Below are 113742 nucleotides of genomic sequence, written 5' to 3' on the forward strand. Positions count from 1 at the left end.
GGCGGCGGATCCGCCGCCGGTGCCGCCGGCGGGGGTGGCGGTGGCTCGGGCTCCGGATCGCCGGCCTGCACCGGCGGCGTCGGATCGACCGGCGGATTGTTGATGTCGCCTTCGGACGGCACCGGCACCGGCGGCAGTTGGGAAGGCGGCGGCGGCGGCTCGGTTGCCGGAGGTTCGGGCTCGGGCGCCGCCGCCGGTTCGAGCGCCGGCGGCGCCGCGGCCGGCGATGTCGGCGTTATCAACGACGAGCGCAGATACCAGTTCTCCGCGCTGCCTGCGGTGACGCCACCCTTGAACAGATAGTATTCGAAGGCGCCTGCCGCGACCGGCCCGTCGAGCGCGAAGGCGCCAGCGCTGGAGGTGGCGCCGTTGACCGCCTGGACGACCATGATGCCGTCCTGCGTCGTCTCGGCACCCGCGCCGCCGACATTGACCACCCCGATGCCGGTCGAGCCGGAAGCGGTGCCGCCCGACAGCACCAGCCTGTCCGAGGCCGAGGAATCATCGCCGAGCTCTGTCTGGATGAGCAGCAAGCCGCCAAGCCCGGTGTAATTGCCCGAAATCGTCAGCCGGTCCGTCGCGCCCGTACTGCCGTTGGTCAGGTCGATGCGGCCGGCATTGACGACATTCGCAAGCTGGCCCGACGTAAAGGCCTGGATCGAGGCGTTGAAGCCGCCGCCATAGAGCGTGCTGGCGGCATCGACGCTGAGCGAGCCGGTGCCGGTGCCGCTGTCTCCCAGCACCAGATTGCCGTCCAGCGTGAGTTCGGTGTCATTGGTGGCGTCGATGCTCTCCCAGTTCTGCACCCGGCTGATGCCATCGAGCTTGACGTTGTCGAAAGTCAGTGTGTCGGTGCCGAGGCCGCCATTCAACGCGTCGGCGCCGCCCAGATTGGAATTGGTCAGGTTGCTCAGCTTCGCCGTGTCGTTGTCGGCGCCGAGGTCGACGGCGCCATAGATGATGCCGCCGCCGTCCCAGACGAAACTGTCGGCTCCGAAGCTCATCAGCACATCGCCGCCGACCGTGCCGCCGGTAACCGTCACGCTGTCATTGCCGCCGCTGACGCTGATATTGCCGCCGATCGTGCCGCCCGAAAGGATGATCGTATCCTTATCGAAGCCGGTGACCAGATTGCGGTCGATTGTGCCGCCGGACATGTTGAAATAGTTCTGGTCGAGCTTCATGTTGACGCGGCCGATGCGGCCGCCGGTCATCACCGCATGGTCGCCATCGTCGAAGAAATCGACAATGCGTCCGTCCGTCATGGTGAAGGTGTCGAGGCCATCACCCTGGTTGAGTGAACCGATCTGGCCGCCGCTCATGTTGAAGTCGTCGATGCCCGAGCCTTGCTGCACATCGCCGACGACGGTGCCGGCGCCGATGGTGAAGAAATCGGCGCCACCGCCCTGGTCGACCGTGCCGGTGATGGTACCGGACTGCATGTTGATGCGATCCGAACCGACACCGAAGGTGACATTGCCGCTCACCTGGCCGGTGCCGCCGGCGGGAAAGGTCAGCGTGTTGTCGCCGTTCAGATCGTTGAGGCTCCCGCCCGAATCGCCGCTGTCGCAGATGAAGGTGTCGTTTCCGGCGGTCGGAACGAGCAGGCATGCGGCGAAGGCCGCGGAATTGGGAAGCAACGCCAGCGACGTCGCGGCAAGAACGCCAAGCATCCGAGGATGAAACATCAACGGTACATGCCGTTCCAGAACAACTAATTTAGCGATGTCTTCCGAACCGCCATTCGGAAGCCTGTTTTCAAAGCGCCGCACCGCGTCCCTCCAAGATTCGCGATTGCAAGCCCCCACCATGTGCCGCAATGAAGACACAATTCGTTCCGTTTTACAAAGCCTAATCTGCGCCTCATGGTTGATGAACTGGAAAACGGGCCGGACAGAACTGCGCTTTGATTGAGCCAGAATCGGCGCTTGGCGCGCGCCTCGCTAACCCTCCAAAGCGTGTTGGCGACAGCACATGCGCTGGCGCGGCCCGACAGTCCGCTGTCGGCATTGTTTACGACGCGCGGCCGATTTGTCGGAGAATTGACCCGCGACGGATCTTGGCTTAAAAACTGGCTCGGCCAGATTTTTTCGAGATCCGAAAAAAATAATGGCAGGGGAGGAAACCATGTATCTCGGCCTCGACCTGGGCACGTCGGGCGTCAAGGCGCTGCTGATCGATGCCGGACAGACCATCATCGGTTCCGGCCATGGCGCGCTCGATGTTTCGCGGCCGCATCCCGGCTGGTCCGAACAGGATCCGGCCCACTGGATACGCGCCTGCGAAGACGCGATTGCCGAACTGAAGGCCTCCCATCCCCGGCAGTTCGCAGCGGTAAAAGGCATTGGCCTATCCGGCCAGATGCATGGCGCGACCTTGCTCGATTCCTCTGACAAGGTGCTGCGCCCCTGCATCCTGTGGAACGATACGCGCAGCCATGTCGAGGCGGCCGCGCTCGACGCCGACCCGCGGTTTCGCGAGCTGACCGGCAACATCGTCTTTCCCGGTTTCACCGCGCCGAAGCTCGCCTGGGCGAAGAACAACGAACCCGCCGTCTTCGCCAAGGTGGCCAAGGTGCTGCTGCCCAAGGATTTCCTGCGGCTATGGCTGACCGGGGAGCATATTTCGGAAATGTCGGATTCGGCCGGCACTTCCTGGCTCGACGTCGGCAAGCGACGCTGGTCCGCCGACCTGCTCGCGGCGACTTCGCTCGACGAAAGGCACATGCCGTCCCTGGTCGAGGGTACGCAGAAGGCCGGTGGGCTGCGCGCCGAGCTGGCGTCGACATGGGGCGTGGAAGCCGGCATCCCGATTGCCGGCGGCGCCGGCGACAATGCGGCTTCCGCCTGCGGCATGGGCACGGTCCGTGCCGGCCATGCCTTCGTGTCGCTCGGCACGTCGGGCGTGCTGTTTGCCGCCAACGCATCCTATTTGCCCAACCCGGCAAGCGCGGTCCACACTTTCTGCCACGCGCTGCCCAATACCTGGCACCAGATGGGCGTCATCCTGTCGGCGACCGATTCGCTCAACTGGCTCTCGGAAATCTCGGGCAAGAGCGCCGGCGACCTGACCGGAGAACTTGGCGACACGCTGAAGGCGCCGACCGGCGTATCCTTCCTGCCCTATCTCTCGGGCGAGCGTACGCCGCACAATGATTCGGTCATTCGCGGCTCCTTCACCGGACTGGCGCATGAATCGAGCCGCGCCGTGCTGACCCAGGCCGTGCTTGAAGGCGTGGCGTTCGCCTTCCGCGACAGCCTCGAAGCGTTGAGGACAGCCGGCACGAGCTTGACACGCGTGACGGCGATCGGCGGCGGCTCGCGTTCGCGCTACTGGCTGAAGGCGATCGCCACCGCGCTTCAGGTGCCGGTCGATATCCCGGCTGACGGCGATTTCGGCGCCGCCTTCGGCGCGGCCAGGCTGGGGCTGATCGCGGCGACGGGCGCCGATCCGCTCAGCGTGTGTACCGCGCCGAGGACGGATGCGACCATTGAGCCGGATGGCGCGCTAGGCGGTGCCTATGCCGATGCCTACCAGCGCTACCGGGCACTCTATCCGGCGATCAGGGCGGTAACCGCGTGAGTATGCGCGAGGCGCCCCCCTCTGCCCTGCCGGGCATCTCCCCCACAAGGGGGGAGATTAGCAGCTTGGGCGCCTCGCTCATTCCTGCAAGGCTGGAGATTAGCGAAGGCCGGCGCGACACCCCATCTCCCCCCTTGTGGGGGAGATGGCCGGCAGGCCAGAGGGGGGCGCTTGGCGCCCACCCTAACAGCAAAGTCTCATTGCGCAGGAACCTTGTCCAGAAACCCAGTGATGCTCTTCAGGCGGCCGTTCTCGATGATGCCGATATCGGTGCCTTCGATGATGGAAGGCGTGCCTTCCGGGCCGAGATTCCAGGAAAAGCGGATCTTGTCGGCAAACCCGTCCGGTGTGCCTTTCAGCGAAAAGCGGAAGCCGGCAAAGCGCTGCTGCACGCCGTCGATCAGCGCCGCGATGCCTTCATGGCCGTCGCCTTGCATGATGGGATCGCGGTAGCTGACGTCTTCGGTGAAAGTCGCCTTGAGCAGGGCCTGACGGCGCGCGGCGTCGCTCTCATTCCAGGCGGTGATGTAGCTTTCGGCGATCTTGTTGAAATCGGTCATGATCTGTCTCCTTCGTTGGCTTTGACATGACCTTTTTCGCCCAATGGAAGAACGGAACCAATTACGCCTGAGGTAATCGGGCGGAACCTTTTTGGAGAGGAAGGAAACCATGAGCAGCGGCTTTTTCGGCGACACCCAGAAGATCAAATATGAGGGGCCGGATTCGACCAATCCGCTGGCTTACCGGTTCTACAACCCGGACGAGCTGGTGGCCGGCAAACGGCTGGAAGACCATCTGCGCTTCGCCGTGGCCTACTGGCATTCCTTCGCCTGGCCGGGTGGTGATCCGTTTGGCGGCCAGACCTTCGATCGGCCGTGGTTCGCCAAGGCCGGCGGCGTCGATACGATGGAACTGGCAAAACTGAAAGCAGATGTAGCCTTCGAGATGTTCTCGCTGCTCGGCGCGCCCTATTTTTGTTTCCACGATGCCGACGTGCGACCCGAGGGCAAGGATTTCTCCGAAAGTGCCGCCCGCCTCGACGAAATCGCGGACTATTTCGCCACCAAGATGAAGCAGACCGGCGTCAAGCTCCTGTGGGGCACGGCGAACCTGTTCTCGCACCGCCGCTTCATGTCGGGCGCCGCGACAAACCCCGATCCGGATGTGTTTGCCTATGCGGCGGCGACGGTGAAGAGCTGCATCGACGTCACCAAGCGGCTGAAGGGCGAGAACTATGTTCTGTGGGGCGGACGCGAGGGCTACGAGACGCTGCTCAACACCGACCTTGCCCGCGAGCAGGAGCAGGCCGGCCGTTTCCTCAACCTCGTCGTCGACTACAAGCATAAGATCGGCTTCAAGGGCACCATCCTGATCGAGCCGAAGCCGCAGGAGCCGACAAAACACCAGTATGACTACGATGTCGCGACCGTTTATGGTTTCCTCAAGCGCTTCGGCCTGGAGAAGGAGGTCAAGCTCAATATCGAGCAGGGCCACGCCATCCTCGCCGGCCATTCCTTCGAGCACGAACTGGCGTTGGCCAACGCGCTCGGCATCTTCGGCTCGATCGACATGAACCGCAACGACTACCAGTCGGGCTGGGACACCGACCAGTTCCCCAACAACGTGCCGGAGATGGCGCTGGCCTATTACCAGGTCCTGCAGGCGGGCGGCTTCAAGACCGGCGGCACCAATTTCGACGCCAAGCTGCGCCGCCAGTCGCTCGATCCGCAGGATCTGCTGATCGGCCATATCGGCGGCATGGATGCCTGCGCGCGCGGCCTGAAAGCGGCCGCCAAGATGGTCGAAGACAAGGCGCTGTCGGCTCCGCTTGCCGAGCGCTACGCGGGCTGGAACAGCGCCGAGGCCAAAGCGATGCTTGCCGGCAAGCGTACGCTGGAGGACATCGCTGATCGCGTCGTGAAGAAGAAGATCGAGCCGCAGCCGCGCTCCGGCCGCCAGGAACTGCTGGAGAACATCGTCAACCGCTATGTGTGAGAAACGATTCGCCGGAAATCCTCACTGACAGCCGGATTTGATGCCTGGAATCGTTTGCGCTCGGGGCCAAGACCAACAGCAAGGTTTTGCCCCGCATCGCCCCTCAATAGCCTCGCTCTTGCCTTCAAACGGCCGTCACGAATCTCCTATAAGAAGGGCTCGTGGCGGGAGAGGAAGAAGGAGGCGAAACGATATGCAGCACGAACGTGAAATCGACGCCCTGCTCTCACATAGCGAGGCGGGATCGATCATCGACCGGCTGATGGCAATGCCGCATCCGAAACAGGGCACGCGCAGCACCAACGAATGGGATCGCGCCGTCGCCAGCCGTTTCGAGACTCATCTTGCAAGACAGATGCGCTCGCAGATCGATGGCGGCAGCGACCGCCAGAGCGCAGCCTGATTCGTATTGTTTGCGCATCCCTGACTGTTGCGCGATACACAGCTAACCCCGGCGCAGCCTGACCGGCGCCTCGCCGAAAGCTCTTGAAAACGCTCTCGAAAATGCCGCGGCGGACGAAAATCCCGTCCGCCCGGCAATGTCGGCCATCGCCACCCTGGTGTCGACCACCAGCCGGCGCGCCGCGCCCAGGCGCAATCTGAGATAATAGGCGCCCGGCGTCTCGCCGATCGACTTGCGGAAGATGCTCTCCAGTGTCCGCGCCGTAACCCCGGCGCGCTTTGCCACCGCTTCTACGGTCAGCGGCTGGTCGACATGCGCTTCCATCAGCCGGATGGCTTGCGCCAGCCGGGGATCGTAGCCGTCGAGCCGGCCAAGCGAGACCAGCGGCTGTGCGTCGGTGGCCGCACGGGCCTGGTCGTAAATGAAGACGCTCGCCACATCGAGCGCCACGGCCATGCCAAGGCGGGTGCGAACGAGGTGCAGCATCAGGTCGAAGGTCGGCGAGGCGCCGCCCGAGGTGAAGACCGGCCCGTCGATGACGTAACGGTCCGGGCGGACGTCGACGCCCGGAAAGGCCGACGAGAAATCTTCCATGTCTTCCCAATGGGTGGTGGCGCTGCGGCCTTCGAGCAAGCCGGCTCGCGCGACCAGCCATGTACCGGCCTCGACGCCGCCGCACGCGCGGGCCATCCGCGCCGCACGGCGCAGGCCCGAGAGCAGAGCCGACGTCGCATAATTCTGCGTGCCGAAACCGGCGACGACGACAAGAACGTCGGTCGGCTCGGCCGCATCGAAGCGGCCGCTGACCGCCACCGGCAGGCCGCAAGTGGTGACCGGCGCCTCGCCGGTTACGGAAACCAGCTTGAAATCGAACAATGTCTCGCCGGATATGCGGTTGGCGGCGCGCAGCGGGTCGACCGCCGAGGCCACGCACATGATGGACGAGCCGGAAAACACCAGCAGCGTCACCTTGAGCGGCGAGCGCTCGGCGCGAAAGATCGTCAATTTTTCGCCTTTAGTCATGGAAGCTTCGTAAAACGCAAAGCAGTTTTCGGCAAGCCGGGCGATGCTTGGCGCCTGTTTCGACTGGGAGGAGAGTTCCATGCCGCTTGCGATCAACCGTGAGGTTTTCATTACCTGTGCCGTGACCGGGTCCGGCGGCACGCAGGACCGCAGCCCGCATGTGCCGCGCTCGCCCAAAGAGATCGCCGATTCTGCCATCGACGCGGCCAAGGCGGGTGCGGCAATCGTCCACTGCCATGTGCGCGACCCCGAAACCGGCAAGCCCCGGCGCGACGTTCATCTCTACCGCGAAGTGACCGAGCGCATCCGCGAGGCAAATGTCGACGTGGTGCTGAACCTCACCGCCGGCATGGGTGGCGACATGGTGTTCGGCTCGCCCGAGGCGCCGCTGCCGCTGAATGAAAAGGGCACCGACATGGGCGGCGCCACCAACCGCATGGAGCATGTGCGCCAGTGCCTGCCGGAGATCTGCACGCTCGACTGCGGCACCATGAACTTCGCCGAGGCCGACTATGTCATGACCAACACGCCCGGCATGCTGCGCGCCATGGGCGGCATGATGACCGCGCTCGGCGTCAAGCCGGAGATCGAGGCCTTCGACACCGGCCATCTGTGGTTCGCCAAGCAGTTGGTCGAGGAAAAGGTGCTGAAGCCGGATGCGCTGGTGCAGCTTTGCATGGGCGTGCCGTGGGGGGCGCCTGACGACCTCAACACCTTCATGGCCATGGTCAACAACGTGCCCTCAAGCTGGAACTGGTCGGCCTTCTCGATCGGCCGCAACCAGATGGCCTATGCCGCCGCCGCGGTGCTGGCCGGCGGCAATGTCCGCGTCGGTCTCGAAGACAATCTCTGGCTCGACAAGGGCGTGCTGGCGACCAATGCGCAGTTGGTCGAGCGCGCCGCCAGCATCGTCACCAATCTCGGCGCCAGGATTCTCGGCCCGGAAGAGGTGCGCAAGAAGCTGAACCTGACGAAGCGGGCGCCGCTGGCGGCATAAATTATTCGCAGGGAGGGTCGATATGGCTACCGTAAAATTCACGGCGATGAAGGATGGCGACAGGGAAGACTACGAATTCCTGACCGCGCACGAGATCGACTATGCCGCCAGGACCGGCGAGCGGCTGCTCGACGCGCTGGTGCAGCTCGACGAGGGCTTGTCGGGCTACAAGATCACCCGGCTCGGCCATTCGCTCCAGGCGGCGACGCGGGCCTGGCGTGATGGCGCCGACACCGACTGGATCGCCTGCGCCTTGCTGCATGACATCGGCGATATCTACGCGCCCTACAATCACGACGAATACGCCGCCTCGATCCTAAAACCCTTCGTGCGCGAGCAATGCACCTGGGTGGTGGAAAAGCACGGCGACTTCCAGCGCCTCTATTACGCCCATCATCTCGGCGGCAACCGCCACGCGCGCGACCGCTTCGCCGGCCATGCCTATTTCGAGGATTGCGACCAGTTTTGCGAACGCTGGGACCAGTCGAGCTTCGACCCCGACTACGAGACGCTGCCGATCGAGTTCTTCCGACCTTTCGTGCTCGAAGTCTTTGCCCGCAAAGCCTACGACCCATCGGTGATCCGTGCGGGCGAGCGCGTACCTCTGTCGGATCCACAGACAGCCAGCAAAAGAACCGGAGCCTGACAATGAGCATCATCAACAAGGCGGCCGCCATCGGCGGCGGTGTCATCGGCGCCGGATGGGTGGCGCGGCTGCTCCTCAATGGCATCGACGTTTCGATCTTCGATCCCGATCCCGAAGCCTCGCGCAAGGTCTCGGAAGTGATGAAGGGCGCGCGCCGCGCCTACAAGCAGATGGTTCCAGGCGGCCTGCCGAAGGAGGGCAGACTGACCTTCGCCAAGACCATCGCCGAGGCGGTCGCCGACGCCGATTTCATCCAGGAAAGCGTGCCGGAGCGGCTCGATCTCAAGCACAAGGTGCTGGCCGAGATCGACACCCATGCGCCGGCCAACGCCATCGTCGGCTCGTCCACATCAGGCATCAAGCCGACCGACATGCAGGTGGCGATGAAGAAACATCCGGAGCGGCTGGTCGTCGGCCACCCGTTCAACCCGGTCTATCTCCTGCCGCTGGTCGAGATCGTCGGCGGCGACCAGACCTTTCCCGAGGCGATCGAGGTCGCCAGGGAGATCTATGCCTCGATCGGCATGAAGCCTGTCGTCATTCGCAAGGAAATCGAGGCCTTCGTCGGCGATCGTCTGCTGGAAGCCGCCTGGCGCGAGGCGCTGTGGCTGATCAAGGACGGCATCTGCACCGTCGAGGAACTGGACGACATCATGCGCTATGGCTTCGGCCTGCGCTGGGCGCAGATGGGCATGTTCCAGGTCTATCGCGTCGCCGGGGGCGAAGCCGGGATGCGCCATTTCATGGCGCAGTTCGGCCCCTGCCTGAAATGGCCGTGGACCAAGCTGATGGACGTGCCGGAGTTCAACGACGAGTTGGTCGACCTGATCGCCACGCAGTCGGACGACCAGGCGCATGGCCTGTCGATTCGGGAACTGGAAAAGATCCGCGACGACAATCTGGTCGCCATCATGGATGCGCTCTCGAAGCAGAACAAGGGCAAGGGCTGGGGCGCCGGCGCACTGCATAAGGACTATACTAGGCAGTTGGCCAAGCTGGCGGCGAAAAAGCCGGCTGCGTCCAAGGCGGCCGAGAAGGCGAAGGCCTCCAAGCCGGTGAAGAAGGCGGAAAAGCCAAAGAAAAAGAAGAAAGGCTGAGACCATGGATTTCGGTCTGTCGGAGGAACAGAAGCTCATTGTCGAGACGACGCGCGCCTTCGTCGAGAATGAGCTTTACCCGCATGAGCGCGAGGTCGAGCGTACCGGCGTGCTGCGTCGCGAACTGATCGAGGAACTCAAGGCCAAGGCGATCGAAGCCGGGCTCTATGCCGCCAACATGCCGGCCGACGTCGGCGGCGCGGGGCTCGATACGGTGACTTGGCTGCTCTACGAGAAGGAACTCGGCCGCGCCAATTACGCGCTGCACTGGACCTGCGTGGCGCGCCCCTCCAACATCCTTTTGGCCGGCACGCCGGAGCAGCGCGAAAAATATCTGTTCCCCTGCATCCGCGGCGAGAAATGGGACTGCCTGGCGATGACCGAACCGGGCGCCGGGTCAGACCTGCGCGGCATGAAAGCGACCGCCGTTCAGGATGGCGGCGATTGGGTGCTGAACGGCACCAAGCATTTCATCAGCCACGCCGATCTCGCCGACTTCGCCATCGTCTTCATGGCTTCGGGCGAAGAGGATTCGCCGCGCGGCAAACGCAAGAAGATCACCGCCTTCTTCGTCGACAAGGGCACCAAGGGGTTCACGGTGCGCGACGGCTACCGCAACGTCTCGCATCGCGGCTACACCAACGCCATCCTCGAATTCGACGATTGCCGCCTTCCGGCAAGCCAGGTGTTGGGCGAAGTCCACAAGGGTTTCGACGTTGCCAATTCCTGGCTCGGCGCCACCCGCCTGCAGGTCGGCGCCACCTGTCTCGGCCGCGCGGAGCGGGCGCTCGGCCACGCGGTCGAATACGCCGCGCAGCGGCAGCAATTCGGCCAGCAGATCGGCAAGTTCCAGGGCGTGTCGTTCAAGCTCGCCGACATGGCGACGGAGCTCAAGGCCGCCGACCTGATGGTGTTCGAGGCCGGCTGGAAGTACGATCAGGGCACCGTCACCGACCAGGACATGGCCATGGCCAAGCTGAAGGCCACCGAAATGCTTGCCTTCGTCGCCGACGAAGCCATCCAGATCCATGGCGGCATGGGGCTGATGGACGACCTGCCGCTGGAGCGCATCTGGCGCGATGCGCGCGTCGAGCGCATCTGGGAAGGCACGTCGGAGATCCAGCGCCACATCATTTCGCGGGCGCTGCTGCGCCCGTTCGGGGCCTAATCCATGCACAAGCTTGAACGTCTTCTGCGCCCTAGATCGATCGCCGTGTTCGGCGGCGCGCAGGCCGCCGCGGTCGTGGCACAGTCGATCAAGATGGGCTTTGCCGGCGAGATCTGGCCGGTGCACCCGAGCAAGGACGAGGTCGCCGGCCGCAGGGCGTATCGTTCGATCGCCGACCTGCCCGGCGCACCGGACGCCGCCTTTGTCGGCGTCAACCGACACCTGACCATCGAAGTGATCAAGGCGCTGGCCGAACGCGGCGCCGGCGGCGCGGTCTGCTTTGCCGCCGGTTTCCTCGAAACCGAAGCCTATGACGCCGATGGCGAGCGGCTGCAGGCCGAACTGGTCGCCGCCGCCGGCCAGATGCCGATCATCGGGCCGAACTGCTACGGTCTGATCAACTATGCCGACGGCGCGCTTTTGTGGCCCGACCAGCATGGCGGCATCAGGCTGGCCGACGGGGGCAAGGGGGTGGCCATCATCACCCAGTCGTCCAACATCGCCATCAACATGACGATGCAGAAGCGCGGCCTGCCGATCGCCTTCCTGATGACCGCCGGCAACCAGGCGCAGACCGGGCTCTCCGAAATGGCGCGCGGGCTGATCGAGGACGAGCGCGTCACCTCGCTCGGCCTGCACATCGAGGCTTTCGATTCGGTAGCCGGCTTCGAGCGGCTGGCGGCACGCGCGAGGGAATTGAAAAAGCCGATCATCGCCATGAAGGTAGGCCGCTCGGAACAGGCCAGGCAAGCGACCGTCTCGCACACCGCGTCACTCGCCGGCTCCGACGCAGCGTCCGGGGCCTTCCTGAAACGCCTGGGCATCGCGCGCGTCGATTCCATCCCCGCCTTCATCGAGGCGCTGAAGCTGCTGCATGTCACCGGCCCGCTGCCCGGCTACAGCCTGTCATCGATGAGCTGTTCGGGCGGCGAGGCGTCGGTCATGGCCGACAGCGCCGAAGGCCGCTGGGTCAACTTCCCGGTGCTGACGGAAGAACACCGCGCCCATGTCAAGTCGACGCTCGGGCCACTGGTCGCGGTCGCCAATCCATTGGACTACCACACCTTCATCTGGAACAACGAGCCGGCGATGACCGCCACCTTCACCGCCATGGTGTCGGGCGGCTTCGACCTCAACATGCTGGTGCTCGACTTCCCGCGCCCGGACCGCTGCTCGGTGACCGACTGGTGGGCGACGCTGCGCGCCTTCGAATCGGCGCTCAAGACCAACAAGGCGCATGGCGCGATCGTCTCGTCACTGCCTGAGAACCTGCCCGAGGAATACACCGCCGAGCTGATGGCGCGGGGCATGGTGCCGCTGTTCGGCATCTCCGAGGCGATGGATGCCGCCCAGGCGGCCGCCTTCATCGGCTGGGCCTGGCGCGAGCCGCAGGCGCAGCCGGTCGACACCTCCGCTTCCGGTGCTGCCGGCGGCGAGCATGTCACGCCCGACGAGGCGCAAGCCAAGGCGCGGCTGATCAAGGCCGGGCTGCCCGTGCCCAAGGGCGAGCGCGCCGGCAGTGCCGTCGAGGCGGTGATCTCGTCCATGGCGCTCGGCTTCCCCGTCGCACTGAAGGCGCTGGGTGTCACCCACAAATCCGAGGTCGGCGCTGTCAGGCTCAACCTCAGGGACGCCGAATCCGTCAGCACGGCGGCGCACGACCTTTTGCCGCTCGGCACGGGCCTCTATGTCGAGCGCATGGTGCGCGACGGCGTCGCCGAGCTGATCGTCGGCTTCACCCGCGATCCAATGTTCGGCGCTGTCATGACGCTGGGCACCGGCGGCGTCCTGGTCGAGCTCTTGCGCGACAGCGTGACGCTGATGCTGCCGGCGACGCGCGACGACATCGAGGCCGCACTTCGCGGCCTCAAACTGTTCCCGCTGCTCGAAGGCTACCGTGGCCGGCCCAAGGCCGATATCGCGGCCGCCATCGACGCCATCTCGGGCATTGCTGCCTTCGTGCAGACGAATGCCGGCGAGATCGAGGAACTCGACATCAATCCGCTGATCGTCTGCGCGGAAGGCAAGGGCGCCTGGATCGCCGACGCGCTTCTGGTGCTGGGAGAAAACAAGAATGCCTGACGTCATTTCGACCCGCCGTGAAGGTTCGATCCTCGAGGTCACGCTCGACCGGCCCAAGGCCAACGCCATCGACCTCAAGACCTCTCGGCTGATGGGGGAGACCTTCAAGGCGTTCCGCGACGATCCGGAACTGCGGGTCGCCATCGTCAAGACCGCAGGCGACAAGTTCTTCTGCGCCGGATGGGATCTGAAGGCGGCCGCCGGCGGCGATGCGGTCGACGGCGATTATGGCGTTGGCGGCTTTGCCGGGCTGCAGGAACTGCGCGACTTGAACAAGCCGGTCATCGCCTGCGTCAACGGCATGGCGGTGGGCGGCGGCTTCGAACTGGCGCTGTCTTGCGACCTCATCTACGCCTCCGACCATTCCTCCTTCGCGCTGCCGGAGATCCGCGCCGGCACGCTTGCCGACGCCGCGACCATCAAACTGCCGAAGCGCATCCCCTACCATGTCGCCATGGACCTTTTGCTCACCGGCCGCTGGATGGACGTTGCCGAGGCGCATCGCTGGGGCTTGGTCAACGAGGTGCTGCCGAAGGAGAAGCTGGAAGACCGTGTCTGGGAGATCGCCCGCCTGCTCGCCAGCGGCCCACCGCTTGTCTTCGCCGCGATCAAGGAAACCGCGCGCGTGGCGGAAGCGCTCACCTTCCAGGACGCGATGAACAAAGTGACGCGCCGGCAGTTGGCGACGGTGGACGCGCTTTATGGTTCTGAGGACAACATGGAAGGTTTTCGGGCCTTCGCCGAAAAGCGCGACCCGGTTTGGAAGGGGAAGTGACTCTGCGGAGATGACAGCGCCAAGCACCCCCCTCTGCCCTGCCGGGCATCTCCCCCTCAAGGGGGAGATTGGCAGCTTCAGGCTCGGCGCTTTTCCGGCGACGTAGAAGATTGGCGAAAGCCTTCGCGACATCCGATCTCCCCCCTTGAGGGGGAGATGGCCGGCAGGCCCGAGGGGGGCGCCCAGACTCGACGTTGGCAATTGGCCCAGTCACGATGACCGATTACAAAATCCTCATCGACACCGAGACCCGGGCCTTCATCGAGCGGACCAGTTCCTATTATCCGCCGGATACGGTCGACTACACGATTGCCGAACAGCGCGAGATCTATGACCGCATGTGCCGGGAGTTCTTTGCCGGCTATCCCGAGGGGGTGACAGCGGAAACCACCGCTATTGCGGGGCCGGCGTGCAATATCCCGATCCGCATCTACCGCAGCGCATCGCAGGCCACGGCAACGGTGCTCTATTGCCACGGCGGCGGTTTCATCCTTGGCGGGCTCGACAGCCATGACGACGTCTGCGCCGAGCTTTGCGGCCGCACCGGCTATGAGGTGGTCTCGGTCGACTACAGGCTGGCGCCGGAGCACCTGCATCCGGCCGCCTTCGACGACGCGATGAACGCCTTCGAGTGGACGGCAGCTTCCTATGCGCAACCGGTCCTGCTGTGCGGCGACAGCGCCGGCGGCAATCTCTGCGCGGCGGTCAGCCATGCCACGCGCGGCCACGCGAAGAGGCCGATCGGGCAGGTGCTGATCTATCCAGGGCTCGGCGGCGACCGTTCGCGCGGTTCCTATGTGAGGCACGCCGAAGCGCCGATGCTGACCACGCGCGACTTGGAATTCTACAAGCACATCCGTACCGGCGGCGTGGACCAGACCGGTGACATCACCTTGTATCCGCTCGCCGACGCCGATTTCGCCAACCTGCCGCCAACGGTGCTGATCACCGCCGAGTGCGACCCGCTGTCGTCGGACGGCGAGGCCTATCGGGACCGGATCGTTGCGGCCGGCGGGCGGGCCACTTGGTTGGAGGAGAAAGGGCTGGTGCACGGCTATCTCAGGGCGAGGCACACGGTCGGCCGCGCCCGCGCCAGCTTCACCCGCATCGTCGAGGCGGTGTCGGCGCTCGGCAAGGGCGAGTGGATCTGGTGAGAGCTCCTGGCATGGGAATTGACAGAAGATGACCAAGTCGGCGAGTGCCGGAAATCCGTTTGGCCGGTGGGTCTGATCGCGCGGCTTATCCGCAACGCAATCCTGTCCGAAATGCGGCTGTCCGGCGCTCAGGCCACCGAACGCGCCGCCGCCCGGCCGGCGCTGCGGCCGGAGAAGATGCAGCCTCCCAGGAACGTGCCTTCCAGCGCCGCGTAGCCATGCACGCCACCGCCGCCGAAACCGGCGGCTTCGCCGACCGCATAGAGGCCCTGAACCGGCTCGCCATCCGCTCCCAGCACGCGGCTTTCGAGGTCGGTCTGCAGGCCGCCCAGCGTCTTGCGGGTCAGGATGTTGAGGCGGACCGCGATCAGCGGGCCGTTGGTGGGGTCGAGCATCTTGTGCGGCTTGGCCGTGCGGATCAGCCGGTCGCCGAGATAGGCCCGCGCACCGCGCAGCGCGGTGATCTGCATATCCTTGGAGAAGGGATTGTCGAGCTGCCGGTCGCGGGCGCGGATCTCGCGCTCGACTTGCGCCACGTCGAGCAGCGGTTCGCCGCCGGCCAGCTTGTTCATGCGCGCCACCAGATCGGGCAGTTCGGCCTCGATGATGAAATCCTCACCCTTGTCCATGAACGCCTTGACCGGGCCCGGAATGCCTGATGTGGCGCGGCCGAGCACCTGGCGCCAGCTCTTGCCGGTCAGGTCCGGGTTCTGCTCGGAGCCCGACAACGCGAACTCCTTCTGGATGATTTTTTTGGTCAGGATGAACCAGGAATAATCGAAGCCGGTGCTCATGATGTGGCTGAGCGTGCCGAGCGTATCGAAACCGGGGTAAAGCGGCACCGGCAGGCGCTTGCCGCGCGCGTCGAGCCACAGTGAGGACGGACCGGGCAGGATGCGGATCGCATGGTCGGTCCAGATCGGCGCCCAGTTCCTGATGCCCTCGACATAGTGCCACATGCGATCGCGGTTGATGACGCTGCCGCCGGCGTTTTCCGTGATCGCCAGCATGCGGCCGTCGACATGGTCGGGCACGCCTGTGATCATGCGCTTCGGTGCCGCACCCAGCCGTTTGGGCCAGTTTTCCCGGACCAGCTGATGGTTGCCGCCGATGCCGCCGGAAGCGACGATCACGGCCTGCGCACGAAGCTCGAAATCACCTGATATCTCACGCGAGCTTTTGTGGCCGCGTTCCACGGTGCTCGGCTCGAGGATGTCACCTCGCACACCGGTCACGGCGTTGCCGGTTCGCGTCAGTTCGTTGACCCGATGGCGGAATTTGAGGCAGATCAATCCGCGCTTCTCGGCCTCGCGTACGCGCAGCACGAAGGGCTCGAGCACGCCGGGACCGGTGCCCCAGGTAATGTGGAAGCGCGGCACGGAATTGCCATGGCCGATGGCATTGCCGCCACCGCGCTCGGCCCAGCCGACCACCGGGAAGAATTTCATGCCGCGCTCGAGCAGCCAGGAGCGCTTCTCGCCGGCAGCGAAGCCGACATAGGCTTCCGCCCATTGGCGCGGCCAGTGATCCTCCGGCCGGTCGAAAGCGGCGGTGCCCAGCCAGTCCTCGAGCGCCAGCTCGTGCGAATCGCGGATGCGCATGCGCCGCTGCTCGGGCGAATCGACGAGGAACAGGCCGCCGAACGACCAGAAGGCCTGGCCCCCTAGCGACTGTTCCGGCTCCTGGTCGACGATGACGACCTTCTTGCCGGCCTCGGCCAGCTCCGCGGCGGCAACCAGCCCGGCAAGCCCGGCGCCGACAATGATCACATCCGCGTCGTCAGCCAATTCCCCCTCCCCTTAGCTGGCTAATGTGTGGGTCCCGAACCGGATTTATATCAATGCCGGTCAGACCGCCTCCCAACCGTCCTTGCCGCCGGCGCGGAAGATGGCGTCGATGACCTTCTGGTTGAGCACGGATTCCTCCAGCGTGAAGACCCGCTCCTTGCCGTCCTGGGCCGCGCGCGCGAAGGTCTCGACCTCCAGCCGGTACTGCTGCGTGCCGGGAAAGCGGAACACCTGCGCCTCGGTGTGGTTCTGATTGTGCAGCTCGATGCGGTGGTGATCGTAGAGCCCGGCATTGAAGGGCGAGAACACCTCGATGAACCCGTTCTCGCCATGGAACACCATCACCTGGCGCGCGGCCATCTGGGTCGAGAGATAGAAGGACAGTTCGAAGTCGCCGAAATCGGCGCGGATCGAGGAATAGATGTCGGTGCCGAATTTTTTGTCGCGCTCGATCGTCGCTTGCACGCGCAGCGGTTCCTTGCCGGTGGAAAAGCGCGTCGAGACGGTCGGGTAGACGCCGATGTCGGGCAGCGCGCCGCCGCCGAGATCGAGCTGGTTTCGCATGTTGTTGGGGTCGACATTGTAATAGGAAAACGCGCCCTGGACGTGGCGCAGCCGGCCGATGGCGCCGCTGGCGATGAGGTCGCGCACCTTGATCCATTGCGGGTGGTAGACGACCATGAAAGCTTCGCAGACCAGCACCTTCTTCTGGTCGCGCAGCTTGATCAGCGGCGGGATGTCCTTGGCGTCGAGCGCCAACGGCTTTTCGACCAGCACATGTTTTCCCGCCTGGATGGCCTTGGCCGTCCATTCAACATGCTGCGATGTCGGCAGCGGGATATACACGCCGTCGATCTCGTTCGAGGCGAGCAACTCCTCATAGGAACCGAAAGCATGCGGCGCGCCGAAGCGGTCGGCCAGCGCACGAGCCTTCGAGTGATCGCGGCTGGCGATGGCGGACAGCACGCCATTCTCCGCCTCCACGATCGCCGGCAAAAGCTGCTCGCGGCCGATCTTGGCCGTCGACAATACACCCCATCGGAACATCAGGCTTCTCCATGTCGATTATGTCGATGGAGGTGTGCCCTAATTCAGGGAAAAAGCCAATCTGCGCCGCCGTCGTCTGCGCTGCATCGCTTCGTTTCTTGCTTCGCCTCGGCATGACCAACTCGCCAAGGCTAACTCCTCTTTCCCGTCAGCGTCATGTCGAAGTCGACGACATTGGAATAGAGCGGCGTGCCAACATCCATGCCGTAGCGCGACCGCAGCACCTTGCCGGTGACGTGGAATTTGATCGTGCCGGACTTGAGGCTGTCGAGCTCGGCGGTGAACTTTTCCGCAAACGTCTTGCCGCGCGCCGTCAGCCGGCCGGTGACCAGGGCCGTCTTATCGCCGGTGCGGGTCACGCTGGTCGAGCGGAACTGGATTTCGGGGCTGTTGGCCGCATCGAACACCGCGTCGGAGCGCAGGAAGGCATCGATGCGGCCCTGGCCGGTGCCGACGCTTTCGGGAAAGATGGTGAGGTCGACCTTCGAGCGCCCGACATCGCTGTTGTCGATGCGGATCGTTCCCTTGAAGTGGGCAAACGCACCATCGAACCCGCCGCCGCCGGCCTTGCCGATGGTGAAGCGGATCGAGGAGGCAGCCTGGCTGATCGTATAGCTGCCGGCGGCATCGCCAAGGACAACTGCTGCCCAGACGGGCACGGCAAGGCAAGTGGTAAGGACCGCCGATCCGAGGATGCGCGCATACATGAGATTATTTCCTTTTTTGGAGGCAACGCTCTTCGCGCCTCGCTTACAAACGAGGCCAAAACCCGTTCTATTCCCGGCCTGAGGAAGGCGTGACCATGCGCGCGAGCACATCGTCCTTCAGCCGGAAATGATGGCGCAATGCCGCTGCGACATGCAGCGCCACGAGGGCGGCGGCGGCATAGGCGAGATACCAGTGCGCAGCCGCCCAGAAATTTTCGGCGGCGTCGGATTCGGCAAGCGGCAGATTGGGCATCACGAACAGGTTGAACGGCATGCTGGGGATCTCCAGCGTCGAGACCGAGACCAGCGCCCAGCCGGACAGAGGCAGAGCAAGCTGGAAAGCGTAAAGCGCCAGGTGAACGAGCGGCGCCGCCCGGCGCTCCAAGGTTCCGACCGAGGAAGGCAAGGCCGGCGCCGCATTGCCGAGCCGCCAGGCGATGCGCAGGATGACAAGGCCGAGCAGCAGGAACCCCAGCGACTTGTGCAGCTGGATGAGCTCGAAAGCCGCGCGCTGGCTGCTGATGCGGACCATCACGAAACCGAGTGCGAACTGGCCGATGAAGACCAGCCCGATCAGCCAGTGAAGCAGGATTGCCGCCCAGCCGTAGCGGGTCGGGGTATTTATGATCGAAGCTCGCATGGAAGGCGAACGAATGCCGCGTCGGCTTTCTTCCACCCTCCCTACAAGGGAGAGGAGAGCCTATTCGCTCACCTTGAAGAAATCGACAAAAGCCCTGAGCGCCGGACGCATCTGGCGGCGGCTCGGATAGTAGACGAAGAAACCGTCGAAGGATGGACACCAATCCTCCAGCACGCGAACGAGCCGGCCATCGCGGAGCGGCTCGCGGACATAATCCTCGAAGACGAAGGCAAGCCCGGTCCCGTCGACCGCCGCCTGGGCGATCAGTTGGTCTTCGTCGAGAATCAACGGTCCCTCGACCGCCAACTCGATCTCCTCGCCATCCTTGGCGAATTCCCAGCGATAGAGAATACCGCTCGAGAAGCGGAAGCGGATGCAGCGATGGTCGGACAAGTCACGCGGATGGCGCGGCCTGGGCATGGTGTCGAAATAGGAGGGAGCACCGACCACGGCGCCGCGGATATCGGGCCCGATGCGCACCGCGATCATGTCGCGTTGCAGGCTTTCGCCAAGCCGCACGCCGGCATCGAAACCGCCTTCCACCACGTCGGTAAAGCGGTCCTCGATGACGATCTCCAGCACGATATCGGGATAGGCTGATGCAAAGGCGCCGAGCCGTGGCGTCAGCACCAGGTGCGCTGCCGTGCGCGGCACGCTGAGCCGCAGATTGCCGGCCGGCCGGTCACGCGCCTCGACCGCCGTCTCCAGGGCCAGGTCGATCTCCGACAGCGCCGGCCGCAATCGTTCCAGCAACCGCGCGCCCTCTTCGGTCGGGGAAACGCTGCGGGTGCTGCGTGCCAACAGCCGCACGCCAAGCCGCGCCTCAAGGCTGGATACGGCATGGCTGACCGCCGACGGCGCGATCGCCAGTTCCCTGGCCGCGCCGCGAAAGCTGCCGCATTGGGCAACAGTTGCCAGCACCGCAAGCTGTGAAAGATGTGCTCGGTTCATTGATCTATTTTCTAGAATGCCCCGTGCACAGATGAGCCGATTATCGAACATAAGGCAAGGCGCTATCTCCTGAGCATCGCAACAAGGAGACGCGTGATGAAAACCCGCAAACTCGGTACTGAACTGGAAGTTTTCCCGGTCGGCCTCGGCTGCATGGGCATGAGCTTTGGCTATGGCGGCCAGCCGGAAGCCGAGGCGATCGCCACCTTGCATCGCGCCGTCGAGATCGGCGTCAATTTCTTCGACACGGCGGAGGTCTACGGGCCCTACGAGAACGAGATCCTGCTCGGCAAGGCACTGAAGCCGGTGCGCGAGAAGGTGACGATCGCCACCAAATTCGGCTTCAAGATCCTGGAGGAAGGCACCGGCACCGATCGGATGGCGGGTGTCGACAGCCGCCCCGAACACGTCAAGGCCGTCGCCGAGGCGTCGCTGAAGCGGCTGGGCACCGATGTCATCGATCTCTACTACCAGCACCGCGTCGATCCGAACGTGCCGATCGAGGATACGGTCGGCGCCATGGCCGAGCTGGTGCGCGAAGGCAAGGTGCGCGCGCTCGGCCTTTCGGAAGCGAGTGCCGCCACCATCCGCCGGGCGCATGCGGTGCATCCGATCGCGGCCGTGCAGAGCGAATACTCGCTGTGGAGCCGTGACCCCGAGGACGATGTGTTCGCCGTCTGCCGCGAACTCGGCATCGGCTTCGTTCCCTACAGCCCGCTCGGCCGTGGCCTGCTCACCGGCACGATCGCCAAGCCGGAAACGCTTGATGACAACGATTGGCGCCGTACCTTGCCGCGCTTCCAGGCCGACGCCATGGAAGCCAATGCCAAGGTTGTCGCTACGCTGGAGAAGCTGGCGACCGAAAAGGGGGTGACCTCGGCGCAACTGGCGCTGGCCTGGGTGCTGCACCAGGGCGATTTCATCGTGCCGATCCCCGGCGCGCGGAAAATCCGCCATCTCGAGCAGAACACGGCGGCGGCGGCGATCGAGCTGAGCACGGCGGAGGTTGCGGCGATCGGCGATGCCCTGTCGCCCGACAAGGTCATGGGCAAGCGCTACACCGAGGAATTGCTGGCGTTGGTGAATGGGTGAGGAGTCTCGGCGCCTTTGGCTGAGGCGTTGGTGCGAGACGCCCCCCTCTGCCCTGCCGGGCAGAGGGGGATGCCTCGCTCAGACATTCTTGATCTGTGCGCCCCTACCACGGCACTACCGTGATCTCCGGCCAGTTCGCCTTGGCTCGTGCCCCCTTCACCTCATGCGTTCGCCGATTGTCCATTACCCGGTTCGGCGTGATGCGGAACGAGAAGACGTCGTCGAGACCGAACGGCGCCACAAGTTCCAGTTGACCATCCGCGTCGTATCGCAGCCCGACCGCATGCGTCTTCGACGCAAAGAACCGGACCGACTCGCTCGAACTTGTGTAACGCGGACAGGGCCGCCCGAACTTCTGCGGGTACCACAAATGCACCCGCGCCTGGTTGCGCACCTCGACCGGCAGGGGCAGCCCCTGGAAGTGCTTCGCCGCCCGGCGGATGACGGCGTCTTCGGCCTCGTAGGACAGGTCGCTGTCGTCGAAATAGAACAGGTCGACATCCTTGATGCCATAACCCGACGGCTTTCCCGTCAGATGGTTCCAGACCGAGTTGTAGAGCACGCCGGAGACCACCAGCCAGTCGGGCAGAGCAAGGCGACGTGCCCGAGCCAGAGCGTCATGGAGCAAGACGTCCTTCGACACGACATCGAGAAACGCAGCACGCTGTGTTTCGAACGGGAGCCCGGAATAGCGCAGATGGTCCATCGCCCTTTGGAGGGCGATTCGCCACGTTCCCGCAATCCCGGAAAGAGGCTATGCTCTGAGCACGCCTCCGGTCTGCTTGCCGACATTCTCGACGATGCGCTTGGCCAGAGCCTCGAAATCCTCGTCGGTCAGCGTCTTCTCGACCGGCTGGATCGACACTTCGATGGCGATGGACTTCTTGCCCTCGCCCAGTGACGCACCCTCGAAAACATCAAAGACCGAGACGCCGGTGACCAGCTTCTTGTCCGCGGCGAGCGCCGCGCGTACCAGCGTGCCGGCCTCGACCGCCTTGTCGACGACGAAGGCGAAGTCGCGCTTCACCGCCTGGAAGGCGGAGAGATCCAGCCTGGGCTTGGTTTTCGTCGGCTTTGCCTTGGGCTCGGGCACGGCATCGACATACACTTCGAAGCCGCAGAGCGGGCCGGAGACGTCGAGGCCTTCCAGCGTTTTGGGATGAAATTCACCGAACGTGCCGAGCACCGTCTTCGGTCCGAGCTTGATCGTTCCGGAGCGACCAGGATGGTACCAGGACGGGCCGCCGGCCTCGATCTGCAGCCGCTCGACCGGCGCGCCGCAGGCTTCCAGTGCGGCGATGGCATCAGCCTTGGCGTCGAACACGCCGACCGGACCGGAATTGCCAGCCCAGTTGCGGCCGGAACCGTCGAGCTTGGCGGTGCCGCGCCGCACGCCGGCGGCGACGCGCCGTTGCTGGTCGGCGCCGTCGCCCTCATAGGTGCCGGAGACCTCGAACAACGCCACGTCGCCAATGCCCTTGTCGGCATTGCGCTGGGCGGCTGCGATCAGGCCGGGCAGCAGCGAGGGCCGCATGTCGGACATGTCGGCGGCGATCGGGTTGGCGAGCTTGAGCGACGCCTGCCCGCCGAACAGTTCGGCGTGCCTGGCGGGGATGAACGACCAGGTGACCGCCTCCATCATGCCGCGCACGGCCAGCGCCCGCTTGGCCGCGCGAGTGCGGATCTGCAGCGTCGTCAGGATCTTGCCGTTGACCGCGTCATGCGCACCGAGCGGCTGCGAAGCGATGTTGTCGACGCCGTGGATGCGCATTACCTCCTCGACCAGGTCGGCCTTGCCGTCGACATCGGGGCGCCAGGACGGCACGGCGATATTGACGACATCGCCCGAGCCCTCAGGCCTGAAGCCGAGACGCGTGAGAATATCGAGGCTTTCCGCCGTCGGCACGTCTATGCCGGTCAGCCGCTTCACTTCCGACAGCGGGAAGGAGACGATCTTGGGCTGATGGCCGGCATAGCCGGCCACCTCGATTTCCGTCGGCGTGCCGCCGCAGAAATCGAGCACCAGCCGGGTCGCGAGCTCAACGCCCGGCACCATGAATTCGGGGTCGACCCCGCGCTCGAAACGATAGCGGGCATCGGTGATGATGCCGAGCGCACGCCCGGTGCGGGCCGTGGTGATCGGGTCCCAGAGTGCGGATTCGATCAGCACGTCGGTCGTGTTCTCGTCGCAGCCGGAACGCTCGCCGCCCATGATGCCGGCGATCGATTCCACGCCATTGTCATCGGCGATGACGCACATCTCCGGCGTCAACGTGTATTCGCGGCCGTCGAGCGCCAGTACCTTTTCGCCATCCCTGGCGCGGCGCACGACGAGGTTGCCGGCGACCTTGCCGGCATCGAAGACATGCAGCGGCCGGCCACGATCGAAGGTGACGTAGTTGGTGATGTCGACCAGCGCGCTGATGGGCCTCAACCCAATAGCGATCAGCCGCTGCTGGAGCCATTTCGGCGACGGGCCGTTCTTGACGCCCTTGACCAGGTTGAGCGCGAAGCCGGGGCACAGTTCCGGCGCCTCGATCGTCACCTTGACCGGGCACATTCCATTGCCGACATGCGGCATGATGGCGCCGCCGACGAGGCGGCCGAGACCGCTCGCCGCCAGATCCCTGGCGATGCCGTAGACGCTGGTGGCATCAGGTCGGTTGGGCGTCAGATTGATCTCGATGACCGGATCGTCGAGATGGGCATAAGCGGCGAAGCTGGTGCCGACCGGCGCATCCTCGGGCAGGTCGATGATGCCGTCGTGCTCGTCGGAAAGCTCCAGCTCGCGCTCGGAACACATCATGCCGTGGCTTTCGACGCCCCGGATTTTGCCGACCGTCAGCGTCACGTCGATGCCGGGCACATAAGTGCCGGGCGCAGCGAAGGCGCCGATCATGCCCGCGCGTGCATTGGGTGCGCCGCAGACGACCTGCACGGGCGGCTTGCCGTCGCCGGTGTCGACGGTCAGCACCCGCAGCCGGTCGGCGTCGGGATGCTGCACCGCCGTCAGCACCCTGGCGATGACGAAGGGCTTCAGGCTCGCCTTGTCGTCGACATGCTCGACCTCGAGGCCGATCGAGGTCAGCCGCTCGACGATCTCATCGAGCGAAGCATCGGTCTCGAGGTGATCCTTGAGCCAGGAGAGGGTGAATTTCATGATGCTGTTCCGTAATGTATCGCAGCAGGATTCGTCTTGACCGTCATGCGCTCAGGCCCCCGAACAAGGTCGGCATGTCGAGCGGCCGGAAGCCGTAATGCGACAGCCAGCGCACATCGGCATCGAAGAAGGCGCGCAGGTCCGGCATGCCGTATTTCAGCATGGCGATGCGGTCGATGCCCATGCCCCAGGCAAAGCCCTGGTACTCGTCCGGATCGAGCCCACCGGCCCTCAGCACGTTGGGGTGCACCATGCCGCAGCCGAGGATCTCCATCCAGTCGGAGCCTTCGCCGAAGCGCACCTCGCCGGGCCGCGAGCGGTCGCATTGGATATCGACCTCGAGGCTTGGCTCGGTGAACGGGAAGAAGGACGGCCGGAAGCGCATTTTGACCGACGGCACCTCGAAGAAGGCCTTGCAGAACTCTTCCAGCACCCATTTCATGTTGGCGACGTTGGCCGATTTGTCGATCACCAGCCCTTCGACCTGATGGAACATCGGCGAGTGGGTGGCGTCGGAATCCTGCCGATAGGTCTTGCCCGGAATGACGATGCGGATCGGCGGCTTCTGCTTCTCCATGGTGCGGATCTGCACCGGCGAGGTGTGGGTACGCAACAGCTTGCGCTCGCCCTTCTCGTCCGGCTGGAAGAAGAAGGTGTCGTGCATCTCGCGCGCCGGATGGCCTTCCGGGAAATTCAACGCGGTGAAATTGTAATAGTCGGTCTCGATGTCGGGGCCTTCGGCGATCGCGAAGCCGAGATCGCCGAAGATCGCCGCGATTTCGTCGATGACCTGGCTGATCGGATGGATGCGGCCGCGCTCGGCCGGCGACTGCCGCACCGGCAGTGTCACGTCGACCTTTTCGGCGGCGAGCCGCGCGGTGATGGCGATATCCCTGAGTTCCGCCTTGCGCGCGGTGAGCGCCTCGGTGACACGGTTCTTGAGGCCGTTGATGGCGGGGCCTTTGACCTGGCGCTCCTCGGCGCTCATCGAGCCGAGCGTCTTCAGCATTTCCGAGATCGATCCCTTCTTGCCCAGCGCCGCGACGCGCACGGCTTCTATCGCGGCCTCATCAGCAGCCGACGCTATGTCGGCGAGCAGCGAAGCTTCCAGGGTTTCAAGATTTCCAGCGGTGGCGTTCACGGCGAAACTCTCTCGATCGGGCAACCCACCATCACCGGGCGTGTCACCAATTTGGTTACATCAGGCATAAGAAAAGCCCGCGCCAGCCGTGCCAGCGCGGGTTCCCCAAATCAGAATTTCGAATGCTTGGGAAGCGCTGGTCCTAGGCGACAGCGCTTTCAAAAGCGTTCGGGGTGGTGTTCTTGAGATACTCAAGAGCAACCTTGGCCTTGGCGACGAGCGCGGCGAAAGCCTGCGGCTCGTGGATGGCCATATCCGACAGGATCTTACGATCGATCTCGATGCCAGCCTTGTTGAGGCCGTCGATGAAACGGCCATAGGTCAGGCCGTGCTCGTGGGTCGCGGCGTTGATGCGCTGGATCCACAGGGCGCGGAACGAGCGCTTGCGGTTCTTGCGGTCGCGGTAAGCGTATTGCAGCGACTTTTCCACCGCCTGCTTGGCGATGCGGATGGTGTTCTTGCGGCGGCCGTAGAAGCCTTTCGCGGCTTTCAGGACCTTCTTGTGCTTGGCGTGCGAGGTGACGCCTCTTTTTACGCGTGCCATGTCATGATCTCCTTAAAAGCAATTCCAGGAAAAGTGCCTTGCGGTTTTCCGTTCGGAATTGCGTAAAACAAATTCGTGTTCGGCCGAATGCTCAGAGGCCGTTCGGCAGAAAATTCTTGATGACCTTCTTGCCATCCGGTTCAGCCAGAACCATCGTGCCGCGGGCATTTCGAATGAACTTGTTGGAACGCTTGATCATGCCGTGACGCTTGCCGGCCGCAGCCGACAGGACTTTACCCGTACCGGTGATCTTGAACCGCTTCTTGGCGGCCGATTTGGTCTTCATCTTGGGCATTTTGCTACTCCGTTTCTATGAGGTCCCTGTCGTGCCTGCGGCACTTCACGCCTCTTGTTTTGTTCGCTTCGGGCCGACCAAAGCCCGAAAAGCAAATGAAACCGCCACGGCATGCCCTGCCGGGCGGTTTTCTTGGAACGGCGGTCCTATACGTCAAAGCAGGCGGCTGCGCAACACCCCCCGCACCACACCCCCGCGCCGCGCTTTACCGACGCCGGGATGCGTCGCTCGGTCCTCGATCAGGGGAGCGTAAACAACACCGGCAGCATACCCGACTGCTGAGCGCCGTCGATCAGTTCGAAGGCTGGCAGCGCGATGAGGAACACCAGGCCGTCGAGAAGTGTGGTCAACAGCAGACGCGGCTTGAAGCTGCCGGTGTCGCCCTCCTGGTAGAGGGAAAGCTTCGGGAAAAAGCGCGGCACTCTTGCCAGATAGGCCTGAAAGGGCGCGCCGAGCGCTTCCTTGAGGAATTTCTCCTCGCGCAGGATGACGATATGGAAGGCGCCCGCACACAGGACAGCAAACAGAATGATGCCGGAAAACGAGCCGATCTGCGCGCCGACGCCGGCCGCGGCCACGGTCGAGAACACATAGAGCGGGTTGCGGGTGATCGAATAGGGCCCGCCCGTCACAACTTCGGAAGATTTGCGCCCACCTATGTAGAGTGTTGACCAAAGGCGCCCGACGATGCCCAGGAAAATCAGCAGCACGCCGAACATCTCGATCGTTTCATGCATCGCCGTGTCGGGCGGGAAGGTCGATTGCCCGAACAGCAGGGCTGCGAACAGCACCACCACGAGCACGGCAAGCACCAGCCTGCGGGTGCGCTGGTAGCTACCCAGCCCGTATTTGAGTTTTTTGTCCAAGGGAGGAATCCGATCGTCGAAGAGCTTTGCCGGCGATCGCAGCTTTGAGCCAAGAAATAAGGCGTCCCGCCGATCGCCGGGACGCCCTGTAGCACAATTCAGGCGGATTTAGAGCGCGATGTCCGAGCCTGACGTCATCGTGATCTAGCGCGGCGCCAGCACCATCATCATCTGGCGGCCTTCGAGCTTCGGCTCCGCTTCCACCTTGGCGATGGTAGCCACTTCCTCGCGCACCTTGTTCAGAAGCTGCATGCCGAGTTCCATATGCGCCATCTCGCGGCCGCGGAAGCGCAATGTCAGCTTGACCTTGTCGCCTTCCTCGAAGAAGCGGCGCACCGCCTTCATCTTGGTCTCATAGTCATGGCTGTCGATGTTGGGGCGCATCTTGATCTCCTTGATCTCGATGACCTTCTGGTTCTTGCGCGCCTCGGCCGCCTTCTTCTGGTTGGCGTATTTCAACTTGCCGAGATCGAGGATTTTTACGACGGGCGGCTGCGCGTTGGGCGATATCTCGACGAGATCGAGCCCTGCCTCTTCGGCGAGCAGCAATGCGTCGTTGATGGAAACATCGCCACGGTTCTGGCCTTCGGCGTCGATAAGCTGGACCCGGGGAACCCGGATGTCACGATTGGAGCGCGGCCCATCCTTGGTCGGCGCCGCTGCTTTGAAAGGTCTGCGAATGGTCGTGGTCTCCTTGGCCGTTTCGTTCTGGATTTGCAGGTCTTGATATGTGGACGCGCCAATGTGGGGAGCGCGCGGGCGGAGTCAATAGCACAGCATCGACAGAAAATCACCTGATCGCTGCCTGCACCAAACAAAGAAAGATCGCGAGCACTTTTCGCCACGCCACAGGCTGTGTCACAAGACCCTGCGCCGAACGACGGCGCGAGGAAAAAAGCCATGACTGCCCCTGTCTTTCTGGATGTCGACGGATCGAACATCGCGGTGCGCCATATAGCGGGTGCGACGCCTGGCGTCGTCTGGCTCGGCGGCTACAAGTCGGACATGCTGGGCACGAAGGCTGAAACGCTATCGGATTGGGCGGCAAAAGAAGGCCGCGCCTTCCTTCGTCACGACTATTCCGGCCATGGCGAATCCGGCGGCGCCTTTGCCGACGGCACGATCTCGAAATGGCTTTCGCAAAGCCTGGCCGTGTTCCGGCATTTCGCCAGCGGCAGCCAGATCCTGGTCGGCTCGTCGATGGGCGCCTGGATCGCGCTGCGCATGGCGCAGGAACTGCGCAAAGCAGGCGACGCAAGCGTCGTCGGTCTGGTGCTTCTGGCGCCGGCGCCGGATTTTACCGCGGAACTGGTCGAACCGGCGCTGACCAAGGCGCAGAAGCGCGACCTTGCCAAAAAAGGCTTCTTCGAGGAGCCGTCGGACTATTCCACCGAGCCCTACATCTACACGCGCGCCCTGATCGACGATGGGCGCGACAACCTGGTCATGACCGGCCCGCTCGACACGCATTGCCCCGTCCACATCGTGCAGGGCCTGGCCGATCGAGACGTGCCGTCGAGCCATGCGCTGAAGCTGGTCAGCCTGCTGCCGGCCGACGATGTTACGCTGTCGCTGATCCCCGACGGCGACCACCGGCTGTCGCGGCCGCAGGATCTCGACATGCTGGTGCGGGCGGTCGGCGACATGGCCGGGCGAGGCAGGTGACGATGCGCCTTTCCATCCCGATCTCAGCCTTTGTCGCGGCCATCGTCGGCTTCGGCGGTACGCTGGCCATCGTCATTGCCGCCGCCCACGCGGTCGAGGCGACGCAAATTCAGACGGCGAGCTGGGTGACCACCATCTGCCTGGCCATGGCCATCGAAAGCCTGTGGCTGTCCTGGCGAACGAAAATGCCCGTCATCACCGCCTGGTCGACGCCGGGCCTGGCGCTGATGGCGGCGTCGAGCGGCTTTTCGATCGGCGAGGCCGTCGCCGCCTTCATCGTTACCGGCATTCTTTTGGTCGCCACCGGGCTGTTCCGGCCGCTGACGAAACTGATCTCGGGGATACCGCCCTCGGTCGCTTCAGGAATGCTGGCCGGCATTGTCGTCACCTTCGCGCTCAATGCGGTCAAAACTGTTCCCGCCGACCCCTGGCTGATCCTGCCGTTGATCGCCGCCTTCTTCGCCATCCGCCTGTTCAATCCGGCGCTGTCGGTGCTGGCAGTGCTGGTCGGCGGCGGGCTCGCCGCGTTTCTCACCGGCCGCGTCGGCGGCTTGCCCACTCCTGAACTGTCCTCACTCACTGTGATTGCGCCTGTGTTCACCGCCAAGGCGATAATCGGCCTGGCAGTGCCGCTCTACCTGGTCACCATGGCTTCGCAGAACCTGTCGGGCCTCGCCGTGCTGCGCGCCGCCGGCTACCATCCGGAACCCGGTCCGCTGATCGGCATCACCGGCCTGTTTTCGCTGCTTTCGGCGCCGTTCGGCGGCTCGACCACCAATCTGGCGGCAATTTCGGCGGCTATCTGCACCGGGCCCGATGTTCATCCCGATCCCGCCGAGCGCTGGAAGACCGGGCCGTTCTATGCGCTTGCCTACCTGATCTTCGCGATTTTCGGCGCTTCTCTGGTGGCGATCTTCGCCGTCCTGCCGCAGAGCCTGATCGTGCTGGTTGCGGGTCTTGCGCTGATGGCCTCGCTGGCCAACGCGCTGGCGATCGCGCTCAAGGACGAAAGCGAGCGCATGGCCGCCACCGTCACTTTCGTCGTCACCGCTTCGGGGCTGACCTTGTTCGGCGTCGGCGCCGCCTTCTGGGGACTAATTGCTGGGCTGGTCGTGCTTTTCCTCGATATGCTCAAAAAGCGATAATCATTTCAGCAGCTTGTCCGGTTTTAGCCGACATTGTCTTGAATCGCCGTTTTTGCCTTCCCATTTCGATTCCACGCAGCCGGTCCTGGCTGTCTCCAACCGAAGGAATGGGAGAAAATGAACACATCTGCATTGATCCGCCCGGCCTGGACGCCGGCAACCATCGCGTTGATGGTGATCGGCTTCATGGTGTTCTGGCCGCTCGGCTTCGCCATGCTCGCCTACATCATCTGGGGCGACCGGCTCGAGGGCTTCAAGCGTGACGTCAACCGCGCGACCGACGGCATCTTCGCCGGCTGCCGCCGCGGTTCCGACAAAGCCGCGCGCTGGGGCCACGGCTCCGCCCGCACCGGCAACGTCGCGTTCGACGACTGGCGCGAAAAGGAGCTTGAGCGCCTGGCAGAGGAACGCCGCAAGCTCGACGAGATGCTGACCGAGTTCGACGACTACGCCCGCGAATTGCGTCGCGCCAAGGATCAGGACGAGTTCGATCGCTTCATGGCCAACCGCAACAAGTCGACCGCGCCGGCGAAATCCGGCCCAAGCACCGGCACGGCCCCCACCAAGCGCGGCAAGGGCTCGAACCTGCTTGACGACTAAAGCCCGGCGCATGCCTCCGAAAACCGGAACCGATTTTCGGCAAGGGTCACGCGCCACTTTTAAGTGCTACACTGTCGCTTGTGCGTCCCACAGGACGCGTGGCGCGGTAGGGCAGATCTGATTGTAAAAAAAACGGCGCCGCGCGAGCGGCGCCGTTGCTTTTTTGTTCTATTCGTTTTTCTCGAATCGCGTATCGTCCGGCCATGACCCTCGGATTCTTCCGCAATCTGACGAAGCCCAAGCCTGTCGTGGAGCGCGAATATTGCGTCGCCGGCCGCACGCTGCCGCTCAAGATCGTCGAGAGCGACAGGGCGCGCCGTCTGACGCTGCGCATCGATTCCGGCGGCCAGGGCCTGCGTATCACCGTGCCGCCGGGCCTGCGCCGCGGCGAGGTGGAGCGGTTCCTCGACCGTCATCAGGACTGGCTGGAGCAGCGGCTGGCCAAGGTGCCGACGCGGCCGCAGGTACGGCCCGGCATCAAGATCCCCATACGCGGCGTGCCGCACCGTATCGTGCATGAGCCGTCAAGGCGCGGCACCGTCACCGTGTCGCGCGACGAACGCGGCCCGCTGCTGATCGTGCATGGCGAGCGCATCCACCTGCCGCGCCGCATCGCCGATTTTTTAAAGCGCGAGGCCAAGAAGGAGATCGAGAAGCTGGTGGCCAGGCACACCGAGGCGCTTGGCAAGCGCGCCAAGGCGATCCGCTACAAGGACACGTCCAGCCGCTGGGGCTCGTGCACTTCCGAAGGCAATTTGTCCTTTTCCTGGCGCATCATGATGGCGCCGCCGCCCGTCATCAACTACCTCGTCGCGCATGAAGTAGCGCATCTGAAAGAGATGAACCACGGCCCCAAATTCTGGAAATTGTGCGAAAAGCTCTGCCCCGACACCGATCGCTGCAAGGACTGGCTGAAGCGCAATGGCGGCGCCCTGCAGGCGATTGTGTTTGAATAGAATAACGCGTCGCTCAGAGGCGGCCGTCAATCAAATGGCTAGGTAGCGTTCCTTCGCGCCCCCCGCTGCCCTGCCGGGCATCTACCAGGGCGCAAATCGCTCAATCGTCATTCGCCGCATTCAATTCCTCCGGCCGCAGCCCCTCTTCGGCGTGATGTGGCCAGGGCAAAAAATTCCGGTCGAATGCGTCGCCGCCGAAATAATCGAGCGCCCGATGCGCCTCGGCGCCGTTGAAGGCGGCCTTGTCCATCAGATGCGCAATCACTTCGCGCGCCTGCGCGATCTTCTGCCTGAGTTCGGCAACGGTTCTGTCGGCCATGATGTTCTCCCGCCTTGCATGCTTCCCATGGATAGGTAGCGCCGTTGGCCTTGCCGGCAAACAGCATGCTTTTTCTCGACTCTGCCTCGATTTCATGCCAATTCCCGCGCCATGGCACTCGACATCAAGATCTGCGGCTTGAAGACCGACCAGGCAATGGCCGCGGCGCTGGCCGGCGGCGCCAGCAATGTCGGCTTCATTTTCTTTGCTAAGAGCCCGCGTTACGTCGAACCGGCTGAAGCCGGGCGGCTGCGCGAAGCCGCCCGCGGCAAGGCTTTGGCGGTTGCCGTTACCGTCGACGCCAATGACGCCTTCCTGGACGAGATCATCGACCGCATGCGCCCGGACATGCTGCAGCTCCATGGTTCGGAAACGCCAGAGCGCGTGGCCGAGCTGAAAGCTCGCTATGGCCTGCCGGTCATGAAGGCGCTGCCGCTCAGCAAAGCCGCCGATCTCGAGCGCATCAAACCGTTTGTCGGGGTCGCGGACCGGTTCCTGTTCGACGCCAAGCCGCCGAAGGGGTCCGAACTGCCGGGCGGCAATGGCGTTGCGTTCGACTGGCGCATCCTGGCCGGTCTTGACGCCGGGCTCGATTACATGCTTTCCGGTGGGCTCAACGCCGCCAATATCGGCGATGCCCTTCGGCTTGCCAGCCCGCCCGGAATTGATATTTCCTCCGGCGTGGAAAGCGCGCCGGGCGTCAAGGATCCAGCGCTGATCGAGCAGTTTTTCCGGGCCCTCAAGGCAGCGCGAGACGACCGCGCCGCCTGACCGGCTCAAACCCGAGCATGTCCCGGAAAGTGGAAACCGGTTTTCGACAAGACATGCTCAACTAAAATCGAGATGCCAGGAGATCGGCGATGAACAAGCCGGCGACACCCAATTCCTTCCGCACGGGACCCGACGAACAGGGCATGTTCGGCATTTTCGGCGGTCGTTTCGTTGCCGAAACGCTGATGCCGCTGATCCTCGACCTCGAACGGCACTGGAACGAGGTCAAGAACGATCCGGATTTCAGGGCTGAGCTCACCGATCTTTCGACCCATTATGCTGGACGGCCGTCGAAGCTTTATTTCGCCGAGGGCCTGACGAAACATCTTCGTGAGGTTTCCTCGGCAAAGGGCCTCGGGGGCGGCGCAAAGGTTTATTTCAAGCGCGAGGACCTGAACCATACCGGTTCGCACAAGATCAACAATTGCCTCGGCCAGATCCTGCTGGCCAAGCGCATGGGCAAGACGCGCATCATCGCCGAGACCGGAGCCGGCCAGCACGGCGTGGCGTCGGCCACCGTCGCTGCCCGTTTCGGCTTTCCCTGCGTCGTCTATATGGGTGCCACCGACGTTGCCCGCCAAAGCCCCAACGTGTTCCGCATGAAGCTGCTCGGCGCCGAAGTGCGGCCGGTGACCGCCGGCCACGGCACGCTGAAGGACGCCATGAACGAAGCCCTTCGTGATTGGGTGACCAATGTCGAGGACACTTATTACCTGATCGGCACCGCGGCCGGCCCGCACCCCTATCCGGAGCTGGTGCGGGACTTCCAGTCGGTGATCGGTTCGGAGGCGCGCGCGCAGATCCTCGAGCAGGAGGGCCGGCTGCCCGACACCATCATTGCCGCCGTCGGCGGCGGTTCCAATGCTATCGGCCTGTTCCATCCGTTCCTCGACGACAAGGATGTCCGCATCATCGGCATCGAGGCTGGCGGGCGTGGCCTCGACGGCGTCGAACACTGCGCCTCGATGAATGCCGGCGCGCCGGGCGTGCTGCACGGCAACCGCACCTATCTCCTGCAAAATGCCGACGGCCAGATCATGGACGGCCATTCGATCTCGGCCGGCCTGGACTATCCCGGCGTCGGGCCGGAGCATTCCTGGCTGCGCGATTCTGGCCGCGTCGAATACGTGCCGATCCTCGACGACGAGGCGCTGGAGGCCTTCAAGCTGACCACGCGCGTCGAAGGCATCATCCCGGCGCTCGAATCGGCGCACGCCATCGCCCATGCGGTGAAGATCGTGCCCGCCATGGACAAGGACCAGATCGTCATCGTCAACCTGTCCGGCCGCGGCGACAAGGACGTGCATACGGTGGCTTCGATGCTGGGCATGGAGATCTAGGCCCGTTGGACAGTTCGACTTGGGAGTTGATTATGAGCAAAATTCGTCCAAAGGGCCAGACATGACCACCCGCATCGACCGCCGCATGGCGAAGCTCAGGAACGAAGGCCGCCCAGCGCTCGTCACCTATTTCATGGGCGGCGACCCGGACTATCAGACGTCGCTGTCGATCATGAAGGCGCTGCCAACGGCCGGCGCGGACATTATCGAACTCGGCATGCCGTTCTCCGATCCGATGGCCGATGGCCCGGCGATCCAGGCCGCGGGCTTGCGGGCGCTGAAAGGCGGCCAGACGCTGGTCAAGACGCTGAAGATGGCGGCTGACTTCCGCACCGGCGACAATGAGACGCCGATCGTTCTGATGGGCTATTACAACCCGATCTACATCTACGGCGTCGACCGCTTTCTCAAGGACGCATTGGCCAGCGGCATCGACGGGCTGATCGTTGTCGACCTGCCGCCTGAGATGGACGAGGAGCTGTGCATCCCGGCGCTGAAAGCCGGCATCAACTTCATCCGGCTGGCAACGCCGACCACCGACGACAAGCGCCTGCCCAAGGTGCTGCAGAACACGTCCGGCTTCGTCTATTACGTGTCCATGACCGGCATCACCGGTTCCGCGCTGGCCGACACCGGCAAGGTGGCCGCGGCGGTCAAGCGCATCAAGGGCCATACCGATTTGCCGGTCTGCGTCGGCTTCGGCGTCAAGACCGCCGAACAGGCGCGCGTCATCGGCGCCAATGCCGACGGCGTCGTCGTCGGCACCGCGATCGTCAATGCGGTCGCCAATGTGCTGGGGCCGAAGGGCGAAAAGACCGCCGACCCGGCCGAGGCCGTCGCCACGCTGGTCAGCGGCCTTGCACAGGGCGTGCGCTCGGCCCGCCTTGCTGCCGCCGAATAGTTTTCCTACCTCAGGTCTTGTGCACGTCGCCATCCCGGGCGGCATGCCCTGGATCGGTTTGGCGTTTCACGGAAACGCCGAACCGCTCTATCTTGTTGTTTTACCGCAATTCCGGACGGAAAACCGGTTCACACTTTTCCTGGAATTGCTCTAACTCTTCGTCAGGACAGGAGCCGAAGCGATGAACTGGATCACCAACTACGTTCGCCCGAAGATCAATTCGATGCTCGGCCGGCGCACCGACATGCCCGAGAACCTGTGGATCAAGGATCCCGAGACCGGGGAGATGGTGTTCCACAAGGATCTGGAATCCAACCAGTTCGTCATCCCGTCTTCGGGCCATCACATGAAGATCTCGGCCAAGGAGCGGCTGAAATACTTCCTCGACGACGGCAAATATGAGCAGCTCGAAAATCCCAAGGTCATGCTGGACCCGCTGAAGTTCCGTGACGAGAAGCGCTACACCGACCGGTTGAAGGACGCCAAGGCCAAGACCGGCCTGGAAGATGCCATCGTCAACGCGCTGGGCACCGTGGAAGGCCTGCCGGTGGTGGTGACGGTGCAGGATTTCGCCTTCATGGGCGGTTCGCTCGGCATGGCCGCGGGCGACGCCATCGTTCATGCCTTCGAGGTGGCCGTGCAGCGCAAGCGGCCGCTGATCCTGTTTGCCGCTTCCGGCGGCGCGCGCATGCAGGAAGGCATCCTGTCGCTCATGCAATTGCCGCGCACCACGGTCGGCGTCGACCGGCTGAAGGAGGCCGGCCTTCCCTACATCGTCGTGCTGACCAATCCGACCACCGGCGGCGTCACTGCCTCCTACGCCATGCTGGGCGACGTGCACATCGCCGAGCCAGGCGCGCTGATCGGCTTCGCCGGACCGCGGGTCATCGAGCAGACCATCCGGGAAAAACTGCCGGATGGCTTCCAGCGCTCCGAATATCTGATGGAGCACGGCATGGTCGACATGGTGGTGTCGCGACTGGAGATGCGCCAGACCATCGCGCGGCTCTTGAAGATGCTGCTCAAGATGCCGGAAGAGCACAAGCCCCTGGAACCGGAAATCCTGCCGCCGGCGGTGGTCGCCACGGAAGCACGGCCGCAGGCCTGACGCGACACTCTTTGCCGCGAACCGCGATTGCGCGCGATCCATCGCGCGCTTAGGACTCTTACATGACCACGCTTGCCGCCGACCGTGAAATCGAAGCGCTGATGGCGCTTCACCCGAAAGGCTTCGATCTTTCGCTCGACCGCATTTCACGGCTGCTGGAGCGGCTGGGCAATCCTCAGGACTTGCTGCCGCCGGTGATCCATATCGCCGGCACCAACGGCAAGGGCTCCTGCGCCGCCTTCTCGCGGGCGCTTCTGGAAGCGTCCGGCCGGCTCGTGCACGTGCACACCTCGCCGCATCTGGTCAGCTGGCACGAGCGCTACCGGCTGGCGGCTGATGGCGGCGGCAGGCTGGTCGAGGACGATATCTTCGCCGAGGCTATCGCCCGCGTCGCCAAGGCCAATGGCGGCGAGAAGATCACCGTTTTCGAGATCCTCACCGCCGTCACCTTCATCCTGTTTTCGGAGCATCCGGCCGACGCCGCCATCATCGAGGTCGGGCTCGGCGGCCGCTTCGACGCCACCAATGTCATCGCCAGGCCGGCTGTCTCGGTGATCATGCCGGTGTCGATGGACCACGAAGCCTATCTCGGCGACCGCGTCGAACTGATCGCCGCCGAGAAGGCCGGCATCATCAAGCGCGGCTGCCCGGTGGTCATCGGGGCGCAGGAAACCGAGGCGGCGCAGCAGGTGCTGATCGAAACCGCCGAGCGGCTTGGCTGCCCGACCCTGGTCTATGGACAGGATTTCCTCGCCTTCGAGGAGAACGGCCGCATGGTCTATCAGGACGATGACGGCTTGATGGATCTGCCGCCGCCGCGGCTGCCCGGGCGCCACCAGTTCGCCAATGCGGCCGCCGCGATCGCCGCCGTCAAGGCAGCCGGCTTCGAGATCAGCCACCGTGCCGCCGAGAAGGCGATGACCACTGTCGCCTGGCCGGGGCGGATGCAGAAGCTGTCGCAAGGCAGGCTGACGGAACTGGCGCCCAAGGGCGCCGACATCTGGCTCGACGGCGGCCACAATCCGGGCGCCGGCGTGGTCGTCGCCGAGGCGCTCGCCGAACAGGAAGAGAAGAACCCCAGGCCGCTTTTTCTCATCTCCGGCATGATCAACACCAAGGACCAGAGCGGCTATTTCCGCGCCTTCAATGGCCTCGCCCGGCACGTCTATACGGTGCCGGTGAGCCTAAGCGACGCCAGCGTGCCGAACGACGAACTGGCAGCCCGCGCCACGGAGGCCGGGCTGACGGCCGAGCCGGTGAGTTCCGTCGCCAGCGCGCTGATGTTGCTGCGCGACACCTGGGACGGCCCGCCGCCGCGCATCCTGATCGGCGGCTCGCTCTATCTGGCTGGAGCGGTGTTGGCGGAGAACGGCACGCCGCCGACGTGACATACCGATAATCAGAAATCTATCCTACCCGGCGCCGGAAGCGATCTCGGCTTGGGCGTCATGGCACAACATACCAAAAACGCTTCGCGTGAATTCGTTTCAACGCTGGAGCAGTTCACCGTTTCATGGAAACGGCGAACCGCTCTATCTCTTTGTTTTTGCGCAACTCCCAAAGGGAAAGCGCTACGCGCGTTTCCGGGAAAACCGTACACACTTTTCCAGGAATTGCTCTAGAAATCCCACGGTGAGATCAGGTCGAGGTTGGCGGCGCCAAAGTCGTTGAGGTTGCGCGTCGCCAGCCGACCACCATTCACACGCACGATCGCGGCGATCATGCCATCGGGAGCCGACATTCCACGGCCTAGGCGGCTGGCGGTTCCCATGATCTCCCCGTAAGCTAGCGCAGCCTCTTCCGTCAGCCCAAAAATCCGGTCGGCGAAACGACGGCGCCATTGAGAAAGTCCCTCCTCTAGGCGGTCCGCACGCTCATCAGGTCGGATTTTTTGGATGCCGAAGGCAATTTCAGCAATCGTCACCGTGGGAAGGGCCAATTCAGCATCGTTGCGGACAAGCCAGGCCAGAACGGCTTCGTCCGGTGCCTTCTTGAATGTCTCCGAAATCACGTTGGTGTCGACGAAAATCAAAGCTCGGGTCCAGGATGAACCAGGCGTCCGTCGCGGATGACTTCCTCCAGATCAATATCGGCGCCACAACTGGCCGTAATGCGGGCATAGAACGTGGAGGCAGGCTCGCGTCCCGCCTCACGGATCTCGTACGATTCAAGCGCCCGTTCCACCACATCCGCTATCGAACGATTTTCGCGACGAGCAAGTCGATGAGCCAGGTCGCGTGCCTTTGCGCTACGGACTGAGAGCTGGGGTTCGGCCATTTCAAACTCCTTGTTGAAAGACATGTATCCCGGCTTGCATCTGCCATCAAGATGGCAATTGATGGCTCGCCACACTCGCCATGAATTTCCGCTGCCGTATTCGAGGCGAACGCCGCTATTTCAGCTCGATCTCGATGAAGGCATATTCGCCTTCATTGGCGCTGATGACATCGTGCTCGACGCCTTCCCTGCGGAAATAGGGCGCGCCTTTCTTCATTTCGGCGAAGGATTCGCCGTCCTTGGTCAGAAGCTTCACCTTGCCGTCCATCAACGGCACGACCACATAGTCGTGGCCATGGCGATGCCAGCCGGTGTTGTCGCCCGGCTGAAAGCGGTATTCCGTGACAATAACGCGCTCATTGTCGATGAAGACGGTGGCCTTGGCGGATCCGGTCATTTTTTCTCTCCCTGCTTCTGCTGTCAGCAGAAAACATGGAGGCTCCGCATGTCAGGGCCAGAACGGGCGACCGATGACGCCAACAAAAAGCCCGGCGCGATTGGCCGGGCTTGATATCGGGAATTTCGAATGGATCAGGCGAGATTACCGTTGATCCAGTGCGACAGCGCGGTCTTGGGCGCGGCGCCAACCTTCACATCGGCTCTTTCGCCGCCCTTGAAGATCATCAGCGTCGGGATCGAGCGCACGCCGAATTCCGCTGCGAGTTCGGGATTCTCGTCGATGTTGAGCTTGGCGATCTTCACCTTGCTGCCGAGTTCATTGGCGATGTCTTCCAGCGCCGGCGCGATCATCTTGCAGGGACCGCACCATTCCGCCCAGAAATCCACCACGACCGGCTCCTTGGCGTCGAGCACAGCGGTCTGGAAATTGTTCTTGTCGACCTTGACGGTAGCCATGCGGAAATCCTTTCGAAATTTTTCGTCGCACCAAATGTGGTGGTTGCCGCGCCCTTCTTCAAGCAGTTCTTGTGTCACGCTCGCGTGAGTCGGGCAAGTGCGTCATCCATGGCCCGAGCCGGCAGCTCGATCAGCCGTGGCGCCTCCGTGAACAGCAAGGCCGCCGTGACTTCGCGGCCGGGATAGAGCGGCCGCAGCAAGGCACGATAGAGCGCGAGCTGCAGCAGATAGGCGGGCGGAACCTCTCCCAGCGAAGCGGGCGCCGGCCGGTTGGTCTTGTAGTCGACGATGGATACGCGGTCCGGCGTCACCGCCAACCTGTCGATCTTGCCGGAAATCGAGCGTTTCGTGCCCTTGACGTCGAGGCTGCCCATGACCGCCACTTCGGCGCGCGAAGAGGGCCCGAAAAGCGGCGCGAAGCGCTGATCGGCAAGGATCGCCATCACCGAGGCGACGGCCTTTTCGCGCTCTCCACCCGGCCATTGCGCGCCGGCGCGGGCGAGATAAATTTCGGCCGCGCCCTGGCGTTCGTCCTGCGCCACGCCGGGCAGCATCTGCAGCAGCTTGTGCAGGGCCAGCCCGCGCATGACGGCGAAGCCGGGATCGGCGTTGCCATCCAGCACCGGCGAGCCGGTGTCGATGACGCTTTCCTTGCCCTCGTCGATCAGGGCCGAGGCTCCGGATGGCGACAGCGGGCGCGGCAGGTCCTCGTATGGCGGCAGCGACCTGAACAAGATTTCGGGCGGCGGCCCGAAGTCCCGCGTCTGCCTGGTCTCGCTTTCGGCGACCAGCGCAAAGGGCGGCAGCCCGGTCACCTGGAAGCGATGCACTGAAACGCCGCCGGCCGGGTGCGGATACTCGGCGCTCTCCGGCGCCCCGACCAGGGCACGGCTGACGAGCGAATGCCAGGTGCCTGTGTTCGGCGCGCGCTTGCCGTGATAGCCGCAGACGATCAGCCTGTCCTCGGCCCGGGTCATGCCGACATAGAGCAGCCGCCGGTACTCGTCATCGGCGAGATCGCGCGCCCTGGCCGCGGCAGCCTTCGAAATGCCGTTGGCGACGTCGCTGGCCGAGCGCCAGAGAAAGCCCTTGCCGCTCCAGTTCAGCCCCGAACCCTCGAACGGCATCAGGCGCGGCAGGTGCTGATCGCTGAACGGAGCCGAACCGCCATCGACCAGGAAGACGACAGGCGCTTCGAGCCCCTTGGCTGCATGCACGGTCATGACGCGGACCTCGTCGCGGGTCTGGTCCATCTCGCGCTTGATTTCGGGGCCCGCGCTCTCCAGCGTCGACAGGAAGGCTTCCAGTCCGGGCAAGCCGGTCCGCTCCTCGGCAAGGCAGAAACTCAGGAATTCGTCAAGAATGTCGCCCGCTTCCGGCCCGAGCCGTGCGATCATCTTCCTGCGCACGCCACCGTGCGCCAGCAGGCCGGCATAGAATTCGAACACCGGCTTGAAGGCGGCCTCGTTGGCCCAGATGTCTAGTTGAGCGGCGACCGCCGCGAGCGCTTCGCTTTGGCTGGCATGCTGGCGCAGGGATGCGGCCAGCGACAGGCCGGACGGTCTCTGCGCGGCCAGTGTGAAAAGCGTCTCTTCCGACAGATCGAAGATCGGACTCCGCAGCACGGCGGCGAGCGACAGATCGTCCTGCGGCTGGATCAGGAAATGGCCGAGCGCGATCAGGTCCTTGACCGCGATGTGGCCGGGCAGGCTCAAGCGGTCGGCGCCGGCCACCGGAATGTCGCGACGCTTCAAGGCACGCGTCAGCGCATGGACGAAGCGATCGCGCTTGCGCACCAGCACCAGCACGTCGCCAGGGCGCAGCCTCTTGCCGCGACCTTCGATGACCTCGCCATTGCCGATCCAGCCGGCAATGGTGGCGGCGACGTTTTCGGCAACCCGAACCGCCGGCGCGCGGGCATGGTCGACTGCCTGCGTCCAGTCGTCCGGCTCGTCGACGACATCGGCGCCGATGGATGGCCAGACCTCGACATAGCCCGGCGCATCGGTGCGTATCGCCTTGTGGCTCAGCGGGTCGGGGTCATGGCTGATGCCGCGCCGCACGACCGGATCGGCGAAGACACGGTCGACGGCGGCCAGAACATCGTCGGTCGAGCGGAACGACCAGGTGAGCTTCAGGTCGGCGAAGGGCGCATCGGCGTCGCGCACCTTGGCCGCAAACAGGAGCCTGCTGTCGGCGAAGGAATCCGGTGCCGCGCCCTGGAAGGAATAGATCGACTGTTTTTCGTCGCCGACGGCGAAGATCGTCCGATGCGCGTTGTCGCGGGCGCCGATGCCGGCGAAGAATTCCTCGGCCAGCCGCTTCACCACCTCCCATTGGTCGGGGCTGGTGTCCTGCGCCTCGTCGAGCAGGATGTGGTCGATGCCCTGGTCGAGCTTGTATTGCACCCACGGGCCGGCATCGGGCCTGGCCAGGAGACTGACGGTGCGGGTGATCAGGTCGTTGAAGTCGAGGAACCCGCGGCCACGCTTCAGCTGCTCGTAGCGGGCGATCAGCCAGTCGGCCAGCGTCAGCGCGGCGCGCGTCCCCTCCAGCATCCGGAACAGGGCGAGCCGGTCGACCGTCTCGACGATTGCGGCGGTCGCCGAGAGATAGCGCTCCGCCAGGTCCGGCAGCCGGTCGAGCAGCGCCTTTTTGAAGGCCTTGGCCGGGTCGTAGACGTCGCCGTCGGCCTTCAGGAAAGCCCGCGAAAGCAGTTGCAGGCGGCGCACGGGATCGCTTTCCGCGAAAGCCAGGCGCGCATGAGGCAAGATGTTGTTGAGCACCGTCCTGGCGTCGGCGGTTTCCGCCGCCTGGGCGAAGCCGGCAAAATAATCCGGCAGGAAGCCGGGCAGAGGCCAGAGAGAGGCCGCTATGCCTTCGGCGGTCTGGCCGGGGCGGAATTGGAATTCGTCGAACAGCTTCTGGAAGTTCGGGCCGCCTCGATCGACTTCGCCGATGAAGGCGCCCAGTTCGTCACGCTTGCGGACGATCTCGGCGAGCAGGGCGTCGAGCCCTGCCTCGCCACCGCGCTCGAGCACGGCGGCGAAGGCATCGGCGAGGTCCGGCCGATCCGCCGCGCTGCCCGAAATCATCTCACGGCGCGCGGCGGCGAACAACGAGGCCTCCATCTGCGGGTCGAGCATCTCGAAATGCGCGGGGATGTTGGCTTCCAGCGGGAACTGGTGCAGCACCGATTCGCAGAAGGCATGGATGGTCTGGATCTTCAGCCCGCCGGGCGTTTCCAGCGCCTCGGCAAACAGGCGGCGGGCGCGGCGCATGGTTTCGCGGTCGGGCCGGCGGCCATCGAGCGCCTCGACCCTCACCGCCAGTTCGGCATCGCCGAGCGCGGTCCATTCCGACAGGGTCGAGAACACCCGGTTCGACATGTTGGCGGCGGCGGCACGCGTATAGGTCAGGCACAGTATCTTCGACGGATCGGTGCCGCGAAGCAGGAGCCGGATGACGCGCTGGGCCAGCACATGGGTCTTGCCGGACCCGGCATTGGCCGACACCCAGGCGGAATTCCTCGGATCCGAGGCGCTGGCCTGCCTGGAGGCGGTTTCGCCGGGGATGGGGTAGGCTTTCTTCATGCCTCCCCTCCCTCCTCATCCGCATCGCCGCCCGCCGACCATTCGAGCACGCGGGCGAGATGGTCGTAGTCGCCGTCGGTCTCGCCTTCGCGGAACGGCAGTGCCCGCGACAGATAGCCGGCCGCCGGATCGGCATAGTGGATGAGCAATTTCTCCAGCCGCGCCCAGGCCTCCTCGGCAAGGTCCGTGGCGGTGCGTGGCTGCCGGTTGTATTCGAGAATCGATTCCTCGAAAACCTCGCCATTCGGCTTCAGCCTGACGAAGGCCAATTGCGAGGGCTCGCGCGCGCCGAGTTCCTGGAAAGCACCGCGCCTGAGCAACGCGCCCTCCAGCGCCAGTTGCGGCGACAGCAGCGTGTGCGCCTGCGCCTTGGAAGGCGAGGAGCCGGTCTTGTAGTCCAATATGTCGGCCATGCCGCCATGGAGAAGATCGACCCGGTCGGCATAGCCCGACAGGGTGATCCCGGATTGGCCGACCATGGTCTTGCCCGCTCGCGCCTCGGCGTGGCGCCGGGCCACGGCCCCAGCGCGGCCGCGTTCCCATTCGATGATGCTGGCGGCGAGCTTTTCGAAACGCGGCCACCAGACCGCCTCTACATCGGCGGGAAGTGCTGCCTCGGCAAAGCAGGTCCGGCCGGCGGCGAGCAGGCCGGCCAGCGCATCGGGAGCACGCGGATCGGCCACGCTGCCCGAGAACAGATGCAGGATGGCATGGAACAGCGTGCCGCGCTCGGCCGCACCCGGGTCGCGGATGACCGGGTCGAGCGGCAGCAGGCCGAGGATGCGCCTGGCATAGATGGCGTAGGGATCGCGACGCAGCGTCTCGATCTCGGTGACCGAGAAATGAGTTGGACGCAGCGCGACCGGCGGCTTCGGCTGCGGGCGCGGCGCGAAGTCCCGCCGCGGGCTGGTATCGAGCGCGCGCGCCCAGGCGATGAGTTCCTCGCCACGTTCGGCAAGCCTGGCTGCCTGGCCCTTCCCGATATAAGTGAGAATGCGCTGCAGCCAGCGCGAAGGCACTGCCGGCGCGTCGCCGGCGCGTGCGGAGCGCGACAGCACCACCTTCGCCGCCCCCATGGCCATCTGGAAATCATGTGCGGCAAGGCCAATGCGCCGTTCGGGCGGCTCCAGGTCGATGCCGGTCTTCATCAGCCGCGACATGAAACGGTCGCTTTCGGGTTTGCGCGGCCACACGCCTTCGTTCATGCCGCCGATGACCAGCGTGTCGACATTCTGCAAGCGGGCTTCCAGCGCCCCCCAGATGGCAATGTTCCTGTCTGTGCCTTGCGCCGGCTTGACCGTCTCGGGCGCGACCAGCGCCGCCATGACGTCTGGCCATTCGTCGGCGGCAAACGACAGCGGCACCGACGCCGCGACCAGTCCACGCAACAGGTCGGCCAGTTTCTCGCCGGCATCGCCGGCATAAAGCGCGCCAAGTCCGCCATCGGCCGCACGGCCGAGATTTTCCAGCACCACGACGCTGGCCCCGACGAGCGCCACAAGACCGGCGTCGGCTTGACCCCGAAAGGCGGCAAGCGGCGCCACGGCTTCCACCAGCCGCCGCAGCAGATCGCGCGCGTCCTCGATAGCGCGCACGGTCAGCCGGGCAAACCAGAAAGGCCGCCTGCTGTCGCCGCCGAGGTCAACCAGGCGGGCTTCGAACAGGTCGGGCAGCGATGCGATGTCGGGACGGCCGGTGCCGCCGCGCAACGCCACCAGCTCGATCAATTCCGCCGCGTGGCGAACGCTCGTCCGGGCCAGGCCAAGGGCAAGCAGGGGATGCTTGAGCAGCGACAGCAGGCCGACCGGGTCACCGGGACGGAACACCGCCTGCAACGCCAGCCCAAGCAGGCCGGCGGCGGGCGTGTTGGAGAGCGGCACACCGCCGGAATCGTCGGCGACGACGCCGAAGCGCCCGAGTTCGACCGAGACGCGGCGCGCCAGCGCACGGTCACCGGTAACGAGGGCCGCTCTCTGGCCGGGCTGCTCGACCGCGCGCTTGAGCGCGACGGCGATCGCCACGGCTTCATCGCGTTCGCTGGCCGCTTCCAGCAGGCTCACGCCGGCGAACGCCTGCTCGATGTCGAAGACGGAAAAGCCGCTGCGCGTCTCGGCCCACAATTCGGTGGTCTCGGCCGGCCGCAGCGCTTCGCCGACGAGGGCGGCGCGAAGCGCGAGTTCATGTCCGGCCGCGCCGATCTCCTCGACATCGCCCCGCAGCACACCCATGGTGCCGATCAGCTTGGCGAGGCCGTATTGCGGATGGCCGAGCACGGCCGGACGTGCGCCCGGCGCCGTGATGGCCTGGAAGGACGGCTCATCCATCGTCCGGTCGAGGCCTGGCAGCACGATGGCTCCGCCCGCCAAGCGGGCAATGGCGGCCAGCAGCTCTGCCGTGGCAGGGATGGAGCCGGTGGAACCGGCGGCGATAACCGGCCCGGCGGGCGGATTCCGCCGCAACCGCGCCGCTTCCAGCCGGATCAGGGCGCTGCGATGCGCGGCCGGGTTGGAGAGGTTCCGTTCCCCGAGGAATTTCGGCCAGGCTTCGGTGACGATTCCGAGGAAATCGAGCGTGACCTGCCACCATCCCGCGAGATTGCCGCTCACCAGATCGGCGAGCCGCGTCCAGTCCGTGCCTTCCGTCTCGATCTCATCCATAAGCCGGGCGAGGTCGCGCGCCAGCCAGATCGCATCGGCGGCGGAGGCCGGAATGACGATCTCCTCGTCGAAAAGCGCCGCCACATGCGCCGGCAAGCGGCGTTTCCAGGCACGCACCAGCGGCGCCAGCAGCAACAGGCGTTCGGTTGCCGCGATCGGCGGTGCGAGGTCGATGGCCGCCGACGCTTCCGTCTCGAACGCGGCCTCGTCCTCGTCGAATTCGCCGAGCGGTCGGATGACCGGCAGAATCGCCGAACCGCCGCCGCCTCTCGCCGCGAGACTGTCGACGAAGACGCCGCGCAAGGCGCGCGCGGCGCGGCGCGTCGGCACATAGATGGTGACATCGGCCAAGGCGAGCGGGTCGCCATCGAAGCGAAAGCCCGGAACAAGACGCCCGGCCAGCATCGCCTCGGCAAGCGTCGGCAGAAACGGCGCACCGGGAGGAATGGAGAAAACGCGGCCCGGGCCGCTCATTGCGACTCGGCTAGCGCGTCGGCGACCGCCGCTTCCGCGCTCGCAATGGCGTCGGGGGTGCCGACGGTGATCCAATGGCCATGCATTGGCATGCCGAACAGCCGGCCGGCGGCGATCGCCTTGTCGAAGTAGGCGTTAAGCGAATGCGGTTCCGGCAGGGCACCCTTGAAGATGCGCGGATGGACGATCGCCGCCCCGGCATAGATCAGGCCCGCCGGATCGCCCTTGGAACGCCGCAGGATGCCGTCCGGCGCCACCAGGAAATCGGTGCTGCCGCAGTGTCCGGTCGCCTGATGGAGATCCGCCAGCATCAGCAGAATATCCATTCTCGCGGCGTCCCATGCAAGGGCGAGGCGATTGAGATTGAGCGTCCCGTGGTCGATCCAGAAGGTGTCGGCGTTGAGGACATAGAAGGGCTGTTCGCCGAGCTCCGGCAGCGCCTTGACGATGCCGCCGGCGGAATCGAGCAACCGCTCGCTCTCGTCCGAAATGACGATCCGTGGCGCATGGCGCGCACCGAGATGGGCGATGATCTGTTCGGGAAGGTAGTGCACGTTGACGACCGCCTTGTCGATGCCGGCCGCGGCGAGACTGTCGAGACCCCAGTCGAGCAGCGTCTTGCCGGCGATCCTGACCAGCGGCTTGGGGATCGTATCGGTGATCGGCCGCATGCGCTTGCCGAGCCCCGCGGCAAGCATGATCGCACTTTTGGGCACGATCGCAGTTTTGGGCTCGCGGTCCGGTATCGTTCTCACGGCGTTTGCTCCTCCAGCAGACCGTGGGCGGTATAGAACTCGCGAAGGCCGGCCAGGGCAGGATGAGACAGCGCCCGGCGCAGATAGTCGCGGATACGCGGCAGGTGCTTCAGATAATAGGGCTTCCCGTCGCGTTTTTCGAGCCGGACGAAGATGCCGAGGATCTTGGAATTGCGCTGCGTCGCCATGATCGCATAGGCCTCGAGGAACGCCGCCTCGTCAAATGGCCCGGCCGCGTGGCGGGCGGCGATATAGGCATCGAGCGTGCGTTTCTCGATGCCTGGCGGGATGGTGACGCGCGCGTCCATGGCCAGAGAGGCGACGTCGTAAGCGGCGGGGCCGATCAGCGCATCCTGGATATCGACGATGCCGAGCCGGTCATGGCCGGAGCGCTCAGCGCGCCAGATGATGTTCGGTGAATGAAAGTCACGCAGCATCAGCGTGTATTGGCTGTCCGCGAGGCGGTCGAGAACCGCGTTCCACTCCTTGTGGTAGCCGACGCGCAAGGCATCGCCCGCCGGAGCGCCCGTCAGCATCGGCACGTACCAATCGACCAGCAGGTCCGCCTCGATCAGCATGGCGTCGCGATCGAAGGGCGGCACATCGTGAAACACGCCGGGCGCGGCCTCCATCCGGTGGGGCCAGCTCTTGTCATGCATCATGGCGAGCAGTTCGGCCGCCGCTTCATAACGCCCGCCGACCGGCCTGCCATGCCCGTCCAGGAACCCTTCGGAACCCAGATGTTCGAGCAGCAGGAACCCCTGGTCGAGATCCTGCGCATGAATTTCGGGAACGCTGACCCCGGCGTGGAGCAGCGCGCGGTCGATGGCGGCGAAGGCGGAGACCGACTGGGCGGTGTGGGCGATGACGCCATAGGGCTTGCCGTCGCGTACCGGGGGACCCAGCACCAGCCGCGGCGAGTTCATCAGCACCCTCGGGGCATGGCCTGGAAGCGAGACAATTTCGTAGGAGCGGGCAGAGGCATCGCCGATGAAATGGCGGCGGCTGGCCTCGCCCCATCCAGCGCTTTCGAGGAAATCGCGCATGGCGAGCGAGCGCGCCACGCGATCGTAGGCAGCGCCCTGCCCGGACAGTCTCGCCAATCGGCCATCGCCATGCTGGACCAATTCGATCAGCACGGCGGTCCCAGGCAAATAACCCTCGGCCCGTTCCGGCCATTCGACGAGGGCCGCGCCTTGCGCCAACGCCTCGTCGAAGCCCAGTTCATCGAGCTCGGCTGCCGAGGACAGGCGGTAGAGGTCGAAATGATGGACCGGGATGCGCGTGTCGTAGCTTTGCACCAGGGTAAAGGTCGGGCTCGGCACGTCGAGGCCGGCATCGTCGGCCAACGCCCTGATCAGCGCCCGCGCCAGCGTCGATTTGCCGGCGCCGAGATCGCCCTTCAGCGCCAGGACATCGCCGGCGCGCAACGCCAGCGCCAGATCCTCACCCAGCCGCGCCGTCTGTGTTTCGTCGGCGAGTAAACGCTCGAGCATCAATGCGGCCATCGAGTGCGCTACTCGGCCGCGGCGCGGATGCCCGGCATGTCGGGAAAGGTGCAGATGACGGTCGTGCCCTTGTCCTTGCCGGTTTCGATGCGGACGCTGCCGCCATGCAGCTCAACGAAGCTCTTGACGATCGAGAGGCCGAGTCCGGCGCCGCGCCGACGGCCGCCATTGGCGCGCGGCTCGAAGCGGCGGAACACCGAATCAAGGACGTCGGGCGGCATGCCGGGTCCATCGTCGTGGACCGAGAATTCCACACCGTCCGCCAACTGACGGCAGGCGAGCCGGATGGCGCTGGCCTCCGGCGCGTAGTTGGCGGCGTTGCTGAGCAGGTTATAGAGGATCTGGCGGATGCGGATTTCGTCGCCGTGGAAGGTCTTCGGCGCCGCCGCGGCATCGACCTCGAGCCTGATTGAATGCTCTTCCAGCCGGTCGGCAACCAGCTCGGCGGCGGCGGCGATGGTGCGGTCGACATGGACCTCGGAAATTTCGAGCTGCATGATGCCGGCATCGACCGTGGCTAAGTCGAGTATGTCGTTGACGATGGTCAAAAGCACCGAAGACGACGAGCCGACATGCTCGACATATTCGCGCTGCTTCTGCGTCAGCGGACCCGTGGCCGGCAGCGACAGCAGTTCGGTGAATCCGATGATGTTGGTCAGCGGCGAGCGCAGTTCGTAGGACACGTGCTGGACGAATTCGTTCTTGAGCTGGTCGGATTTCTCCAGCGCCTCGTTCTTGTCCTTGAGCGCGCGTTCGACACGGACGCTGTCGGTGACGTCGACGAAGGTCATCATCACCTGCCCGTTGGGCAGGGGGATCACGGCGTAGCGCAGCACGGTGCCGCTGTTGAGCTCGGTCTGCCCGTGGCGGTCGCGGCGCTCGTCGTCGAAGCCGGTGATGGCTGCGACGAAGCCGCCCCACGGGCTGTCGATCGCTTGCCGGTCGCAAAGCTCACGGATTGCGGAAACATGGACATTGGGCCTGGCGGTTTCGGCGTCCAGGCCCCACAAAGTTGCAAATGCCGGGTTCGACAGGCGCAGCCTGCCGTCGGGGCCGAACACCGCCACGCCTTCGGCGAGGTTGTCGAGTGTCTCGCCCTGGACCCGCACCGCGGTGCGGTAGCGGCTTTCAAGGTCCATCTTCTCGGTCAGGTTCTCGAACACCCAAGTGACGCCGCCCTTGGGCTGCGGGTTGGCGACGACGCGGATGGTCTTGCCGTCGGGCAGGTGCCACCAATGCTCCTGCGATTCCACCGCGCGGTAGGCGCCGAGCAGGCCTTCCTTCCAGCGGCGCCACTCCGGCTGCTCGGCGATCTTGCCCTCGCTGCGCAGCCGATCCAGCAGCAAAGCGTTATCGGGCGCGCTGTGCAGGAAGCCTGCATCGAGGCCCCAGAGTTTCTGGAAAGCCTGGTTGAAGAAGCGCAGCTTCTCGTCGGTGTCGAAGATCGCGACCGCCGTGTTGAGCTGGTCGAGCGTGTCGGCGTGGCTGCGCACGGTGCGCTCATATTCGCTGCGGATGGTTTCGATGGCGCTGGTGTCGCAGGCAAGCCCGGCCGAACCGTCGGCGCCGGCGAAATCGGTCACCGCGAAAACGCGACGGTCGCCTTCGATCACCGTGGAAAGCGTCTGTTCGAAGACCGGATGGGACTTGTGCTGGGCAGCGATCGCTTCGCGCGCCTGGCCGCCGAGGAATTCCTTGGCGTCGCGGACAGCCATCTCCGCGCTTTCGGCCTCGACCGCTTTGGCGTAGGCCCGGTTCACCCATCTCAGGCGGCCGTCCTCGCCGCGCAGCCATGCCGGCATCTTCAGCGCCTCGAGCAGGCCGATCATCGTATCGTGGTCGGCGGCCAGCCGCTGGTTCTCGATCTTCAGCCGGGCCTGGCTGCGTTGCGTCTCGGAAAGGGAAACGAACCGCACCAGCACATGCGCCGCACTCTTGCGGCCATGCACTTCCAGCGGAGCGCCGGTCTGCGTTTCGATGACGAGGTCGAAGGACACGGCCTTTTCGCGCAGCCCCGCGACAGCATGCTCGAGTGCCGCCGCCGAGCGCGGCATCAGCCAACGGCCGAAGGCAAGGAAGGCGGCCCGTTCCTCGGGCGCGCCGCTTTCGACCGGCAGCGTGCCGATGATCTCGGGTTTCTTGTTCTCCGAGGCCCAGACGACGACACGCTGGTCGCGCAGATTGAGCAGCGCCTCCGAACGGCGCAGCGCCGCGTTGATGTCCGCGATGCGGCTCCTGAGCTCGACGTTTTCGGCCGAAGTGCGCGCTCTCTCCCGGATCAGAACGATGGCCGACAGGAATGCCGCTCCCATCACTCCGACAAAGACGGCAAGCTGCACGACCTCGACCGTGCTCACCGACAGGCTGGCGGCCTCCGCACCAGCAGCCCGGGCGTGGGCCGCCGTGCCGGCCAAAGGCCAGCCAAGTGCGGAGCCGGCAAGGAACAGCCCGGCGCGCGCGCGCAATGAAAGGCGCTCGCCTCGCGTGGCGGTGCCGGTAATCCTCGAATCGTCATGGCCGCCGGAAACGGCCCGTCCCGCGTGAAGCGGGTTATCCCCCGGCATGTCTTGGTCCTCTTCGCCGCCTGAATGCAAGACCGCCCTGATGCGTACGCCGGTCCTCGTCCCCGGACCGCGAATCACAACAATAGCGCCTGCTGGAATCGGCGTGAAGAATCATTCGGCGCAAAAATAAAGCCGGGCGAAAAGTCAATCGCCCGGCGTCAATATCTGGTAGTAAATTCAGCTTTGGTTAATAGCGGTAGTGTTCCGGCTTGAACGGACCTTGCGGGGTCACGCCGATATAGGCTGCCTGTTCGCCCGACAGTTCGGTCAGGCGGGCGCCGAGCTTGTCGAGATGCAGGCGCGCGACCTTCTCGTCGAGATGCTTGGGCAGCACGTAGACCTGGTTCTGATACTGCTCGCCCTTGGTGAACAGCTCGATCTGCGCCAGCACCTGGTTGGTGAAGGACGCCGACATGACGAAGCTCGGATGGCCTGTGGCGTTGCCGAGGTTGAGCAGGCGGCCTTCCGACAGCAAGATCATGCGCTTGCCATCGGGGAAGGTGATCATGTCGACCTGAGGCTTGACGTTGGTCCATTTCAGGTTGCGCAGCGATGCCACCTGGATCTCGTTGTCGAAGTGACCGATGTTGCCGACGATCACCATGTCCTTCATCGAACGCATGTGGTCGAGGGTGACGACATCCTTGTTGCCGGTGGTGGTGATGACGATGTCGGCGGTGGGTGCGGCATCCTCGAGCGTGACGACCTCGAAGCCGTCCATCGCCGCCTGCAGGGCGCAGATCGGATCGACCTCGGTGACCTTGACGCGGGCGCCAGCGCCCTTCAGCGAGGCGGACGAGCCCTTGCCGACGTCGCCATAGCCGCAGACGACGGCGACCTTGCCGGCCATCATGGTGTCGGTGCCGCGGCGGATGCCGTCGACCAGCGATTCCTTGCAGCCATATTTATTGTCGAATTTCGACTTGGTGACCGAGTCGTTGACATTGATGGCCGGGAAAGGCAGCAAGCCCTTCTTCTGCAGCTGGTAGAGCCTGTTGACGCCGGTGGTCGTCTCTTCGGTGACGCCCCGGATCGCTTCCTTCTGCTTGGTGAAGAAGCCGGGCGAAGCCTTCATGCGCTTCTTGACCTGGGCATAGAAATATTCCTCCTCCTCGCTATGCGGATTGGACAGCACGTCCTCGCCGGCCTCGGCGCGCGCGCCGATCAGGATGTACATGGTGGCGTCGCCGCCATCATCGAGGATCATGTTGGAGGTGCCGCCATCGGCCCACTGGAAAATCCTGTCGGTGTAGTCCCAGTACTGCTCCAGCGTCTCGCCTTTGACGGCGAAGACCGGGATGCCGGCCTCGGCGATGGCCGCGGCCGCATGGTCCTGGGTCGAGAAGATGTTGCAGGAAGCCCAGCGTATATCGGCGCCGAGCGCCTTCAGCGTCTCGATCAGCACTGCGGTCTGGATGGTCATGTGCAGCGAGCCGGTGATACGCGCGCCCTTGAGCGGCTTCTTGGAGCCGAATTCCTCGCGGCAGGCCATCAGGCCCGGCATTTCGGTTTCGGCGATCTCGATTTCCTTGCGGCCCCAGCCGGCAAGCGAGATGTCGGCGACCACATAGTCCTTGCTACCCGTCATGGCAGTGCTCCGATGCGAATTGTTACGCTATTGAATTGGTGGCGGATGCGCCCGCGCCGGCAGGCGCGTCGAAAGGGCGCGAATTGCACGCCTGACTAGCAGATCGGCGTCAACACGACAATGGGATATAAAGAAATCTTTATCCCTGCATGTCTTTCGTATGGAGGTAAGGGATCAGCATTCCTCGCCGAAGCGGGACGCCACCAGCTGTTCCAGCGCATTCATGACCTCGAGCGCTTCGGGACCGCTGGCGGTGACGCGGATCGAAAAGCCCGGACTTGCGGCCAGCATCATCAGGCCCATGATCGAGGTACCGCCGACCTTGACGCCGTCCTTCTCGACATGGACCGACGCGTTGTAGCCGCTGGCGAGCTGTACGAACTTGGCCGAGGCGCGCGCGTGCAGGCCGCGCTGGTTGACGATCGGAAATTCGCGGACGATCTGGTCCTTTTCCGACGACATCGTGCTCATTTGCTGCTCAGGAGCTGGCTGGCGACATTGATGTATTTGCGCCCCGCCGCCTGCGCCTCGTCGAGAGCCGCCGCCATGTTGTCGCCCTTGCGGATCGAGGAGAGCTTGATCAGCATCGGCAAATTCATGCCGGCGATGACTTCGGTGCGGCCGGACTCCATCACGGAAATGGCAAGGTTCGAAGGCGTGCCGCCGAACATGTCGGTCAACACGATGACGCCCGCCCCGGTGTCGACACGGGCAACGGCGTCGACGATGTCGCGCCGGCGCTGCTCCATATCGTCGTCAGCCCCGATCGCCACGGTTTCGAAATTGTCTTGTGGCCCGACGACATGTTCCACGGCATGTCGGAACTCGGTGGCCAGTTGACCGTGCGTTACAAGCACGAGTCCGATCATTCTTTGGTGGCTCCCGTCATCGCCGCTTCACAGGCGTATTTTATGCTCGCCAGCCATTCCAGGCGGCGGGAGCGCTATCTTGTCGACGCGCGGCTCGTTGACAAGCCCAAAATTGCGCCGGCCCATGCCATTTTGACGCATTGCAGCAAAAAACCCCGGGCACATCATAGAAAAGGCGCGATCGACAGCCGCGCCACCACGGCGGGCAAGGCAGCGGCAATGTTGCGCTCCGCAAGGTCGATGCGCGGCACTGGGCAGCCCGCGACCGGCTCGCTGATTTCCTCTTGAAAGCGAGCCATTTCTGTCTTCGCCACCAACCGCACATGCAGGTCGATCACGCCGCCCGACTCGAATGGCAGCGGGCGTGGCATGAACCCTGGCACCTCGGCGAGACCGGCGATGGTCGCTGGCACGCGGCAGACCAGACGCCCGGCGTGGGCCGAGGCAAGCAGCCTGTCGTCGCCGATCAGCCGCGAGAACAGGCCGCGCGCCCGGCAATGGTCCAGGAGCGTCAGCGCCAGCGTCGTCTTGCCGGCGCCGGACGGCCCGGTTATGAGGACGCCGCGATCGCCGATCAGGATCGCGGTTCCGTGGATGTTTTCAGGCTGCATGACCGGACCGGGTCATTCCACCGTCATCCTCGGACTTGTCCCGAGGATCAGCCGGCCTTTCGATTGTGTTCACACCATGGTCTCGTTGCGCGGCAGATCCTCGGAACAAGCCCGGGGATGACGACCGTAGAGCTGCGATATCCGGCATCATGCTTTTTGTATAAAGCACGATTTGATCCGAAAATCGGTTCCCGCTTTCGGGATCATGCTTCGGCCGGCAACGTAACGACGAAGCGGGCGCCCTTGATCTCGCCTGGCTTGGTGCCGGGGATGTTCTCGGCGGTCAGCGTGCCGCCATGGGCCTCGACGATCTGCCTGGATATCGACAGGCCAAGGCCCGAATTCTGGCCGAACGCCTCGCCGGCGGGCCGGTCGGTGTAGAAGCGTTCGAAGATGCGGTCGATGTTGTCGGCGCGGATGCCGGGACCATTGTCGTCGACGGTGAGGATGTTGAACTTGCCGGTGCGCGCCAGCGACAGGATGATGTGGCCGCGCTCCTCTGGCACGAAGGAGCGGGCGTTCTCGATCAGGTTGGTGATGACCTGGCCGATGCGCAGGTCGTGGCCGACGACGAAATAGCCCTTGACGCCCTGCGGCAGCTTGGCGACCCTGAGCTCGATCTCGACCGCCTTCTTGTTGCGCGTCGTTTCACGCGAGACGGCGACGAGGTCGGTGATGAACTTCTTGAGGTCGACGGTTCCCGCGTCATCCCGCGCCAGCTCGGCGTCGAGACGGGAGGCGTCCGAAATGTCGGTGATGAGGCGGTCCAGCCGCCTGACGTCGTGCTGGATGATCTCCATCAGCCGGCTGCGCGAATTGTCGTTCTTGGCGAGCGGCAAGGTTTCCACCGCGCTGCGCAGCGAGGTCAGCGGGTTCTTCAATTCATGGGAAACATCGGCGGCGAAGCTCTCGATCGCCTCGATGCGGGCATAGAGCGCGTTGGTCATGTCGCGCACGGCAATCGACAGATTGCCGATCTCGTCCTGCCGGTCGGAGAAATCAGGGATTTCCTCGCGGCTCTTGACGCCGCGCCGTACCCGCACGGCCGCCGCAGACAGCCGGCGCAGCGGATTGGCGATGGTGGAGGCCAGAAGCATCGACAGGATGGCGGTGACGAGCGCCGCGATGCCGAAGACGCGCAGGATCGCCTTGCGTTCGGCGGCGACGATCTTGTCGATGTCGCCGCCTTCGGTCGACAGCATCAACACGCCGAGAACGGCGCGGAAGCGCTGGATCGGCACCGCGACGGAAACGATCTGCTCGCCCTGTTCGCTGATCCGGACGATGGTCGACGGGCTGCCGGTCAGCGCCTTGACCACTTCCGGGAAGGCGGCGCCATTGCCGCCCGGCTGCTCGTGATAGACCGGCAGATCGGTGTTGCGGAAGAAGTCGAAGATGAACTTCTGGATGCGTTCGACAAGGTCGGGCTCTTCCTCGTCGACCGGCGGCAGATCGTAGCGAAGGATCTGGCCGCGTGAATAGAGATGGCGCGAATCGAGCAGCAAATTGGCGTCGCGGTCGTAGATGCGGGCGCGGGTGCGGGTCGGCGAGATCAGCCGGCGCAGCACCGGGGCGACGCGTTCAGGATTGATCGGGAAATCCAGATTGTCGAGCTGGTCCGAGCCCGGTCCCAGGCTTTCGCCGGCCTGCAGCTCAAGCAGCTTTTCCGGATCGATGCTGATCGAATCGGTTTCGACCGTCGCCGAGGCGGCGATCGCGCCGGCGATGATCTCGCCCTGGGTCATCAGGCTTTCGACGCGGGCGTCGATCAGCCCGTCGCGGAAGGTGTTGAGATAGAGAATGCCGGTGACCAGGACCGCGAGGCCGGCGAGATTGAGGAAGAGGATACGCCGCGTCAGGCTGGAAAAGATGTGATGGCCGAGGAAGCGGCGCATGGGCACGGTGAGCTTCGACAGGAACGCGGGCATGATCCGCGCCGGCCGCCTTGCAACGCCCGCCGATCTGCTCCGCTGTGCTTCCACTGCCATCGAACAGCAGTTCCCTGCTTAGTAATTAGTGAGTAGAGGGTAGCGAATAGAGAAATGGTTGGCTGAGATCGCGGCGAATGCACGGGTGGCCGCTCGCACCATTCAAAACTGACTACCGACTATTCTCTGTTGTCTACTGCCTATTCACGCTTCGCGGAACCGGTATCCGACTCCGTAAAGGGTTTCGATCATCTCGAAGTCGTCGTCGACGGCCTTGAACTTCTTGCGCAGCCGCTTGATGTGGCTGTCGATGGTACGGTCGTCGACATAGACCTGCTCATCATAAGCCGAATCCATCAGCGCATCACGACTTTTTACGACGCCAGGGCGCTGTGCCAGCGAATGCAGGATCAGGAATTCGGTAACGGTGAGCGTCACCGGTTCGCCCTTCCAGGTGCAGGTATGGCGTTCCTGGTCCATGACGAGCTGGCCGCGCTCGAGCGAGCGCGCCTGCTGGCTGGGCGCTTTTGCCGCGGCCTCGCGGGCGCTGGCACGGCGCAACACCGCGCGCACCCGCTCGACCAGCAAACGCTGCGAGAAGGGTTTGCGGATGAAGTCGTCGGCGCCCATCTTGAGGCCGAACAGCTCATCGATCTCATCGTCCTTGGAGGTCAGGAAGATGACCGGCAGATCTGATTTCTGGCGCATCCGGCGCAAGAGTTCCATGCCGTCCATGCGCGGCATCTTGATGTCGAGGATGGCGAGATTCGGCGGGCGCGCCGCCAGGCCTTCCAGCGCGGACGCACCATCCGTGTAGGTCTCGACGCGATATCCCTCGGACTCGAGAGCAATCGACACCGAGGTCAGAATGTTGCGGTCGTCATCGACAAGCGCGATTGTTGCCATTTCAAGCGGCTCCCTCATGAGCTGTCCCTTCTTTCGTAGAGAAGGGGCTTTTGCAGGACAAATTAGGTACAAAATGTGGCATAGGCCTTCACCGCTGTCACGCGCGGTATGCCGGCGGCCACGATCGCACCTCGACATGGATTGGACGAACGAGCATCGCCAATCCTTTGGGCAACCGCGAAACTTTTCGCATATATAAACGATTTAAACAACTTTCAAAATATTTAAATCGATTAATGATTTGATATCATTCGGCTTTTCTGGTTCTGACCATCTAAGCTCGCGTAGTGGGCGTGCCGGAAACGCGCCGGCAAAGATGCGGCAAATCGGAGAAGGGTCACCCATGTCGGAAGTCGGCAAACGCAATCCTGCCTGCGCGATCGATCGTATCGGTCTCAGAACCTCTGGTCTGGTGCGCTACAATTTCGGTGCGGCCGCCCTCTACGAGGAATCGATCAGGCGGGGAGAAGCCCGGCTGACCGCGCACGGCGCGCTGGTCGCCGAAACAGGCCAGCACACCGGCCGTTCGCCCAAGGACAAGTTCGTCGTGCGCGACGGCGCCACCGAGCCTGAAGTCTGGTGGGACAACAACAAGGCGATCTCGCCGGAGCAGTTCGAGACGCTGCTCGAAGAGTTCCGGGCGCACGCCGCGGACAAGGATCTTTACGTGCAGGACCTGGTCGGCGGCGCAGACCATGAGCTAAAGCTGCCCACCAGGGTCATCACCGAGTTTGCCTGGCATTCGCTGTTCATCCGCAATCTGCTGATCCGTCCGGAAGCCGCGGAGCTCGACCATTTCGTGCCCGAGATGACGATCATCGACCTGCCCTCCTTCCGCGCCGACCCCGCCCGCCACGGCACCCGCACCGAAACCGTGATCGCCGTCGACCTCACCCGCAAGATCGTGCTGATCGGCGGCACCTCCTATGCCGGCGAGATGAAGAAATCGGTGTTCACGATGCTGAATTACCTGCTGCCGGCCAAGGGCGTGATGCCGATGCACTGCTCGGCCAATGAGGGCCCTGGCGGCGACGCCGCGATTTTCTTCGGCCTGTCGGGCACCGGCAAGACGACGCTGTCGGCCGATCCGTCGCGCACGCTGATCGGCGACGACGAGCACGGCTGGGGACCGCACGGCATCTTCAATTTCGAAGGCGGCTGCTACGCCAAGACCATCAAGCTGTCGGCGGAAGCGGAGCCGGAGATCTTCGCCACCACGCAGCGCTTCGGCACGGTGCTGGAGAACGTCGTTCTCGACGCCCACGGCGTGCCGGACTTCGACGACGGCCGGCTCACCGAGAACACGCGCTGTGCCTACCCGCTCGACTTCATACCCAATGCCAGCAAGACGGGGCGCGCCGGCCATCCCCGGAACATCATCATGCTGACCGCTGACGCGTTCGGCGTGATGCCGCCGATAGCACGTCTGACCCCGGCGCAGGCGATGTATCATTTCCTGTCCGGCTACACGGCCAAGGTGGCCGGAACGGAGAAGGGCGTGACCGAGCCCGAGGCGACGTTCTCGACCTGTTTCGGCGCGCCGTTCATGCCGCGCCATCCCTCGGAATACGGCAATCTGCTGCGCGAGTTAATCGCGCAGCACGGTGCCGATTGCTGGGTGGTCAACACCGGCTGGACCGGCGGCCCCTACGGCACAGGCAGGCGGATGCCGATCAAGGCGACGCGCGCGCTGCTTGCCGCGGCCCTCGACGGCTCGCTGAAGACGGCTGGTTTCCGCACCGACGTCAATTTCGGCTTCGAGGTGCCGGTGGCGGTCCCGGGCGTCGACGGCGCCATCCTCGACCCGCGATCGACCTGGGCCGACAAATCGGCCTATGACCGGCAGGCGGCAAGGCTGGTCGGCATGTTCGCCGTCAATTTCGAGAAGTTCGAAAGCCATGTCGACGCCTCCGTCCTCGGCGCGGCGCCGCACATGCAGGAAGCGGCGGAATAGTCGCCCACCACGCTCAGCCGCCATCGCAAGGCCCGGTCCCCGATCGGGCCTTTTCTTTTTTCGTCCGCCGCGCCATGACTGCGGCATGACGAGCGACGATACAATCATCATTGCCGACGATGCCGTGATCCATCCGGGCGATCTGCACGAGGATTTCATCCGCTCGTCCGGCCCCGGCGGGCAGAACGTCAACAAGGTGGCGACGGCGGTGCAGCTGCGCTTCGATGCACGCAACGCGCCCGGCCTGTCTGAACGCGTGCGCGAACGCACGATCAGGCTTGCCGGCCAGCGCGCCACCAAGGACGGCGTCATCGTCATCGAGGCCGGACGCTTCCGCACGCAGGAACAGAACCGGGCGGACGCACGGGCGCGGCTGGCGGCGCTGGTCGCCAAGGCGGCCGAGCCGCCACCGCCGCCGCGCAAGAAGACGAGGCCGTCGAAAGGCGCGGTCGAACGGCGGCTGAAGAGCAAGGCCGGACGCGGCACCATCAAGAAACTGCGCGGCCGGGTAGAGAACGATTAAGCAACACACCAGGCGCGTGTATAAAACGGCTTCCCATTTCGGATCGTAGATGCAAGGTTTACTCTTTGCCACAGCAAGGAGACCTGGAAATGGGTATGTTCGATTTCGTCAAGAGCGTCGGCAAAAAGCTCGGCATAGGCGGTGACGAGGAAGCGGCGCCCAACGCCGATACGCTCAAGAAAGAGCTCGATTCGCACAAGCTCGGCACCGATGGCGTGCAGGTCGTCGTTCAGGGCGACACGGCGGTGCTGAAGGGCGTGGTCAAGGACCAGTCGGTTTTTGAAAAGGCGGTCATCGCCGTCGGCAACACGCTCGGCGTCTCCAAGGTGCAGGCGGACGAGTTGCAGGTCGCACCGGCTTCCGGTTCGGCGGCCGCGGCCAAGGAACCGACCTTCTACACCGTCCAGAAGGGCGACAATCTCTGGAAGATCGCCGAAAAGAGCTATGGCAAGGGCAAGGGCGCCGAGAACACGGTCATCTTCGAGGCCAACAAGCCGATGCTGACCCATCCCGACAAGATCTATCCGGGGCAGGTCCTGCGCATCCCAGACCTCACCTGATCAAGGAAAACGCGAATCTGTCGGGAACGGCGGCTTTCGGGTCGCCATTTTCGGTTCAGATGGCATGGTTGAACCGACGAAACGGAGCTAGCGACCGACCTCATGCTCGTTCTGCCCAAGGGCGTCCGCCACATGCCGGCCTATCTGTCCCGCGACGTGCAGGAGGCGTTGGTGGAGGATGTGAGAGGCATCGTCCAGCAGGCGCCGCTGTTCGTGCCGGCCATGCCGCGCACCGGCAAGGAAATGAGCGTGCGCATGACCAATTGCGGCCCGCTCGGCTGGGTCACCGACAAGGAACGCGGCTACCGCTACCAGCCGACGCACCCGGTGACGGGGGCGCCGTGGCCGCCGATCCCGGACGTGCTGATGCGGCTGTGGCGAGAGGTCTCGGCCTACCCGCATCCGCCGCAGGCATGCCTGGTCAATTTCTACGCGCCGGATGCAAAGATGGGCCTGCACCAGGACCGCGACGAAGAGGATTTCTCAGCACCCGTCGTGTCGGTCTCGCTGGGCGACGACTGCCTGTTCAGGGTCGGCCAGGCGACGCGCGAGGGGGCGACCCGGTCGTTCAGGCTGAAGAGCGGCGACGTGGTCGTGCTCGGCGGGGAAGGACGCCTCTGCTTCCACGGCGTCGACCGCATCTATCCCTCGACCTCGGCGCTGCTGAAAAATGGCGGCAGGATCAATCTGACGCTGCGGCGGGTGACGAAGAGTTAGTGAGCACTGCTGCGCCGCGCATAGACCTCGATGTAGTCTCCTAGCGCGATCTCGTCGTAATTGCTCATCAAGGCCTGGAAGTCAGCGTTCTGACGCATCCAGACAGTCCATATTGGAGGATAATTCGCCGCCAACGACAACACCGATTTCTTCTTGTCCAAGCGATCGACAAGGATGATGTCCGGCTTGTTGTCGCGGATCAAGGAGTTGACATAGAGCGTATAGTTGTCGAGGTCGTGCCGCGCTATTCGTTCGTCTTCGCCGTGATAGTTGCCTTTCATCAAACCCCAAAGCGCATGGGCGCCAACCCAATCATGAGCGTAGGCTGAAAGCCAGCGGCCATTGACCATCCTCGCCAGCGGATTCCCGACGGAAAGATCCGAACTGACCTGAACAATGGACGGCGAGGAGTATCGGGCCTTGATTGCATCGACCAGGCTCTTTTCCGGCACCTGGTAAAACTGGTGGTGCGTTACCGTCAGAGCGACTACCACAGCAAAGGCGGCGCTAGAATGAAGTCTTGCATTGGCGCGCTCCGAGGCCGCTTCTTCCCCTGAAAGCGCGAGCACTTTTTGCCGTCGCGATGCAACAGCCAACAGCATCGCGATCAGCAACGCAAGCTGATACGGATACTGGTGATTGGGCCAATATTTGCCAAGATATGCCATCGAGACAAAGAAGCCTGCGCCACTTGCAACCGCAATTGTCACATCACTTCGCCAGACGGATTTCCGCATCTGGAAAGCTATGAAAACGACAAACACCACAAAGGTTGGCAGCGCTACCAGAATATTTATGTTGGCTCGTAGACTGACATAATAGCGCATCAGCAAAGGCAAGAACGTATCAAGAAACTCCGGGAACCATATTCGCACGCTGGCGAGATACGCCGTGCAAATCACGCCTATGACGATGTTTTCGACGGTCAGGCAGGCCATCAGCGACCGCTTTCGCCAAGCGATGACAAGATAAGGCAGCGCGATGCCAAGCGCCCAGTGGGGCTTGACGAGCAGCAGCACGCTTGCCGCCAGCCCGACGGCGAACGCAAGTGCGAAGGGTATATGCTGGCCCGGACTGTCGTTGGAGTGCCACATCATCAGGAACAGCATCGGCATGAACAGCATCATACCGATATGCTCGCGTTGTCCGAAAATATTCCCTGGCATGATCAGAAGCAGAACCGCGAGCATGGGATAGACCCACTGGGTTCTGAGATCGACAAAGATCCTGCCTTTCTCGATCACAAGGGCCGACAACAAAATCGAAACGACGAAGATGAGATAGATGAAATATTCGATCGCCAATTCCGGCGAAATTCCCAACCTGTGGGACAACCACACTGGTCCGATATACAGAGCGACCGAAAAAGGCGGGTTGGTTTCCAGAATGTCGACATAGAGTTTCTGACCAGAAAAAATCTTCTCGCAGATAATGATTATCCAACTCACATCGGTGTTGCCGCCCGCTGTCCAAGGCATGAAAAAGGAGATCACGACGACCAGTCCAACGAGCAAGAATTGCCGCAAACTGCCGATGCGGTAGTGAGATGCGATTATCGCATCGAACGTTCTTGCGCCCGACAAGCTCATACGACTGCCTCTACAAGGACAAGCCTTCGCAAAAGAATAAAGGCCATGATCGAAACGGGGACGAAGGCATAGCTGCTTGCGATCCCACTAAGATTGCACCGAAACCTAGCCCGGATAGCCTAAAGTGCCGTTAATCGCGCCGCTAAAGCTTGCGCAGCGCCACTTCCTCGACCAGGTGGTCGGCGCCTTTGCGCAGGATCAAGTCGGCGCGGGCGCGTGTCGGCAGGATGTTCTCGCGCAGGTTCTTCAGGTTGATGTTGGTCCACAGGCCTTCGGCAATCGCCCGCGCCGAATCCTCCGACAACTGCGAATAGCGATGGAAGAACGATTCCGGATTGCGGAAAGCGGTCTCGCGCAGCCGCATGAAGCGCGAAATGTACCATTCGTGGATCAGCTTCTCGTCGGCATCGATGTAGATGGCGAAGTCGAAGAAGTCGGACAGGAAGGGTACGATCTTGCCGTCCTGCGGCAGCTTGCCGGGCTGGAGCACATTGATGCCTTCGAAGATCAGGATGTCGGGCCGGTCGATGGTGACGAACTCGCCGGGAATGACGTCATAGGTGAGGTGCGAATAGACCGGGGCGCGGATATCGGGCAGCGCCGACTTGATGCCGGAGAGGAAGCGCAGCAGCGCGCCGACGTCGTAGCTGTCGGGAAAGCCCTTGCGCTCCATCAGGTTTTCGCGGCGCAGCACCTCGTTGGGCAGCAGGAAACCATCGGTGGTGATGAGATCGACCTTGGGGCTGGACGGCCAGCGCGCGAGCAGCTCCTTCAGCACGCGCGCCGTGGTCGATTTGCCGACCGCGACCGAACCGGCGATGCCGATGATGAAGGGCGTCTTGACCACGTCCGAGGCGTTGAAGAATGCCTGACGCTGCCGGAACAGCAACTGGCTGGCCTCGACATGCGCCGACAGAAGCCGCGACAGCGACAGATAGATGCGCTTGACCTCTTCGAGATCGATCGGATCGTTGAGCGACCGCAGGCGGCGGAATTCATCCTCGCTCAGCGTCAGCGGCGTGTCGGCGCGGAATTGCGACCATTGCTCGGCCGAGAAGAAGCGAAAAGGGGAATATTTCTCGGTCGGTGCGAGCTGATCCATCGAGATTCCTGCCCTCCTCGCGGTCAGCGCTTGGACCGTGACGCCTTCTCGGCGATGCCCGAACGCCCGGTGCGGCTTTCGAGCTCCCTGAGCACGTCGCCCAACGGCACACCCGAAATGCCGAGAACGACGAGCCAATGATATATAAGATCGGCACTTTCCGAAACGAGGGCCCGTTTGTCGCCCTTGACCGCGGCAATCACCGTCTCGACCGCCTCTTCGCCGAGCTTCTGCGCCGCCTTCTCGATGCCGCGCGCGTAAAGCTTGGCGGTCCACGAGTCCGGATCGCCGGAATGGGCGCGTTCGCTGACGATTGTCTCCAGGTCGGAGAGTGAAAACTCAGTCATGGCGCCTTGGCCCTGTTTCTTAGCCGCAAGCCTCTAGGGCCGATCACCCGAGGAGTCCAGCCGCATCGGCAGGCCGGCTTGCGCCATATGGGCCTTGGCCTCGGCGATCGTATAGGTGCCGAAATGGAAGATGGAGGCCGCCAGCACGGCACCTGCATGACCGTCGCGAATGCCTTCGACCATATGGTCGAGCGTGCCGACGCCGCCGGAAGCGATCACCGGGGCGCGCACCGCGTCCGATACCGCACGGGTCAGCGCGATGTCGTAACCGACCTTGGTGCCGTCGCGGTCCATCGAGGTCAACAGGATCTCGCCGGCACCGCGATCGACTATTTTCCGGGCGAATTCGACCGCATCCATGCCGGTTTTTTCCCGTCCGCCGTGGGTGAAGATCTCCCAACGGTCGGCCTCGCCGGCGCCCGACACTTTCTTGGCGTCGATGGCGACGACGATGCACTGGTTGCCGAACTTGTCGGCGGCCTCGGCGACGAAATCCGGGTTCTTGACCGCCGCCGTGTTGATCGACACCTTGTCGGCGCCGGCCAGGAGCAATTTCCTGATATCGGCGACCTGGCGTACGCCGCCGCCGACGGTGAGCGGCATGAAACATTGCTCGGCCGTGCGGGCGACGACATCGAAGATGGTCTCGCGATTGTCCGATGACGCGGTAATGTCGAGGAAGCAAAGCTCGTCGGCGCCGGCGGCGTCATAGGCCTTGGCAGCCTCCACCGGATCGCCGGCATCGACGAGATCCACGAAGTTGACCCCCTTGACGACGCGGCCGCCCTTGACGTCGAGACAGGGGATGACGCGAGCCTTCAGCATGTCAACGGCCCTCGATCGTGGTCAGGAGATCGTTCAGCAATTCGCCGACGAGCGGCGGCACATTGGCCTGCGCATCGAAGGCCGGATCGTAAGCGGAAATGGTGATGCCCGATATGGGAATGGAGAGCGCCATGGCGCAGACCGCCTGGCGCAACTGTTCCGGGCCAGGGCCGCCCGGCGTGACATAGCGGTTGGCTTGCAGCACCTCGGGATCGTGCACATCAAGATCAAGATGCATGTGCGCCCGTTGAGCCCCCGCAGCCTTCAGTTTCTCGGTCGCCTCTGCCGCTCCGGGACATTCCGTGCGGATCACCGGCAATGTGTCGAGCAGTTGTTTTTCGGCCGGATCGAGATCGCGCGCGTTAATCAGCACGCAGCGCGACGGATCGACAGGCTTGAAACCGGGGACGGCCGCCGCCATCGGGCGCCAGCACAGGCCTAGAACGGTGGCCAACGCCATGCCGTCGAGAAACCCGTATATGGATGTGTCGGGTGTGTTGAGATCGCCGTGCTGGTCGGCCCAGATGATCGCGTCGGCGCCTTCGCCGGCGACCGCACCTGCTGATGTCAGGCAGTTTCCGGCCAGCACGATGGGAAAACGTCCCCTGTCGCGGGCGATGCGGACCTCGCCCGAAACGGCATTGCAGACAGCGAAACCGGTGGCGATCTCACGCTCCTGGGCGTCGCCGACCCTGCCGATGTCCTCGACCGCGACATCGTGGCCGGCCATGGTCAGGGCTTCGACCAATCCGCCCGCAATCAGCGCGTCCGGCCCCTGGCCCATGCCGCCATGATAATGGCCGCTGTCATAGGAGGCCAGGATTATCGAGACTTTCAAGATCGCATCTCCACCGGGGGGGCGCCTTTGAGGATCGCCAATGCTTCGGCCGGATCGATACGGCCGTCGTAAAGCGCACGGCCGGAGATCGCCCCTTCGAGCTTTTGCGCGTCGGGCATGGTCATGCGCACGATATCGGCGATCGAGGCGAGGCCGCCCGACGCGATGACGGGGATCGACACGGCGTCGGCGAGGCTGATCGTGGAATCCCAGTTGATGCCGGTCAGCACGCCATCGCGGTCGATGTCGGTGTAGATGACGGCGGCGACGCCGGCGCCTTCGAATTTCCTGGCCAGTTCAACGACGCCGAGGCTCGACGCCTCGGCCCAGCCCTCGACCGCTACCTTGCCGCCCTTGGCGTCGATGCCGACGGCAATCTGGCCCGGAAAGGCCTTGCAAGCCTGCCTGACCAGGTCGGGGTCGCGCACGGCCACGGTGCCCAGGATGACACGGGCAAGCCCGCGGTCGAGCCAGTCCTCGATCTGTTCGAGCGTGCGGATGCCGCCGCCGAGCTGCACCGGGTTGTTCGTCGCCTTGAGGATGGCGCCGACGGCGGCGCTGTTGACGCTCTGACCCTGGAAGGCGCCGTTGAGGTCGACGACATGCAGCCATTCGAAGCCCTGCTCTTCAAATGCCTTTGCCTGGGCGGCCGGGTCATCGTTGTAGATGGTCGCGGTCGCCATGTCGCCGTGCTTGAGGCGCACGCACTGGCCGTCCTTGAGGTCGATTGCTGGAAAAAGGATCATTCTCTCAGGCGCCTTCGACAATGACGAAATGGCCTGATGAGGCGGCCAGCCGGAATTTCGAGGCCTGCTGATATTCCGGCGAATGATAGCATTCCACCGCCTTGGCGTAGGATTCGAACTCGACCAGGACGTGGCGGTTGCCGGTCGTCCCTTCAGGGCTCTCGTGGCGCCCGGCCCGCACGACGAATTTCGCGCCGTACTTGGCGAAGGCAACGGCATTTGCCTCGATATAGCGCTTGTACAGATCGGGATCGCGAACATCGATCATCGCCATCCAATAGCCCTTCTTGCTCATGGCTCCTCAAGGCCTCCAGCGCAGGAAATTGGTGATCAGGGCGAGGCCCAGCGCCTGGCTCTTCTCTGGGTGGAACTGCGTGCCGACGAGATTGTCGCGGGCGACGGCCGCCGTTACCGGGCCGCCATAGTCGGCGACCGCCAGTACCTCGTCGGGCTGGCGCGCATCGAGATGATAGGAATGGACGAAATAGGCGTGCAGGCCGGTTGCCCCGGTTGGAACGCCGGAGAACAGCGGATGCTTGCGCATCAGCTCGATCGTGTTCCAGCCGATCTGCGGGATCTTCAGTGCCGGATCGGCCGGCGTGATCTCTTTCACGTCACCTGATATCCAGCCAAAGCCATCGGTGATCGTCTTTTCGAGACCGCGCTGAGACATCAGCTGCATGCCGACGCAGATGCCGAGGAAGGGACGTCCCTTGGCAATGGCGACTTCCTCGACCGCTTCCCACATGCCGGGCACGGCACGCAGGCCGGCCGCGCAATCGGCATAGGCGCCGACACCAGGCAGCACGATACGGTCGGCCGTGCGCACCCGCTCGGCGTCGGCCGTCAGGTCGATGCCGGCGGCGATGCCCGCCTCGCGCGCAGCGCGCTCGAAGGCCTTGGTGGCCGAGCGCAAATTGCCCGATCCGTAATCGATGATCGCAACGCGCATGTCAGCGTCTTCCCGGAATGTGGGTCAGCCCAAGCGCCATGCCCGGCTGCGCCGGGCGCGCCAGGGCGGCGTCCGGCACCATGCGCGGCGCGGGCTCGGCTTCATCCGCATGCCGCTCGGCCTCCAGGGCAAAGCGCGAATCGGCATCATCGAGCCAACCGGCTTCGACCACCCCCCATTCGCGCCAGCCGCGGCGGCGGAGCGCCGCGATGCGCAGCGCCTGCCCTTCCAGGCCGACATAGAGCGAGACCAGCAGGGACAGCAGCGAGCCGGCCCACCCAAGACCGAGCTTTTCGCCAAGCACCGAAAGCACCGCCATGACAATGAAGGTGAGTGCCGCTTCGATCCACAGCCGATGCCAGGCGAACCACAGCGGCGGCACCAGCAGGCCGAGCCAGGTGAAGCCGTCGCGGACAAGGGCCGTCGCATCGGCCTTTTCGCCAAGGCCGGGCGGTTCCATCACGACATAGCTGGCCATGACGCTATCCCTTCAAAGATCCCTTGGTGGAGGGAACAGCGTCCGGCTGGCGCGGATCGCGTTCCAGCGCCGCCCGCAGCGCACGCGCCACCGCCTTGAAACAGGTTTCGGCGATGTGGTGATTGTTGGCGCCATAGTGATTGGCGACATGCAGCGTGATGCCGGCGTTTTGCGCCAGCGCCTGGAAGAACTCGCGCACGAGTTCGGTGTCGAAGGTGCCGATCTTGGGCGAGGAAAACGAAACGTTCCACACCAGGAAGGGACGGCCGGAGACGTCGATCGCCGCGCGCGTCAGCGTCTCGTCCATGGCAAGATCGATCGAGGCATAGCGCATGATGCCGCGCCGCTCGCCCAGCGCCTTGGCCAGCGCCTGCCCAAGCGCGATGCCGGTGTCCTCGACGGTGTGGTGGTCGTCTATGTGCAGGTCGCCCTTGGCCCGAACGGTCATGTCGATCAGCGAATGGCGCGAAAGCTGGTCGAGCATATGATCGAAGAAGCCGACGCCGGTCACGATGTCCGATTTGCCGGAGCCGTCGACATGGACCGACACGGCAATGTCGGTTTCCCTGGTCTTGCGGCTGATTTCGGCGGAACGGGGCGGCATGACCTTGTCCTTGTCCGTGAGTTTAGGCGCTTCAGGCGTTCGCCTGCTTGAAAACGAAAGCCTTCTAGCAGCATGATCCGGCGATTGCCAGTTGCCATCCAGGCCGGTATCGAGCGTTTGCAATCACCGCCCCCATGCATACATATGGGCCGATCAAAGTCACTCGTACCGCGCCAATCGCCTTTTAGGGATGACGCGAATCGGAGCAGCAAATGTCCAATGAACTGACCATGCACGCCACGACCATCGTGACGGTGCGCAAGGGCAACAAGGTGGTGATCGCCGGCGACGGCCAGGTCAGCCTTGGCCAGACCATCATGAAGGGCAACGCCAGGAAAGTGCGCCGCATCGGCAAGGGCGGCAACGTGATCGCCGGTTTCGCCGGCGCGACCGCCGACGCCTTCACGCTTCTGGAGCGGCTCGAAGCCAAGCTCGAACAATATCCCGACCAGTTGACGCGCGCCTGCGTGGAACTCGCCAAGGACTGGCGCACCGATCGCTATCTGCGCCGGCTGGAAGCGATGATGCTGGTGGCCGACAAGTCGGTCTCGCTGGCGCTGACCGGCACCGGCGACGTGCTCGAGCCCGAGCATGGCGTCATGGCCATCGGTTCAGGCGGCAACTATGCGTTGGCTGCGGCCCGCGCCCTGATGGACACAGACAAGGACGCCGAGGAGATCGCGCGAAAGGCGATGCAGATCGCCTCCGACATCTGCGTTTACACCAACAACAATTTCGTCGTCGAAACACTCGATGCCGGCTGACCGGCCGGCGACCATGATCCTGATCCGAAGAACCGCGTAAGAGATCATGGCCAAACAAGACGATAGCTATGATTTTCGGCCGGTGACCACGAAAGACCTGCCGATGATCGCCGGCTGGCTCGCCGAACCGCATGTCGCTGAGTGGTGGGACGACCCGGAGACGGAAATCGCCGAGATTCGCGATCATATCGACTCGATTTCGGTCGAGCCGCTGATCGTTGAACTCGACGGCAAGCCGATCGCCTATCTGCAGAGCTACGATCCGCATCTGGAGGACGACCATCCCTATGCCGACCAGCCATTCGGGACGCTCGGCATCGACCTGTCGATCGGCCGACCGGAGCTGGTCGGCATCGGCCATGGCTCGGCGATCGTGCGCCAGTTCATCGAGCAGTTGTTCGAGGAGGGCGTGCCGCGTGTCATCATCGATCCCGACCCATCCAATGGCCGCGCCATCCGCGCCTATGAAAAGGCGGGATTTCGGGCAATCGATCGCCGGCAATCCAGATATGGCGATGTCGTGCTGATGGCTGTCGACGCAACCGACACGCAACATGGCGACGCGCAAGAGAGGTAATGGGGCATGGACGCATCGGGTCACGACAGGCTGGTCTCGGCCTATGAAGACAGCTGGCGCATGGGACTGCTGCTCGTCCTTGGCCTGCTCATCTTCCAGGCCGGAGCCCTCTACGGCATGGGGCACCCGCCGATCTGTACTTGTGGCTATGTGAAGCTCTGGCACGGCGTGGTGAACAGTTCCGAGAATTCCCAGCATATATCGGACTGGTACACGTTCTCGCACATCATCCACGGCTTCCTGTTCTATGCGCTGGCCAGGTTCCTGTTTCCGCGTTCGCCGGTCGGCTTGCGGCTGGCTTTCGCCGTCTTCATCGAGGGCGGCTGGGAGCTGATCGAGAACAGCCCGTTCATCATAGAGCGCTACCGCGCCGGCACCATCTCGCTCGACTATTACGGCGACAGCATCATCAATTCGGTGTCGGACACGCTGGCCATGGTGCTGGGATTTGTGATGGCGCGAAGGCTACCTATATGGGTGATCGTCAGCCTCGCCATCCTCTTCGAACTGGGCACCGGCTACCTTATCCGGGACAATCTGACACTCAACGTGATCATGCTGCTGCATCCGTTCGAGGCCATCAAGCAGTGGCAAAGTGGAATTTAGTGATATGAGCACATTTTCTCCCCGCGAAATCGTTTCGGAACTCGACCGTTTCATCATCGGCCAGAAGGACGCCAAGCGCGCCGTGGCCATCGCCTTGCGCAACCGCTGGCGCCGCCAGCAGCTGGAAGGGCAGATGCGCGAAGAAGTGATGCCGAAGAACATCCTGATGATCGGGCCGACCGGCGTCGGCAAGACCGAAATCTCGCGCCGCCTGGCGCGGCTGGCCGGCGCGCCCTTCGTCAAGGTCGAGGCAACCAAATTTACCGAGGTCGGCTATGTCGGCCGCGATGTCGAGCAGATCGTGCGCGACCTCGTCGAGGTCGCCATCGGCCTGGTGCGCGAGAAGATGCGTGAGGACGTCAAGGCGCGCGCCCATGTCAACGCCGAGGAACGCGTGCTGGAGGCGCTGGTCGGCAAGACTGCCAGCCCTGCCACGCGCGATTCCTTCCGCAAGAGGCTACGCGAGGGCGAACTCGACGACAAGGAGATCGAGATCGAGGTGGCCGATACCGGCAATGGCGGCATGCCCGGCTTCGAGATTCCCGGCATGCCGGGCGCCAATATCGGCGTGCTCAACATCAACGACATGCTGTCGAAGGCGATGGGCGGCAAGAAGACCAAATTGCGCAAGACGACGGTAAAGGAATCCTACGACCTGCTGGTCAACGACGAGTCCGACAAGCTGCTCGACCAGGACGAGGTGGTGCGCCGGGCGCTGGACGCTGCGGAAAATGACGGCATCGTCTTCCTCGACGAGATCGACAAGATCGCGGCCCGGTCGGATATTTCGGGCGGGCCTTCGCGTGAGGGCGTGCAGCGCGACCTGCTGCCGCTGGTCGAGGGCACGACGGTGGCGACCAAATATGGGCCGTTGAAGACGGATCACATCCTGTTCATCGCATCGGGTGCGTTCCACGTCTCGAAGCCGTCCGACCTGTTACCAGAGCTGCAGGGCCGCCTGCCGATCCGCGTCGAATTGCGCGCGCTGGAGAAAGAGGATTTCGTCCGCATCCTGACCGAGACGGAAGCGAGCCTCATCAAGCAGTATATCGCGCTGATGAAGACCGAAGGCGTCGACCTGACCTTCACCGACGACGCCATCGATTCGCTCGCCGGCATCGCCGTCGATCTTAACGCCAGCGTCGAGAATATCGGCGCAAGGCGGTTGCAGACGGTAATGGAGCGCGTGCTGGACGATATCTCCTACGACGCGCCGGACCGCAACGGCACTGCGGTGACCATCGACGCAGCCTATGTGGAGAAGCATGTCGGCGACCTGTCGAGGAACACCGATCTGTCGCGCTTCATTCTTTGAGCAGGCGCGCCGGATCGTTCCGGCGCCTGTCGGGCGAATGGATCATGTGTGGCCGGATGGTATCATTCGGCCACCTTTCGTTCTGCCGAGCGCAGGGCCGCTCTCGACTCGACCAAGAGCTTTACCTAGTTTGCGCGGCAATTCTCTAGGCGGCGGGCGCATGAAAAAACTGATCCTGGTCATTCTCGGCTTGACGCTGGCGGCAACGATGTTCGGCGCCGACGCGGCGACCATGGTGCCGCCGGGGAACCGCAATGCCGAGCAGCCCGGCATTCCGGGAGCCTCAAGCCGGCGCACGCAGGCCACCAACACCACGTTCCAGGCGAAGTACCGCAAGGTCTATGCGCTGCTGCAGAACGACGCCGACCTGCGCGGCAAGATCAAGAAGGCGGCAAGCGTCTACGGCATCGATCCAATGCACATTGTCGGCGCCATCGTCGGCGAGCACACCTACAATGTCGACGCCTACGACCGGCTGCAGACCTACTACGTCAAGGCGATCTCCTATCTCTCCAGCAAGCTGTCCTTCGCCTATGACGGCGAGGACATCACGGATTTCGTGCAGCGGCCGGAATTCAGGAAATGCACTGGGATGTCCGACAGTTACGATTTGTGGGAATGCCGCGAGCAGGTGTGGAACCGTTCATTTCGCGGCAAGACCGTCGGCGGCGAGGATTTCCCCAACGACCGCTTCGGCGCCACTTTCTTCCAGCCCTACTATGCCGGCCAGACCTTTGGTCTCGGCCAGCTCAATCCGCTGACCGCGCTCCAGATGAGCGATCTCGTGCACAAGGTTTCCGGCCTGCCGAAGCTCGACGTCGGCGATCCCAATGCGGTCTACAAGACCATCATGGATCCCGACCTCACGCTGCCCTACGTTGCCGCGACGATCCGGAAATCGATCGACGCCTATAAGAGCATCGCCGGCTTCGACATTTCGGGCAATCCGGGCCTCACCGCCACGCTCTACAATGTCGGCAATCCCGAGCAACGCGCCTATGCGCTGAAGGCGGAGAACGACAAGCGCAGCGCCGCCGGCGAGCCTGTGAAGCTGCCGGAAGAGAATTATTACGGCTGGCTGGTCAATGACAAACTGCCGGAGCTGAAGGCGCTGTTTTAGGGAGCTCAGGCGCGCTGACGTTGATTTGCCAACGCCTGCGCCGCAGACCCTGACAGTTGCCGTTGCGTCCTACGCCGCCAGCAGCGATTTCAATTTCACCGCCTGCGAACCGAGCGCTTCCGGCGCGGGCTTCGCCCGTTTGCCGATCAGCATTTCAGCCAACCGGATGTCGCGGGCGACGGCATTGCCGGGGCCGATGCCGCTGGCGGCCACCAGCCTGCCGTCCTCGGCAAGGTGAAAGAGGATGAAGGCGCCCTCGCCGAGATCGCGGCGCACCGTGCTGCGGCCCTCGTCGGAGAGCCCCGCGATCTGCAGGGACAGGCCATACTGATCCGACCAGAACCACGGCACCGCCGCATGTGCCTCTGCGGCGCCCAGCATGTTCTTTGCCGCCAGCGCGCCCTGCTCCTGCGCATTGCGCCAGGCCTCCAGCCGCACGCGGCGGCCGCCATAGACGGCAAGCGGGAACGAGCAGCAGTCGCCGGCAGCGAAGATGTCGGGGTCGCTGCTGCGCAGTTCGGCATCGACCGATATGCCGTTGTCGATGGCCAGTCCTGCTTCGGCGGCAAGCGCCGTCACCGGCACGGCGCCGATGCCGATGATGGCGAGATCGGCGGCTATTTCGCGGCCGCCGGCAAGCGCGATGCGCACTTGCCTGCCGTCGTCGGCGATCGAGGCAATGCCTTCGCCGCATGTTATGTCGACACCTTCGGCGACGTGGGCGTCATGGACGACCTTGGCGATCTCGGCCGGTACACCGCGCATCAGGATACGCGGCTGCGCCTCGATGACGGTGACCGCAGCACCGAGCTTGCGGGCCGCCGCCGCGAGCTCGAGCCCTATGAAGCCGCCGCCGACGATCGCGATGCGGCTACCAGCCTTGAGGTGGGCGCGGATGGCCAGCGCATCGGCGAAGGTGCGGAGGTAGACGCAGCGCCCATCAAGGCCAGGCATCGACAGTTTGCGGGGCGTCGAGCCGGTCGCCAGCAGCAGCTTGTCGTAGGGCAGAACCGAACCGTCCGACAGGCGCACAGTATGCGCGGCGCGATCGATCGCTGAAGCCTGAACGGAATGGATATGCCGGATCGACTTTTCGGCGAGGATCTCATCGCTTGCGATCGCCCTGATCTCGGGCGCGCCGCCGGCCATTGCGTCCTTGGACAGAGGCGGCCGTTCATAGGGCAGATGCGGCTCGTCGCCGACCAGCGTCACCGGTCCCTCATAGCCGAGATCCCGCAATGCAAGCGCTGCCCGGCCGCCGCATTCGCCAGCGCCGATGACAACCATTCCCCGCGTCATGCCGGTCATCCGATCTGAACGAGGATGCTGCCGGCGTCGACCTTGACCGGATAGGTCCTGAGATTGATGCAGGCCGGCGCGCCTTTGGCCTGGCCTGTCTTGTAGTTGAAGCGGCCATTGTGCTTGGGGCATTCGATGATGTCGTCCATGACAAGCCCGTCGGCGAGATGCACCTTTTCATGCGTGCACAGGCCGTCGGTGGCGAAATACTCGTCATCGGGGCTGCGATAGATGGCGTAGCTGCGGCCGCCGTGATCGAACCGCATCACGTCTTCCTCGTCGATGTCTCCCACGGCACAGGCCTCGACCCAGTCGCTCATACATTTCTCCCGCAAAATTTCCCGATGGCGCCTCACGGGCGGATGTCACTCCGCCGCGGCGTTGAAGGCAGCATTGTCGTTGTGCAGATCTTCGCGGTACGGCCTGGCCGTCGGCGGCAGCTCGCGCTTGAGGAAATAATCCTCGTTGCGCAACTGGCGCCAGAAGACAGGCAGCATCTCGCGATAGCCGGCCAGGATCGACGGCGTCGGCGCGGGCAAATCGTGCTTGATCAGTTCATGCAGCTTCGGCAGCGCATGGTAAGGCACCATCGGGAACATATGATGCTCGACGTGGTAGTTCATGTTCCAATAGATGAAACGGCTGACCGGGTTCATATAGACGGTGCGGCTGTTCAGCCGATGGTCGGTAACGTTGTCGGCAAGGCCGCCATGCTGCAGCAGGCCGACCATGACGTGGTGCCAGGCGCCATAGAGCCTGGGCAGACCGACCAGCATCAAGGGCAGGAACGAGCCGGTATAGAGCGCCAGCGCGATGGTTGCGGCATAGATCGCGGTCCAGATGCGGGCGATGCGGATCGCCTTCGGCTGTTCCTGCTCGGGAATAAAGGTCTTTTCGGCCGCGCTGATGTTGCCGGCGGCGTTGCGCAGCATGTCTGACATCGCATGCCAGGCGTCGAGCACGCCGACAAAGCCGAGGATGGCGCGCACCAGGTCGGGCGGCCGCATGACCGAGATTTCCGGGTCGCGGCCGACGATGATGGTGTCGGTGTGATGGCGCGTGTGGCTCCAGCGCCAGGTCACCGGGTTGCGCATGATCATGAAGCAGGCGACCTGATAGACCACATCATTCATCCACTGCGTGCGGAAGGCCGTGCCATGGCCGCATTCGTGCCAGCGGGAATCGGTGGACGAGCCGTAGAGCACACCATAGGCGAAGAAGAACGGCACGCACCACCAGGTTCCCCAGAACCAGGCACCGCCGGCGCCGCTGACGATGAGCGCGGCGGTCCAGATCGCCGTGTCGCGGATCGCGGGCGCGTCGGAGCGCTGCATCAGCTCCTTCATCTGCTTGCGGGGAATGTCGGTGTGATACCATTCGGCCGCCGACAGGCCGGTCTCGACGGCCAGCCTGGCGTCGCGGCCGATCAGGCTGTAGTCACGCCGGGACGGCGCAGCATGCATGGTTGCCTCCCTCGGCAAAGGCATCCGCCGCGCGAATGCCCGACATTTCCTGACTTCGAGGCTGAAAATAACGCTAGCTCATGATAGACTCAACATCATAAAGATAGTTTCTATCATTTCCTATCATCAAGATGTAGGAAAGACGCGCAGTCGAATGAGGACAGACATGGCGAAACGGCCGACGATCACCGATCTGGCGCGCATCTCCGGCGTCAGCGTTGCCACGGTGGACCGCGTGCTCAACAGCCGCCTGCCGGTGCGCGAGGAAACGGCCCGCCGCGTCTATGACGCCGCGACCGAGATCGGCTATCACGCGGCGGGGCTGATCAAACAGCGCATGCGTCAGGAATTGCCCGAGTATCGACTGGGCTTTCTGCTGCTTCGGGGCAATGACGTTTTCTATGGCGATTTCGCGCGGGAACTCGAACTGGCGGTGGCACAATCGCAGCGCTTCCGTGGCGTCGCAACCATCGATTTCGCCACTTCCCTGGCCCCCGATGAGATCGCCGCCCAGATGCGCAGGCTGGCGGCGAAATCGCGGGCCATCGCCGTGGTCGGCCCTGACCATCCGACGCTGACGGCGGTCGTGGAGGCGCTAAAGGCCAAGGGGCAGCCGGTCTTCTCCCTGCTGTCCGACTTCGCTGCCGGCATCCGCGAGGGCTATGTCGGCCTCGACAACCGCAAGGTCGGCCGCACCGCCGCCTGGATGATCTCGAAGGCTGCGAGGAAGCCCGGCAAGGTCGCCCTTTTTGTCGGCAGCCATCGCTTCCACGGCCATGAGCTGCGTGAGATCGGTTTCCGCTCCTTCTTTCGCGAGCATGCGCCGGACTTCAACGTGCTTGAGACGCTGGTCAATCTGGAGGCCAACCAGGTGACCCATGATGCGATGATCGATCTTCTGGCGCGATATCCGGATCTTGTCGGCTGCTACGTCGCCGGCGGCGGCATGGAAGGCGCTGTCTCGGCGCTGCGGACAGCGAAGCCCGCCGACATGCCTGTGGTTGTCTGCAACGAGATATCAGCCGAATCGCGCGCCGCGCTTGCCGACAACATCCTGACGATGGTGATCTCGACGCCCCTTGCCGCGCTCTGTCGCGAGCTCGTCGATCGGATGGCGCATGCCATCGAAACCGGCGCGGCCAATGCGCCGGGCCAGACGTTCCTCCCCTTCGACATCTATTTGCCGGAAAACATCTGAAGCCATTTCAGGAATGCGTGCAGCGGTTTTCCGTCCAGGTCGCGTCAGGACGGAGGTAGAGCGTTTCCATGAAACGATAAAATGCCCGGGCAGCCCGGTCTGCCGCAAACCGGCCGCCTGAAATGATAGAATCCATCAGAGACGGCCGAAAATCGCACGCCCAGATTCGGAATCTCCCTTGACGTCCCGTTCCGAAATGGAATAAATATTTCACTGGCTGTACATTTTGGTTCTTTCGTTCCGAGAACATCTGGTTCGGGGCAGGCAGTTCGGCGGTCCAGCCGGTGATGAACCGCCCTGGGACGAAATGATATCAGGGAGAGATTCCCCGGGGAGACCGGGGATTCCGGATAGATCGGTGCGACCGGACACCCAAAGTGGAGGAGAGATACAATGAAGAAAATAATTTTGGGCGTCGCCTTCGCGGCGCTGATGAGTTCGTCCGCCATGGCCGCCAAGATCGGCGTCTCGATGGCCAAGTTCGACGACAATTTCCTCACTGTGCTGCGCAACGGCATGATCGAGCAGGCCAAGGGCATGAGCGGCGTGGAGTTGCAGGTCGAGGACGCGCAGAACGACGTCGCCAAACAGCTCGACCAGATCAAGAACTTCGCCGCATCGGGCGTCGACGCCATCATCGTCAATCCGGTCGACACCTCTGCCACGCAGGCGATGTCGGATGCCGCGGCCGCCGCCAAGATCCCGCTGGTCTATGTCAACCGCGAGCCTGTCAACGTCGACACGCTGCCTGACAACCAGGCCTTCGTCGCTTCGAACGAGGCCGATTCCGGCACGCTTGAAACCAAGGAAGCCTGCCGCCTGTTCAAGGAAGCCGGCAAGAAGGAAGCCAATGTCTACGTGATCATGGGCGAGCTTTCCAACCAGGCGGCCGTGCAGCGCACCAAGGACATCGAAGAGGTGATCGCGACGCCGGATTGCAGCTTCATCAAGATCATCGACAAGCAGACGTCTAACTGGAACCGCGACGAGGCCCAGAACCTGATGACCAACTGGCTGTCGACCGGCAAGCCGTTTGACGGCGTCATCGCCAACAATGACGAAAGCGCCATCGGCGCCATCCAGGCGATGAAGGCCGCCAATATCGACATGAAGACGGTTGTCGTTGGCGGCGTCGACGCCACGCAGGACGCGCTTGCGGCCATGCAGGCAGGCGACCTCGACGTCACCGTGTTCCAGGACGCGGCCGGCCAGGGCGCCGGTGCGCTCGACGCGGCACTGAAACTGTCCAAGGGCGAGAAGGTCGAACACAAGGTCTACGTGCCCTTCCAACTGGTGACGCCGGCCAACATCGACAAGTTCCTGAAGAAGAACTGAGCGGCGGAACGGTTCACCCCGGGGCGGTGCTCAAGACCGGGCGCCGCCCCACCTCTCAGCGCTTTCAGGCGCCAGGAGCGGCCGCGGCTGACGGAGGATAGACGATTGGCACAGACATCGCATGGCGTCGGCGGGGTCAGCTATGATGCAAAGAAGCGCATATGGCCGGCGGAATTCAACGTCTTCCTGGCGCTCGTCATTCTTGTCGTCATCTTCGAATTGATCGGCCGTGTCTTTCTCGGCGACAGCTTCCTGTTCAACACCCGCAGCAATGTCGGCGGCCTCTTCAACGAGGCGCGGCTACAGATCATCATCCTGCAAGTGTCGATTGTCGGCATCATCGCCATCGGCGTGACGCAGGTGATCATATCGGGCGGCATCGACCTGTCCTCGGGTTCGATCGTCGGCGCCACCGCGATGATCGCCATGAGCTTCGCGCAGGTGGCGACCGTCAACGGCAACCCCAATCCCAAGGCGATGTTCCTGGCGCAGGGCTGGACCGACCTGCCCGTCATCGTGCCGCTGCTGGTCGCCATCGGCTGCGGGCTGCTCGCCGGCCTGGTCAACGGCGCCTTGATCGCCTACACGCGCATTCCGCCCTTCATCGCCACGCTCGGCATGATGGTGACCGCGCGCGGCATCGCCAAATGGTGGTCCAAGGGCCAGCCTATCTCGTTTCCCACCGACAGTTTCGCCGCGATCGGCAAGGGCCTGATGCCCGTCATCATCTTCCTGTCGCTCGCCGTGCTTTTCCAACTGATCATGACCTACACACGATACGGCAAGCATTGCTACGCCATCGGCTCCAACGAGGACGCCGCACGCATGTCCGGCATCAAGATCGCCAACCACAAGATCCTGGTCTATGTCATCGCCGGCATACTCGCATCGCTCGCCGCGGTGGTGCTCTCTTCCAAGAACCTCACCGCCCAGGCCGGCATGGGCGTGATGTACGAACTCGACGCCATCGCCATGGCGGTCATCGGCGGCGTATCGCTGTCGGGCGGACGCGGCTCGATCGTCGGCACGGTGATCGGCGCTCTGATCTTCGGCGTCATCATCTCCGGCTTCACCTTCCTGCGCCTCGACGCCTACTACCAGGAGATGGTCAAGGGTGTGATCATCGTCGGCGCCGTCGTTCTCGATCAGTGGCGCCAGCGCCTGCGGGCATTGAGGGCTTGACCATGTCAGACATCGTCCTGAAGACCGAAAACCTGACCAAGCGCTATGGCGGCGTGCAGGCGCTGGAAGGCGCGAATTTCGAACTGCGCAAGGGCGAACACGTCGCCATCATGGGCGACAACGGCGCAGGCAAGTCGACCTTCGTGCGCCAGATCACCGCCGTCGAGCAACCGACCAGCGGCCAGATCTGGTTCGACGGCAAGCAAGTCAATTTTTCGGGCCCTATCGAGGCGCGCGAGGCCGGCATCGAGACCGTGTTCCAGAATCTGGCGCTGGCCGACGATCTCGACGTGCCGTCGAACCTGTTCCTGGGCCGCGAAAAAGTACTGTTCAATCTGGGACCGTTTTCGATCCTGGACCGCTGGGGGATGCGCAAGGCGACCGAAGCCGCGCTGGTGCGCACGGCGGTGAAAATCCCCAACCTGTCGAACACCATCCGCCATATGTCGGGCGGCCAGCGGCAGTGCGTGGCGATCGCCAGGACCGCGACCTTCGCCTCCAAGCTGATCATCATGGACGAGCCGACGGCAGCACTCGGCGTGCAGGAGACCGCGCAGGTGGAGAACATCATCCGCACGCTAAAGGACAATGGCGAGCCGCTGATCCTGATCAGCCACAATATGCGCCAGGTGTTCGACCTTTGCGACCGCATCGTCGTATTCCGGCGCGGCCGCATCGTCGCCAATCTACGCAAGGAGAACACCGACGGAAACGATATTGTTTCCTACATCACCGGCGCCAAGACCGGAGAGGCCGAACTCGCGGCCTAGGCCGGGCGCGGAGGCGGCGGTCATCGCCTCCCTGTCGATCTCGTCTTGACCGGAAAATCAGCCGCGCGCATGACCGGCGCCTCGCCAGCTTCGAACCATCCCCAGAGGAAATTCCATGACTCTCCGCTTCGCCCTCCTCGGTGCCGGCCGCATCGGCAAGGTCCACGCCCGCGCCGTCGGCTCCAATCCGCAGGCCGAACTGGTCGCCGTTGCCGACGCTTTCGAAAAGGCGGCGAGCGAACTCGCCACGGCCTATGGCGCCGAGGTGCGCACGATCGATGCCATCGAGAAATCCGGGGATATCGACGCGGTCGTCATCTGCACGCCGACGGACACCCATGCCGACCTGATCGAGCGCTTCGCCAGGGCCGGCAAGGCGATCTTCTGCGAGAAGCCGATCGACCTCGACGTCAAGCGCGTCGAGCAGTGCCTCGCCGTGGTCGAGAAGACCAAGGCGACGCTGATGGTCGGCTTCAACAGGCGCTTCGACCCGCATTTCGCCGCGGTACGCAAGGCGATCGATGACGGCGCTATCGGCACGGTCGAGATGGTGACCATCACGTCGCGCGATCCGGGCGCGCCGCCGATCGACTACATCGCGCGCTCCGGAGGCATTTTTCGTGACATGACCATCCATGATTTCGACATGGCACGCTTCCTGCTCGGCGAAGAGCCGGTGGCGGTCAGCGCGCATGCCTCGGTGCTGGTCGACAAACAAATCGGCGAGGCCGGCGATTTCGACTCGGTCAGCGTCATCCTGGAAACCGCGTCGGGCAAGCAGGCCGTCATCTCCAATTCGCGCCGCGCCACCTATGGCTACGACCAGCGCATCGAGGTGCATGGCTCGAAAGGCATGGTGGCGGCCGAGAACCAGCGGCCGGTCTCGATAGAACTGGCCAATGAGAAGGGCTATACGCGCCCGCCGCTGCACGATTTCTTCATGACCCGCTATCTCGATGCCTATGCCATCGAGATAGCATCCTTCATCGCCGCCGCGACCTCGGGCAAGAAGGCAGCACCGAGCGGGACGGACGGACTCATCGCACTTCGGCTGGCGGATGCGGCGCTGAAATCGGCGACATCAGGCCAGACCGTCCGCCTCGACAAGTAACGACTTAAAGCACAGGAGCAGAGCGATGAGCGCATCAGCCGGTCGCAATTCACAAACGCGCGCCATCGTCACCGGCGGCGCACAAGGCATAGGCTTCGCGGTCGCCGAGGCATTGGCGGAAGAAGGCTGCCGGGCGCTGGCGCTGATCGGCCGCTCGCAGGAGAAGGGCGACAAGGCTGTCGCCACGCTCAAGAAGTCGGGCGTCGATGCTATCTTCATCAGCGCGGACGTCTCCAAGGTGGCCGATTGCAAGCGCGCCGTCGCCACCGCGCTTTCGCATTTCGGCACCATCAATGCGCTGGTCAACGCCGCCGCCACGTCGGCGCGCGGCTCGCTGGTGGAGACCAGCGAGGAGCTCTTCGACACCATCTTCGACACCAATGTGCGAGGCCCATTCTTCCTGATGCAGGGCGTGGTGACGCATCTGCTTGAGAAAAAGGGCCCCGGATCGATCGTCAACGTGCTGTCGATGTCGGCGCATACCGGTCAGTCGTTCCTGACGCCCTATTCGACCAGCAAGGGCGCGCTGATGACGTTGACCAAGAATGTCGCCAACGCTTATCGCTTCAATCGCATCCGCTGCAACGCCGTGCTGCCCGGCTGGATGGACACCGAGGGCGAGGATATCGTGCAGAAGAAATGGCATGACGCACCCGACGACTGGCTCGAGAAGGCCGAGGCCGCACAGCCGATGGGGCAGTTGGTGAAGCCGGACCAGCTTGCCCGGCTGATCAGCTACATGGTCAGCCCGCAATCCGGCGTGATGACCGGCTCGCTGGTCGACTACGACCAGAGCGTCGCCGGCGCGTCGCCGGAATAGCGGCATAACATCGCCGAAAGGCCCACCGCGTCGCGGGGGTTCGGCATATCCTGAAATGGCTCTCATCAGGGTACGTGACAAAGGCCGCCGCTTCGACTATATGAGCCGCATGATCCACCTGACCGCCACCTATTGGTACTTTAGCAGCTCGCTGGCGGCGGGAGGATTGCGCTCGATCTGAAGATTGCAGCAAACAGTCCGACAAGCCGCCAGACCTGGCGGCTTTTTTGTTTCAGCCGGCAGGTCTTCTCTAAATCAAAGAGGAGCAGGAAGCCGTGTTGACCACCACAGACGACCTTCGGGTCAAGGAACTGAGACTGCTGAGCACGCCGGAAGAGGTGATGCGGGAGATACCGCGCTCACTCACGGCGACGCGCACCGTTGCCGCCTCGCGCAACACCATCCACTCAATCCTGACGGGGGCTGACGACCGACTTGTTGTCATCGTCGGCCCTTGTTCCATCCACGATCCGGTCGCGGCCGTTGACTATGCCAGCCGTCTGGCGGCGCTGCGCGAGGCTCTGTCCGACCGGCTCGAGATCGTGATGCGAGTCTATTTCGAAAAGCCGCGCACGACGGTCGGCTGGAAGGGCCTGATCAACGATCCCGACCTCGACGGCAGCTTCAACATCGACAAGGGGCTGCGGATGGCGCGCAACGTGCTGTCCGCCGTCAACAATCTCGGCCTGCCGGCGGCAACGGAATTCCTCGACATGACCACGCCGCAATATATTGCCGACCTCGTCGCCTGGGGCGCCATCGGCGCGCGCACCACGGAGAGCCAGATCCACCGGGAATTGGCTTCGGGCCTGTCCTGCCCGGTCGGCTTCAAGAACGGCACCGACGGCAATCTCAGGATTGCCGCTGAGGCGGTGAAGTCCGCCGCGCAGCCGCATCATTTCATGGCGGTGACCAAGGGCGGACGCAGCGCCATCGCGGCAACGACCGGAAACGAGGATTGCCATGTCATCCTGCGCGGCGGCGTCCAGCCCAATTACGATGCAGCAAGCGTCGAAGCCGCATCGGTCGAACTCGCCCGCATCGGTATCGCGCCCCGCCTGATGATCGATGTCAGCCATGCCAACTCAGCCAAGAAGCCGGAGAACCAGCCCAAGGTCGCGGCCGACGTGGCAGGACAGGTCGCGGCGGGGGATGCGCGCATCATCGGCGTCATGATCGAGAGCAATCTCGTCGCCGGCCGGCAGGATGTCGTGCCCGGCAAGCCGCTCGTCTACGGCCAGAGCATCACCGACGGCTGCATCGACTGGGCGACCACCGAGACGGTATTGCATGGCCTTGCCGGCGCCGTGGAATGGCGCCGATCGGCGCGCCGCGCCTCGATGGAGAGCCGGCAGGGCGCCGCCTGATCTGGTAGGAGCAAAAGGGCGGCGTTTCCGGTTTCGGCCCGGGACCACGCCGCCCTTAGACCCCGCAGCCCTCCACCTCCTTGCATGCCACCGATCCGCATGTTACATACTGAACCACATGGTTCAGTATTCTCCGACCCGCCTGGACGCCTCGTTTGCCGCGCTTTCGGACGCCACCCGACGCGGGGTTCTGGAGCAACTCGGCCGTGCGGATGCTTCGATCACGGACCTGGCGCAGAAATTCCACATGACCCTCACGGGCATGAAGAAGCATGTCGGCGTCCTGGAGCAGGCGGGGTTCGTCACCACGCAGAAGGTCGGGCGCGTGCGGACCTGCAAGCTCGGCCTGCGCCGCCTGGAAGAGGAGGCGGCATGGATCGAGAGATACCGCCAGCTCTGGGCCGCACGCTTCGACGAGCTGGACAAGGTTGTCGAGGAAATGAAACGGAAGGAGGAAGCCGATGGACAAAACAAGAGCGAATGAGCCCACCCCCATGCAGAACCGCACGACGGTGGAACGGACGTCCGACCGGGAGCTGGTCGTTACGCGAAGCTTCGACGCGCCGGCGCGCATCGTGTTCGAGGCGTGGACCAAGCCCGAGCTGTTCAAGCGCTGGTGGGTGCCGAAGTCGATGGGCATGTTCCTGCGTTCCTGCGAGATGGATGTTCGTGTGGGAGGCGGGTACCGTTTGGTGTTCGGGCATGATGACTCGCAGCCTGCCGAGTTCTTCGGCAGGTATCTCGAAGTGACACCGCATTCGCGCCTCGTCTGGACCAATGACGAAGGCGGTGACGGTGGGCCCGTCACCACGGTGACCTTCGAGGAAAAAGGCGGCAGGACGCTGCTGGTCATGCGCGAGCTCTATCCCTCGAAGGAAGCCCTCGACGCCGGCGCCGGGGCGGCGGATGCGATGTCCGAGCAATTCGAGCAGCTGGACGAGCTTCTCGCCACGCTGTAGGACGCCGCCTGATCCGGCCGGCGCCAGAAGGGCGCCAGTTCGGTCCAGCCCGTGACTACGCCGCCCTCACGCCCTCCCATGCTGTGAATACGGAGACGGCGAAGAGCAGCAGCCCGGCCGCCCGGCCGGCAAGGATGGTCGCTCGCGGATTTGCGATCAGCAGCTTGCGGCTGCGGCCGGCTGATATTGCGAGCCCGCCATAGATCGCGGCCTGCGTAAGCACGGTCAGCAGGCCCATCACCGTCGCCTGCATCCAGATCGGGCCGTAGTCCGGCTTCAGGAACTGCGGGTAGACGGCAAGCACGAAGAGATAGGCCTTCGGGTTGATCAGGCAGGTCACAAGGCCTTGGCGAAACGCCTTCCATGCCGAGCGGCTGCCAGCGGGCCCGTCGTGACCGACAGTGATGGAGCTGCGCATCAGCGTGACGCCGATGAAGGCCATGTAGGCCGCGCCGGCAATCAGCAGCGGCTTGAACAGGATCGGCATGAAATGCATCAGCAGGCCGACGCCGATCGCGCCGTTCAGCGTGTGCACCATGCCGCCGACCATGATGCCGCCGGTCGCGGCAAGGCCCCTGTCGCGCCCGCCGGTCAGCGCATTGGCCAGCACGAACAGCATGTCCATGCCCGGAACGGCGATGATGCCGAACAGGAGGATAAAGAACAGCCAGAGATTTTCAGCGTAGCCCATGTCAGTTGCCTGTTGTCCCGCTCGCCCCAGCCGCGACGAAACCTGTTGATTTTCAAACCGATAGGCAGTCCTATAGGCTGGCCCAACTGACGATGGTGTGTCAGTTGTGATCGGTACCGGGTCAGAAAAATGCGCAAGGCGTCACGCCTGTTCGAGATCATCCAGATCCTGCGGCTGGCGCGGCAGCCGGTGACTGCGGCAATGATCGCCGCGCAGTTGGAAGTGACGATCCGCTCGATCTATCGCGACATCGCAGCGCTTCAGGCGATGCGCGTGCCGATCGAGGGCGGGCGCGGCATCGGCTATGTCTTGCGTCCCGGCTTCGACCTGCCGCCGCTGATGTTCTCGATCGAGGAGATGGAGGCGATCGTGCTGTCGCTCGCCCTGCTGGAACGCATGGGCGACGACGAGCTCAAGCAGGCGGCCAAGCGCGTCGGCGCCAAGATCGCCGGCGCCGTACCGCCCCCTTTGCGCCAGACGCTCGACGCCAATGCGCTGCATGCGTGGGGGTTCGCCGCGCCCTCCGCAGGTGCGATCGATCTGGCGCTGGTGCGCCGCGCCATACGCGACGAGGAGAAGCTCGACCTCTCCTATCGCGACGAGCTTGGCCGCGCTTCCGAGCGTCTCATCCGCCCCATCGCGCTGATCTATTACGCCGAAACCGCCAACATTGTCGCCTGGTGCGAGCTGCGCCAGGCGATCCGCAATTTCCGCAGCGACCGCATCGAGGATTGCCAGCCGACAGGACTGCGCTTCAAGGGCGAAGGGGACCGGTTGCGGCAGATCTGGGTCAGTGGATGGGAAGTCAATGCAGCGGCCGCCGGCTAAACCGACCAGCGCAGCGGACCTACCTTACCTCCACCCAGCGCTTCTCCTCGAAGGATCGCGCCATCGCATGCACGGTGCGCTCGATCTCCAGCCCTTCGGCGAATTCGATCAGCCGCGCCGGTCTGCCGGCAAGCCGCATCAGCAGTTCATGGCATTCGATGATCTTGAGATCGTTGAAGCCGAGGCTATGCCCGGGTGCGGGCACGAACAAATCATAAGGCTTGTGCTGCGGCGCCACCAGGATGGTGCGATAGCCCTGTTCGGTCGGGCGGTCCGATGTGAGGTAGAGTTGGAACTCGTTCATCCGCTCCTGGTCGAACAGGATCGAGCCCTTGGAGCCGAAGATCTGGACGGCGATGCGCCCCTTGCGGCCCCAGGCCGAGCGGTTGACCTGCAAAGTGCCGGCGACACCGTTCTCCAGATGCATCAGCACGCTGGCGATGTCGTAAGTTTCGACCGCGCGGCGGCCGCCGGCGGCCAGCTTGCGGTCGGCATAGGGCCTGGCCATGTCGCAGATGACGCTGGCGACGCGGCCGAACAGGGCTGACACCAGCGACAGCGGGTGCACGGCAAAATCGTCGAGCGCACCGTAGCCGGAGGCGGCCTCGTGCTTCCAGAAGAACAGCGCCTCGGGATCGGCCATGAAATCCTCGTCCATCTCGATGCGCAGATGGTTGACCTTGCCGATGATCTTTTCGTCGAGCAGCGCGCCGATATGGCGGATGGCCGGGCTCTGGATGTAGTTGTAGCCGAGCGCCGCCACCTTGCCGGATTTCTTCGCTGCTTCCGCCATTGCCTCGGCTTCGGCGAAGCTCGGCGCCATCGGCTTTTCGCACCACAAATGCTTGCCGGCCTGAAGCACCGCGATGGCCATTTCCGGATGGAACTGGTTGGGCGTGGTCAGCGAGACGACATCCACTTCGGGATCCTCGACGACGGCGCGCCAGTCACCGGACGCCCTGGCGAAACCGAACTCGCCGGCCTTGCGCCTGGCGAGATCCTCATTGACCTCGCCGAGATGGACAAGCCGTGGCTTGGTGTCGTCGGGAAAGACGGCGCCGACGGCGCTCCACGCAATGGCGTGGCACTTGCCCATGAACCCCGTGCCGATGAGACCGACGCCGACCATTTTCCGTTTCTCCACTGTCATAGACGCTGCGTGGATGAATTAGTCCATTTTTGTTCGGAATGGAATGTCTGCCTCATTTTTTATGGTGTTCTTGCGCAGCCTCGCTATGATGGGGCAGAGAGGACGCTTCACCGATGAGCTTGGACGGGCCGACGATGGACGAACGGGTACCTCGCGACTTCGAGACGCTGCGCGCCACGATCCTCGATCGGCGCGAAAGCCTGCCCAAGCGCATCGCCCAGATCGCCGCCTATGCGCTCGACAATCCCGACGATATCGCCTTCGGCACCGCCGCCAGCATCGCGGCCTCGGCCGGCGTGCAGCCCTCGACGCTGATCCGCTTTGCCCAGCAGCTCGGTTTTGACGGCTTCACCAGCCTCCAGCAGGTGTTTCGCGAGCGGCTGCGCGAGCGCAACTCCTCCTATGACGAACGGTTGCAGGCGCTGCGCGCCAAGGCGGAGGGCGGCGCCGGCCACCGGGCGATCTTCGACGGTTTTGTCGCCGCCGCCAGCACCTCGCTCAACGACATTTCGCGCACGCTGGACGACGCGCACCTGGAAGAAGCGATTTCCCTGCTGGCCAAGGCGCAGACCATCTATGTGCTGGCCAAGCGGCGCTCCTATCCGGTGGCGTCCTACATCGCCTATGCGCTGGGCAAGTTGAAGATCCGCAACCAGCTGATCGAATCGGCCGCCGGCCTCAACGCCGAGATGGTCAGCTTTGCGACGCCGGCGGACGCCGTCGTCGCCATCTCCTTCTCACCCTATGCGCCGGCCACGATCGAGGAGGCGCGCACGATTTCGGAACAGGGCGTGCCGATCATTGCCATCACCGACAGCTCGTTCTCACCGCTTGCCCAGTTCGCCAGCGTCTGGTTCGAGGTTGCCGAGGCGGATTTCGCCGGCTTCCGCTCGCTATCGGCGACGATGGCGTTGGCCATGGCGCTGACCGTTGGCGTCGGCGAGAAGCGGCGCAACACCGGCAAAGGGCGTAAGGCCTGAGTGGCTGGCAAAAAGGCGATTCTGGCTCGGGGAATGCTCATTCCATATTGACTATGGATTGGAATTATTATTTCATATTTTTCGGCGCCACGCTGCCGCTCGCGCGTGTACCCCAACACAACAAGCCCGACGGGAGGTTCCAATGAGCGAAGCCGTGGACGCGAAATACGCTGCGCTCGACGTCATCACCATCGGTCGCGCTTCCGTCGACCTCTATGGCCAGCAGATCGGCTCGCGGCTGGAGGACATCACCTCCTTCGCCAAGTCGGTCGGCGGCTGCCCGGCCAATATCTCGGTCGGCACGGCGCGGCTCGGCCTGCGTTCGGCGCTGCTGACGCGCGTCGGTGACGAGCAGATGGGCCGCTTCATCCGCGAACAATTGAAGCGCGAAGGCGTCAACACCGACGGGCTGAAAACCGACAAGGAGCGGTTGACCGCATTGGTGCTGCTTTCGGTGGAGAGCGAAGGCGTCTCGCCGATGATCTTCTACCGCTCCGACTGCGCCGACATGGCGCTGGCTGAGGAGGACATTGACGAGGCGTTTATTTCCTCGGCTCGCGCGATCGTCGTCACCGGCACGCATTTTTCCCGCCCCAACAGCGATGCCGCCCAGCGCAAGGCGATCCGCATCATGAAGGCCAAGGGAGGCAAGGTCGTGTTCGACATCGACTACCGGCCGAACCTCTGGGGCCTGGCCGGCCACGCCGAGGGCTTCGAGCGCTACGTCAAATCCGACCGCGTCTCGGCGCAGTTGAAGACGGTGCTGCCCGATTGCGACCTCGTCGTGGGTACCGAGGAAGAGATCATGATCGCCTCGGGCGCCGACGACTGCCTGAGCGCGCTGCAGACGATCCGTTCGCTGTCCTCGGCCACCATCGTGCTCAAGCGCGGCGCCATGGGTTGCATCGTCTATGACGGGCCGATCAGCGACGATCTCGAGGACGGCGTGGTCGGCAAGGGTTTTCCCATCGAGATCTACAACGTGCTCGGCGCCGGCGATGCCTTCATGTCGGGCTTCCTGCGCGGCTGGCTGGGCGGCGAAAGCCTTGCCACGGCGGCGACCTGGGCCAATGCCTGCGGTGCCTTCGCCGTGTCGCGGCTGTTGTGCGCGCCGGAATATCCGACCTTCGAGGAATTGCAGTTCTTCCTCGAGCACGGCAGCAGGCATCTGGCCTTGCGCAAGGACGAGGCGATCAACCACATCCATTGGGCAACGACGCGCCGGCACGACATTCCCTCGCTGATGGCGTTCGCCTGCGACCACCGGGTGCAGCTCGAGGACGTGGCGGCCAAGACCGGCGCTGACGCGTCGCGCATCGAGGATTTCAAGGTGCTGACGGTGAAAGCGGCGGCCAAGGTCGCCGCCGGGCGCGACGGCTACGGCATGCTGCTCGACGAGAGACATGGCCGCGAGGCGATGTTCGAATTCGCCCGGCATCCCTTCGCCTGGCTCGGGCGGCCGGTGGAACTGCCGGGCTCGCGGCCGCTGCGTTTCGAATTCTCGCAGGACATCGGCTCCCAGCTTATCGAATGGCCGGTCGACCACTGCATCAAATGCCTGTGCTTCTATCACCCCGACGATCCACCGGACCTGAAGGAGGAACAGCAGCAGAAATTACGCGCTCTGTTCGAGGCCGCGCGGAAAGTGGGGAGAGAGCTTCTCATCGAGATCATCGCAGGCAAGCACGGCAAGCTCGACGACACGACCATCCCGCGTGCGCTGGAAGAACTCTATGCGCTCGGCATCAAGCCGGATTGGTGGAAGCTCGAACCGCAGGCGTCTAGCGGCGCGTGGACGAAGATCGAGGCCGTGATCCTGAAGAACGACCCCTGGTGCCGCGGCGTCGTACTGCTCGGCCTGGAGGCCCCGCAGGACGAATTGGAGGCCGCCTTCGCAGCGACGGCCAAGGCGCCTATCGTCAAGGGTTTTGCGGTCGGCCGCACCATCTTCATCAACGCCGCCGAACAATGGCTTTCCGGCAGGATGTCGGACGACGAAGCGATTGCCGACATGGCATCGCGCTTCGAGCAGCTGACCGAGGCATGGCTTGCCGCGCGCGGCCGTAAAGCAGCATAAGAACGGGCACAGGGACTGCGGAGGAAACCAATGAGCAAGACAATCCGCCTGACGATGGCGCAGGCGCTGACCCGTTTCCTGAGCAAACAGATGACCGAGATCGACGGCGCAAAGGTGCCGATCTTCGGCGGCGTCTGGGCGATCTTCGGCCATGGCAATGTCGCCGGCATCGGCGAGGCGCTCTACCAGGTGCGCGACGAACTGCCGACTTTCCGCGCCCACAATGAACAGGCGATGGCGCATGCGGCGATCGCCTATGGCAAGGCCAATTTCCGCCGCCGCTTCATGGCCGCTACCTCCTCGATCGGGCCCGGCGCGCTCAACATGGTGACGGCGGCGGCACTTGCGCATGTAAACAGGTTGCCTGTCCTGTTTCTGCCGGGCGACGTCTTCGCCAACCGCATTCCCGACCCGGTGCTGCAGCAGGCCGAGGATTTTTCCGACGGCACGGCGACGGTCAACGACTGCTTCCGTCCTGTGTCGCGCTATTTCGACCGTATCACGCGGCCGGAGCAGATCATCCCGGCGCTGAGCCGCGCAATGGCCGTGCTGACCGACCCGGCCGAATGCGGGCCTGTGACCTTGTCGCTCTGCCAGGACGTGCAGGCCGAAGCCTATGACTATCCCGAGAGCTTCTTTGCCGAGCGGGTCTGGCGCCAGCGCCGGACGCGCCCGGATCGGGCTGAATTGGCGGCCGCAGTCGCGGCGCTCAAGGGCGCCAGCAAGCCACTGGTGATTGCCGGCGGCGGCGTGCTCTATTCGCAGGCCTCGGACGAACTGGCGAAATTCGTCGAAGGCGCCGGCATTCCGGTCTGCGAGACGCAAGGCGGCAAATCCTCGCTGCCGGACGATCATCCGCTCAACATGGCGGCGGTCGGCGTCACCGGCACATCGGCCGCCAACCGGCTGGCGGAAGAGGCCGATGTCGTGCTGGCCGTCGGCACGCGCCTGCAGGATTTCACCACCGGCTCGTGGGCGCTGTTCAAGAATTCGGGCAAGACCATCATCGGCTTGAATGTGCAGCCTTTCGATGCCGGCAAGCATCGGGCATCGCCGCTGGTGGCCGACGCGGCCGAAGGTTTGGCTGAACTCGGTGCCGCGCTGAAGGGCTGGAAGGCGCCATCAGCCTGGACCGAGAATGCGGCAGCCGGCAAGAAAGAATGGCAGGCCGAAGCCGCCAAGGTGACGGCGTCGACCAATGCCGCCTACCCTTCCGACGCACAGGTGATCGGCGCCGTGCAGCGCGCCATGGGATCCGGCGTGACGCTGCTCAATGCCGCCGGCGGGCTGCCGGGCGAATTGCACAAGCTCTGGCAGGCCGGCGCGCCCGGCTCGTATCATGCCGAATACGGTTTCTCGACCATGGGTTACGAGATCGCCGGCGGGCTCGGCACCAAGATGGCCAAGCCCGGGGAAGAGGTCGTCGTCATGATCGGCGACGGCTCCTACCTGATGCTCAATTCCGAGATCGCCACCTCGGTGATGCTCGGCCTGAAGCTGACCATCGTGCTGCTCGACAACAGGGGTTTTGGCTGCATCAACCGGCTGCAGATGGCGACCGGCGGCGCCAACTTCAACAATCTCCTGAAGGATGCGCGCCACGAGGTGCTGCCCGACGTCGATTTTGCCGCGCACGCCGCGAGCATGGGGGCGATTGCCGAGAAGGTCTCGTCGATCGCAGGGCTGGAGACGGCGCTGGTTCAGGCGAAAGGCAACGACCGCACCACGGTGCTGGTCATCGACACCGATCCGCTGGTCTCCACCGATGCCGGCGGCCATTGGTGGGACGTGGCGGTGCCGGAAGTCTCCGAGCGCAGCCAAGTGAACGCGGCGCGCAAGGTCTATGATGAAAAACGGCGGATGCAGAGCGTCGGCGATTGATCTTAGCGCTGCCAACTCCCTACCTCCCCCTTATGGGGAGGTCGGACCGAAGGTCCGGGTGGGGGCTGGCGCCGCACCCCACCCACTGCTTCGCAGCGGCCCTCCCCACAAGGGGGAGGGTGAACAAGAAACCGGAGTGACGACTTGAAAGCCAAACTGGGCATGTCCCCCATCGCGTGGTGGAACGACGATCTTGCGGAACTCAGCGACGACGTGTCGTTGGAGGAGTGCCTGCGCCAGTCGCGCTCGGCCGGCTTCACCGGAATGGAGATGGGCCGGCGCTTCCCCAACGACCCTAAGGTGATGTTGCCGATCCTGAAGGCGGCCGACGTCACGCTGTGCGGTGGCTGGTTCTCGGGCACGCTGGTCGATGAGGAGATGAGCAAGAACAAGGATCGCATCCAGCCGATGATCGATCTGTTCAAGGCGGTGAACGCGCCCTGCATCGTCTATGGCGAGGTCGGCCGCTCGATCCAGGGCGACCGCTCGAAGCCGCTCGCCACCAAGCCGAAACTCTCGGGCGACGAGATGAAGGCTTATGCCAGGCGCCTGACCGAATTCGGCGAATGGTGCGCCGAGCAGGGCATGCCGCTTTCCTATCATCACCACATGGCGGCGGTGGTCGAGACCGAGCCGGAGCTCGACGCCTTCATGCGCCATTCCGGAGCGGGCATTCCGCTGCTGCTCGATGCCGGCCATCTGGCCTTTGCCGGCGGCGACGTGCTGCGCGCCATCGACAATCATCACAAGCGCATCAGCCATGTGCATGTGAAGGATGTGCGCATGGGCGTGATCGAGAAGCTCGATCGCACGAAGCAGTCCTTCCTCGATGCGGTGGCGCTCGGCGCCTTCACCGTGCCGGGCGACGGCTCGCTGGATTTCGGCGCCATCGTGCAGCGTTTCGCCGACCATGGCTATGAAGGCTGGTTCGTGGTCGAGGCCGAACAGGACCCGAAGAAGAACCCGCCGCTCAAGATGGCGCAGGTCGGCCACAAGGAGCTGATGCGGGTGATGACGGCCGCCGGCTACACGGTCGAGACGCAGGGCTTTCCCGATGTCTGATCGGGTTCTCGCCAGGCCGGGCTTGCTGTAGGTTGCCGCGATGAAAGATTCCGAGCACCCCTTCTTCCGGCCATTGTGGCGGCGTGTCGCCGTCGTCGCGGTCTGCGTCATCTGGTCGATCATCGAGTTCGCGAGCGGCACACCGTTCTGGGGCGTGATCGCGCTGGGCTTCGCCGGCTATGGCGTCTGGCAGTTTTTTTATCTCTATAAGCCGGCCGACGAGAACAAGGCGCCCGCCGAGGTCGAACCGAAGGAGTAATCGGATGTCGAAGCTGCTGGTGAAGGCCGACAAGGGCCATGGCCGTGTCGCCCATGTGACGCCAAAAAGCGCCGGCTGGACCTATGTCGGTTTTGACCTGCATCGGCTGAGGCCAGGCGAAAGTGCATCGGGAAAGACGGACGATCGCGAAGTCTGCCTGGTGTTCGTCACCGGCAAGGGCACGGCCAAGGCCGGCGGCAAGGATCTCGGCCTGCTCGGCCAGCGCATGTCGCCCTTCGAAGGCAAGCCATGGTCTGTCTATGTGCCGCAGGGATCGGATTGGTCGGTGACGGCTGATACCGGACTGGAACTCGCGGTCTGCTCGGCGCCCGGCCTCGGCGGCGGCCTGCCGGTTCGCGTGATCGGACCCGACGATCTTGGCCAGGAGGTGCGCGGCAAGGGCACCAATACGCGCTACGTGACCAATATCCTGCCCGAGGGCAAGCCGGCCGATTCGCTGCTGGTGGTCGAGGTCATCACGCCCGGCGGCCACACGTCGAGCTATCCGCCGCACAAGCACGACCAGGACAATCTGCCTGCCGAGTCCTATCTCGAGGAGACCTATTACCACCGCCTCAACCCGCCGCAGGGCTTTGCTTTCCAGCGGGTCTATACCGACGCCGACAAGGACGGCTCTCGCCAGTTGGACGAGGCGATGGCGATCGAGGACGGCGACGTCGTGCTGGTGCCCAGGGGCTATCACCCCTGCGCCGCTTGCCATGGCTACGACCTCTACTACCTCAACGTCATGGCCGGCCCGAAGCGGACGTGGAAATTCCACAATGCGCCCGAGCACGAATGGCTGATGAAGGCCTGACCGGCCCGCAGTTGCGGCTGAACCTGTTGGTCCAGATCAGAAAAATCGTCGGCTAAGGACCGGCGGGGTCGATTTGCCTTCGAAAACCCTTCAAAGCTTCGTCAATCCGTCATGGAAATCACCTATGGCAACGGGCTGACGAGGATTTTCGATGCGCTACGCCATCTACTTCACCCCCCGGCAGGACGAAAAATTGGCGCGGATCGCCGCCAAATGGCTGGGCCGTGACCCCTTCGGCGCCACGACGCGACCGGCGGAGGCGGTGGGCGATTTGTCGGCGGCGGAAGTCGCCTTCCACACCGCATCGGCACGGCGCTATGGTTTTCATGCGACGCTGAAAGCCCCTTTCCGGTTGGCGGCCAACGAAACCGAAGCCTCGCTGCGCACAGCGCTCGACGCCTTTGCCGAGGCGACGCCGGTTGTGATGATCCCCCGTCTCGTCGTCAGCCAGATCGACGGTTTCTTCGCACTGGTGCCGGAGGCGCCATTGCCTCCGCTCAATCGCTTCGCCGATGACGTGGTGCGCGATTTCGATCGCTTTCGCGCGCCGTTGACAGAGGCCGAGATCGAGCGGCGCAGCCCGGACTCGCTGAAGCCGGGCGAATTTCGCAATCTCTGCCAATGGGGCTATCCCTATGTCTTCGAGAGCTTCCGCTTCCACATGACGCTGTCCGGCAGGGCCGGGCCACAGGAAAGCCCTCGTCTTCGCCTGGCAATCGAGGGCCTGTTCGCCGAGGTGCTGCGCCAGCCGGTGCCTGTGGACGGGCTGACGTTGTTCATCGAGCCCGAACCCGGCGCCCCGTTCATGGTGCTTTCCCAGCACGCGCTCGGGCGCCGTCCGGCTAGAAAAACCGCCTGAAGCAACAAGCCGTAAAGGCCAGAAAAAACCAAGGACTGCCTGAAATGACCGCCGAGACCATTCTGAGCAACGCCCGCATCGTTCTTGCCGACGAGATCATCGACGGCTCGCTCGTGATGCGTGACGGTCTGATCGCCGACATATCCGCCGGCGCCGTCCGAGCTGGCGAGGACATGGCTGGCGATTTCATCATTCCGGGGCTGGTCGAGCTTCACACCGATCATCTCGAAGGCCATTATGCGCCGCGGCCGAAGGTGCGGTGGAACCCGATTGCCGCCGTGCTTGCCCATGACGCGCAAGTGGCGACCGCGGGCATCACCACCGTGCTCGATGCCTTGCGCGTCGGCATGGACGAGGATGCCGATCTCAACGCCGCCGACATCCGCAAGCTCGCCGATGCGATCGAGGACAGCGTGCGGATGGATCGATTGCGGGCCGATCATTTCATCCACCTGCGCTGCGAGGTCTCGGCGCCGGATTGCCTCAGGGCCTTCGCCAATTTCGAGACGGACGAACGGGTGAAGCTCGCCTCGCTGATGGACCATGCGCCGGGTCAGCGCCAGTTCGTCAACCTCGAAACCTACGCCTACTACTACCAACGCAAGCTGAAGCTGACCGATCACGATTTCCAGAAATTCTGTGAGAAGCGGATGGGCGAATCTGCGCGGAATTCGGGGCCGAACCGCGTCTTCATCGCCGCCGCCTGCCACGAGCGCGGCATCGTGCTTGCGAGCCATGACGATGCGACAACGGGCCATGTCGACGAAGCCATCGAGCAAGGCGTGCGCGTTGCCGAATTCCCAACCACCGAGGAAGCCGCCAGAGCTTCGAAGGATGCCGGGCTCGGCGTGCTGATGGGCGCGCCCAACGTCATGCGCGGCGCCTCGCATTCTGGCAACGTCTCGGCGCGCACGCTGGCCAGCGACGGCCTGCTCGACATATTGTCGTCCGACTACATCCCCTTCAGCCTGATCCAGTCCGCCTTCTTTCTCGGCGACGTCGTCGATAGCATTTCCCTGCCGCAGGCGGTGGCGATGGTGTCCAAGAACCCGGCCGAGGCCGTCGGTCTTTCCGATCGCGGCGTCATCGAAGAAGGCCGCCGGGCCGACCTGGTGCGCGTGCGCCTCGACGACCACGTTCCGGTGGTGCGCACGGTCTGGCGGCAAGGGCGACGGGTCGCATGATGGTGTCGGCGTTGATCGAGCGTGAACTGTCGGCCGAGGCGTTTCCGATACGCGACGGCGTCTTCGTTGCCGTGGTGGGCCCGAGCGGCGCCGGCAAGGATACGATCATCGGCCAGGCCAAGGCGCTTTTCGCTGACGAGACGCGGCTGGAATTCGTGCGCCGCGTCATCACGAGACCGAGCGATACGGCAAGCGAGGATCACGACACGCTGGCCGATGCCGCCTTCATCGAGGCCGAAGCCGACGGCGCCTTCGCCGTTTCCTGGGAAGCGCACGGCCTGCGCTACGGCCTGCCGGCCGAGGTCGATTGGGCAGTGGCCAACGGCCATGTCGCTGTCGCCAATGTATCGCGCGCGATCATCCCTGCCTTGCGGGAGCGCTATGCCAACCTGGCCATCGTCGAGATCACCGCTTCGCCCGATGTGCTGGCCGAGCGGCTGGCGATGCGTGGACGCGAGTCGCGCGGGGAGGTTCTGGCACGCCTGGCGCGAAGCGCCCCTGTGACGCTGTCGGGACCCGGCGTCACCTCGATCGACAACAGCGGTTCGCGCGAGACGGCAGGCGAGCGCTTTGCCGAGGTGCTGCGCAAGGCGATGGCGTTCTCCGACATGTCGGGGCTGATCGACTAAAGGTATTGATGTCAGGTGGCTATTGATGTCAGGTGGCGCTCGCCTGACCTGAACATCCCTTTATGCCGCGTGCCGGTCGTGATCGGCACGACGCGTGCTGGCCGACGGCGTTGCCGACGGTTGTGTCGGCGCGTCCAGAACCGCGACGTGATGGCGGTACACCATCTCCCAGCCTTTCCAGCCGGTAAACAGCAGGATGCAGACAACGATCAATGAAAGCAGCACTCCCCACGGGCGAACTGCCGCTTCGGCGCCTTGGCTGTAGCGAAGATAGAAATTGATCAGCGCCAGAACGACGGCGGTCAAATTGCCGACCATGTGATACCAGGCGTCCGTCAGGGCGCGGATGCGCGGCTCGCTCAGGAAATCGATAAAGCCGGCAATCGCCGCCAGGAGAGCCATGACGATGGCTGCTCCAATCAGCCATATTGACGCGCGTGCCCAAAAGGCGTCGGCAGTGCCCCAGAACATCAAATCGGTGAGAAACGCGCCGACAAGGAACGCGACAGGAAAGGGAATGAGCATCGGATGGATGGGATGACCTCCCACCTTGGCGGTGCTTAGCGGATTCGCGGCCATGACAATGCCTCCGAATAGAAAAGCTTTGAACAACGCCCAGATAAGGGTTTCGTTCCAATCCGGATGGGAGCTCGCAAGGCCGTTTTCGCGACGCCGCCCCCCTTTGCACCCAAGTCGCTTGGGGCCGCACAGATACGGCCGACGATAAATCGAGCGGAATTGCGGGTCGGGCGAGATGGAAACGGCGTTATCTTTCAACGGTCACGGCAGCCGCCCGCTTTATGCCTCCGATTATTCCGCGGCCGCGCCCACCGCACCCTTGCGGGCGGCGTCGACCATGCGCCGCCGCGCGCGGAACACGCCCCATTGCTGGTCGATCAGCACGCCGATGAGGATGACGCCGCCCATCACCGCGAAGTTGAGCGAGGACGGGATGCCGAGCAGGTTGACGAGGTTCTGCAGCTCCTGCAGCAGCACAGTGCCGAGGATGACGCCGATCAGCGAGCCCTCGCCGCCGCGCAGGGAGAAGCCGCCGAGCACGGCCGCGGCAATGGCGTAAAGCTCGTAGAACTGGCCGTGGCTGGCCGGCGAGATGGAGCGCGTGTACATGGCGAAATAGATCGCCGACAACGCCGTCAGCACGCCGCAGATGACGTAGGCGGCCATGACGACACGCCCGGTGCGGATACCGGAATATTTCGCCGCTTCCTCGTTCTTGCCGATGGCGTAGAGATAGCGGCCGAACACCGAGCGGTGCAGCACCACCCACATGACGATGGCGATGACGATCAGCGCGAAGAAGGAGTTCGGCACGCCCCAGGAGCGGCCGGCGGTCAAGAATTCGAGCTCCGGGAAATTCTGGCCGAAGGCGAAACCGGCGGTGCCGTCGGCGGTGTAGAAGCGGGCGACGCCGCGATAGATCAAAAGGCCGCACAAGGTCACCACGAATGGCTGCAGCTTGAGCCGCGTGATCAGCCAGCCATGCGCCAGGCCGATGATGGCGCCGAGCACCAGGATGAGCACGAAGGCCAGCGGCCATTCCATGCCGCGCACGGCGATGAAGTCGATGAACAGCGTGCCCAGGAGCGCGACCAGCGAGCCGACCGACAATTCGATGCCGCCGGTGATGATGACGAAGGCCTGGCCGATCGACAGGATGCCGAACAGGCCGATGAGGTTCGAGGTGTTGGCGAGGTTGATCGGCAGCAGGAAGCGGGGATTGATGATGGCGACGATGGCGCCGACCACCAGGATCAGGATCAGCAGGCCGAGATCTTTCTTGCTCATCGTCTTCTCCCCAATGCCTGCCTGCGCGGCCATCCAGCCACGGCGGCAAAAACTATTTCGGCTGCTTGCCCACCGCCAGCAGCAGCACGTTTTCCTGGCTGAACTGATCCTTGTCGAGAATGCCCGAGATCTGGCCCTCATGCATGACGGCGATGCGGTCGGACACGCCGATCACCTCCTCCATGTCGCTGGAGATCATCAGCACGGCGACGCCGGCGTCGGCCAGCGCGCGCATCAGCCCGTAGATCTCCGCCTTGGCGCCGATGTCGATGCCGCGCGTCGGCTCGTCGAGGATCATAACCTTGGGGTTCATCGCCAGCCATTTGGCCAGCACGACCTTCTGCTGGTTGCCGCCCGACAGCGTGCCGGTGCGCGTCTGCACCGACGGCGCCTTGATGCCGAGATCTTTTTTCTGCTTCTCCGCAGTGGCGGTCTCCGCGCTGGCCGACACCAAAGAGCGCCTGGCATGCGCCGGCAGGTTGGGCAGCGAAATGTTCTGGGCTATCGACAGGTCGAGCAGGATGCCGGTCAGCTTGCGGTCCTCCGGCACAAGGAAGATGCCGTGCGCGACGGCATCGGCCGCCGAGCCCAGGCCCAGCGGCTTGCCGGCGAGCTCGAGCGTGCCGCCAAGGCTGCTTTCGATGCCGAAGAACACCCGCGCCAGCTCGGTGCGGCCGGAACCGACGAGGCCGGCAAGGCCGAGGATTTCACCGCGCCTGACGTCGAGATCGACCGGCCGGCCGGGATAGGTCGGGGTGCGGATGGCCTTGGCCGACAGGGCGACGGCGCCGGGGGCGCGGGCCGCCTCGGAGGCTTTTTCGCGCTCCTTCAGCATCCGGCCGATCATCAGCTTGACCATCTGGTCGTGGTTGATGTCGCGCTTGGGCAAGGTGCCGGCCAGCATGCCGTCGCGCAGCACGATGACGCGATCGGCGACGCGCTCGACCTCGTGCAGGCGATGCGAAATGAAGATGACGCTGATGCCGTCGGCCTTCAGCGCCTTGATGACGTCGAGCAATTTGTCGGTCTCGGCGATCGGCAGGCTCGATGTCGGTTCGTCGAGGATGACCAGCCTTGCCTTGATCGACAGCGCCTTGGCGATCTCGACCATCTGCTGCTGGGCGAGCGACAGTTCAGCGACAGGCGTGTCGGCGGAGAAATTGGCGCCGACGCGTTTCAGGAGCGGCGCCACCATGGCGCGCAGCCTTGCGCGGTCGACAAGCTTGAGCGGCCCGGCGCGCAGCGGTTCGCGGCCGAAGAAGATGTTGGCTGCGACATCGAGGTTCTCGAAGAGGTTGAGTTCCTGGTGGACGAAGGCGATGCCGGAGCCAAGGCTGCCCTCGACGCTCAGGCCGTCATGGGCGGTGCCGTCGACAGTGACGGTGCCGCTGTCCGGCCGCGTCACGCCGCCGAGGATCTTCATCAAGGTGGATTTGCCGGCGCCGTTTTCGCCGACGAGGCCGATGACCTCGCCCGGCCTGACCTCCATCGAGAAGCCGTCGAGCGCGACGACGCCCGGATAAGTCTTGCGCACGTTCTCGAGGCTGAGGAACGGGGTGGTCGCGGCGATGGATGTGTCGGAGTAATTCATCATGCCTGACAGCGTTGGCGGGCCGACCTCTTGGCAGACTGACTGGCCTCGAAGGCTTCGTCAATGCGAGAGCAGCCGGCCCAAGCGACGTTGAGCCGGCTGAACTGCCTTCGGTCTTAATTTCCAGCCATCGCCTTCAGATTGGCGGCGTAGGCGTCGACGTCATCCTTGCCGATGATCTTGGTCGGGATGATGATGAGGCCGTTGGCCGGGATGCCCGACTTGTCGCCCTTGAGGTAGGACGCCATCAGCTTCATGCCCTGATAGGCCCACTCGAAGGGCTGCTGCACGACGGTGGCGGCAATGGTGCCTTCCTTGACGCCGCCCAGCGTGATCGGATCGTCGTCGAAGCCGACGACGGTGATCGAGCCGAGCTTGCCGGCATCGCGCAGCGCTTCATAGATGCGCGGCGTGTTGTAGGAGTAGAAGCCGACCATGCAGGTGACGTCGGGGCTGGCGACCAGCGCGTCCTCGACATTCTTCTTGGCGCGGGCCTGGTCGATGTCGTCGCCGCGCACGTCGACGAGTTCGATCTTGGTGCCGGCCAGCCCATCCTTCATGCCCTGGATGCGCTCCTTGGCATTGTCGGCGCCGAGCAGGCCGACGAAGCCGAGGCATTTGCCGCCGTCCGGCATCGCCTTCTTGGCGATCTCGGCCGCCTGCTTGCCGGCATCGACATTGGACGAGCCGATATAGGCGACGCGCTTGGTCTGCGGGGCGTCGGAGTCGGTGGTGAACAGCGCCGTTTCCGAGGCGATCTTGTTCAGCCCGTCGGTCGAGGTCTTGGGATCGACGGCCGAGACCATGATGCCCTTGACGCCGGCGGTGACCAGATCGTCCATAAGCCGCTGCTGGATGGCGACCGAGGACTGCTCTGGATATTTCAGCTCGAGATTGTAGTCGGGCAGTTCGCCCTGCGCCTTCTTGACGCCGGCTTCGGCCGCCTTCCAGAAGTCGGAAGCGCCGTTGACCACGAAGGCCAGCGTCGGCTTGTCGTCGGCGCGCGCGATCGTGCTCGCCGTCAGGCCGAGCAGCAGCGCCGCGGTGGCCACGGATGCATTGCGTATCAAGGATTTCATGTTCAACCTCCCGTTTTGGCCGGTCGTCGGACCGGCCGATCCTGCACTTGTCTGATTTGCCGTTCGCGGCTTGGACGCCCTCCTCCTCAAGGGTTCCCGGCGCTGAAGATGGCGTCGTTCCAGCCACGGCGACGGACTTTAGAGACTCATCCCCCGTTCGTAAATAGTCCGATTTGTCTGACATATCACATGTCCGCGACAAGGCTTCGCGGGGTACTATCCGCTTGCCATCGGGCCATTCGCATGCACCGCGCCCCAGGGAAATCGAACGCGACGGACCGACGTTACAGCGCATTTTCGTATTAGTAAACGGTATTAGTTTAGCGGGCGATGGCGACCGCGCCGGCGGTGCCGCCGCCGGGCTGGCCGAGAATGCAATCGCTTGGCGCAAAAGGGGATAGTCGGCTCATATGCTGTGATTTAAGCTACCTGAGCCGCCTAGCCAGTAGACCGGTCGCCCACTAATAGATATAAGTCAGGCGATATTTCTATAAACCGGCGCGGCCTTGATGGTCGCCGGGCGGGCCGGACAGGCCGGGGAACACGAACAAAATGAGCGAGACCACTGATATCGCGACGGCAAGGCGCCGCAAGGCGCCGGTGAAGCCCAAGGGCCGGGTCACCATGACCGACATTGCGCGCGCCGCCGGCTGCTCGCAGGCGACCGTTTCCTTCGTGCTCAACAATTCGCCTGGCATAAAACTGTCGCGGCAGACCCGCGAGCGGGTGATCGAGGCGGCCCGCACATTGGGCTACAGCGCGCCGGCCTTCTCGGCGCTGAAGGCGCCGGCTGCCGCCTTCGACGGGCTGGACGGGGTGATCGGCTTCGCCGTCGACCAGCTCGCCACCAGCCCGGAAGCCGTCGTCGCCATCGAGGGCGCGCGCCAGGCCTCGTGGAACGCCGGCAACGTGCTTCTGGTGGCGCAGACGATGGGCGACGCCGTGATGGAGCCGCGCGCCATAGAGGCGCTGACCCGGCGGGGCATTTCGGCGCTGATCTACATGACCATCTTCACCCGCGAGATCACGGCGCCCGATTTCCTCTACAGCCTGGACATCCCGGTGATCCTGCTCAACTGCTACACGTCGGACTATGCCTTCCCCGCCGTGGTGCCCTCCGAGATCGCCGGCGGCCAGAGCTCCACCCGGCACCTGATCAGCCACGGCCACCGCCGCATCGCCACCATCACCGGCGAGCCCTGGATGCAGGCAGCACAGGACCGGCTGAAAGGCTACCGCCGCGCGCTCGCCACCGCCGACATCCCCTTCGATCCCGAACTGGTGGTCGAGGGCGACTGGTCGGCCAGCGCCGGCTATGCCGCGACCGTCAAGCTCCTGGCGCTGAAGGACCGCCCGACCGCCATCTTCTGCCAGAACGACCGCACGGCGATCGGCTGCTACGAAGCCCTGAAGGAAGCCGGCCTGCACATCCCGCAGGACATTTCGGTCGTCGGCTATGACGACGAGGAAATCGCCAGGCATCTGTTCCCGCCGCTCACCACCTCGATCCTGCCGCATATGGCGATGGGCCAATGGGCGATCGAACAGCTCGAAGCGCCGGCAGCGGTGGGACGGGGGCGCTATCCGATCACCAAGCTGGAATGTCCACTGGTGGAGAGGGAGAGCGTGCGGGCCGTGGCAGGCTGACCGACCGGCCGACAAGGCAAATATTCGGACCATGAAACCCGGCGCCGCGAGCGCCGGCCGGCCATGGGATTTCCGCTGGACTTTCCCGCTGTCGGGGCCAGCCAGGCATGCCCTTTCAATTGGCACAGCAAGCGGTCGGGCCCCCGGCCCCAAGGCCGCGAAAGCGTGAGAAATGCCGGCCGGCGACGCCGCGAGTGCGCTATTGCGCCAAGGTTCGAGGACATTTGTTCCAAGCGCGGCGTGTTGGTTGAACAGACTGGGCTGGAGGCATAGCCTTGCCTGGTCCACCGGGCTCGCCTCGAGCTTGCGGCGGCAACAGGCGGCATGACGGATCGCGGCGTGCCGCCGATCGAGGAGACGAACATGCAGCTCGAACAATCCCTTGCCGGCATGCGCCGGCGCGACCTTCTCAAAATGATCGGCATCACGGCGGGCAGCGCCGCAATGTACCAGGCCATGACCAGCATGGGACTGGCGGCAGAGTCCGATTACAAGGGACCCATCAATCTCGAAGGCGACCCGAAGGGCGCTTCGGTGCTCGTCCTGGGCGCCGGCCTGGCCGGCATGCTGGCGGCGCTGGAACTGCGCCAGGCCGGCTACAAGGTGAAGATCCTCGAATACAATGCCCGCGCCGGCGGCCGCAACTGGACGATACGCGGCGGCGACACCGTCACCGAACTCGGCGGCTACACGCAGAAATGCGAGTTCGACGAGGGGCTCTACCTCAATCCCGGCCCCTGGCGCATCCCTTACCATCACAACGGGCTGTTGGCCTATTGCCGGAGGCTCGGGGTGACGCTGGAGCCGTTCCAGCAGACCAACCACAACGCCCTGCTGCATTCGACGGAGGCCTTCGGCGGCAAGCCGAAGCGCGTGCGCGAGATCCAGACCGACTTCAAGGGCCACACTTCGGAGTTGCTGGCCAAGGTGGCCAAGAAGGGCCAGCTGGAAGGACTCGTCTCCAAGGAGGACCAGGAGGTGCTGCTCGAGGCGCTGCAGTCCTGGGGAGCGCTGGACAAGGACTACAGCTACAAATCCAGCCTCGCGACCGCCGAGTTCCGCGGCTACGAGAAGGAGCCGGGCGGCGGCATCAGCGCCGAGCCGGTGGCGGGTCAGGTCCTCAGCGCGTCCGACGTGCTGAATTCGCGCCTGTGGGGCAGCCTCGCCAACTTCTCGCTCTACGAATTCCAGACCACCATGTTCCAGCCGGTCGGCGGCATGGGCAGGATCGGCGAAGCCTTCGCCAAGCAGGTCGGCGACCTCATCACCTACAATGCCAAGGTCACCAAGATCGCCCAGAACGACAAGGGCGTGACGGTGACCTATGAGGACGCGAGAAACCCCGGAACCGCCCAGGAGGCCAGCGCCGACTGGTGCGTGTGCACCATTCCGCTCACCATCCTCAGCCAGATCGAAATCCAGGTCGGCGGCGCCATGCAGGCGGCGATCGGGGCGGTGCCCTATGCGTCCTCGGTCAAGGTCGGCCTGCAGATGAAGCGCCGTTTCTGGGAGGAGGACGAATCGATCTTCGGCGGCGTCAGCTATACCAACCTGCCGATCTCGCAGATCTCCTATCCCAGCACCGGCTTCAATGCCGGCGGCAAGGGCGTGCTGCTCGGCTGCTACACGTGGAACGGACCGAACTCCTACGAATTCACCGCCATGACCCCGCAGGAGCGCGTGCAGAAGGCAGTGGAATACGGCGCGCAGCTTCACCCGCAATACAAGCAGGAGTTCGAGACCGGCGTTTCCTGGGCATGGCACCGCTCGCCCTTCACGCTTGGCTGCGCGGGCGACTGGACCGAAGAGGCACGCAAGGAGCATTACGACAATCTGTGCCAGATCGACGGCCGCATCGTGCTGGCGGGCGAGCATGCCTCCTACATTCCCGCCTGGCAGGAGGGCGCGATCCTGTCCTCGCTCGACGCCATCACCCGCCTGCACCAGCGCGTCATGCAGGGATGAGGCCATGCCGATCCCTTCATTCACCCCGTATCCCGCGAGGCACCCCATCATGAGCAGCTCCTTCAAAAGACCCAGCGGTTTCATCGCCGCCATGGCCGCCGCCATGGCGTTCACGGCCGCCGGCGCGTTCGCCGATTCGGCCGGCGTCACATTCAGCCAGGGCGACAATTTCACCGAAAAGGACGGCGCGGCGCTCTATGCCAATGTCTGCGCCGCCTGCCACCTGGACAAGGGGCAAGGCGCGGTCGGCGCCGGCCACTATCCGGCGCTGGCCAAGAACAAGAACCTGGAGGCGGGCGGCTATCCCGTGACCCTCGTCCTGCACGGGCAAAACGGCATGCCGCCGGTGGGGCAGATGATGAGCGACGACCAGGTCGCGGCCGTGGTCAACTATGTCAGGACGCATTTCGGCAACGACTACAAGGATGCCGTGACGGCGCAGGACGTGAAGGATGTCCGCTGATTTGGCGGACGTCGCCCGCACATGGGGCAACGCAAACGGCGCGGCGGGCATTCCGGCGCCCGCCGCCCTCTCGAACAGAAGGAAACGGGTCATGAAACCATCGGTTGGGAAATCATGGATCGGGGCCGCCGTGCTGGCGGCGGGAATGCTGGCGGCCGGCGCCGCGCTGGCCGACGACGTCGTTCGCCACAAGATTCCGAATTCGGATTTTCCGATCCTGCGCGCCGTCGAGGTGCCGGCCGGCAAGACCACGGTCTATCTCAGCGGCGCCGTGCCGTCGGTCATCGACGAGAAGGCCGACAAGGCGACGGTCGCCGCCTATGGCGACACCGAGGCCCAGACCGGCTCGGTGCTGAAGTCCATCGACAAGACGCTGGCCGATCTCGGCCTGAAGATGGGTGACGTCGTCAAGATGCAGGTCTTCCTGGTCGGCGATCCCGCCAAGGGCGGCAAGATGGATTTCGCCGGCTTCATGAAAGGCTACACGAAGTTTTTCGGGACCAAGGACCAGCCGAACCTCCCGACGCGTTCGGTGGTGCAGGTCGCGGGCCTCGCCGGCCCCGGCTTCCTGGTCGAAATCGAAGTGACCGCCGTGCGGCCCTGAAGCCGGGGCGTTCGGCCGGCCCGTTGCGCCAGGATGCCGACGGGCTGGGGAGGCGCGGATCTGGCGGGCCGGGAACCGGCGCGGTCGAAGCGGCCTCGCTCGCCCAGGCACCCACCGAAAGGCGGAGCTGGGCGATGTTGACCCGCCAGTGAGGGCTAACACGCGCGGAGCCCACGCCCAAGCACTAGCCATTCGTCGAAGGGAGGTCGCGCGACCGCGGACGGAAAACCGCCTCACGCTTTTCCGCGAATTAGCCTAGCCTCGCCTCTTCAGCGCAGGGAGAGCGAGATGACCTCAAGTTTCACCGTTCACGATGCATCCGGATATGAGCAGCTCATGGGCCGGTGGAGCCGCAAGCTCGCGCCCAAATTCATCGACTTCGCCGGGCTTGCCCGCGGCGAAAAGATCCTCGACGTCGGATGCGGCACCGGCAGCCTGACCTTCGAGCTGGCGAAATCCGCCGACCTCGCGGCGATCACGGCAATCGACTTTTCGCCTGTCTTCGTCGAGGCGGCACAGCGGCGCAACACCGATCCGCGCATCGAGATCCAGCAGGCCGACGCCACCGCCTTGCCGTTCGCCGACGATCGTTTCGACCGCGCGCTGGCGCTGCTCGTGCTCCACTTCGTGCCGGAGGCCGGCAAGGCGGTGGGCGAAATGCGCCGCGTGGTGCGGCCGGGCGGCGTGGTCGCGGCCGTCGTGTGGGACCATCTCGGCGGCATGCCCGGCATGCGCATGATGATCGACACGGCGGCCGCGCTCAGCGAAGGCGGACGCCAGATGCGCAGCCGCTATTGCTTCCAGCCGATGATGCAGCCCGGCGAAATGAAGCGGACTTTTATCGAGCAGGAGCTGGCCGACGTCACCGAAACCGAGTTGATGATCCGCATGGACTACCGGGACTTCGACGACTACTGGGCGCCGATCGGCGCCGGCGAAGGGCCGCTCGGCAGATACATGATGACGCTCGACCCAGCCGAGCGGTCGCGCACCGAAGCCGCCGTCCGCGATGCCTATGAGGCCGGCCGGCCGGATGGGCCGCGGTCGTTCGCGAACGTGGCCTGGGCTTGCAGGGGCGTGGTGCGGTAAAGGGGCCGAGAGCCGCCCTATTGCGGCAAACCGGCGGCCCGCAGCGCCTCGCCGAGGCATTGCGCGAGCGCCGGGGCGCAGTGTACGGCGGCGAACTGCCGGCTGTAGCGAAACGTCGGGTGCAGCTCACGCACCCGCGCGGCTGCCGCCGCCGCCTCTTCCAGCCGGCCGAGCTTGGCCAGGGCGGCGGCCAATTGCACATAGGTGATGCTGTGGGCGGGATTGGCCTGAACGGACCTGTATGCGGCGCGGCAGGCCTCGTCGTAGCGGCCGCGCAGCAAATGGCTCATCGCCTGGGCATCGAAGGCGGCGAAAGCCCATGGGTCGAAGGGGCTTAGCCGCATCCCGCGCTCGCTCCACTCGATGGCTTGCTCGGCTTCGCCGCTCCAGCCGAGGATGACGCTGCCCAGAATATAGGTCAGGGCGGATGACGGGCTGACGGCGAGCGCGGCTTCCAAAGCGGTGAAGGCGGCCTTGCGGTCATGTCCATCCATGCCGATCGAAAACCCCGCAAGGGTAAGCGCCGAGGCGTCGTCCTGTCCGTGCAGGATGGCCAGCCGGGCATGGCGTATCGAAGCCTCGCGATCGGCTTCCCGCAGGCCGGCGCGAAGGAACAGGCAATGGCGGCACATGGCGGCGCTGCCGTGGGCAAGCGCATAGGTCGGCTCAAGTTCGATGGCGCGTTCGAGCAGCACAAGCGCTTGCGCAACCCGCTCGGGCATGCCGGAATCCACGTCCGGCTGGGCCCGCAGCACGAGGTCGTAGGCATCGAGACTGTCGGGACGCTTGCGCTTCACCCTCTCGATTTCGACACGCCGCAGGCTCGGCGCGATCGCGCCGACGGCCGCAAGGGCGATCTCATCCTGCAGCGCGAAAATATCGGCGGAGGCGCGGTCGAAGCGCTCGGCCCATATGTGGGCGCCGGTCGACGTGTCGATCATCTGGCCGGTCACGCGCACGCTGCCGCCGGCCCTGCGCACGCTGCCTTCGAGCACGTAGCGGACGCCGAGCTCGCGGCCGACCTGCTTCACGTCCACCGCGCGCCCCTTGTAGGTGAAGGAGGAGTTGCGGGCGATGACGAACAGCCAGTTGATGCGCGCCAGGCCGGTGATGATGTCGTCGACTATGCCGTCGGCGAAATAATCCTGCTCCGGATCGCCGCTCAGGTTCGAGAACGGCAGAACCGCGATCGAAGGCTTGCCGGGCCATGTGAGCGTAGGCGCCTCGGGGCCGGGACCCCCAATCGCGACCTGTGGCCCGACATAACGATAGCCGTGCCGTGGCAGCGTCTCGATCCAGCTTCCGCCGCCGGCCGCGTTCTCGAGCATCCGCCTGGCCGCCGCGATCTGCACCGTGAGGTTGCTGTCCTCGATCGCTTGCCCGGTCCACGCGGCCTCGATCAGCGCCTGCTTCGAAACCGGCTTGCCCGTGCGTTCGACAAGCAGCGCCAGCAGCGCGACCGCGCGTTGGCCGAGCGGCGTCGGCTGGTCGCCGTGGAACAGGATCCCGGCTCCGCCGTCGATGCGAAAAGGGCCAAAGGCGAGGCTCGTTGCCATTTCCGGAGGAGATACCGTTTGCAATCTTTTCGCAATGATTTCGCAACGGCTTCACGACTGGCCGGCCGGGTAGAGGCATTCTGCGCCGGTGGCTGCGGGAAACGCAGCGAACCGATGGAGGATCAAATGAGCGCCGCCCCTGTCATCCGGATGCCCGACGAGAACAAGGGGGTCATGCTGCGTGGCCAGCCGATGGTGTTCCTCGTCACCGGCGAGGATACCAGGCACACGAGCATGTTCGACTGGACCATACCGGCCGGCTTCGCCACCGGCCTGCATGTGCATCGCGTGCAGGAAGAAACCTTCTATGTGCTTGACGGCGAATGCGTCTGGCACGTCGGCGAAAAGGTGATCCGCGCGACCCCCGGCACCTTCCTGTTCATTCCGCCCGGCGTGCAGCACAACATCACCAATGTCGGCGAAAAACCGGCCCGCGTGCTGATGACCGTCTCACCGCCCGGCCACGAGCACTATTTCGAGGAACTCGCCAGGCTGGCCGCAAAGGGCTCCCCGGACCCGAAGGCGCTCGCCGAGCTGCGGAACCGCTACGACACCGACCAGATTTCTACCCTGACGGCGAGTGCATAGGCGTGGTTGGTCGACAGGCGTAATTGGCCTGCCTGCGGCGCGAGCGCGGCCTCCCGGTGCCGGCGGTGCCTGGACGCGGCAAAGATGATCTCCACGGCCGAGAGGGCGGCCGTCCAAGGCGGAGAACCCTGCATCTGGATAAAAGCGCGCGTTGGTCTAAGGTGTCTCCGGGGCTCCCGACGTCTTCCGCAAAAGGTTTCCGAATGGCACTCACCGGACCGCGCCCGACCTGGCTTACTTTCGACTGCTACGGAACGCTGATCCAGTGGGATGAGGGGCTGATGGCCGCGATGGAGACGATCCTGTCGCGCAAGGGCCACAGGATCGAGGCTGAGACATTCATCCCGGTCTACGACCGGCACGAACATCAGCTCGAGCATACCAAGCCGCACCTCTCCTTCGCCGAGGTGACCGCCAAAGCGCTGCATCTGGCGATGCGCGATTTTTCGCTGGAAGCGGAAGCCGGCGACGCCGAACTGCTGACGTCCTCGATCGGCCGCATGCCGCCCTTCCCGGAAGTCGTCGCGACGCTGCAGAAGCTGAAGCAGGCCGGCTTCAAGCTGGCGATCATCTCCAACACCGACGACGCCATCATCGCCGGCAATGTCGCGCAGCTGGGCGGCGCCATCGACCGGGTCATCACGGCGCAACAGGCGCAGGCCTACAAGCCGTCGCGGCAGATCTTCGAACACGCCTGGCGCACCCTTGGCGTGACCACGGACGAGCTGGTCCACATCTGCGCCAGCCCGCACCTCGACCTGACCGCCGCCCGCGACCTGCATTTTCGCGCGGTCTGGGTCGATCGCGGGACGGGACGAAAGCCGCCGGCGGACTATGAGCCGGACGCGGTGGCACGAGGGCTGGATGACGTGCCGGGATTTTTCGAGGAGGCTGGGTGGATTTAGGATATCGGAGGGTTGGGCGCGTAGGGCCGAACCACTCCAAAGCCCTTCGGGCCAAAAGTGTCACCCATGTCTCCGGTATAAACCGTAACCGATGTGTCCGGAACGGGCCCCTTGTGAGTTGGCGCACCCGGTTGGATTCGAACCAACGGCCTCTGCCTTCGGAGGATGGATAGTGGCTTTCGCCGAAACTATCGATTCTATCCGAATGTGCGCTATGCTGCTGAAATCACAAAACAAATTTGAAATCGATCAGCGCCGACGGTACGACGGGGCAGCTAGAAACCCTCCCTGCCGTGCTTACGCTTTGCTTACGCGGGGAACCTGTCAAGGAGGCGCCCCAGCATGGCGAAGCTGACCAAACGAACCGTCGATGCCACCGATATCAGATCCTCGGACTATGTCATATGGGACGACGACCTTCCGGGGTTTGGGTTGCGCGTCTTCAAATCGGGGAAGCGAAGCTTCGTCGTGCAATACCGTGCTGCCGGTCGCTCGCGTCGCTACACGATTGGCCTGCATGGAGTTTGGACGCCTGAGGAAGCTAGGCGCGAAGCAAAAGTCCTGCTGGGTCAGGTCGCAAGGGGCGGCAACCCCGCCGAGGAGCGCAAGCTCGATCGCGAGGCGATCACTGTCAAGGAATTCTGCACCCGCTACCTCGAATATCTCAAGAATGGGCTCGTGCTTGGGAAAGGAGGCCGGCCCAAGAAACCCACGACGATCTCCACCGATGTCGGGCGCGTCGAACGCCACATCGTTCCGCTGCTCGGCAGCCGACGGGTGCGGGATTTGGCCAAGTCCGACATCACCCAGGCCATGAAGGACATCATTGCGGGCAAGACACGCGCGAACGTCAAGACGGACAAGCTGCGCGGACGGGCAATCGTGCGCGGCGGAGCCGGCACGGCAGCCCGAACGATAGGGCTCTTCGGCGGCATTATCACCTACGCGGTCGAACTCGGCATCATTGAACAAAACCCCGTTGCATGGCATTCGCAAGCCGAAGGACAGGATAAACGTCCGCCGTCTCAGCGAGCAGGAATACCGCACACTCGGCAGCATTTTGCGGAAGGCCGCCGAGGACAGACAGTACGAGGCCACCGTAGGAATAATCCGGGTGATCGCTCTGACGGGCTGCCGGCGCAGTAAGGTCATCGGTCTGCGTTGGGGCGAAGTCGATATCGAGGGCAGTTGTCTGCGTCTGACCGACAGCAAGGAGGGAGCGTCTGTACGACCGATCGGTCTGCCGGTTCTGGAATAGCTCGAGCGTCGCCGCTATGAAGAGCATGGAGCCGAGGATTATGTCTTTCCCGGCTGGGAGGATGACACGCCTTTCGGAAGCTTCCCCAGGCACTGGACGAAGCTGCTTGAGAAGACCTACCTGGCCGGCATCACGCCCCATGTTTTGCGGCACAGCTTCGCCAGCATCGGCAATGATCTTGGGTTCACCGAGGCGACGATCGCCGCCTTGGTCGGTCATTCACGTGGGTCGGTGACGAGCCGCTACATCCATACCGTCGATGCGGCGCTCATCACGGCGGCTGACAGCATCGCCGGCTATATTCAGGGGCTGCTGGACGGCGTAGCCTTCAGCCACACCGCCTACGCACTCGATCGGGCTTCCAGGAAGTCGGCGCTTGCCCACTTCCTGAGGCAGACGAACTCGTCGGCGCATAAAATAGCCCAGGCTGCTGCCTGATCAGGTCACCCTGACAATGGCGGCTCTGCGCCCGATTTCGGTCATTAACCGAATACCGACGCCCATCTTATAAGCGGACATTCTCGACCTCGGAGATAGCGTCGAACGGGATGGCTGGAGGGAACGGCCTGCTAACTAGGGCCGCCCCAGTCTTCCACAATTTGCTTCTGAATGCCGGTGCTGCCGCCGAAGGGATAGGGAACCGCGGGTCCGCTTCCGACCCGCTTTGCCAAGCGCCGCCAAAGCTGGACCTAGACTAAGGGTTAGTTGCAACCCGCTGCGAGCATCCCAACATCAGATGTCAGACCTACTATCCGAGAGACTGCTCGAATATCGCGCTGCTTTTGTTGAATGAAGATAGTGAGAAGCCTAGCCCGCACCACCACTGTGATTGCATCGATAGCTGTGACTGTTGTGCTGACCTTTATGGCAGCTAAAGGATTTGAGCTATCTGCGCCAGATCCGATCGTGGCTCATACCTTCGAGAGGAACATTTAAGGGCTCGACGCGCTACGCTAGCCTTCAGGCCGTGCGTCGACCAGTACCGACATCAGCAATGCGTCCTCGGTGCCGCGGTTGACCCAGGCATGGTTAGTGCCCCGCTGGATGACCACGTCGAACGGCTTCAGGTCGCGCTCTTCCTTGTCCAGCACGAGCGTGATGTGTCCGGACAGGAGCACGATGTAGTCCGTCGTCGGCGACCGGTGCATGGTTTCGTGGCGCGAGGTGTCGGGCTGGAGATGCGCCGATCCCATGGCGGCGAACCACTCGTGCGCCGCCTTCTGCCGCTCCTCCCGCGACAGGTGCGCCGGTTGCGACTCCGGCGCGATCTGGAAGAAGCGGAAGATGGTACCGCCGGGCGGCGGCTCGATCCCCTGCGACCGCAGCGCCATGTCCTCGTCCGTGACATGGTCGTGCCGACCGGCCGGCGTTTGCCAGAGCTCTGTCAGCACCGTGATCGTGTGTTGCGCCGCCCCGTCGAACAAGATGCCGGATTTGCCGTCCGCGTCGTCCGTCGTGACGATCCGCCTGACCTGCTTGAGCATGGACTCCTCCCCGATCGCGAATGGCTTGCAGGCGCAGGTGCGCCGTCTCAGAAATTGACGTCGGCGCCGCCCTTCAGCGACAGGATCTCGCGCGCGTCGTTCGGCGTCGCCACCTCGAGGCCGAGCCCCTCGATCATCTGGCGGACCAGGCGCACCTGGTCTGCGCTCGACTTGGCAAGCTTGCCCTTGCCGGCCCACAGCGAGTCCTCAAGACCGACGCGGACGTTGCCGCCAAGCGCGGCCGCCTGCGCGGCGATGCGGAGCTGGCTGGCGCCGGCGCCGAGAACCGACCAGCGGTAGTCGGAGCCGAACAGCCGGTCGGCCGTCCGCTTCATGTGCTGCACGTCCTCGGGGTGCGTTCCGATGCCGCCGAGGATGCCGAACACCGACTGGACGAAGAAGGGCGGCTTGACCAGCCCGCGGTCGGCGAAGTGCTTCAGATTGTAGAGATGCGCGATGTCGTAGCACTCGAACTCGAAGCGCGTGTTGTTCTTGTAGCAGGTCTTCAGGATGAACTCGATGTCCTTGAACGAATTGCGGAACACCAGGTCCTTCGTCGCTTCGAGGTGCGGCTTCTCCCAGTCGTGCTTGAACTCCTTGTACTTGTCGAGCAGGTGGAAAAGGCCGAAGTTCATCGAGCCCATGTTGAGCGAGGCGACCTCCGGCTTCAGCTTCTGGGCCGGAAGCACGCGCTCCTCGACCTTCATGTAAGGGCTGCCGCCGGTCGTCAGGTTGATCGCCGCGTTGGTCGCCTGCTTGATCTGCGGCAGGAACTTCATGAAGCCCTCGGGCGTCTGGTCGGGCTTGCCGGTTTCGGGGTCGCGGGCGTGCAGGTGCAGGATCGCGGCACCCGCCTCGGCGGCGCCCAGCGCGTCGTCGATGATCTGCTGCGGCGTGATCGGCAGGTACTCCGACATGGACGGTGTATGGATGGCGCCCGTCACGGCACAGGTGATGATGACTTTTCCGGTTGCGGCCTTGGCCATGGACGTCTGCCTCGAATGCGGGTGGGAGGGAAGGTTCAGGAGCCGATCTTCGCGGCGGCGTCGCGCTTGTGCGTGATCAGCGCCATGAGCCGACGATCGCGCCATTCCTGGCGGGAGACCAGGTTGTCGGCGGGCAGTGTGGCGCGGCGGTCGGCCTCGATGCCGTCGAGGACCGGGCCCGACCAATCGGCGCGATGCTGCGTGCTCGGCCACAATCCGGAATAGATGCGCTCGTAGCGTTCGACGTAGTCGCGGATACCGCCCGGTGCATTCAGGTCGATGGTCTCGAACGGACCCATGAACGACCAGCGCAACGCCAGCCCGTCACGGACGCCGATGTCGACGTCCTCGACCGAAGCGTAGCCCTCGTCGACGAGGCGGAACGCCTCTTCGAGTAGTGCGCCCTGCAGGCGGTTCATGATGAAGCCGTCGATCTCGCGCTTCATGACCAGCGGTGCCTGTCCGATGCTGCGGAACAGCGCAGTGGCACGCTCCATCACCTCCTGAGATGTCCAGGGCGCGGGAACCAGTTCGGCAGCGGGAATGAGGTAGGGCGGGTTGATCGGATGGGCGACCAGGCAGCGCTCCCGCCCCGCCACATGGCCGGTGAAGGCTGATGGCAGCAGGGCGGACGTCGAGCT

Annotated in this window: 109 protein-coding genes and 2 pseudogenes (1 of these 111 only partly in view); 57 read left to right on the plus strand and 54 right to left on the minus strand. The window is 64.1% G+C overall.

From position 1 onward, the window contains the following. A pseudogene (locus LB551_RS25225) lies at window positions 1-1688 on the minus strand (autotransporter outer membrane beta-barrel domain-containing protein); the annotation flags it as partial. Window positions 1689-2127: 439 nt separating this feature from the next. Here LB551_RS25225 and xylB point away from each other — a divergent pair. Next, on the plus strand, window positions 2128-3582 hold the full coding sequence (gene xylB / locus LB551_RS25230) for a xylulokinase (RefSeq protein WP_224660963.1): 1455 nt from the start codon (window positions 2128-2130) through the stop codon (window positions 3580-3582). 197 nt (window positions 3583-3779) lie between these two features. Here xylB and LB551_RS25235 read toward each other — a convergent pair whose 3' ends face one another. Then, entirely contained in the window at window positions 3780-4142 is a 363-nt protein-coding gene (locus LB551_RS25235) for a nuclear transport factor 2 family protein (RefSeq protein WP_224660878.1), read from the minus strand. Between the two features lie 109 nt (window positions 4143-4251). On the opposite strand from LB551_RS25235, the gene xylA reads away from it, so the two are divergent. Both xylA and LB551_RS25245 read left to right on the plus strand, forming a co-directional pair. Further along, window positions 4252-5577 (plus strand): xylose isomerase, encoded by a 1326-nt coding sequence (xylA, locus tag LB551_RS25240; protein ID WP_224660880.1) that lies wholly within the window; start codon window positions 4252-4254, stop codon window positions 5575-5577. Window positions 5578-5770: 193 nt separating this feature from the next. After that, window positions 5771-5980: a hypothetical protein gene (locus tag LB551_RS25245; protein WP_224625940.1), complete on the plus strand. Its 210-nt coding sequence runs from the start codon at window positions 5771-5773 to the stop codon at window positions 5978-5980. Between the two features lie 42 nt (window positions 5981-6022). Here the strand turns inward: LB551_RS25245 and LB551_RS25250 are convergent, their stop codons facing one another. After that, the gene (locus LB551_RS25250) at window positions 6023-7003 is read right to left on the minus strand and encodes a GlxA family transcriptional regulator (RefSeq protein WP_224625942.1); all 981 of its coding nucleotides are present in this window, start codon (window positions 7001-7003) and stop codon (window positions 6023-6025) included. Between the two features lie 79 nt (window positions 7004-7082). Here LB551_RS25250 and LB551_RS25255 point away from each other — a divergent pair, with 79 nt between their 5' ends. From LB551_RS25255 to LB551_RS25285, 7 genes are all read left to right on the plus strand, one after another. After that, window positions 7083-8000, plus strand: a complete 918-nt coding sequence (locus LB551_RS25255) for a 3-keto-5-aminohexanoate cleavage protein (RefSeq protein WP_224660882.1) — start codon at window positions 7083-7085, stop codon at window positions 7998-8000. Between the two features lie 22 nt (window positions 8001-8022). Then, window positions 8023-8646: an HD domain-containing protein gene (locus LB551_RS25260; protein WP_140550393.1), complete on the plus strand. Its 624-nt coding sequence runs from the start codon at window positions 8023-8025 to the stop codon at window positions 8644-8646. A gap of 2 nt (window positions 8647-8648) precedes the next feature. Then, a complete protein-coding gene (locus LB551_RS25265) occupies window positions 8649-9743 on the plus strand; it encodes a carnitine 3-dehydrogenase (protein WP_224625958.1) in 1095 nt (364 codons plus the stop codon). A 4-nt stretch (window positions 9744-9747) separates the two neighbouring features. Further along, window positions 9748-10911 carry an acyl-CoA dehydrogenase family protein gene (locus LB551_RS25270; RefSeq protein ID WP_224660884.1) on the plus strand — a complete coding sequence of 388 codons (1164 nt, stop codon included), beginning with the start codon at window positions 9748-9750 and terminating at the stop codon, window positions 10909-10911. A gap of 3 nt (window positions 10912-10914) precedes the next feature. Beyond that, complete coding sequence (locus LB551_RS25275) at window positions 10915-12993, plus strand: acetate--CoA ligase family protein (protein WP_224660886.1); 2079 nt, start codon at window positions 10915-10917, stop codon at window positions 12991-12993. After that, complete coding sequence (locus LB551_RS25280) at window positions 12986-13768, plus strand: carnitinyl-CoA dehydratase (RefSeq protein ID WP_140550397.1); 783 nt, start codon at window positions 12986-12988, stop codon at window positions 13766-13768. The genes LB551_RS25275 and LB551_RS25280 overlap by 8 nt, the downstream gene beginning before the upstream one ends. Before the next feature lie 215 nt (window positions 13769-13983). Next, complete coding sequence (locus LB551_RS25285; RefSeq protein ID WP_224660888.1) at window positions 13984-14922, plus strand: alpha/beta hydrolase; 939 nt, start codon at window positions 13984-13986, stop codon at window positions 14920-14922. 128 nt (window positions 14923-15050) lie between these two features. On the opposite strand, the gene LB551_RS25290 is transcribed toward LB551_RS25285, so the two are convergent. The 5 genes from LB551_RS25290 to LB551_RS25310 all read right to left on the minus strand — a co-directional run bounded on the left by LB551_RS25290 (window position 15051) and on the right by LB551_RS25310 (window position 20054). Continuing rightward, on the minus strand, window positions 15051-16709 hold the full coding sequence (locus tag LB551_RS25290) for an FAD-binding dehydrogenase (protein ID WP_224660891.1): 1659 nt from the start codon (window positions 16707-16709) through the stop codon (window positions 15051-15053). A gap of 60 nt (window positions 16710-16769) precedes the next feature. Next, entirely contained in the window at window positions 16770-17756 is a 987-nt protein-coding gene (locus tag LB551_RS25295; protein ID WP_224660893.1) for a Gfo/Idh/MocA family protein, read from the minus strand. Window positions 17757-17887: 131 nt separating this feature from the next. Then, on the minus strand, window positions 17888-18463 hold the full coding sequence (locus LB551_RS25300) for a YceI family protein (protein WP_224660895.1): 576 nt from the start codon (window positions 18461-18463) through the stop codon (window positions 17888-17890). A 67-nt stretch (window positions 18464-18530) separates the two neighbouring features. Next, window positions 18531-19103 carry a cytochrome b gene (locus LB551_RS25305; protein ID WP_224660897.1) on the minus strand — a complete coding sequence of 191 codons (573 nt, stop codon included), beginning with the start codon at window positions 19101-19103 and terminating at the stop codon, window positions 18531-18533. 60 nt (window positions 19104-19163) lie between these two features. Further along, entirely contained in the window at window positions 19164-20054 is an 891-nt protein-coding gene (locus tag LB551_RS25310) for a LysR family transcriptional regulator (RefSeq protein WP_224660899.1), read from the minus strand. A gap of 96 nt (window positions 20055-20150) precedes the next feature. Here LB551_RS25310 and LB551_RS25315 point away from each other — a divergent pair, with 96 nt between their 5' ends. After that, complete coding sequence (locus LB551_RS25315) at window positions 20151-21146, plus strand: aldo/keto reductase (protein WP_140550404.1); 996 nt, start codon at window positions 20151-20153, stop codon at window positions 21144-21146. 103 nt (window positions 21147-21249) lie between these two features. Here LB551_RS25315 and LB551_RS25320 read toward each other — a convergent pair whose 3' ends face one another. The 7 genes from LB551_RS25320 to infC form a co-directional block, all read right to left on the minus strand. Further along, entirely contained in the window at window positions 21250-21852 is a 603-nt protein-coding gene (locus LB551_RS25320) for a nucleotidyltransferase family protein (RefSeq protein ID WP_224660900.1), read from the minus strand. Window positions 21853-21900: 48 nt separating this feature from the next. Continuing rightward, window positions 21901-24306, minus strand: a complete 2406-nt coding sequence (gene pheT / locus LB551_RS25325; protein WP_224660901.1) for a phenylalanine--tRNA ligase subunit beta — start codon at window positions 24304-24306, stop codon at window positions 21901-21903. Window positions 24307-24349: 43 nt separating this feature from the next. Continuing rightward, window positions 24350-25447 (minus strand): phenylalanine--tRNA ligase subunit alpha, encoded by a 1098-nt coding sequence (gene pheS / locus LB551_RS25330; RefSeq protein ID WP_140550406.1) that lies wholly within the window; start codon window positions 25445-25447, stop codon window positions 24350-24352. A 142-nt stretch (window positions 25448-25589) separates the two neighbouring features. Then, the gene (gene rplT, locus LB551_RS25335) at window positions 25590-25991 is read right to left on the minus strand and encodes a 50S ribosomal protein L20 (RefSeq protein ID WP_006201247.1); all 402 of its coding nucleotides are present in this window, start codon (window positions 25989-25991) and stop codon (window positions 25590-25592) included. Between the two features lie 91 nt (window positions 25992-26082). Next, entirely contained in the window at window positions 26083-26286 is a 204-nt protein-coding gene (rpmI, locus tag LB551_RS25340) for a 50S ribosomal protein L35 (protein WP_006201248.1), read from the minus strand. 239 nt (window positions 26287-26525) lie between these two features. Continuing rightward, the gene (locus tag LB551_RS25345) at window positions 26526-27152 is read right to left on the minus strand and encodes a methyltransferase family protein (RefSeq protein WP_224660902.1); all 627 of its coding nucleotides are present in this window, start codon (window positions 27150-27152) and stop codon (window positions 26526-26528) included. Between the two features lie 144 nt (window positions 27153-27296). Further along, entirely contained in the window at window positions 27297-27833 is a 537-nt protein-coding gene (gene infC, locus LB551_RS25350) for a translation initiation factor IF-3 (RefSeq protein ID WP_140491142.1), read from the minus strand. 219 nt (window positions 27834-28052) lie between these two features. On the opposite strand from infC, the gene LB551_RS25355 reads away from it, so the two are divergent. The 4 genes from LB551_RS25355 to LB551_RS25370 all read left to right on the plus strand — a co-directional run bounded on the left by LB551_RS25355 (window position 28053) and on the right by LB551_RS25370 (window position 31518). Continuing rightward, window positions 28053-28817 carry an alpha/beta hydrolase gene (locus tag LB551_RS25355; RefSeq protein WP_224660903.1) on the plus strand — a complete coding sequence of 255 codons (765 nt, stop codon included), beginning with the start codon at window positions 28053-28055 and terminating at the stop codon, window positions 28815-28817. A 2-nt stretch (window positions 28818-28819) separates the two neighbouring features. Further along, window positions 28820-29962, plus strand: coding sequence for a benzoate/H(+) symporter BenE family transporter (locus LB551_RS25360; RefSeq protein WP_224660904.1), 1143 nt, complete (start codon window positions 28820-28822; stop codon window positions 29960-29962). A 117-nt stretch (window positions 29963-30079) separates the two neighbouring features. Beyond that, window positions 30080-30562: a DUF2852 domain-containing protein gene (locus LB551_RS25365; RefSeq protein ID WP_224660905.1), complete on the plus strand. Its 483-nt coding sequence runs from the start codon at window positions 30080-30082 to the stop codon at window positions 30560-30562. Between the two features lie 203 nt (window positions 30563-30765). Beyond that, window positions 30766-31518: a M48 family metallopeptidase gene (locus LB551_RS25370; protein ID WP_140643796.1), complete on the plus strand. Its 753-nt coding sequence runs from the start codon at window positions 30766-30768 to the stop codon at window positions 31516-31518. A gap of 100 nt (window positions 31519-31618) precedes the next feature. Here the strand turns inward: LB551_RS25370 and LB551_RS25375 are convergent, their stop codons facing one another. Further along, window positions 31619-31837 carry a hypothetical protein gene (locus LB551_RS25375; protein ID WP_224660906.1) on the minus strand — a complete coding sequence of 73 codons (219 nt, stop codon included), beginning with the start codon at window positions 31835-31837 and terminating at the stop codon, window positions 31619-31621. A 111-nt stretch (window positions 31838-31948) separates the two neighbouring features. On the opposite strand from LB551_RS25375, the gene LB551_RS25380 reads away from it, so the two are divergent. The 5 genes from LB551_RS25380 to LB551_RS25400 all read left to right on the plus strand — a co-directional run bounded on the left by LB551_RS25380 (window position 31949) and on the right by LB551_RS25400 (window position 37345). Beyond that, window positions 31949-32608, plus strand: a complete 660-nt coding sequence (locus LB551_RS25380) for a phosphoribosylanthranilate isomerase (RefSeq protein WP_224660907.1) — start codon at window positions 31949-31951, stop codon at window positions 32606-32608. A gap of 89 nt (window positions 32609-32697) precedes the next feature. After that, complete coding sequence (gene trpB / locus LB551_RS25385) at window positions 32698-33948, plus strand: tryptophan synthase subunit beta (protein WP_140550414.1); 1251 nt, start codon at window positions 32698-32700, stop codon at window positions 33946-33948. Window positions 33949-34009: 61 nt separating this feature from the next. After that, entirely contained in the window at window positions 34010-34849 is an 840-nt protein-coding gene (gene trpA / locus LB551_RS25390; RefSeq protein ID WP_140550415.1) for a tryptophan synthase subunit alpha, read from the plus strand. Window positions 34850-35030: 181 nt separating this feature from the next. Further along, a complete protein-coding gene (accD, locus tag LB551_RS25395; protein ID WP_140643805.1) occupies window positions 35031-35957 on the plus strand; it encodes an acetyl-CoA carboxylase, carboxyltransferase subunit beta in 927 nt (308 codons plus the stop codon). 62 nt (window positions 35958-36019) lie between these two features. Next, entirely contained in the window at window positions 36020-37345 is a 1326-nt protein-coding gene (locus LB551_RS25400; RefSeq protein WP_140550417.1) for a bifunctional folylpolyglutamate synthase/dihydrofolate synthase, read from the plus strand. A gap of 230 nt (window positions 37346-37575) precedes the next feature. Here LB551_RS25400 and LB551_RS25405 read toward each other — a convergent pair whose 3' ends face one another. The 15 genes from LB551_RS25405 to LB551_RS25475 form a co-directional block, all read right to left on the minus strand. Then, the gene (locus LB551_RS25405) at window positions 37576-37989 is read right to left on the minus strand and encodes a type II toxin-antitoxin system VapC family toxin (protein ID WP_224660908.1); all 414 of its coding nucleotides are present in this window, start codon (window positions 37987-37989) and stop codon (window positions 37576-37578) included. Beyond that, window positions 37986-38234 (minus strand): type II toxin-antitoxin system VapB family antitoxin, encoded by a 249-nt coding sequence (locus tag LB551_RS25410; protein WP_140550420.1) that lies wholly within the window; start codon window positions 38232-38234, stop codon window positions 37986-37988. The genes LB551_RS25405 and LB551_RS25410 overlap by 4 nt, the downstream gene beginning before the upstream one ends. Before the next feature lie 115 nt (window positions 38235-38349). Continuing rightward, on the minus strand, window positions 38350-38631 hold the full coding sequence (locus LB551_RS25415; RefSeq protein ID WP_140524093.1) for a cupin domain-containing protein: 282 nt from the start codon (window positions 38629-38631) through the stop codon (window positions 38350-38352). Window positions 38632-38765: 134 nt separating this feature from the next. Continuing rightward, the gene (gene trxA / locus LB551_RS25420) at window positions 38766-39125 is read right to left on the minus strand and encodes a thioredoxin (protein ID WP_404928036.1); all 360 of its coding nucleotides are present in this window, start codon (window positions 39123-39125) and stop codon (window positions 38766-38768) included. 38 nt (window positions 39126-39163) lie between these two features. After that, window positions 39164-42682 (minus strand): double-strand break repair helicase AddA, encoded by a 3519-nt coding sequence (gene addA, locus LB551_RS25425; RefSeq protein ID WP_224660909.1) that lies wholly within the window; start codon window positions 42680-42682, stop codon window positions 39164-39166. Further along, a complete protein-coding gene (gene addB, locus LB551_RS25430; protein ID WP_224660910.1) occupies window positions 42679-45813 on the minus strand; it encodes a double-strand break repair protein AddB in 3135 nt (1044 codons plus the stop codon). Before addB ends, addA begins: the two co-directional genes overlap by 4 nt. After that, window positions 45810-46511, minus strand: a complete 702-nt coding sequence (locus LB551_RS25435; protein WP_224660964.1) for a nucleotidyltransferase family protein — start codon at window positions 46509-46511, stop codon at window positions 45810-45812. The genes addB and LB551_RS25435 overlap by 4 nt, the downstream gene beginning before the upstream one ends. 53 nt (window positions 46512-46564) lie before the next feature. After that, window positions 46565-48076 carry a tRNA (adenosine(37)-N6)-threonylcarbamoyltransferase complex ATPase subunit type 1 TsaE gene (tsaE, locus tag LB551_RS25440; RefSeq protein ID WP_224660911.1) on the minus strand — a complete coding sequence of 504 codons (1512 nt, stop codon included), beginning with the start codon at window positions 48074-48076 and terminating at the stop codon, window positions 46565-46567. Window positions 48077-48084: 8 nt separating this feature from the next. Next, window positions 48085-50640, minus strand: coding sequence for a sensor histidine kinase (locus LB551_RS25445; RefSeq protein ID WP_224660912.1), 2556 nt, complete (start codon window positions 50638-50640; stop codon window positions 48085-48087). A gap of 187 nt (window positions 50641-50827) precedes the next feature. Next, complete coding sequence (gene ahcY, locus LB551_RS25450; RefSeq protein ID WP_140517752.1) at window positions 50828-52228, minus strand: adenosylhomocysteinase; 1401 nt, start codon at window positions 52226-52228, stop codon at window positions 50828-50830. A 174-nt stretch (window positions 52229-52402) separates the two neighbouring features. Then, the gene (locus LB551_RS25455; RefSeq protein WP_224660913.1) at window positions 52403-52699 is read right to left on the minus strand and encodes an HPr family phosphocarrier protein; all 297 of its coding nucleotides are present in this window, start codon (window positions 52697-52699) and stop codon (window positions 52403-52405) included. Then, entirely contained in the window at window positions 52696-53097 is a 402-nt protein-coding gene (locus LB551_RS25460) for a PTS sugar transporter subunit IIA (RefSeq protein ID WP_010912939.1), read from the minus strand. Before LB551_RS25460 ends, LB551_RS25455 begins: the two co-directional genes overlap by 4 nt. Window positions 53098-53261: 164 nt before the next feature. Then, window positions 53262-53708, minus strand: coding sequence for an HPr kinase/phosphorylase (locus LB551_RS25465; protein ID WP_224660914.1), 447 nt, complete (start codon window positions 53706-53708; stop codon window positions 53262-53264). Between the two features lie 203 nt (window positions 53709-53911). Next, window positions 53912-55696 (minus strand): sensor histidine kinase, encoded by a 1785-nt coding sequence (locus LB551_RS25470; RefSeq protein ID WP_140491185.1) that lies wholly within the window; start codon window positions 55694-55696, stop codon window positions 53912-53914. Window positions 55697-55840: 144 nt separating this feature from the next. Continuing rightward, window positions 55841-56542 carry a response regulator transcription factor gene (locus tag LB551_RS25475; RefSeq protein ID WP_010912942.1) on the minus strand — a complete coding sequence of 234 codons (702 nt, stop codon included), beginning with the start codon at window positions 56540-56542 and terminating at the stop codon, window positions 55841-55843. Between the two features lie 343 nt (window positions 56543-56885). On the opposite strand from LB551_RS25475, the gene LB551_RS25480 reads away from it, so the two are divergent. The 4 genes from LB551_RS25480 (at window position 56886) to LB551_RS25495 (ending at window position 60296) form a co-directional block, all read left to right on the plus strand. After that, window positions 56886-58496: a phosphoenolpyruvate carboxykinase gene (locus LB551_RS25480; RefSeq protein WP_224660915.1), complete on the plus strand. Its 1611-nt coding sequence runs from the start codon at window positions 56886-56888 to the stop codon at window positions 58494-58496. 85 nt (window positions 58497-58581) lie between these two features. Continuing rightward, complete coding sequence (gene arfB / locus LB551_RS25485; RefSeq protein WP_224660916.1) at window positions 58582-59019, plus strand: alternative ribosome rescue aminoacyl-tRNA hydrolase ArfB; 438 nt, start codon at window positions 58582-58584, stop codon at window positions 59017-59019. Window positions 59020-59108: 89 nt separating this feature from the next. Further along, complete coding sequence (gene lysM, locus LB551_RS25490) at window positions 59109-59579, plus strand: peptidoglycan-binding protein LysM (RefSeq protein ID WP_224660917.1); 471 nt, start codon at window positions 59109-59111, stop codon at window positions 59577-59579. A 102-nt stretch (window positions 59580-59681) separates the two neighbouring features. Continuing rightward, the gene (locus tag LB551_RS25495; protein WP_140550430.1) at window positions 59682-60296 is read left to right on the plus strand and encodes an alpha-ketoglutarate-dependent dioxygenase AlkB family protein; all 615 of its coding nucleotides are present in this window, start codon (window positions 59682-59684) and stop codon (window positions 60294-60296) included. Here LB551_RS25495 and LB551_RS25500 read toward each other — a convergent pair. The 10 genes from LB551_RS25500 to hisB form a co-directional block, all read right to left on the minus strand. Continuing rightward, window positions 60293-61885 carry a hypothetical protein gene (locus LB551_RS25500; protein ID WP_224660918.1) on the minus strand — a complete coding sequence of 531 codons (1593 nt, stop codon included), beginning with the start codon at window positions 61883-61885 and terminating at the stop codon, window positions 60293-60295. The genes LB551_RS25495 and LB551_RS25500 overlap by 4 nt on opposite strands. A 142-nt stretch (window positions 61886-62027) precedes the next feature. Next, window positions 62028-62987 carry a type I pantothenate kinase gene (coaA, locus tag LB551_RS25505; protein WP_140491197.1) on the minus strand — a complete coding sequence of 320 codons (960 nt, stop codon included), beginning with the start codon at window positions 62985-62987 and terminating at the stop codon, window positions 62028-62030. Between the two features lie 23 nt (window positions 62988-63010). After that, window positions 63011-63334: a phosphoribosyl-ATP diphosphatase gene (locus LB551_RS25510; protein WP_224660919.1), complete on the minus strand. Its 324-nt coding sequence runs from the start codon at window positions 63332-63334 to the stop codon at window positions 63011-63013. 33 nt (window positions 63335-63367) lie between these two features. Next, window positions 63368-64159 carry an imidazole glycerol phosphate synthase subunit HisF gene (gene hisF / locus LB551_RS25515; RefSeq protein ID WP_224660920.1) on the minus strand — a complete coding sequence of 264 codons (792 nt, stop codon included), beginning with the start codon at window positions 64157-64159 and terminating at the stop codon, window positions 63368-63370. 1 nt (window position 64160) lies between these two features. Beyond that, on the minus strand, window positions 64161-64997 hold the full coding sequence (locus LB551_RS25520; RefSeq protein ID WP_224660921.1) for an arginase family protein: 837 nt from the start codon (window positions 64995-64997) through the stop codon (window positions 64161-64163). Further along, on the minus strand, window positions 64994-65743 hold the full coding sequence (hisA, locus tag LB551_RS25525; RefSeq protein ID WP_224660922.1) for a 1-(5-phosphoribosyl)-5-[(5-phosphoribosylamino)methylideneamino]imidazole-4-carboxamide isomerase: 750 nt from the start codon (window positions 65741-65743) through the stop codon (window positions 64994-64996). Before hisA ends, LB551_RS25520 begins: the two co-directional genes overlap by 4 nt. A 4-nt stretch (window positions 65744-65747) precedes the next feature. Beyond that, window positions 65748-66038 carry a DUF1330 domain-containing protein gene (locus tag LB551_RS25530; RefSeq protein ID WP_224660923.1) on the minus strand — a complete coding sequence of 97 codons (291 nt, stop codon included), beginning with the start codon at window positions 66036-66038 and terminating at the stop codon, window positions 65748-65750. Between the two features lie 6 nt (window positions 66039-66044). Further along, window positions 66045-66695: an imidazole glycerol phosphate synthase subunit HisH gene (hisH, locus tag LB551_RS25535; protein WP_224660924.1), complete on the minus strand. Its 651-nt coding sequence runs from the start codon at window positions 66693-66695 to the stop codon at window positions 66045-66047. Between the two features lies 1 nt (window position 66696). Further along, on the minus strand, window positions 66697-67173 hold the full coding sequence (locus LB551_RS25540) for a DUF2628 domain-containing protein (protein ID WP_224660925.1): 477 nt from the start codon (window positions 67171-67173) through the stop codon (window positions 66697-66699). Between the two features lie 4 nt (window positions 67174-67177). Beyond that, on the minus strand, window positions 67178-67777 hold the full coding sequence (gene hisB / locus LB551_RS25545; RefSeq protein ID WP_224660926.1) for an imidazoleglycerol-phosphate dehydratase HisB: 600 nt from the start codon (window positions 67775-67777) through the stop codon (window positions 67178-67180). A 212-nt stretch (window positions 67778-67989) separates the two neighbouring features. Here hisB and hslV point away from each other — a divergent pair, with 212 nt between their 5' ends. The 5 genes from hslV to LB551_RS25570 all read left to right on the plus strand — a co-directional run bounded on the left by hslV (window position 67990) and on the right by LB551_RS25570 (window position 72159). Beyond that, window positions 67990-68541: an ATP-dependent protease subunit HslV gene (hslV, locus tag LB551_RS25550; RefSeq protein WP_140531019.1), complete on the plus strand. Its 552-nt coding sequence runs from the start codon at window positions 67990-67992 to the stop codon at window positions 68539-68541. A gap of 46 nt (window positions 68542-68587) precedes the next feature. Beyond that, entirely contained in the window at window positions 68588-69118 is a 531-nt protein-coding gene (locus LB551_RS25555) for a GNAT family N-acetyltransferase (protein ID WP_224660927.1), read from the plus strand. Between the two features lie 6 nt (window positions 69119-69124). Then, complete coding sequence (locus LB551_RS25560; RefSeq protein ID WP_224556403.1) at window positions 69125-69724, plus strand: DUF2585 domain-containing protein; 600 nt, start codon at window positions 69125-69127, stop codon at window positions 69722-69724. 4 nt (window positions 69725-69728) lie between these two features. Further along, window positions 69729-71039 (plus strand): ATP-dependent protease ATPase subunit HslU, encoded by a 1311-nt coding sequence (gene hslU / locus LB551_RS25565; RefSeq protein ID WP_224660928.1) that lies wholly within the window; start codon window positions 69729-69731, stop codon window positions 71037-71039. A 160-nt stretch (window positions 71040-71199) separates the two neighbouring features. Then, window positions 71200-72159, plus strand: coding sequence for a DUF1402 family protein (locus tag LB551_RS25570; protein WP_224626112.1), 960 nt, complete (start codon window positions 71200-71202; stop codon window positions 72157-72159). Between the two features lie 69 nt (window positions 72160-72228). On the opposite strand, the gene LB551_RS25575 is transcribed toward LB551_RS25570, so the two are convergent. The 3 genes from LB551_RS25575 to LB551_RS25585 are packed head-to-tail and all read right to left on the minus strand — an operon-like array spanning window position 72229 to window position 74921. Continuing rightward, on the minus strand, window positions 72229-73467 hold the full coding sequence (locus tag LB551_RS25575) for an NAD(P)/FAD-dependent oxidoreductase (RefSeq protein ID WP_224660929.1): 1239 nt from the start codon (window positions 73465-73467) through the stop codon (window positions 72229-72231). Beyond that, window positions 73464-73778 carry a MocE family 2Fe-2S type ferredoxin gene (locus tag LB551_RS25580; RefSeq protein WP_224660930.1) on the minus strand — a complete coding sequence of 105 codons (315 nt, stop codon included), beginning with the start codon at window positions 73776-73778 and terminating at the stop codon, window positions 73464-73466. Before LB551_RS25580 ends, LB551_RS25575 begins: the two co-directional genes overlap by 4 nt. A 45-nt stretch (window positions 73779-73823) precedes the next feature. Continuing rightward, window positions 73824-74921, minus strand: a complete 1098-nt coding sequence (locus LB551_RS25585) for a fatty acid desaturase family protein (protein WP_224660931.1) — start codon at window positions 74919-74921, stop codon at window positions 73824-73826. Window positions 74922-75087: 166 nt separating this feature from the next. Between LB551_RS25585 and LB551_RS25590 the strand changes: the two genes are divergently transcribed. From LB551_RS25590 to LB551_RS25630, 10 genes are all read left to right on the plus strand, one after another. Continuing rightward, complete coding sequence (locus LB551_RS25590; RefSeq protein ID WP_224660932.1) at window positions 75088-76119, plus strand: LacI family DNA-binding transcriptional regulator; 1032 nt, start codon at window positions 75088-75090, stop codon at window positions 76117-76119. A gap of 393 nt (window positions 76120-76512) precedes the next feature. After that, window positions 76513-77454, plus strand: a complete 942-nt coding sequence (locus LB551_RS25595) for a sugar ABC transporter substrate-binding protein (RefSeq protein WP_140550447.1) — start codon at window positions 76513-76515, stop codon at window positions 77452-77454. Window positions 77455-77559: 105 nt separating this feature from the next. Continuing rightward, entirely contained in the window at window positions 77560-78636 is a 1077-nt protein-coding gene (locus LB551_RS25600; RefSeq protein ID WP_224626123.1) for an ABC transporter permease, read from the plus strand. 2 nt (window positions 78637-78638) lie between these two features. Continuing rightward, complete coding sequence (locus LB551_RS25605) at window positions 78639-79406, plus strand: ATP-binding cassette domain-containing protein (RefSeq protein WP_224660933.1); 768 nt, start codon at window positions 78639-78641, stop codon at window positions 79404-79406. A 115-nt stretch (window positions 79407-79521) separates the two neighbouring features. After that, window positions 79522-80517, plus strand: a complete 996-nt coding sequence (gene iolG / locus LB551_RS25610; RefSeq protein ID WP_224660934.1) for an inositol 2-dehydrogenase — start codon at window positions 79522-79524, stop codon at window positions 80515-80517. Window positions 80518-80542: 25 nt separating this feature from the next. Continuing rightward, window positions 80543-81337 (plus strand): SDR family oxidoreductase, encoded by a 795-nt coding sequence (locus tag LB551_RS25615; protein WP_224660935.1) that lies wholly within the window; start codon window positions 80543-80545, stop codon window positions 81335-81337. A gap of 55 nt (window positions 81338-81392) precedes the next feature. Further along, complete coding sequence (locus LB551_RS29985; protein ID WP_263496037.1) at window positions 81393-81518, plus strand: hypothetical protein; 126 nt, start codon at window positions 81393-81395, stop codon at window positions 81516-81518. Window positions 81519-81612: 94 nt separating this feature from the next. Then, complete coding sequence (locus LB551_RS25620) at window positions 81613-82704, plus strand: 3-deoxy-7-phosphoheptulonate synthase (protein ID WP_224660936.1); 1092 nt, start codon at window positions 81613-81615, stop codon at window positions 82702-82704. Between the two features lie 118 nt (window positions 82705-82822). After that, window positions 82823-83188 (plus strand): ArsR/SmtB family transcription factor, encoded by a 366-nt coding sequence (locus LB551_RS25625; RefSeq protein ID WP_224626131.1) that lies wholly within the window; start codon window positions 82823-82825, stop codon window positions 83186-83188. After that, window positions 83166-83663 carry an SRPBCC family protein gene (locus LB551_RS25630; RefSeq protein WP_224660937.1) on the plus strand — a complete coding sequence of 166 codons (498 nt, stop codon included), beginning with the start codon at window positions 83166-83168 and terminating at the stop codon, window positions 83661-83663. The genes LB551_RS25625 and LB551_RS25630 overlap by 23 nt, the downstream gene beginning before the upstream one ends. A gap of 55 nt (window positions 83664-83718) precedes the next feature. On the opposite strand, the gene LB551_RS25635 is transcribed toward LB551_RS25630, so the two are convergent. Beyond that, on the minus strand, window positions 83719-84354 hold the full coding sequence (locus LB551_RS25635; RefSeq protein WP_140550454.1) for a LysE family translocator: 636 nt from the start codon (window positions 84352-84354) through the stop codon (window positions 83719-83721). A 129-nt stretch (window positions 84355-84483) separates the two neighbouring features. Between LB551_RS25635 and LB551_RS25640 the strand changes: the two genes are divergently transcribed. After that, window positions 84484-85182 (plus strand): helix-turn-helix transcriptional regulator, encoded by a 699-nt coding sequence (locus tag LB551_RS25640; RefSeq protein WP_224660938.1) that lies wholly within the window; start codon window positions 84484-84486, stop codon window positions 85180-85182. 19 nt (window positions 85183-85201) lie between these two features. Here LB551_RS25640 and LB551_RS25645 read toward each other — a convergent pair whose 3' ends face one another. Further along, a complete protein-coding gene (locus LB551_RS25645; protein ID WP_224660939.1) occupies window positions 85202-86311 on the minus strand; it encodes a Gfo/Idh/MocA family protein in 1110 nt (369 codons plus the stop codon). A gap of 155 nt (window positions 86312-86466) precedes the next feature. Here LB551_RS25645 and LB551_RS25650 point away from each other — a divergent pair, with 155 nt between their 5' ends. From LB551_RS25650 to phnN, 9 genes are all read left to right on the plus strand, one after another. After that, on the plus strand, window positions 86467-87312 hold the full coding sequence (locus LB551_RS25650; RefSeq protein WP_181172439.1) for a MurR/RpiR family transcriptional regulator: 846 nt from the start codon (window positions 86467-86469) through the stop codon (window positions 87310-87312). A gap of 142 nt (window positions 87313-87454) precedes the next feature. After that, window positions 87455-89389 (plus strand): bifunctional 5-dehydro-2-deoxygluconokinase/5-dehydro-2-deoxyphosphogluconate aldolase, encoded by a 1935-nt coding sequence (locus LB551_RS25655; protein WP_224660940.1) that lies wholly within the window; start codon window positions 87455-87457, stop codon window positions 89387-89389. 30 nt (window positions 89390-89419) lie between these two features. Continuing rightward, window positions 89420-91270, plus strand: coding sequence for a 3D-(3,5/4)-trihydroxycyclohexane-1,2-dione acylhydrolase (decyclizing) (iolD, locus tag LB551_RS25660; RefSeq protein ID WP_224660941.1), 1851 nt, complete (start codon window positions 89420-89422; stop codon window positions 91268-91270). Between the two features lie 144 nt (window positions 91271-91414). Next, complete coding sequence (gene iolE, locus LB551_RS25665) at window positions 91415-92332, plus strand: myo-inosose-2 dehydratase (protein WP_140550460.1); 918 nt, start codon at window positions 91415-91417, stop codon at window positions 92330-92332. Window positions 92333-92372: 40 nt separating this feature from the next. Continuing rightward, window positions 92373-92591 (plus strand): DUF3329 domain-containing protein, encoded by a 219-nt coding sequence (locus tag LB551_RS25670; protein ID WP_140491266.1) that lies wholly within the window; start codon window positions 92373-92375, stop codon window positions 92589-92591. 4 nt (window positions 92592-92595) lie between these two features. Beyond that, window positions 92596-93408: a 5-deoxy-glucuronate isomerase gene (iolB, locus tag LB551_RS25675; protein ID WP_224660942.1), complete on the plus strand. Its 813-nt coding sequence runs from the start codon at window positions 92596-92598 to the stop codon at window positions 93406-93408. A gap of 151 nt (window positions 93409-93559) precedes the next feature. Continuing rightward, entirely contained in the window at window positions 93560-94267 is a 708-nt protein-coding gene (locus LB551_RS25680) for a DUF1045 domain-containing protein (RefSeq protein ID WP_224660943.1), read from the plus strand. Window positions 94268-94311: 44 nt separating this feature from the next. Continuing rightward, window positions 94312-95451, plus strand: a complete 1140-nt coding sequence (locus LB551_RS25685; protein WP_224660944.1) for an alpha-D-ribose 1-methylphosphonate 5-triphosphate diphosphatase — start codon at window positions 94312-94314, stop codon at window positions 95449-95451. After that, the gene (phnN, locus tag LB551_RS25690; protein WP_224660945.1) at window positions 95448-96080 is read left to right on the plus strand and encodes a phosphonate metabolism protein/1,5-bisphosphokinase (PRPP-forming) PhnN; all 633 of its coding nucleotides are present in this window, start codon (window positions 95448-95450) and stop codon (window positions 96078-96080) included. Before LB551_RS25685 ends, phnN begins: the two co-directional genes overlap by 4 nt. A 60-nt stretch (window positions 96081-96140) precedes the next feature. Here phnN and LB551_RS25695 read toward each other — a convergent pair whose 3' ends face one another. From LB551_RS25695 to LB551_RS25710, 4 genes are all read right to left on the minus strand, one after another. Then, complete coding sequence (locus LB551_RS25695; protein WP_224660965.1) at window positions 96141-96659, minus strand: DUF2231 domain-containing protein; 519 nt, start codon at window positions 96657-96659, stop codon at window positions 96141-96143. A 231-nt stretch (window positions 96660-96890) separates the two neighbouring features. Then, window positions 96891-97886, minus strand: a complete 996-nt coding sequence (locus LB551_RS25700) for an ABC transporter permease (RefSeq protein ID WP_140550465.1) — start codon at window positions 97884-97886, stop codon at window positions 96891-96893. A gap of 52 nt (window positions 97887-97938) precedes the next feature. Next, a complete protein-coding gene (locus tag LB551_RS25705) occupies window positions 97939-99477 on the minus strand; it encodes a sugar ABC transporter ATP-binding protein (protein ID WP_224660966.1) in 1539 nt (512 codons plus the stop codon). Between the two features lie 116 nt (window positions 99478-99593). Next, on the minus strand, window positions 99594-100556 hold the full coding sequence (locus LB551_RS25710) for a sugar-binding protein (RefSeq protein ID WP_140643905.1): 963 nt from the start codon (window positions 100554-100556) through the stop codon (window positions 99594-99596). A 552-nt stretch (window positions 100557-101108) separates the two neighbouring features. Here LB551_RS25710 and LB551_RS25715 point away from each other — a divergent pair. From LB551_RS25715 to LB551_RS25735, 5 genes are all read left to right on the plus strand, one after another. Continuing rightward, window positions 101109-102203, plus strand: a complete 1095-nt coding sequence (locus LB551_RS25715; protein WP_224660946.1) for a LacI family DNA-binding transcriptional regulator — start codon at window positions 101109-101111, stop codon at window positions 102201-102203. A gap of 390 nt (window positions 102204-102593) precedes the next feature. Continuing rightward, the gene (locus LB551_RS25720; RefSeq protein WP_224660967.1) at window positions 102594-104168 is read left to right on the plus strand and encodes a flavin monoamine oxidase family protein; all 1575 of its coding nucleotides are present in this window, start codon (window positions 102594-102596) and stop codon (window positions 104166-104168) included. 49 nt (window positions 104169-104217) lie between these two features. Next, complete coding sequence (locus tag LB551_RS25725) at window positions 104218-104631, plus strand: c-type cytochrome (protein ID WP_224660947.1); 414 nt, start codon at window positions 104218-104220, stop codon at window positions 104629-104631. Between the two features lie 91 nt (window positions 104632-104722). Further along, complete coding sequence (locus LB551_RS25730) at window positions 104723-105235, plus strand: RidA family protein (protein ID WP_224660948.1); 513 nt, start codon at window positions 104723-104725, stop codon at window positions 105233-105235. A gap of 288 nt (window positions 105236-105523) precedes the next feature. After that, the gene (locus LB551_RS25735) at window positions 105524-106324 is read left to right on the plus strand and encodes a class I SAM-dependent methyltransferase (RefSeq protein WP_224660949.1); all 801 of its coding nucleotides are present in this window, start codon (window positions 105524-105526) and stop codon (window positions 106322-106324) included. Between the two features lie 17 nt (window positions 106325-106341). On the opposite strand, the gene LB551_RS25740 is transcribed toward LB551_RS25735, so the two are convergent. Next, window positions 106342-107880 carry a winged helix-turn-helix domain-containing tetratricopeptide repeat protein gene (locus tag LB551_RS25740; protein WP_224660950.1) on the minus strand — a complete coding sequence of 513 codons (1539 nt, stop codon included), beginning with the start codon at window positions 107878-107880 and terminating at the stop codon, window positions 106342-106344. A gap of 126 nt (window positions 107881-108006) precedes the next feature. Between LB551_RS25740 and LB551_RS25745 the strand changes: the two genes are divergently transcribed. The 3 genes and pseudogenes from LB551_RS25745 (at window position 108007) to LB551_RS25755 (ending at window position 111069) form a co-directional block, all read left to right on the plus strand. Further along, entirely contained in the window at window positions 108007-108468 is a 462-nt protein-coding gene (locus LB551_RS25745) for a cupin domain-containing protein (protein WP_224660951.1), read from the plus strand. 203 nt (window positions 108469-108671) lie between these two features. Continuing rightward, window positions 108672-109373 carry a haloacid dehalogenase type II gene (locus LB551_RS25750; RefSeq protein WP_224660952.1) on the plus strand — a complete coding sequence of 234 codons (702 nt, stop codon included), beginning with the start codon at window positions 108672-108674 and terminating at the stop codon, window positions 109371-109373. Between the two features lie 342 nt (window positions 109374-109715). Further along, window positions 109716-111069: pseudogene (locus tag LB551_RS25755) on the plus strand (tyrosine-type recombinase/integrase). A gap of 515 nt (window positions 111070-111584) precedes the next feature. On the opposite strand, the gene LB551_RS25760 reads toward LB551_RS25755, so the two are convergent. The 3 genes in view from LB551_RS25760 to LB551_RS25770 are tightly spaced (at most 47 nt apart) and all read right to left on the minus strand, a layout consistent with a single transcriptional unit that may run on beyond the window. Further along, window positions 111585-112115, minus strand: a complete 531-nt coding sequence (locus tag LB551_RS25760; protein WP_224660953.1) for a cupin domain-containing protein — start codon at window positions 112113-112115, stop codon at window positions 111585-111587. 47 nt (window positions 112116-112162) lie between these two features. After that, window positions 112163-113101: a 3-keto-5-aminohexanoate cleavage protein gene (locus tag LB551_RS25765; protein ID WP_224660954.1), complete on the minus strand. Its 939-nt coding sequence runs from the start codon at window positions 113099-113101 to the stop codon at window positions 112163-112165. 35 nt (window positions 113102-113136) lie between these two features. Then, window positions 113137-113742: the 3' portion of a 3-hydroxyacyl-CoA dehydrogenase gene (locus LB551_RS25770; RefSeq protein ID WP_224660955.1), read on the minus strand. The gene runs 339 nt beyond the window's last position; only the last 606 of its 945 coding nucleotides appear in the window; its start codon lies beyond the right edge, outside the window; its stop codon occupies window positions 113137-113139.

This window comes from Mesorhizobium sp. BR1-1-2 (assembly GCF_020165435.1).
Lineage (GTDB): Bacteria > Pseudomonadota > Alphaproteobacteria > Rhizobiales > Rhizobiaceae > Mesorhizobium.

Bases quoted from the DNA above. Each gene is read 5' to 3' on its own strand.
- LB551_RS25705 (WP_224660966.1), bottom strand. From the start codon at position 99,477: ATGAATTACTCCGACACATCCATCGCCGCGACCACCCCGTTCCTCAGC.
- LB551_RS25275 (WP_224660886.1), top strand. From the start codon at position 10,915: ATGCACAAGCTTGAACGTCTTCTGCGCCCTAGATCGATCGCCGTGTTC.
- LB551_RS25640 (WP_224660938.1), top strand. From the start codon at position 84,484: ATGCGCAAGGCGTCACGCCTGTTCGAGATCATCCAGATCCTGCGGCTG.
- LB551_RS25305 (WP_224660897.1), bottom strand. From the start codon at position 19,103: ATGCGAGCTTCGATCATAAATACCCCGACCCGCTACGGCTGGGCGGCA.
- lysM (WP_224660917.1), top strand. From the start codon at position 59,109: ATGGGTATGTTCGATTTCGTCAAGAGCGTCGGCAAAAAGCTCGGCATA.
- hisF (WP_224660920.1), bottom strand. From the start codon at position 64,159: ATGCTGAAGGCTCGCGTCATCCCCTGTCTCGACGTCAAGGGCGGCCGC.
- LB551_RS25470 (WP_140491185.1), bottom strand. From the start codon at position 55,696: ATGGCAGTGGAAGCACAGCGGAGCAGATCGGCGGGCGTTGCAAGGCGG.
- LB551_RS25635 (WP_140550454.1), bottom strand. From the start codon at position 84,354: ATGGGCTACGCTGAAAATCTCTGGCTGTTCTTTATCCTCCTGTTCGGC.
- iolD (WP_224660941.1), top strand. From the start codon at position 89,420: ATGAGCAAGACAATCCGCCTGACGATGGCGCAGGCGCTGACCCGTTTC.
- LB551_RS25500 (WP_224660918.1), bottom strand. From the start codon at position 61,885: ATGAGCTTGTCGGGCGCAAGAACGTTCGATGCGATAATCGCATCTCAC.
- LB551_RS25260 (WP_140550393.1), top strand. From the start codon at position 8,023: ATGGCTACCGTAAAATTCACGGCGATGAAGGATGGCGACAGGGAAGAC.
- LB551_RS25585 (WP_224660931.1), bottom strand. From the start codon at position 74,921: ATGCATGCTGCGCCGTCCCGGCGTGACTACAGCCTGATCGGCCGCGAC.
- coaA (WP_140491197.1), bottom strand. From the start codon at position 62,987: ATGGATCAGCTCGCACCGACCGAGAAATATTCCCCTTTTCGCTTCTTC.
- LB551_RS25460 (WP_010912939.1), bottom strand. From the start codon at position 53,097: ATGATCGGACTCGTGCTTGTAACGCACGGTCAACTGGCCACCGAGTTC.
- LB551_RS25740 (WP_224660950.1), bottom strand. From the start codon at position 107,880: ATGGCAACGAGCCTCGCCTTTGGCCCTTTTCGCATCGACGGCGGAGCC.
- LB551_RS25680 (WP_224660943.1), top strand. From the start codon at position 93,560: ATGCGCTACGCCATCTACTTCACCCCCCGGCAGGACGAAAAATTGGCG.
- LB551_RS25685 (WP_224660944.1), top strand. From the start codon at position 94,312: ATGACCGCCGAGACCATTCTGAGCAACGCCCGCATCGTTCTTGCCGAC.
- LB551_RS25560 (WP_224556403.1), top strand. From the start codon at position 69,125: ATGGACGCATCGGGTCACGACAGGCTGGTCTCGGCCTATGAAGACAGC.
- iolB (WP_224660942.1), top strand. From the start codon at position 92,596: ATGTCGAAGCTGCTGGTGAAGGCCGACAAGGGCCATGGCCGTGTCGCC.
- LB551_RS25295 (WP_224660893.1), bottom strand. From the start codon at position 17,756: ATGTTCCGATGGGGTGTATTGTCGACGGCCAAGATCGGCCGCGAGCAG.
- LB551_RS25280 (WP_140550397.1), top strand. From the start codon at position 12,986: ATGCCTGACGTCATTTCGACCCGCCGTGAAGGTTCGATCCTCGAGGTC.
- LB551_RS25480 (WP_224660915.1), top strand. From the start codon at position 56,886: ATGTCGGAAGTCGGCAAACGCAATCCTGCCTGCGCGATCGATCGTATC.
- LB551_RS25725 (WP_224660947.1), top strand. From the start codon at position 104,218: ATGAGCAGCTCCTTCAAAAGACCCAGCGGTTTCATCGCCGCCATGGCC.
- LB551_RS25315 (WP_140550404.1), top strand. From the start codon at position 20,151: ATGAAAACCCGCAAACTCGGTACTGAACTGGAAGTTTTCCCGGTCGGC.
- LB551_RS25570 (WP_224626112.1), top strand. From the start codon at position 71,200: ATGAAAAAACTGATCCTGGTCATTCTCGGCTTGACGCTGGCGGCAACG.
- LB551_RS25370 (WP_140643796.1), top strand. From the start codon at position 30,766: ATGACCCTCGGATTCTTCCGCAATCTGACGAAGCCCAAGCCTGTCGTG.
- LB551_RS25255 (WP_224660882.1), top strand. From the start codon at position 7,083: ATGCCGCTTGCGATCAACCGTGAGGTTTTCATTACCTGTGCCGTGACC.
- addA (WP_224660909.1), bottom strand. From the start codon at position 42,682: ATGAAGAAAGCCTACCCCATCCCCGGCGAAACCGCCTCCAGGCAGGCC.
- rpmI (WP_006201248.1), bottom strand. From the start codon at position 26,286: ATGCCCAAGATGAAGACCAAATCGGCCGCCAAGAAGCGGTTCAAGATC.
- LB551_RS25365 (WP_224660905.1), top strand. From the start codon at position 30,080: ATGAACACATCTGCATTGATCCGCCCGGCCTGGACGCCGGCAACCATC.
- LB551_RS25250 (WP_224625942.1), bottom strand. From the start codon at position 7,003: ATGACTAAAGGCGAAAAATTGACGATCTTTCGCGCCGAGCGCTCGCCG.
- LB551_RS25510 (WP_224660919.1), bottom strand. From the start codon at position 63,334: ATGACTGAGTTTTCACTCTCCGACCTGGAGACAATCGTCAGCGAACGC.
- LB551_RS25410 (WP_140550420.1), bottom strand. From the start codon at position 38,234: ATGGCCGAACCCCAGCTCTCAGTCCGTAGCGCAAAGGCACGCGACCTG.
- LB551_RS25590 (WP_224660932.1), top strand. From the start codon at position 75,088: ATGGCGAAACGGCCGACGATCACCGATCTGGCGCGCATCTCCGGCGTC.
- LB551_RS25630 (WP_224660937.1), top strand. From the start codon at position 83,166: ATGGACAAAACAAGAGCGAATGAGCCCACCCCCATGCAGAACCGCACG.
- trpB (WP_140550414.1), top strand. From the start codon at position 32,698: ATGAACAAGCCGGCGACACCCAATTCCTTCCGCACGGGACCCGACGAA.
- LB551_RS25320 (WP_224660900.1), bottom strand. From the start codon at position 21,852: ATGGACCATCTGCGCTATTCCGGGCTCCCGTTCGAAACACAGCGTGCT.
- xylB (WP_224660963.1), top strand. From the start codon at position 2,128: ATGTATCTCGGCCTCGACCTGGGCACGTCGGGCGTCAAGGCGCTGCTG.
- LB551_RS25735 (WP_224660949.1), top strand. From the start codon at position 105,524: ATGACCTCAAGTTTCACCGTTCACGATGCATCCGGATATGAGCAGCTC.
- LB551_RS25710 (WP_140643905.1), bottom strand. From the start codon at position 100,556: ATGAAATCCTTGATACGCAATGCATCCGTGGCCACCGCGGCGCTGCTG.
- LB551_RS25765 (WP_224660954.1), bottom strand. From the start codon at position 113,101: ATGGCCAAGGCCGCAACCGGAAAAGTCATCATCACCTGTGCCGTGACG.
- LB551_RS25435 (WP_224660964.1), bottom strand. From the start codon at position 46,511: ATGCTTGCCGCGGGGCTCGGCAAGCGCATGCGGCCGATCACCGATACG.
- LB551_RS25730 (WP_224660948.1), top strand. From the start codon at position 104,723: ATGAAACCATCGGTTGGGAAATCATGGATCGGGGCCGCCGTGCTGGCG.
- LB551_RS25245 (WP_224625940.1), top strand. From the start codon at position 5,771: ATGCAGCACGAACGTGAAATCGACGCCCTGCTCTCACATAGCGAGGCG.
- iolG (WP_224660934.1), top strand. From the start codon at position 79,522: ATGACTCTCCGCTTCGCCCTCCTCGGTGCCGGCCGCATCGGCAAGGTC.
- LB551_RS25595 (WP_140550447.1), top strand. From the start codon at position 76,513: ATGAAGAAAATAATTTTGGGCGTCGCCTTCGCGGCGCTGATGAGTTCG.
- LB551_RS25670 (WP_140491266.1), top strand. From the start codon at position 92,373: ATGAAAGATTCCGAGCACCCCTTCTTCCGGCCATTGTGGCGGCGTGTC.
- LB551_RS25360 (WP_224660904.1), top strand. From the start codon at position 28,820: ATGCGCCTTTCCATCCCGATCTCAGCCTTTGTCGCGGCCATCGTCGGC.
- LB551_RS25270 (WP_224660884.1), top strand. From the start codon at position 9,748: ATGGATTTCGGTCTGTCGGAGGAACAGAAGCTCATTGTCGAGACGACG.
- LB551_RS25645 (WP_224660939.1), bottom strand. From the start codon at position 86,311: ATGGTCGGCGTCGGTCTCATCGGCACGGGGTTCATGGGCAAGTGCCAC.
- LB551_RS25745 (WP_224660951.1), top strand. From the start codon at position 108,007: ATGAGCGCCGCCCCTGTCATCCGGATGCCCGACGAGAACAAGGGGGTC.
- hslV (WP_140531019.1), top strand. From the start codon at position 67,990: ATGTCCAATGAACTGACCATGCACGCCACGACCATCGTGACGGTGCGC.
- hisA (WP_224660922.1), bottom strand. From the start codon at position 65,743: ATGATCCTTTTTCCAGCAATCGACCTCAAGGACGGCCAGTGCGTGCGC.
- LB551_RS25475 (WP_010912942.1), bottom strand. From the start codon at position 56,542: ATGGCAACAATCGCGCTTGTCGATGACGACCGCAACATTCTGACCTCG.
- LB551_RS25465 (WP_224660914.1), bottom strand. From the start codon at position 53,708: ATGCAGCCTGAAAACATCCACGGAACCGCGATCCTGATCGGCGATCGC.
- LB551_RS25700 (WP_140550465.1), bottom strand. From the start codon at position 97,886: ATGAGCAAGAAAGATCTCGGCCTGCTGATCCTGATCCTGGTGGTCGGC.
- LB551_RS25715 (WP_224660946.1), top strand. From the start codon at position 101,109: ATGAGCGAGACCACTGATATCGCGACGGCAAGGCGCCGCAAGGCGCCG.
- phnN (WP_224660945.1), top strand. From the start codon at position 95,448: ATGATGGTGTCGGCGTTGATCGAGCGTGAACTGTCGGCCGAGGCGTTT.
- LB551_RS29985 (WP_263496037.1), top strand. From the start codon at position 81,393: ATGGCTCTCATCAGGGTACGTGACAAAGGCCGCCGCTTCGACTATATG.
- LB551_RS25265 (WP_224625958.1), top strand. From the start codon at position 8,649: ATGAGCATCATCAACAAGGCGGCCGCCATCGGCGGCGGTGTCATCGGC.
- LB551_RS25580 (WP_224660930.1), bottom strand. From the start codon at position 73,778: ATGAGCGACTGGGTCGAGGCCTGTGCCGTGGGAGACATCGACGAGGAA.
- LB551_RS25455 (WP_224660913.1), bottom strand. From the start codon at position 52,699: ATGAGCACGATGTCGTCGGAAAAGGACCAGATCGTCCGCGAATTTCCG.
- rplT (WP_006201247.1), bottom strand. From the start codon at position 25,991: ATGGCACGCGTAAAAAGAGGCGTCACCTCGCACGCCAAGCACAAGAAG.
- LB551_RS25300 (WP_224660895.1), bottom strand. From the start codon at position 18,463: ATGTATGCGCGCATCCTCGGATCGGCGGTCCTTACCACTTGCCTTGCC.
- LB551_RS25695 (WP_224660965.1), bottom strand. From the start codon at position 96,659: ATGGCCGCGAATCCGCTAAGCACCGCCAAGGTGGGAGGTCATCCCATC.
- LB551_RS25355 (WP_224660903.1), top strand. From the start codon at position 28,053: ATGACTGCCCCTGTCTTTCTGGATGTCGACGGATCGAACATCGCGGTG.
- hslU (WP_224660928.1), top strand. From the start codon at position 69,729: ATGAGCACATTTTCTCCCCGCGAAATCGTTTCGGAACTCGACCGTTTC.
- LB551_RS25605 (WP_224660933.1), top strand. From the start codon at position 78,639: ATGTCAGACATCGTCCTGAAGACCGAAAACCTGACCAAGCGCTATGGC.
- LB551_RS25760 (WP_224660953.1), bottom strand. From the start codon at position 112,115: ATGCTCAAGCAGGTCAGGCGGATCGTCACGACGGACGACGCGGACGGC.
- LB551_RS25380 (WP_224660907.1), top strand. From the start codon at position 31,949: ATGGCACTCGACATCAAGATCTGCGGCTTGAAGACCGACCAGGCAATG.
- LB551_RS25285 (WP_224660888.1), top strand. From the start codon at position 13,984: ATGACCGATTACAAAATCCTCATCGACACCGAGACCCGGGCCTTCATC.
- addB (WP_224660910.1), bottom strand. From the start codon at position 45,813: ATGAGCGGCCCGGGCCGCGTTTTCTCCATTCCTCCCGGTGCGCCGTTT.
- hisH (WP_224660924.1), bottom strand. From the start codon at position 66,695: ATGCGCGTTGCGATCATCGATTACGGATCGGGCAATTTGCGCTCGGCC.
- LB551_RS25530 (WP_224660923.1), bottom strand. From the start codon at position 66,038: ATGAGCAAGAAGGGCTATTGGATGGCGATGATCGATGTTCGCGATCCC.
- LB551_RS25415 (WP_140524093.1), bottom strand. From the start codon at position 38,631: ATGACCGGATCCGCCAAGGCCACCGTCTTCATCGACAATGAGCGCGTT.
- hisB (WP_224660926.1), bottom strand. From the start codon at position 67,777: ATGCCGCCCCGTTCCGCCGAAATCAGCCGCAAGACCAGGGAAACCGAC.
- ahcY (WP_140517752.1), bottom strand. From the start codon at position 52,228: ATGACGGGTAGCAAGGACTATGTGGTCGCCGACATCTCGCTTGCCGGC.
- LB551_RS25540 (WP_224660925.1), bottom strand. From the start codon at position 67,173: ATGGCCAGCTATGTCGTGATGGAACCGCCCGGCCTTGGCGAAAAGGCC.
- LB551_RS25655 (WP_224660940.1), top strand. From the start codon at position 87,455: ATGAGCGAAGCCGTGGACGCGAAATACGCTGCGCTCGACGTCATCACC.
- tsaE (WP_224660911.1), bottom strand. From the start codon at position 48,076: ATGGCCGCATTGATGCTCGAGCGTTTACTCGCCGACGAAACACAGACG.
- LB551_RS25555 (WP_224660927.1), top strand. From the start codon at position 68,588: ATGGCCAAACAAGACGATAGCTATGATTTTCGGCCGGTGACCACGAAA.
- LB551_RS25400 (WP_140550417.1), top strand. From the start codon at position 36,020: ATGACCACGCTTGCCGCCGACCGTGAAATCGAAGCGCTGATGGCGCTT.
- LB551_RS25720 (WP_224660967.1), top strand. From the start codon at position 102,594: ATGCGCCGGCGCGACCTTCTCAAAATGATCGGCATCACGGCGGGCAGC.
- LB551_RS25625 (WP_224626131.1), top strand. From the start codon at position 82,823: ATGGTTCAGTATTCTCCGACCCGCCTGGACGCCTCGTTTGCCGCGCTT.
- LB551_RS25445 (WP_224660912.1), bottom strand. From the start codon at position 50,640: ATGCCGGGGGATAACCCGCTTCACGCGGGACGGGCCGTTTCCGGCGGC.
- LB551_RS25235 (WP_224660878.1), bottom strand. From the start codon at position 4,142: ATGACCGATTTCAACAAGATCGCCGAAAGCTACATCACCGCCTGGAAT.
- LB551_RS25615 (WP_224660935.1), top strand. From the start codon at position 80,543: ATGAGCGCATCAGCCGGTCGCAATTCACAAACGCGCGCCATCGTCACC.
- trpA (WP_140550415.1), top strand. From the start codon at position 34,010: ATGACCACCCGCATCGACCGCCGCATGGCGAAGCTCAGGAACGAAGGC.
- LB551_RS25495 (WP_140550430.1), top strand. From the start codon at position 59,682: ATGCTCGTTCTGCCCAAGGGCGTCCGCCACATGCCGGCCTATCTGTCC.
- LB551_RS25575 (WP_224660929.1), bottom strand. From the start codon at position 73,467: ATGACCGGCATGACGCGGGGAATGGTTGTCATCGGCGCTGGCGAATGC.
- LB551_RS25375 (WP_224660906.1), bottom strand. From the start codon at position 31,837: ATGGCCGACAGAACCGTTGCCGAACTCAGGCAGAAGATCGCGCAGGCG.
- accD (WP_140643805.1), top strand. From the start codon at position 35,031: ATGAACTGGATCACCAACTACGTTCGCCCGAAGATCAATTCGATGCTC.
- LB551_RS25650 (WP_181172439.1), top strand. From the start codon at position 86,467: ATGGACGAACGGGTACCTCGCGACTTCGAGACGCTGCGCGCCACGATC.
- arfB (WP_224660916.1), top strand. From the start codon at position 58,582: ATGACGAGCGACGATACAATCATCATTGCCGACGATGCCGTGATCCAT.
- xylA (WP_224660880.1), top strand. From the start codon at position 4,252: ATGAGCAGCGGCTTTTTCGGCGACACCCAGAAGATCAAATATGAGGGG.
- LB551_RS25310 (WP_224660899.1), bottom strand. From the start codon at position 20,054: ATGAACCGAGCACATCTTTCACAGCTTGCGGTGCTGGCAACTGTTGCC.
- pheT (WP_224660901.1), bottom strand. From the start codon at position 24,306: ATGAAATTCACCCTCTCCTGGCTCAAGGATCACCTCGAGACCGATGCT.
- LB551_RS25750 (WP_224660952.1), top strand. From the start codon at position 108,672: ATGGCACTCACCGGACCGCGCCCGACCTGGCTTACTTTCGACTGCTAC.